Genomic DNA, 113,167 nt, shown 5'->3' on the forward strand with positions numbered 1-113,167 from the left:
CCCTTACGTCTGGATCGTACTGGCGGTGACGCTCGGTTTCGGCTTCGTCGGCTTCTATGACGATTATCTCAAGGTGACCAAGCAGACCACGACCGGCTTCGGCAGCAAGCTTCGCCTGCTGATCGAGGCGGCGATCGCGCTGGTTGCCTGCTACGCGCTGGTACGGCTGAACCGCGATCCCGCGTCGACCGCGCTGACGATTCCGTTCCTGAAGGACACCGTGCTGCATTTCGGCTGGTTCTTCGTCGTGTTCGGTGCCTTCGTCATCGTCGGCGCCGGCAACGCGGTGAACCTCACCGACGGTCTCGACGGCCTTGCCATTGTGCCCGTGATGATCGCGACGGCGAGCTTTGCGATGATCGCCTATCTCGCCGGCAACGCGGTGTTCGCCGACTATCTCCAGATCAAATATGTCGCGGGCACCGGCGAGCTCGCCGTGCTCTGCGGCGCGCTGCTGGGCGCGGGCCTCGGCTTCCTCTGGTTCAACGCGCCGCCGGCCTCGATCTTCATGGGCGATACCGGCTCGCTCGCGCTCGGCGGCATGCTGGGTGCGATCGCGGTGGCGGTGAAGCACGAGATCGTGCTCGCGGTGATCGGTGGCCTGTTCGTGCTGGAGGCGGTCTCCGTCATCGTGCAGGTGGTGTCGTTCAAGATGACGGGAAAGCGCATCTTCCGGATGGCGCCGATTCATCACCATTTCGAGCAGCTCGGCTGGACCGAGCCGCAGATCGTGATCCGGTTCTGGATCATCTCGGTGATGCTGGCGCTCGCCGGCCTGTCCACGCTGAAGCTGCGGTGAGAGCTCGATGATCCCCGTCACGTCCTTTGCCGGCAAGACGGTCGCGGTGTTCGGCCTCGGCGGCTCGGGGATCGCGTCCTGCCACGCGCTGAAGGCCGGCGGTGCCGAGGTGATTGCGGCCGACGACAGCGCCGAGAATGTCGCCAAGGCTGCGCAAGCGGGCTTCATCACGGCTGATCTACGCAACGTCTCCTGGGCGAATTTCGCCGCACTTGTGCTCGCGCCCGGCGTGCCGCTGACCCACCCGGTGCCGCATTGGAGCGTGCTGAAGGCGCGCGAGGCCGCTATCGAGGTGATCGGCGACATCGAGTTGTTCTGCCGCGAGCGGCGCCGCCACGCGCCGGATGCGCCGTTCGTCGCCATCACCGGCACCAACGGCAAATCGACCACGACGGCTTTGATCGCGCACCTGACCAAAGTGGCCGGCTATGACACCCAGATGGGCGGCAATATCGGCACCGCGATCCTGTCGCTGGAGCCGCCGGGCATGGGCCGCGTCCACGTCATCGAGATGTCGTCCTACCAGATCGACCTCACGCCCTCGCTCGATCCCTCCGTCGGCATTCTGCTCAATGTCAGCGAGGACCACATCGATCGCCACGGCACCATCGCGCATTACGCTGCGGTGAAGGAACGCCTCGTTGCCGGTGTGCAGGCCGGCGGCACCGCGATCGTCGGCGTCGACGACGGTTTTTGCCGCGATATCGCCGACCGGCTCGATCGCACCGGCAAGAACGTCGTGCGCATCTCGGTCAGGAATCCGCTGGCCAGCGGCATCCATGTCGAGCATGGCAATATCGTGCGGACCTCCGGTGGTGCCCGCAGCGAAGTCGCCAAGCTCGGCGGCATCGGTTCTCTGCGCGGTCTGCACAATGCTCAGAACGCGGCGTGTGCGGCCGCCGCCGCGCTCGCGATGGGCATCAGCCTCGATGTCTTGCAGAACGGCCTGCGCAGCTTCCCGGGCCTCGCACATCGCATGGAGCAGGTCGGCCGCCGCGGCAACGTGCTGTTCGTCAACGACTCCAAGGGCACCAATGCGGACGCTACCGCGCACGCATTGTCGTCCTTTCCGGACATCTTCTGGATCGCGGGCGGCAAGCCGAAGGCCGGCGGAATCACCGGCCTCACCGGCTATTTCCCGCGCATCCGAAAAGCCTATCTGATCGGCGAGGCCGCGCAGGAGTTTGCCGGCACGCTCGGCACGCAGGTGCCGCACGAGATCAGCCAGACCCTCGACGTCGCGGTCGAGCAAGCCGCACGCGATGCGGAGGCGTCGGACATCGCTGACGCGGTCGTCCTGCTGTCACCCGCGTGCGCCTCGTTCGACCAGTATCGCAATTTCGAGATCCGCGGCACCAAGTTCCGCGAGCTGGTGCAGGCGCTGCCTGGCGTGAAGCCGGTGGTGTGACGGTTTATAACCCGACGCGCTGAGAGGGTGATGAGGTGACGATGCAGGTTGCCACAATTTGTTTTCCTGATCGCGATTCCGGAGATGACGCCGTCGTAGTGGTACGCACTGCTGGCGAGGTCGCCGGCCTCGCGCTGTCCCTCAGAAAGAACGGAGACATTGAGGTCTTCTTCGGTGCGCAAGAGCTCGACCAGCTCATCGAAGCGCTGGAGAGGACTCGCAGTTTGCTTTCGGATAGGAAGTCGCCGGTATGATGACCTTCGTGTCCCGGACGCGGTGCGGCACGAAGTGACGCTCCGCAGAGCCGGGACCCAGAAGCCTGCTGGGCCCCGGCTCAGCAGCGCACCGCAAGGGCGTTGCGCTGCGTCCGGGGCACGACTCCCGAAAACTTCATCGATTCCCTTAACCCCCCGGTAACCAACCTCGGCGACCAATGGACCGACCTCTGTCCGAAAGCGGCCGCCATGCTCTCCCGTGAAGAACGCACCCCCTTTTCCGAGTGGTGGTGGACCGTCGACAAGCCGCTGATGGGGGCCATCCTGGCGCTGATGCTGACCGGTGTGATCCTGTCGCTGGCGGCGAGCCCGCCCGTTGCGACCCGCATCGGGCTCGATCCCTTCCACTTCTTCAGCCGCCACGTGCTGTTCCTGGTGCCGTCCTGCATCGTGCTGCTCGGGGTCTCCTTCCTGTCGCCGCGCGCGATCCGCCGCAGCGCGCTGATCATCTTCGCGGTCAGCATCGTCCTGATCGTGCTGACGCTCGCGATCGGCCCCGAAGTAAAGGGCTCGCGGCGCTGGATCACGCTGCTTGGCCTCAACATCCAGGCCTCCGAAATCGCAAAACCGTCGTTCGTCGTCATGGCCGCCTGGCTGTTCGCGGAATCCACCAGGCGGCCAGAAATGCCGGCGACCTCGATGGCGCTGGTGCTGCTCTTGATGCTGGTTTCGCTTCTGGTGATGGAGCCGGATTTCGGCCAGACCATGCTGATCCTGATGGTGTGGGGCTCGCTGTTCTTCATCGCGGGCATGCGGATGATCTGGGTGTTCGGGCTCGCCGGCCTCGGCGCCGCCGGACTGTTCAGCGCCTATCTGTTCGTGCCGCACGTCGCCGGCCGCATCAAACGCTTCATGAATCCGGCCTCGGGCGACACCTTCCAGGTCGATACCGCCATGGAGGCTTTCTACAACGGCGGCTGGTTCGGGCTCGGACCGGGCGAGGGTATCGCCAAGCGCAGCCTGCCGGACAGCCACACCGACTTCGTGTTCGCGGTTGCCGCCGAAGAGTTCGGCATCATCCTGTGCCTGGCGATGCTGGCACTGTTTGCCTTCGTTGTCATCCGCACGCTGTCGCGCGCCTATGCCAATGAGGACATGTTCTCGCGCTTTGCGGCCTCGGGGCTTGCGATCCTGTTCGGCGTGCAGGCCGCGATCAACATGTCGGTCAATCTCCAGCTCATCCCCGCCAAGGGCATGACGCTGCCCTTCATCTCCTATGGCGGCTCCTCGATCGTGTCGCTGGCCTATGGTGTCGGCATGATGCTGGCGCTGACGCGGCTGCGCCCGCGCACCGAGGTCGAGGCGAGCGGCCACGCCGAGGCGATGCGCAGCTACGCGTGATTGCTCTCGTGTCCCGGACAAGCGAAGCGCAGATCCGGGACCCAGAATGCCGCAGCCATGGGCCCCGGTTCAGCAGCGCACCACGCCGCGAAGGGCGGCGCGCTGCGCTGCGCCCGGGGCACGAGCACCGGCTCGCAATGGCGGAAAAGTCCCTGTAAAACTCCTCTCCATGGACACCTCCCCCCTGATTCTTCTCGCCGCGGGCGGCACCGGCGGCCATCTGTTTCCGGCCGAGGCGCTCGGCGTCGAGCTGATCCGGCGCGGATTCCGTGTCCGCCTCGTCACCGACGAGCGCGCGCTGCGCTACAGTGGGCTGTTCACCAAGGACATGATCGACGTCGTCTCGAGCGAGACTGCGCGTGGACGCAATCCGCTGCAGCTCGCCTATGCCGGCCTGACGCTCGCGGCCGGCACGCTGTCCGCCTACAGCTTGATCAAGCGATTGAAGCCGGTCGCTGTCGTCGGCTTCGGTGGCTATCCGACGCTGCCGCCGCTGGTCGCGGCAAAATTCGCGGGCGTGCCCGGCATCATCCATGACGCCAATGCGGTGCTCGGCCGCGCCAACCGGTTCCTGTCGAGCCGCGTCCGCGCCATCGCCACTTCATTGCCTGGCGTGCTCGATCGCGATCCGGCGCTATCAGGCAAGACCACGACGGTCGGCACGCCGATGCGTCCGGCGATTCTCGCCGCAGCTGGCGTGCCATACGCTGCGCCTGAAGTGAACGGCCCGCTGCGGCTGCTCGTCGTTGGGGGCAGCCAGGGCGCGCGCATCATGGCCGACATCGTTCCGGGCGCGATCGAGCGCCTCGAGCCCGCACTGTGGGGCCGGCTCGTCCTCACCCAGCAGGTGCGTGACGAGGACATGGCGCGCGTGCGTGCGGTCTACGACAGGCTGAAGATCAAGGCCGAGCTTGCGCCGTTTTTCACCGATCTACCGGCACGGCTGGCCTCCAACCATCTGGTGGTGTCGCGCTCAGGCGCGGGCACCGTGGCCGAACTCGCCGCGATCGGGCGGCCCTCGATCCTGGTGCCGCTACCGGGCGCGATCGACCAGGACCAGTTCGCCAATGCCGGCGTGCTGGCCAAAGTCGACGGTGCGATCCGCATTCCGCAGACCGAGTTTTCCTCCGATCGCCTCGCCGCCGAGATCTCCGCCTTCGCCGCCGAGCCCGCGCGCCTTGCCACCATGGCGCAGGCCGCCCGCGGCGCCGGCCGGCTCGATGCGGCTGAGCGGCTGGCCGATCTGGTGGCCAAAATCGCGGGAATCTGACGCGAAAAAGCCCTTGTCTTCGCCTTCTAAAGCGGGGCATCCAGTAGGAAAGGCGCGCGGCTGATTTGCCGTGACCTTCGCCAGATGCCGCCTTCTCCGGCGGCGAGGTCAGGGAATAGAGCATGAGACTGCCGCGCGAGATCGGACCCATCCACTTCGTCGGGATCGGCGGGATCGGCATGAGCGGCATCGCCGAAGTGCTGCTCAATCTCGGCTATTCCGTGCAGGGGTCCGACGCCTCCGACAATTACAATCTTGACCGCCTGCGCAAGAACGGCGCGAGGGTCTCGGTCGGCCACAAGGCGGAGAACGTCGACGGCGCCGAGGTCGTCGTGGTCTCCACCGCGATCAAGCGCGACAATCCGGAACTGACCGCGGCGCGCGAACGGCGTATCCCTGTGGTGCGCCGCGCCGAGATGCTGGCCGAGCTGATGCGGCTGAAGAGCTGCGTTGCCATCGCCGGCACCCACGGCAAGACCACCACGACCACGATGGTCGCGACGCTGCTCGACGCCGGCGGCCTCGATCCCACCGTGATCAACGGGGGCATCATCAACGCCTACGGCTCCAACGCACGTCTCGGTGCGGGCGACTGGATGGTAGTCGAAGCCGACGAGAGCGACGGCACGTTCCTGAAGCTGCCGACCGAGGTCGCGATCGTCACCAATGTCGATCCCGAGCATCTCGATCACTTCAAGACCTTCGAGGCGGTGCAGGACGCGTTCCGGCATTTCGTCGAGAACCTGCCGTTCTACGGCTTTGCCGTGATGTGCATCGACCATCCCGTGGTGCAGACTCTTGTCGGCAGAATCGAGGATCGGCGCATCATCACCTATGGCGAGAATCCGCAGGCCGATGTGCGCTTCGTCGACCTCACCCCGATGGGCGGCGGATCGAAGTTCAAGGTTGCCTTCCGCGATCGCAAGACGGGCGCCGTGCACGAGATCTCCAATCTCATGCTGCCGATGCCGGGACGCCACAATGCCTCCAACGCGACGGCCGCGATTGCGGTCGCGCGCGAGCTCGGCGTGTCGGACGAGGCAATCCGCAAGGCGATCGCCGGCTTCGGCGGCGTCAAGCGCCGCTTCACCAAGACCGGAGAATGGAACGGCGTCACCGTCATCGACGATTACGGCCATCATCCGGTCGAGATCGCGGCGGTGCTGAAGGCGGCGCGGGAATCCACCAACGGCAAGATCGTCGCCGTCGTGCAGCCGCATCGCTATACCCGTCTGCAGTCGCTGTTCGAGGAATTCTGCACCTGCTTCAACGACGCCGATGCGGTGATCGTCGCCGAGGTCTACGCAGCAGGCGAGACGCCGATCGAGGGCATCGACCGCGACCATTTCGCCGCGGGCCTGCGCGCCCACGGCCACCGCGAGGTCATCCCGCTGCCGACGGCGTCCGATCTCGCTGGCATCGTCAAGGGCGTGGCGAAGTCGGGCGATCTCGTCGTGTGCTTAGGGGCCGGCAACATCACGCAATGGGCCTATGCCTTGCCCGGCGAGTTGAAGGCGCTGGAATGATGATGCTGAGGGGCCCGCAGTCAGCCGCACGGCAAGCTGCGCTCCCTCCCCCCTTGTGGGGGAGGGCGGGGGAGAGGGGTGGCCGCGAACTCCGATCTCGCTTGGGGCTACCCCCCTCCCTGACCCTCCCCCACAAGGGGGGAGGGAACGGAAGAAGTGTGCGCTCCTCACCCGCAGTGAGCATGCTCGCATGAGCTTCCCCGACATCACACCCGACCTCAAAGCCGCGATGCCCGATCTTCGCGGTCGGCTGCTGGCGAACCAGTCGCTGGCCGAGCTCACCTGGTTTCGCGTCGGCGGTCCGGCGCAGGTGCTGTTCACGCCGGCGGACGAGGACGATCTCGCTTATTTCCTCGCGCATCTCGCAAGCGACATTCCGGTCTATGTCGTTGGCGTCGGCTCCAACCTGATCGTGCGCGACGGCGGCATGGCGGGCGTGGTGGTCCGTCTGGCGCCGCGCGCCTTTGGCGAGGCGAACGCGAGCGGCGATGTCGTCACTGCGGGCGCGGCCGCGCTTGACAAGCGCGTGGCGGAAGTCGCCGCGTCGGCCAACATCGGTGGGCTCGAATTCTATTTCGGCATTCCCGGCACGATCGGCGGCGCGCTGCGCATGAACGCGGGCGCCAATGGCGGCGAGACCAGGGACGTATTGATCGAGGCCCGAGGCGTCGGGCGCGACGGCACGAAGCACGTCTTCTCCAATGCCGACATGAAGTTCGTCTACCGCAACAGCGGCGTCGATCCCTCGATCATCTTCACCTCCGCGCGTTTCCGCGGCGAGATCAGGGATGCCGACGCGATCCGCGCACGCATGGCGGAAGTGCAAACCCATCGCGAGACCGCGCAGCCGATCCGCGAGAAGACCGGCGGCTCGACCTTCAAGAATCCGCCCGGCCATTCCGCCTGGAAGCTGGTCGACGCCGCCGGCTGCCGCGGCCTGCGCGTCGGCGGGGCCGAGGTCTCCGAGATGCACTGCAATTTCCTGATCAACACGGGCAATGCCACCGCGCACGACATCGAGACGCTGGGCGAGACCGTGCGTGAACGGGTGAAGACGAATTCCGGAATTGAGCTACACTGGGAAATCAAGCGGATTGGAATTTCCACGTGAGTGTCATTCCGGGGCTCGCGAAGCGAGAGCCCGGAATCTCGAGATTCCGGGTTCGATGCTTCGCATCGCCCCGGAATGACGAACACAGACAGGTGACGGACCAAAGAACATGCGCATCACCATCCTCTTCGGCGGCTCCAACCGCGAACGTCTGGTTTCGGTCGCTTCAGCCCAGGCGCTGCATCAGGCGCTGCCCGAGGCCGATCTCTGGTGGTGGGACGTCGAGGACAAGGTGCATGTCGTGCAGTCCAGACAGCTGCTCGAACATGCCCGCCCGTTCGAGGACGAGTTCAAGCCGGGCACGTCAGGCATTCCGCTGGAGCGGGCGCTCGACCAGGCCAGGGCGGAGAACCGCGTGCTGGTGCTCAGCCTGCATGGCGGGCGTGCCGAGAACGGCGAATTGCAGGTGATGTGCGAAGCGCGCGGCGTGCCTTTCACCGGTTCGGGCTCGGCCTCCTCGCATCTCGCGTTCGACAAGTTCGCGGCCAAGCATTTCGCCACGCTTAGCGGCGTGACGCCGCCGGCCAACATTGCGCTGGACCAGATCGACGAGGCCTTCGCCGAGTACGGCCGGCTGATCGCAAAGCCTGCGAGGGATGGCTCGAGCTACGGCCTGATCTTCGTCAACGCCAGGCAGGATCTCGTCGCCGTCCGCAATGCCGCGAAGCACGAAGAGTACGTGATCGAACCTTACATCGCCGGCGTCGAGGCGACCTGCGGCGTGCTGGAGCGGCCGGACGGCACGATCATGTCGCTGCCGCCGATCGAGATCATTCCGGGCGAGGGCAGTTTCGACTACGCGGCGAAATATCTTTTGAAGTCGACCCAGGAGATCTGTCCCGGCCGCTTCGCACCCGAAATCACCGCCGCACTGAAGCAGCAGGCGATGCTGGCGCACCGGGCGATGTCGTGTACCGGCTATTCCCGTTCGGATTTCATCGTCTCGGACAAGGGGCTGATCTATCTCGAAACCAACACGCTGCCCGGGCTGACCAAGTCCTCGCTCTACCCCAAGGCGCTGAAGGCCGAGGGCATCGCGTTCGTCGACTTCCTGCGCGGCCTGGTCGAGCTCGCTGTGGCCGGTGTGCGAAAATAATTAGGACTGGTTAACGGCCGAACCGGCGAAACGGCCGGTTTTGGAACCCAAAACCGGTAAAATGCCGGATATTGCGGCATAAATGCCTCACAGGCCTGGGCAAAAAGCTCACGTCGTTAACGAACTTTACCTTTTGTTTACCAGGACGTCCGAAGGTTAACGCTGGCGGCGTATATGACGCTTTGGCTGCCGGCGCGTGGACCGTTGCGGGTGTTGTCACCTCCGGCGAACGCTCTGAAGGGGAGAGGTTTTCTTCTGCTGAAGACCAGCACCCGGCCCGGCAAGTCCGAGACGTCATGTTCGCCAGGACCCGCGCGATGTCGCGGGCAAACTGTTGACGAGCTCGTGCAATGGATGGAGCAGGAAGCCTCACTCGGTCGCTTTTCAGATCGCTGAGGCCCCAAGCTGACCTGAAGGCGGCCGCTATCGGAGCGGTCGTGCTTCTGCGCGAGTGGGTGCAGGACAAGCGTCTGGAACGAGTTCACGGCGCGCGTGCTGCAGCCGAGGAAAAGATTAAAACCAAAGCCCGGGCCAAAGCCGTCATCGAACGCGAGCCTCCGCCGCGGTTGGTCGCGCTGGTCGAGCGCTATCTGCCGCGCCGGGTCGGGATCAGCATGACGGTGCTGCTCCTGATCGGAAGCTGCGGCTTCGGTATCGTCAAAGGCGGCCATCTCCAGGATTTCATCACGGCGGTCAACGACACCCGTAACGCGCTGGCCAATTCCGCCGGCTTCCGCATCACCTCCGTCGTGATCAACGGCCGCAAGCAGCTCAGCCAGGACGAGATCCTTGCGATCGGCGGCGTCAGCGGCCGATCCTCGCTGCTGTTCCTCGACGCCGACGCCGTGCGCGACAAGCTCAAGGCCAATCCCTGGATCGCGGATGCGACCGTGCTGAAGCTGTATCCCGGCCAGCTCATGATCGAGCTCACCGAGCGCAAGGCGTTCGCACTGTGGCAGGAGGCCGGCCGGCTCTCCGTCATCGCCGATGACGGCGCCGTGCTCGAACCCTATGTCTCGCGCCGCTTCCTGTCGCTGCCGCTCGTGGTCGGCAAGGGTGCCGAGACGCAGGCTCGCGATTTCCTCGCTTTGCTGGCGCGCTATCCGCAGGTCAATTCCATCACCAAGGCCGCGATCTTCGTCGGGGAGCGGCGCTGGAACCTGAGGCTCAAGGACGGCCTGGACATCCGCCTGCCCGAACAAGACGTCGGCAACGCGCTTGCGATGCTGTCCAGGCTCGACAAGGAGGACAAGCTGTTCTCCCGCGACATCGTCGCGGTCGACCTGCGCCTGCCCGATCGGCTGGTGGTGCAGCTGTCCGAGGACGCCGCCAAGGCGCGCGACGATTTGTTCAAGGACAAGAAGAAGAAAAAGGCCGGGGACGCTGCATGACCGGTCTTGATCGCACCCAGACACCGAAGACGCGCCCGATGCCGCACAAGCGCGGCGGCCTCGTCGCCTGCCTCGACATCGGCACCAGCAAAATCGCCTGCATGATCGCGCGGCTGAAGCCGTCGGCGCCGAGCGAAGCCCTGCGCGACCGGACCCATGCGGTGGAGCTGATCGGCTACAGCCAGATCCAGTCCCGCGGCATGAAGGCCGGCGCCGTGATCGATCTCGGCGAATGCGAGCAGGCGGTGCGACAGGCCGTCGGGCTTGCGGAGAAAATGGCCAAGGTGCGGGTCGAGTCCGTGCTGCTGTCGGTGTCCGGCGGCCGGCTCTCCGGTCAGCTGGTCGAAGCTGCGGCCGACATCCGCGGCGGCGCCGTGACGCCGGCCGATGTCAGCCGGGTCACCTCCACCGGCATGCGCCACGCCACCGGCGAAGGCCGCACCGTGCTGCACGCGCTGCCGATCGGCTACACGCTCGACGGCGTCAAGGGCATCCGCGATCCCCGCGGGATGGTCGCGCATCAGTTCGGCATCGACATGAATGTCGTCACTTGCGACGCCACGGTGGCGCGGAACCTGATGCTGGCGGTGGAACGCTGCCACATCAACGTCGAAGCCATGGCGGCAAGTCCCTATGTGGCAGGCTTGTCGGTGCTGACCGACGACGAGGCCGACCTCGGCGCTGCCGTCGTCGAGATGGGCGCGGGCACCACCACGATCGCGGTCTTTTCCGGCGGCCGCTTCGTGCATGCCGCGGGTTTTGCGGTCGGCGGGCAACACATCACGATGGATCTGGCGCGCGGACTCTCCGCGACCATTGCCGATGCCGAGCGAATCAAGACGTTATACGGGACCGTCATCACCGGCGGATCGGACTCGCGTGAGCTGATGTCTGTACCGACAGCCGGTGACGAGCAGGATCTGCCGCAGATCGTCTCCCGCGCTACCATCGCCAACATCGTCAAGCATCGTGCCGAGGAAGTCTTCGAAATGGTTCGGGACAAGCTGAAGGATTCGCCCTTCGCCTCGGAGCCCAACGGCCGCGTCGTGCTCTCAGGCGGGGCCTCGCAGCTCACCGGTCTCGTTGAGCTCGGAACGCAGATTCTCGGCCGGCCCGTGCGGGTCGGACGTCCGCTCGGTTTCGGCCGGCTGCCCAACGAGGCGAAGAACGCCGCCTTCGCGGTGCCGGCCGGACTGCTCGTCTACCCGCAATATGTTCACCACGAACATGTCGAACCGCGGCATACGCGGCAGCAGGTCAGGACGGGGACCGGCGGGTATTTCGGAAAGGTCGGACGATGGCTACGCGAGGGCTTCTGATGACTCCTTCCCGCAATATTCGATTTTCACCAACTCCCGCGGCCGCCGGCCGGGGCGAACCCACGCGCGCGTGATCGAGAGGCAAACATGACCATCAGCATCAATGTTCCTGATATTCACGAACTGAAGCCCCGCATCACCGTGTTCGGCGTCGGCGGCGCCGGTGGTAACGCCGTCAACAATATGATCACGGCGGGCCTCCAGGGCGTCGACTTCGTGGTCGCCAACACCGACGCGCAGGCGCTGACGATGTCGAAGGCGCAGCGCATCGTGCAGATGGGCACGGCGGCCACGCAAGGGTTGGGCGCAGGTTCGCAGCCGGTCGTCGGCGCGGCCGCAGCCGAAGAGGTGATGGACGAGCTCCGCGACCATCTCTCGGGCGCCAACATGGTGTTCGTCACCGCCGGCATGGGCGGCGGCACCGGCACCGGTGCGGCTCCCGTGATCGCCAAGATCGCGCGCGAGATGGGCATCCTCACCGTCGGCGTCGTGACCAAGCCCTTCCACTTCGAGGGCGGCCGCCGCATGCGCACCGCGGAAGCGGGCATCAACGAGCTGCACAAGGTCGTCGATACGCTGCTGATCATCCCGAACCAGAACCTGTTCCGGGTCGCCAACGAGAAGACCACCTTCGCCGACGCCTTCGCGATGGCCGACCAGGTGCTCTATTCGGGCGTTGCCTGCATCACCGACCTCATGGTGAAGGAAGGCCTGATCAATCTCGACTTCGCCGACGTCCGCGCCGTCATGCGCGAGATGGGCAAGGCGATGATGGGCACGGGCGAAGCCTCCGGCGACAAGCGCGCGCTGACCGCCGCCGAAGCCGCGATCGCCAACCCGCTGATCGACGATAGCTCGATGAAGGGCGCCAAGGGCCTCCTGATCTCCATCACCGGCGGCAAGGATCTCACTTTGTTCGAGGTCGACGAAGCTGCGACCCGCATCCGCGAGGAAGTCGACCAGGACGCCAACATCATCGTCGGCGCCACCTTCGACGAAGCCCTCGACGGCCTGATCCGCGTCTCGGTCGTCGCGACCGGCATCGAACAGGCCGCGATCGCGCGCAACAGCCAGGCCACCAGCGCTCCCGTCGCGAATCCTGCTCCGCAGGCGCAGCAGGCTCCCGCTGCTCCGGCCGCGGCTGCCGAGAGCCGTCTTGCCGATCTGACCGCACGGCTGCGCGCCGACAATCAGCGCATGGCCGAGCGCGCCCAGAAGTTCGAAGCGCAGACCCCGGCCGCCGGAACGGGTCAGTTTGCCGCCGCTCCCACGGCTCCGCGTCCGAACGTAGAGCGCGCTGCGCTTGCCGCCATCGCCGCCGCCGTTGCCGACGTACCGCAGGCTCCCGCGCCGATGCAGACCTATGGCGACGTCACCGTGCGGCCGATCGCGCAGAAGCCCACGCTGTTCCCGGAGCCCGAGCAGGCGCCGATGGCCATGCATGAGCCCATGACGCCGGAAACCTTCATCCCGCCGCAGGCCGAGCGTGCGCCGGTCCGCACACCGCGGATGCCGCGGATCGAGGAACTTCCGATGCCGGCCCAGGCTGAGCTTCGCCAGGCCCGCGGCGAGGTCGAGGAAGAGACCCCGCAGAAGACCCGGCTGTCGCTGCTGCAGCGCCTCGCCAATGTCGGCCTCGGCCGTCGTGACGAGGAGAGCGAAGCGCCGATCGCGGCCCGCACCGCCGGTCCCGCGATGCCGCCGTTGCCCGATCGCCGCCCCCAGAAGACCGTGGCGCAGCAAATCGCTTCCGCCGAGCCGGTGTCCGAGTATGCCCGTCGTCCCGCGCCGCAGGGCCTGGACATGCACGGCCGTCCCGCGCCTGTTGCCCCGGCGCCACAGGGAGACGACCATCTTGATATCCCGGCCTTCCTGCGACGGCAGGCGACCTGAGGACGTTACAATAAGGCAGACGAAAAAAGGTCCCGGCGGGAAGCTTGCCGGGACCTTTTCTTTTGCCCCGTGCATACCCGGATTGCGTAGCCAAGCAACTGATTTTAAATAATTAATTACATATTCGATGGTTCAGTAAAACTACCGAAAACGGTCCCGAACTCCGGTCCAATTTGGTTAAGCCTTGGCGCTAATACGGCGGGTTTGGGGTAACAATCGGTAAAAAAGCGTGAGTTGGCGCTGTTTGAGGCAGTGACTATGGTTTGCCGTGACTTGGGGATACGGATTCGGAAGCGAGCGGTCTCAGCCGCTCAGTCGGGTTCAGTATAAGTCGCGGTGGTCGTAGTGGGGCGGTTCCTGATGAAATTTAGCCGGCAAACAACGCTTCGTGCGCAAGCCAGTGTGGCAGGCGTCGGCGTTCATTCCGGTCTTCCCGTCACGCTCACGCTTGGACCCGCGCCTGTCGACGCGGGCTTTGTTTTTATCCGCACCGGGCTTGAGGGAAGCGACCGCGAAGTTCAGGCCACCGCCGAGCAGGTGATCGCGACCGATTTCGCCACCGTCCTCGGTGATCGCGACGGTCCGCTGGTTTCCACCGCCGAGCATGTGCTTGCTGCACTGCGGGGCATGGGCGTCGACAACGCAATCATCGAGATCGACGGGCCGGAAGTGCCGATCATGGACGGCAGCGCCGCGGCCTTCGTTGCGGCGATCGACCAGGCCGGCATCGTGACCCAGCCGGCACAGCGCCGCTTCGTTCAGGTTTTGAAGCCGATCTCGGTCAAGATCGGCGACTCCTTCGGCGAGATCCGGCCCTATGCCGACGGGTTCCGCGCCGAGGTCGAGATTAACTTCACGAATCCTGTCATCGGCCAGCAGAGCTACGCCTTCGACCTCAACCCGGAGCGTTTCCGCCGCGAAGTCGGCCGGGCCCGGACTTTCGGTCTGATGTGCGACGTTGCGCGGCTCTGGAGCGCCGGCTATGCGCTCGGCGCCTCCTTCGACAATACCGTCGTGTTCGACGAGGAGCGGCTGCTCAACACCGAAGGCCTGCGCTACGCCGACGAATGCGCCCGCCACAAGGTGCTGGACGTGATTGGTGACCTTGCTCTGGCGGGTCTGCCGCTGCTCGGCGCCTACCGCTCGGTTCGTGGCGGCCACAAGCTCAATCACGCCGTCCTGACCGCGCTGCTCGCCGACCGCACCGCCTGGCGGGTGGTCGAGGGCGAAGCAGCCCGCCGCACCACGCGTCCGGTGGCCGAAACCGGTCGCGGCATCGTCGGTGGCCGGGTCGCCGCGGTCTACGGGCCAGACGTTTCCTAAAAGAGAGACGGATCCTGAAGCGAACGTTTCCTAAAAGAGAGACGGGTCCTGAACAGACCCGTCGCCACAGGCGTTTGGCGGCGGCTTTCCCCGGGAAACTCCTGGTAACGATGATCGGCTAGGATTGCGGCGCGTTCGCCTTAATCCGGGCGGAATGCCTGCCTATCCGGGTTGGTTGAAGATCGTTTTTCGGTTACACCGGCGTGGTCGCACGGCAGGCACCACGGCTATATTTCGCGCCCAGGACGGGGTTCATGGGCTGGCGGACACCGCACCACAGGGCGTCAGGGCAATACTCATGTCGGCACAGCGTATGACGCGCGGATATCGTCAAGTCCCGTCTCGAGAAGTCTCGTCTCGAGTCCGCGGGCTGCTTCAGGTTGTCGCCCTCTTCGTGCTCGCGCTGCCGCTGGCCGGCTGCGGCACCGGCGCGCTTTGGGACAAGTTCACCGCCAAGGACGACACCTTCGTCGAGGAGCCCGCCGACAAGATCTACAATGAGGGCCTGTACCTCATGAACGAGAAGAAGGACATGAAGGCGGCGAACAAGAAGTTCGAAGAGGTCGACCGCCAGCATCCTTATTCCGACTGGGCCCGCAAATCGTTGTTGATGTCGGCCTACGCGTCCTACCAGGGCGGCGATTATGACAGTTGCATCGGCGCCGCCACCCGCTACGTCACGCTGCATCCCGGCAGCCCGGATGCGGCCTACGCGCAATATCTGATTGCCGCCTCGCATTACGACCAGATTCCGGACATCAGCCGCGACCAGACCCGCACCGAGAAGGCCATCGCCTCGCTGGAAGAGGTGGTGCGCAAATATCCGACCTCGGAATATGCGACCTCGGCCAAGGCCAAGATCGAAGGTGCGCGCGACCAGCTCGCCGGCAAGGAAATGAACGTCGGCCGTTACTACGCGCAGAAGCGCGACTACACAGCGGCGATCAACCGCTACAAGGCCGTGGTGACGCAGTACCAGACCACCCGCCATGTCGAGGAGGCGCTGTACCGCCTGACCGAGGCCTATATGGCGATCGGCATCGTCGGCGAGGCCCAGACGGCTGCCGCCGTGCTCGGGCACAATTTTCCTGACAGTCGCTGGTACAAGGACGCCTATAATCTTGTAAAATCAGGCGGTCTCGAACCGAGCGAGAATCAGGGGTCCTGGATTAGCAAGACCTTCAAGAAAATGGGTCTCGGCTAGGAAATAGAATTCCATGCTGGCGCGTCTGTCGATCCGTGACATCGTCCTGATCGAACGGCTCGATATCGAATTCGCAACCGGCCTCGCGGTTTTGACCGGCGAGACCGGTGCGGGCAAATCCATCCTGCTCGATGCCTTTGCGTTGGCGCTCGGCGGCCGCGGCGATGCCGGCCTCGTGCGCCATGGCGCGGAGCAGGGGCAGGTTACTGCCGTGTTCGATATCCCCAAGAATCACCCTGCAGCGAAGATCCTCGCGGAGAACGGGCTGGAGGATACCGGCGAGATGATTCTCCGCCGGGTCCAGCTCGCCGACGGCCGCACCCGCGCCTTCATCAACGACCAGGCGATCAGCGTGCAGACGCTGAAGGCGGTCGGTGCTGCCCTGGTCGAGATCCACGGCCAGCACGACGAGCGCGCGCTGGTCGATGCCGCCACCCACCGCCGCCTGCTCGACGCCTTCGCCGGTCTCGAAAAGGATGTCTCGGCGGTCGAGGCGCTCTGGGACGCCCGCCGCACCGCCAACACCGCGCTGGAGGAGCATCGCGCCGGCATGGAGCGCGCTGCGCGCGAAGCCGATTACCTCCGTCACGCCTCCGACGAATTGAAGCAGCTCGCGCCCAGGGATGGCGAGGAGACCTCGCTGGCGTCCCGTCGGACCACCATGATGCAGGGCGAGAAGATCGCCTCCGACCTGCGCGAGGCGCAGGAGGCGGTCGGCGGCCACCATTCGCCGGTCGCCTCGCTCTCGGCCGCCGTGCGCCGGCTGGAGCGCCGCGGCGTCAACGCGCCGGCGCTGGTCGAGCCCGCGGTGAGGGCGATCGACATCGCGATCAACGCGCTGGAGGAAGCCGACCAGCATCTGCAGGCGGCGCTTGCCGCGACCGATTTCGATCCCTCAGAGCTCGAACGCATCGAGGAGCGCCTGTTCGCGTTGCGCGCCGCCTCGCGCAAATATTCGACGCCGGTCGACGGCCTCGCCGCGCTGGCTGCAAAATACGCCGCCGATGTCGTTCTGATCGATGCAGGCGCCTCACGGCTGAAAAAGCTGGAGCAGGCCGCGATCGAGGCCGATGCGCGCTATGCGGCGGCCGCCAAGAAGCTGTCGATGGCGCGGCAGAAATCGGCGGAGAAGCTCAACAAGGCGGTCAATGCCGAGCTTGCGCCGCTCAAGCTCGAACGCGCCAAGTTCATGACCCAGGTCCAGACCGACGAGGCAGCTCCAGGCCCGCAAGGCTTCGACCGCGTCGAGTTCTGGGTGCAGACCAACCCGGGCACCAAGCCAGGGCCGATGATGAAGGTCGCCTCCGGCGGCGAGCTGTCGCGTTTCCTGCTGGCGCTGAAGGTCGTGCTGTCCGACCGCGGCTCGGCGCCGACTTTGGTGTTCGACGAGATCGACACCGGCGTCGGCGGCGCGGTCGCGGACGCGATCGGCGGACGGCTGGCGCGGCTCGCCGGCAAGGTCCAGGTGATGGCCGTGACGCACGCCCCGCAGGTCGCCGCCCGTGCCGACCAGCATCTGCTGATCTCCAAGGACGCGCTGGACAAGGGCAAGCGCGTCGCCACCCGCGTCAATGCGCTCGCCGCCGACCACCGCCGCGAGGAGATCGCGCGGATGCTCGCCGGCGCCGAGATCACCGCCGAGGCGAGGGCTGCCGCGGACCGGCTGCTCAAGGCGGCGACGGCTTGATTTCGTGTCCCGGACGCGCGCAAGCGCGAGCCGGGACCCAGAATGCCGCCCCGATGGGCCCCGGCTCTGCAGCGCACCGCCAAAGAAGCGCTGCGCTGCGTCCGGGGCGCGAGACCTCAACCCACCTTTACCCTCCCGCCCGCTCCATCGTATCCAAGCACCATGGCCAGAGCAGCAAAATCGAAACCAGCACCGCTTCGCGACGTCGCCGACCTCACCAAGGCGCAGGCCAAGGTCGAGCACATGCGGCTCGCGCTCGAGATCGAGGGGCATAACGAACGCTACTATCAGGACGACGCGCCCACCGTCACCGACGCCGCGTATGACGCGTTGCGCCAGCGCTTCAACGCGATCGAGAAGCGGTTTCCGGAATTCGTCAGCGCGGACTCGCCGTCGCAGAAAGTCGGTGCTGCACCATCAGGCCGCTTCAAGAAGGTGCGGCATGCCGTCCCCATGCTGTCGCTCGACAACGCCTTTGCGGAAGAGGATCTGCGCGACTTCGTCGGCCGCATCGTGCGCTTCCTGAAGCTCGACGACGACAGGATCGATTTCTCCGCCGAGCCGAAGATCGACGGCCTCTCGATGTCGCTGCGCTATGAGGGTGGTGAGCTCGTCACCGCCGCGACGCGCGGCGACGGCGCGGTCGGCGAGGACGTCACCGCCAATATCCGCACGCTCGAGGACGTGCCGCAAAAGCTGAAGGGCCGCAACGTCCCAGACATCTGCGAGGTGCGCGGCGAGGTCTACATGACCAAAAAGGCCTTCCTCGCGCTCAACGAGCGGCAGAAGGCGGAAGGCGGCACCATCTTCGCCAATCCGCGCAACTCGGCCGCGGGCTCGCTCCGGCAGAAGGATCCGACCATCACCGCCTCGCGCCCCCTCGGCTTCTTCGCCTATGCCTGGGGCGAGATGAGCGCGATGCCGGAGGCCACGCAGAGCGGCATGATCGGCTGGTTCGAGCGCTGCGGCTTCAAGACCAACCCGCTGACCAAGCTCTGTCACTCCGTCGCGGAGCTGCTGGCGTTTCATCGTGCGATCGAGGAGCAGCGCGCAAAACTCGACTACGACATCGACGGGGTCGTCTACAAGGTCGATCGCATCGACTGGCAGGAACGGCTCGGCTTCGTCTCGCGCACGCCGCGCTGGGGCATCGCCCACAAATTCCCGGCCGAACGCGCCATGACGGTGCTGCGCGACATCGAGATCCAGGTCGGTCGCACCGGCTCGTTCACGCCGGTCGGCAAGCTCGAACCCGTCGGCGTCGGCGGCGTGATCGTGCAGAATGTCACGCTGCACAACGAGGACTACATCAAGGGCATCGGCAACAAGGGCGAGGTGCTGCGCGAGGGCCGCGACATCAGGATCGGCGACACCGTCGTGATTCAGCGCGCCGGCGACGTCATCCCGCAGGTGGTCGACGTCGTTCTCGACAAGCGGCCGAAGGCTGCCAAGGAATTCCAGTTTCCGAAGAAGTGCCCGTGCCCGTTGCACACCGACGTCACGCGCGAGGAGACGGCGGCAGGCGAGGAGGGCTCACGCGCCCGCTGCACTGGCGAGTTCGCCTGCCCCTATCAGAAGATCGAGCATCTGAAGCTGTTCGTGTCGCGGCGCGCCTTCGACATCGACGGTCTTGGCGAGAAGCAGCTCCAGTACTTCTTCGACGAGGGCTTTGTGAAGGAGCCAGCCGATATCTTCACGCTGGAAAAGCGCAACGCAAAACTCAAGCTCGAGGACATCGAGGGTTACGGCGCAACCTCGGTGCGCAATCTGTTCGGCGCGATCGAGAGCCGTCGGAAGATCGCGCTGGAGCGCTTTATCTATGCGCTCGGCATGCGCCATATCGGCGAGACCACGGCGCTGGCGCTGGCACGCGGCTACGGCTCCTGGGACGCCTTTCACGATGCCAGCCTCAAGGTTGCCAAGGGCGACGAGGAGGCGATGGCCGAGATGGACGCGCTCGACCAGATCGGCGAGACCGTGATCAAGAGCATCGCCGACTATTTCGGCGAGAGCCACAATCGCGGCATCGTCGAGCGGCTCACCAACGAGGTCGAGATCATCGACGCCGAGAAGCCGAAGAGCAACTCCGCCGTTGCCGGCAAGACCGTGGTGTTCACGGGCTCGCTGGAGAAGATGACGCGCGACGAGGCCAAGGCCACCGCTGAGCGGTTAGGCGCAAAGGTGTCCGGATCGGTGTCCAAGAAAACCGATCTCGTCGTCGCCGGTCCAGGCGCGGGTTCGAAGCTCGCGGAAGCCACCAGGCATGGCGTCAAGGTGCTGACCGAGGACGAGTGGTTGACGCTGATCGGGGAGTGAGGGCTTCTTTCGTCATTGCGAGCGAAGCGAAGCAATCCAGAATCTTTCCGTGGGTCGCAGTCTGGATTGCTTCGCTGCGCTCGCAATGACGGTGAGAGGGCGTCCCGCTCCTCACATCATCCCGCTCTCTTCCTCTTCCGCCTGCTCGATCAGCGTCTCGCTCACCATGACCTCGCGGCGGGGTACGACGAAGATCATCGTGCAGGCGCAGAGCAGGGAGATCGCCAGCACCGCGGCGGTGAGCGGCAGCGTGGTCGCGGAATGGCCGCCGAGATAGGCGCCGAATTGCGACATGAGCGCGCCGATGCCCTGCTGGAGAAAGCCCATCGCACCTGATGCGGTGCCGGCGGCCTCGGGACGGACGCTGATCGCGCCGGCGGCCGAGTTCGCCATCACGAAAGCATTGCCGACCATCACGATCATCTGCGTGCCGAACAGCCAGGCGGGTGCCTCGTTCCAGCCGGTGAAACTCCACAGCAGGTTCAACAGGCTGCCGCAAAGCTGGAGCGCGAGGCCGAACCAGATCAACTTCTCCAACGAGTGCCTGGGCGCGAAGCGCACGCAGAGCAGATTGCCGACGAGATAGGCAAAACCCGTCGTCGCGAACCACGCGCCGTATTCAGCGCTGGTCCTGCCCATCTGCGTCACCACGATATAGGGGCCGCCGCCGGCGAAGGTGAAGATGATCTGCGAGGCCAGCACCTGGCACATCACGTAGCCGACGAAGGCGCGGTTGCGGATCAGGATGCCGACATCGCCGCGAAAGCCGCTGCCGGCGGCGCGGTCTCGGCGGGTCTCGGGCAGCGCGAATGCGATGCCGATGGCGACAATGATCGCGGCGACGGTGATGGCGTAGAAGATCGCGCGCCAGCCGAACGCGGTTTCGATCAGGCCGCCGCTGAGCGGGGAGACCATCTGCCCGATCATGAGCGCCGCGACCACGAGGCTGATCATCGAGGCGACGCGATCGCGCTCGTAGATGTCGCGGATGATGGCGCGGCTCACCACCATGCCGGCGGCGCCGCCCAGCGCCTGGAAGAAGCGCGCGGCGATCAGCTGCGGTAGGGTTTCCGCGAAGATGCAGGCGACGCTGGCGACTACCATCAGCGCCAGTCCTCCGAGCAGCACCGGTCGTCGCCCGAAACGGTCCGACAGCGGGCCCATGATGAGTTGCGACAGCGCGATGCCGACCATGTACAGTGAGACTGTCATCTGCGCGACCGAGATGTCGCTGCCAAAGGTCGTCGCCAGTACCGGCAGCGCCGGAACCAGCATGTAAAGCGAGATCGGCGCGATGCCGGTCATGACGACGAGCAGCAGCAAAACCACGCGCGAGGTCGCGAGGTTGTGTTGCGCCGTTTCCGGCGGCTTGCTGATCATGCCGTGCATGCGTGTCCGTCTCGCAGAAATTCGAATCGGACTGTAGCGCGCTCGCGCAAGACGCATATCGGCGTTTCGGAATGCGGCTATACGGATTCCGGGACGGTTGTGATGAGGGCACGATGAGGATGGATTTGGCGCGATGTTCGCAACGAAGCCGGTGTCATCGCCCGGCTTGACCGGGCGATCCAGTACGCCGCGGCTTCTCCGCATGCGTTTGCTGTCTCTGGAATACTGGATTCCCCGCCTTCGCGGGGAATGACAGCGGGGGTGGAAATGAGCATTGCGCAAATCGCGTGGTGCTATGCGTCGAGACCGTGAACGACGCGCTTACGCCTTCAACTCCGCCGTGGCCTGGTCCAGCCAGGCCTTCGTCGTCGCGTCCAGCGCCGGCCGCACCTCGGCCCTGACGCGCGCGTGGTAGGCGTTGAGCCAGTCGAGCTCGTCCTTGCCCAGCATGCCGACATCGATCAGCCGGCGGTCGATCGGTGCCAGGGTCAGCGTCTCGAACGCGTTCATCGATTTTTCCGCGCCTTTGATGTCGGCAGCGACCACCAGTTCGAGGTTCTCGATGCGGATGCCGAAACCGTCGGTCTTGTAGTAGCCGGGCTCGTTGGACAGGATCATGCCGCGCTTCAGCGGCGTGGTGCCGAGCTTCGATATCCGCGCCGGTCCTTCGTGCACCGAGAGATAGCTGCCGACGCCGTGGCCGGTGCCATGCTCGAAATCGACGCCGGCGGCCCAGAGATATTGCCGTGCCAGTGTGTCGAGCTGCGCGCCGGTGGCGCCATCGGGAAATATCGCCCGCGCGATCGCGATGTGACCGCGCAGCACACGCGTGAAGCGGTCGCGCATCTCGTCGGTCGGCTCGCCCACGGCCATGGTCCGGGTGACGTCGGTGGTGCCGTCTTCGTATTGTGCACCTGAATCGATCAGCAGCAGATCGCCGGGTACGATCCGCCGGTTGCTCTTGCGGGTGACGCGGTAGTGCACGATCGCGCCATTCGGGCCGGTGCCCGATATGGTCGGGAACGACACGTCCTTCAGTGCGCCGGTATCGCGGCGGAACGTCTCCAGTGCCTCGACCGCGTCGATCTCGGTGAGCTTGCCGCTTGGCGCCTCGCGGTCGATGAAGGCGAGGAAGCGTGCCAGCGCTACGGCGTCGCGCCGGTGCGCCGTTTGCGTGCCCTTGATCTCGGTCGTGTTCTTGACCGCCTTGAGCAGCGCGATCGGATCGCTGCCGCGCACCGGCTTGCCGCCAGCACCCGTGATTAACCGGCTGAGGGCGTCGGCCGCGGTCGCATTGTCGAGCGCGATCGATCCACCGCTCTTGGCGAGCGCCATCAGCGTCGGCGCCATCGCATCGGGCTCGCGCACCTCGGCGGACTGCTCGAGATGGTCGCGGGTCAGATTGGAGAGCTTGCGGTGATCGATGAAGATGGTGGGACGACCGTCCTTCGGCACCAGCGCATAGGACAGCGGCAGCGGCGTGTGCGCGACGTCGGCGCCGCGAATGTTGAAGGTCCAGGCCACGGCATGGCTGTCGGACAGCACCAGCGCATCGACGCCGAGCTTGCCGATCTCGCTCCTGATCTGCGTCAGCTTCTCGGCTTCAGTCACGCCGGCATGTTGCATCCCGTGCACCGTGACCGGCGCAATCGGCGGCTGTGGGCGGTCCTGCCAGATCGCATCGACCGGATTGCTGTCGACGGCGACCAATTCGGCACCGGCCTTGGCGCAGGCGGCGGACAAACGCTCGGCTGCCGCAAAAGTGTGCAGCCACGGATCAAATCCTAGGCGGTCGCCGGCCTTCAGGTGTGCCGATATCCAGCTTTCCGGCGGGGGATCGATCAGAGATTCCACGGCCCACGCCCTTGAATCGACCTGCTTGGCCGCCTGGATCGTGTAGCGACCATCGACGAACAATGCGGCCTCGTGCGTCAGCACCACCGCCAGTCCCGCCGAGCCCGTAAAACCGGTCAGCCAGGCCAAACGCTCTTCCGACGGCGGCACGTACTCATTCTGCTGCTGATCGGCGCGTGGAATCACGAAACCGGTCAGCTTGCGGCGGGCGAGTTCTTCACGGAGCGCGGCCAGCCGCGCCGTCAATGCGACGCCGGCCTCGGGCTCCTCGAATGTCTGGAAGTGCGCTTCGAACATGGTGGATCACTTTAGGATCATGCGGATCAGTCCGCAATGTAGACGCATTTGAGGTCGCATCTGGCATGGACTGTGCTTGAACAGTTCCATTCGAATTGAGTGGAGTACAGGATGCGGCAGTTGCGCTTCGTCCGGATAACAGGGAAATTCGAGCAAGTTGTTCATCTCAACGACGAGGGGACACTCGATGCCAGCGTTCACGTTTGAGAAGATTACGCCGCCGGTGCGCCGCGCCCCGGCTCCGGCAGCACCGAAGAAACCGCGCGGCCTCATCAACCAGATGATCGACCGTTTCGCTGAACGCCGCGCGAGGCGCGCCTCGCAGGCCGAGCGCGCGATGCGCCGGGACGAGAAGGCCGCAAAGTAGCGGCACCTACGGCAGCCCCCCGACTCACCCCATCTTCCGCAGCAACAGGCTGCTCCACCCCTCGATCCGCAAGTGCTTCAGAGGCACGAGGCCGCGCGCGCGGTAGGCGGCGATCACGGCGGGGACCTGGGGCGTCAACAGGCCGGAGAGGATGACGCGCCCGCCAGGTGCGAGGTGCCGCGTCAACGGGCCCGCCAATTGCCGTAACGGATTGGCAAGGATGTTGGCCAGCACCAGGTCGAACGGGCCGCATCTGCCGAAATCAGCCGCCGCGAAGCCGGTGGCGCGGATTGCTCGCACATGGTGACCGACCTCGTTCAACGCGGCGTTCTCGGCTGCCACCTTGACCGAGGCCGGGTCGATGTCGGAGGCCAGCACCGCGCGATGCAGCACCTTCGCCGCCGCTATCCCCAGCACGCCGGTCCCGGTGCCGAGGTCGAGCACGCGGCCGGGCCGGGTGCTTTTCAGGACATGGTCAAGCAGGAGTAAACAGCCGCGCGTGGTACCGTGATGGCCGGTGCCGAAGGCGAGAGCCGCCTCGATCTCGACGGCGAGCTTGTTCGGCGCCACGCGGTCGCGATCATGGCTGCCGTGGACGACGAAGCGTCCGGCCGGCACCGGGACGAGATCTTCCAGGCTCGCCTTGACCCAGTCCCTGGCTTCGACGGTGTCGAAGGCCAGCGTGTCCGCGATCTCATTTCCTGCTGCGGTTGCAACGAGTTCGCGCAGCCAAGCCCGGTCCGGCGCGTTCGCGAAATGCAGCGCAACGTCCCACTGTCCGTTCGGCTGCTCGAAGGCGGCGACCGCCGCATCGTCCTCGAAGAACATTTCGGTGAGGACGTCGACAATGCGCCTGGCGGCGATCTCGCCGCCGATCGAAAAACTGGCGCGATGGGTGGGGGAAGGTTGCATTCTCTGGGTTCCGTCCGGTTCAATTTTTGGAACTTTTGTTCCAGATTTTTCGCATAACTTGCATTCACGCGGTTAACCCGACCTCAGGTTGTGCCACGTAGATTTGCGGGTGTTGGGCAACCCACACAGTTCGAAATGGAATAGGAGGCGAGACTTGAAGCGCATGATTTTGAAGTTCTGGACCGACGATTCAGGTGCAACCGCAATCGAGTACGGCCTGATCGCAGCCGGTATCGCGCTGGCGATCATCACCGTGGTGAACGGCCTGGGCACCACCCTGAACGACAAGTTCACTTCGATTAGCAGCTCCTTGAAGTAATTTCCGCCTTCCATTTCCCGGCGAGGCCAATTCTCCATACGACTGCTTTCGAGCCGCGCCCGTCGGGGGAATTGCCCCCTGGCGGGCGAAGTCGTTTTTGGGAATTGGCTTGCACAGAATGCCCACAGGCTATCCGCTGGTTTTTCCGGACTTTGTCCACGGATTATCCCGCCGTTCATCCCCGGATTTTCCACCAATTTGTACCAAGCTTGGAGGGGCGTAACCCAGCGCCCTTTCACAGCTCTGCCAACAGGCTGTCCACAGCTTATCCACGGGCTTATCCACGACTTCCGAACAGCGACCGGTGATCCCTCAGGATTGCCTGCGCGGCGTTGTGGCCGGGCGCGCCGGTGACGCCGCCGCCGGGATGGGCGCCGGAGCCGCAGTGATAGAGGCCCCTCACGGGTCCGCGATAATCGGCGTGGCCCAGCATCGGCCGGGCCGAGAACAGCTGGTTCAGCGTCAGCGCACCGTGGAAGATGTCGCCGCCGAGCAGGCCGAACTGCCGTTCGAGATCGAGCGGTGACAGGATTTGGCGGCCGAGCACGCTGGTCGCAAAACCCGGCGCGTATTTGTCCACCGTCGCGATCATGAGGTCGGCGACCGCGTCGCGATGGTCGTCCCACGACTTTCCATCGGGAAGCTCCGGCGCGACATGCTGGCAGAACAGGCTCGCGACATGTTGTCCTGCGGGCGCGAGCGTATCGTCGAGCGTCGAGGGGATCAGCATTTCCACGACGGGCTCTCGGCTCCAGCCGTGCGCGCGGGCATCGAGAAAGGCGCGGTCCATGTAGCCGAGACTGGGAGCCAGGATGATGCCGGAGGTGAGATGATCGCCGACGCCCGGCAGTGCCGTGAAGGAGGGCAGGCGGTCCAGTGCCACGTTCATGCGGAAGGTGCCGGAGCCGTTCTTCCAGTGCCGGATGCGGTCGAGAAAGTTTTGGGGAAGCGCATCGGCGGCGACCAGCCGCGTATAGAGCAGCTTCGGATTGACGTTGGATGCGACATATCTCGCGCGGATGGTCGTGCCGTTCTCCAGCGCTACGCCGACCGCGCGGTCGCGCTCGAGGATGACCTCGCGCACGCCCGCATCGGTGTCGATCACGACGCCGCGGTCGCGTGCGGCGCGCGCCATGGCCTGCGTGATCGCGCCCATGCCGCCGATGGCGTGACCCCAGACGCCCTTCTTGCCGTTCACCTCGCCAAACGCGTGATGCAGCATCACATAGGCCGAGCCCGCGGCGTAAGGGCTGGCATAATTGCCGACGATGGCATCGAAGCCGAACAGCGCCTTGATCAGATCGTGCTCGAAACGTTCGTCCAGCATCTCGCCAGCCGAGCGGGTGAAGAGATCGAGCAGGCTGCGGCTCTGCTCCAGCGACAGCCCGCGCAGGATATTGGCGCTCTGGAATGCGTTCACGGCCTCGCGGATCGATGCCGTGCCGAAACCATCGAGCAGGTTGGGCGGCGCGCGCAGCACGAACTGCCGAAGCACGTCGGCGATATCTTCCAGCTCGCGCGAAAACCCGTCGAGCGCGTTTGCGTCGCGCGCGCTCAGCCGTGCGACGGACGCCTGCGTCCGCCCCTCGCCGGTGAGAAGATAGCTGCCGTCTGCCGCGGGCAGAAAATTCTGCGCGCGCCGTTCGACGATCCTGAGGCCCTGTTCGGCCAGCTTCAAGTCGCGGATCACCTGCGGATTGAGCAGGCTCACAGTGTAGGCCGCGACCGAATTGCGGAAGCCCGGATGAAATTCCTCCGTGACCGCGGCCCCGCCGACCACCTTGCGGCGCTCGACCACGCGCACGCGCAAGCCGGCCATCGCGAGATACGCCGCGCAGGTGAGGCCGTTATGGCCAGCGCCGATGATGATGACGTCGGTTTCGGTCATGCGCCCCTGGTGCTGTCATTCCGGGATTCGCGAAGCCCGAACTGTGGTGCGGGCTCCGCACCGGAGAATCTCGAGGTTCCGGGTTCGATGCTGCGGCCGCGCTTCGCGGTCCCGTCGCATCGCCCGGCACGACCGTCTTATATCAAGCATTTCCCGCTGCAACATCACGAGACCCTTTATTGCCCGTTCAGGCGCCTTGTGCTCCATTGCGCGCGCCCGGCACCCGCCGGGATTATGCCGGAGCTTCCATGGATTCGATCGTGCAACCCGCCGCCACGGAGCAGTCATCCTCGTCACGCAACCGGCTGCTGCTGACGGTCTACACCGCAGCGATCTTCGTCAGCGCGCTGTTGCTGTTCTCGGTGCAGCCGCTGTTCACCAAGATGGTCCTGCCGCGGCTCGGCGGCTCGCCGGCGGTGTGGTCGGTGGCGATGGTGTTCTTCCAGTCGTTGCTGCTGGCGGGCTACGCCTATGCGCATGTGTTGATGCAGGTGAGGAATCGCATCGTTCCGGTGGTGGTGCATCTCCTGCTGCTGATCGCGGCCTTCGCCACGCTGCCGCTCGGCATCGCGTCCGCCTATGGCGATCCGCCCGCTTCGGGCTACGCGATCTGGCTGCTTGGCCTGTTCGTGATCTCGATCGGACTGCCGTTCTTCGCGCTCGCCGCCAACAATCCGTTGCTGCAGGCCTGGTTCGTCCGCACCGGGCATCCTGCCGGACATGATCCCTATTTCCTCTATGCGTCCTCCAACATCGGCAGCTTCCTCGCCCTGCTGTCCTATCCATTCCTGCTGGAGCCGATGTTCACGCTGCACACGCAGAACCGGCTCTGGACCGGCGGTTACGGCATTCTGATCGTCCTGATCGCCGCCTGCGGCGTGCTGCTGTTGCGCTCGCCGAAGCTCGCCATGGTCGATGTGCGAACCGAGGATTTGAATGCGCCTGCGCCCGGTTTCATGACGCGGCTGCGCTGGATATTCCTCGCCGGAGTGCCGTCCGGCCTGCTCATCGCCGTCACCGCGCACATCTCGACCGACGTTGCGGCAGCGCCGCTGCTGTGGGTGCTGCCGCTGTCGCTGTATCTCTTGACCTGGGTGGTGGTGTTCCAGTCGCGGCCGCTGCTGCCGCACAAATGGATGCTGATGCTCCAGCCGGTCGCGATCGCGGGCGTCGTCTTCCTGCTGGCGTTCGGCGGCGAACAGAACCTGCTGCTGACGCTTGGCGGCCATCAATTGTGCTTCTTCGTCATCGCGATGGCCTGCCACGGCGAATTGGCGCGGACCCGGCCGGCCGCGAAATATCTCACCGGATTCTATGTCGCGCTGTCGTTCGGCGGCATGGTCGGCGGCCTGTTCGCAGGGCTCGTTGCGCCGTTCACATTCTCCTGGATCGCCGAATATCCGATCCTGGTTGCGCTTGCCGCGCTGTGCCGGCCGCCCGCGAACGAGCGGCTGGCGGGCATCATCAAATGGTACTGGCTGGCGCTTGCCGCGCTCGCCGTCGTGCTCGTTGCGCCGTCCACCACGACGGGCGGGCTGTCGACCTGGTTCGAGGATCATCGCGTCTGGGTGGCCGGCGGCGTTGGCGTGCTCGCCGCCCCGCTGGCGCTGGCGGTCAACGCCGGCCGCTGGAAGATATTCGCCACCGTCGCGCTCGCGCTGGCGTTGATCCGGGTTTATCCGGCGGACGAAGGCCGCGTCACCACGGTGCGCAGCTTCTTCGGCGTGCACAAGATCGTCGTGACGCCCGGCGGCTATTTCCATGTGCTGATGCACGGCACCACGATCCACGGCGCCGAGCGTTTCCTCAACAATGACGGCACGCCGGTCACCGGCCGGCCCGAGCCGATCACCTACTATCATAGGGATGGCGGCATCGGTCAGGCCGTCAGCGCGATCCGGGAACGCAAGGGCGCTCCGTTGAAGGTCGCGGCTATCGGCGTCGGATCGGGCACGCTCGCCTGCGCCGCCGAGCCAAACGAGAGCTGGACCTTCTTCGAGATCGATCAGTCCATGGTCGACGCGGCAAGCGATCCGAAGAATTTCCGTTACATCTCGAGCTGCATGCCGGGCCTGAAGCCGGTGATCGGAGATGCCCGTCTCACCTTCGCGAAGGAGCCGGACGGCGCTTATGATCTCATCATCGTCGACGCCTATTCGTCGGATGCGATCCCGATCCATCTTGCGACCGAAGAGGCGATGAAGATCTACAAGGACAAGCTCGCTCCGCACGGCGCCGTGGTGATGCACGTCTCCAACCGCCACCTCGATCTCGAGACCGTCGTGGTCGGCATCGCCGATGCCAACGATCTCAAGAGCTGGGTCTACAACGAGGATTCGGGGCGCGATGGCGACTACATCTTCTCGACCGACGTCGTCATCTCCGCCCGCGAGGATGCCGACGTCGGCAGGCTCGCATCGTCGAAATCATGGGAGCAGACCGAAGCCGACGACAGGGTGCGGGTCTGGACCGACGATTACTCCAACATTCTGGGCGCGCTGTACCGGCGCTTGAGGGACGGGGAGTAGGGACACTTCGTAGCCCGGATGGAGCGCAGCGCAATCCGGGACGTTCTTGCCTCGCGGTGATTAACGGCCCCGGATTTCGCTGCGCTCCATCCGGGCTACAGCAGAAAGCCTGCGGCTCGGCCTCACGGCGTCACCGGTGTCCCGGCGGGCAACGCAATTGCCTTCTCGCCCGCGACTTGCCGCAACAAATCGGGCCTGTCGGAGATGATGCCGTCGACGCCGATCTCGATCATGCGCGCCATGTCCTCAGGCTTGTTGACCGTCCAGACCACGACGTGCAGCCCGAGCGCGTGTGCCTCGGCGATCAGCGCCGCGGTCACGTCGCCGAAATAGGGCGACCAGATCGCGCCGCCCGCAGCCTTGATGGTTCGGGGCAGCGACCCGCCGTGATCGGCCGGGCTGAATCCCGCCGTCCAATTGGTCGCCTTGTCCAGCGCCACCGTCTGGCTCGAGCCGCGCTGGAGCGTCAGGTACACCGTCGGCATCTTCGATGCCCGCTGCTGGACGAGCAGCAGGGTCCGCCAGTCGAACGACTGGATCATGACGCGGTCGGAGAATTTTTCGGCCTCGATCAGCGCGAGCAGCCTGGTGACGAAAGCTTGCGGATCGAGCGTCTCGTCCGGATGGTTCGGATCGATCTTGGTCTCGATGTTGAAGCGCACCCGATTGTTGCCGGATTTGCGCACCAGCGCGAAAAGTTCGCTCAAGGTCGGAATGCGGGTCCCGGGCACGGCGCGCTGATCGGGAAATTGCTTCGCGTAAGGACTGTCCGGACGTATCTGGCCGACGTCGTAGCTCCTGACCTGCTCGAGCCGCAGCTTCGCGAAGGGCGTGCCGGGAGCCGCGACATAGGCGCCGCTCGCATCCCGCGTGATATCAGGGTTGAGCCCGCGCTCATGCGAGACGACGACTTCGCCGTCGGCAGTGATGCCGACGTCGAGCTCCAGCGTGTCCACGCCCATCGACAGCGCGTTGGCGAAGGCCGGAAGCGTGTTTTCCGGCAGCAGTGCCCGCCCGCCGCGATGGGCCTCGAGGTCGAAAGCCGAATCAGCCCCCATGGCCGGTCCCGCAATGAGAAGTGACAGTACGGTCAAGATCGTCGCAGCACGTGACGGCATGGCGGCTCGTGGGGCAAGCGGAAAGGGATATTTGAACGCATTTGGGCATGTCCGGCCCATAGTATAGGCTTTCGTGGCTGTTGAAACCTTGGGCGGTGGCTTGGGTTGCGGCCGCCGCGGGGGTATGTACTCATGGTCGGCGCCCTGGAATCCCGCCCGTGCAGCAGCAACGCGATCATCGAATTATTCGTAGCCGGCATTTTCGCCGGATGCAGCGCCGGCATTTCATCATCTTCGACGTTTTGCCCTTCGTCGGCACACTGCTGGCGCTGGTGCTTCTGCTCTACCGCCCGATTGGCGCGGCGGAGCTTGGCCTGTTCGTCGGCTTTTGGCTGGTCACCGGCCTCGGCCTCACCGTCGGCTATCACCGGCTCTTCACCCACCGCGCCTTTGCGACCTCCACGGTGATGAGTGCGATCCTGGTCGTGATGGGATCGATGGCCGGCCGCGGTCCCATGCTGTCCTGGGCGGCAATGCACCGCCGGCACCACGAATTGTCCGATCACGACGGCGATCTGCATTCGCCGCGGCTGCACGGCGAGGGCCCGTTCGGCCGCCTGCGCGGCTTCCTGCACGCGCATTTGACCTGGATGATCGAGCACGATTATCCCAACGTTGCGCACTATGTCCCGGATCTGATGGCGGATCGCAGGCTGGTTGCCGTCAACAGCTACTACTACACTTGGGTCGGTCTCGGCCTGGTGCTGCCGGCCGCGATCGGCGGCGTCGCCACCATGAGCCTGTGGGGCGCGCTGACCGGCTTGCTCTGGGGCGGCGTGGTGCGCATGTTCGTGGTCGAGCAGACCATGTCGGCCATCAACTCCGTGATGCACAGCTTTGGCGCGCAGCCCTTCGTCACCCGCGACGACAATAGCCGCAATCTCGGTGTGATGGCCTGGCTTGCCTGGGGCGAGGGCTGGCACAACAATCACCACGCCTTTCCCTATTCCGCGGCCTTCGGCCTGCGCTGGTTCGAATTCGATCCCGGCTTCATCTTCATCCGCGCCCTGGAAGCGCTCGGATTGGCCTGGGACGTCAAGGTGCCGAGCGAGGAGAAGATTGCGCGACGCATGCTGCGGCAGCCGGGCGACGCTGCGCCCGACCTCGAAACGGGCTGAGCATCATCCGCCGGCTCACGCCGGCGATGGCGCAGCTTTGAACCGATGCTGTTCAACGACTATCCCTTTCTTCTGGTCTTCCTGCCCGCGGCGCTGCTGATCTATCGCCTGGCCGATCCCTATCCGGGCTTGCGTATCGGCGTGCAGGTCGCGCTGTCGCTCGCCTTCTATGCCTGGGGCAGCCCGTCCTACATTATGCTCCTGATCGGCTCGATCGCGATCAACTGGCTCGCCTCGGTCGCCTATGGGCCCTTGAAGTGGCCGGCGGTGCTGACGCTGGTGATCGGGCTCGATCTCGCGGTGCTGGCGCTGTTCAAATACGCCAACTTCCTTCTCGCCAATCTCGGTCTCGTGCTGGGTACGACGATGCCGGTGCTCGACGTCGGGCTGCCGCTCGGCATCTCCTTCTTCACCTTCCACCACATCATGTATCTGGTCGACCTGAAGCGCGGGAAGGCGCCGCTCTATGCGTTCGACCGCTACGCGCTCTACATCACCTTCTTCCCGCAGGCGATCGCCGGTCCCCTGGCGCGCTGGTCGGAGGTGATGCATCAGTTCGGCAGGCGGGTCTACGTTCCGGGCTGGCAGCGCCAGTTCTGCGTGGCGACCTGCTTCATCGCGATCGGCCTGTTCGAGAAAATCGTGATCGCCGACGGCCTCGCGCACCTGCTGGATCCCATCTACGCGCAGGCAGCCAACGGGCCGCTGCCGAGCGGCGATGCGTGGCTCGCCTTCTGCTTCTCCTTCCAGATCCTGTTCGATTTCTCCGGCTATTCCGACATCGCGATCGGCCTCGGCCTCCTGTTCGGCGTACAGCTGCCGTACAATTTCAACGCGCCGCTGCGTTCGACCAATATCCAGGATTTCTGGCAGCGCTGGCACATCACATTGATGCTGTTCCTGCGCGACTACGTGTTTTATCCGCTGGTCAACCTGCGTCTTTTGCCGCGGCGCTGGCTGCCCGTGCAGTTCTTCGGCGCGATGATGATTACGATGGCGCTGTGCGGCCTCTGGCACGGCGCGAGCTGGACCTTCGTGTTGTGGGGCGTGCTGCACGGGCTTGCGCTGGTCGCCTGCACGCCGTGGCGCCGCTATGGCCCGGATTTCCCGTCATGGCTCGGCTGGGCGCTCACCGTGCTGTTCGTGCTCGCGACCGGCGTGGTCTTCCGCGCGGGATCGGTGGAGGCGGCCTGGCATGTCTTCGCCGGACTGGTTTCGCCGCTGCCGCTCGAGCGCGGAAAGCATTTGTGGCCGCTGATTGCAGCGCCGCTGTTCGCCTTCCTGCTGCCGGCGAGCCAGGACATCGTGGCGGTGCTCACGCGCCGTCCCAATCCGTGGCTCGCAGGTCTGCTCGGTCTTGGGCTGTTCGCATTGCTGCTTCACATGGGTGGTCGGGATCTCCATGAGTTCGTCTACTTCAAATTCTGAGACCGACCTCGGCTGGGGCCGGAGCTTGCTCGCGTGTCTGGGCACGCTGATCGGCGCTGCGCTTCTGGTGCTCGCACTGATGGTGGCGGTCGATCCCTATGACAGCGGCAAGCTCGGCCTGCTTGGCATCGACGGCGTCGACAATCGTCTGACCCAGATCACGGCGGCGAGCCGCGCGAGAAATCCGGATTTCAATGCCGCGATCCTGGGTAATTCGACGGCGCAGATGATCGAGCCGACGGAATTGTCGCGCGCAACCGGCCTGCGCTTCGTGCAGCTCTACATGACCGGTGCGTTTCCCCGCCAGGAGCTCGCGGTGCTGGACTTCTTTCTCCGAAATCACAAGGATGTTGGTGCACTGGTGGTCGTGACTGACCCCGGCTGGTGCGCGCATGCACGGGCCAAGGAGGAGGGCGGCGTCCCGTTTCCCGACTGGCTCTACGACAGAAGCGTCGTCACTTACGCTGCACGGCTGATCTCCTGGCAGGCGATCGAGCACGCTTTTCAGCGCATCAGTATCGGGCTTGGTCGCCGACCACGGATGAACCCCGACGGCTTTGTCAGCTATGAGGACATCTGGCCGCCGGGTCAATTCAAGGAAGTCGGCTGGCCCAGGGATCCGGCGCCGTCCTCGTCCACCGAGATGCGGGCGACATTTCCCGAGATCGCTGTGCTCGCAGATACCGTCGGGACATTGCCGGCCGATGTGCCCGTCGTCATCATCGTGCCGCCGACCTTCGCGACCACCGTGCCGAAGCCCGGTACGGAAACCGCCCTGGAGCGCAGCGCCTGCGACGCGGCGCTGAAGAAAGTGGTCGCGGGCCGACCGCGTAGCAATTTCATCAGCTATCGCGTTGACAACGATCTCACGCGCGACCGCGCCAATTTTGCCGACTTCATCCATTATCGCCCCATCCTCGCGCGCAAGATCGAGCAGGGGATCGCTGCGAGCCTGCGCGATGGGGAGAGCGCGAAGATCGATTTCTGAACCGTCTCAGCTGAGCTGCTCGAATCCCCCATCGAGCCAGAGCTTGCGTGCCAGCTTGCGCTGGATCTTGCCGCTGGTGGTCTTCGGCAGAGTGCCGGGCCGGATCAGCGCGATGTGGCGCGCGGAGAGCTCGTGGTTGTCGGCGACGGCCTCGCGAATCCGACCCTTGATGGCTTCGGTGTCGATCGAGTGGCGCGCAGTGCGCTCGATTTCCTGGACGATGACGAGTGTTTCTTCGCCGGTCTCGTCCGGCACCGAGAACGCCGCGCCGCAATTTTCGCGCAAAGCTCGATCGAGCGATTGCACGGTGCGCTCGACGTCCTGGGGATAATGGTTGATGCCACGGATGATGATGAGGTCCTTGATCCGTCCCGTGACGAACAATTCGCCCGTGGCGTCGACGAAGCCGAGGTCGCCGGTGCGCAGCCATGCCCCGTCTTCGGCGGCAATCTGCGCATTGAGCCCCTCGCGCGTCGCCTCGTCGTTGCGCCAATAGGCGCGGGCAATATTGGCGCCGTTCACCCATATTTCACCGACCCGGTCCGCGGGCAGGCGCGTCCGATTGTCCGGGTCCACGATCGCGATCCGTTCGCCGGTGAGCGCGCGCCCGCAGCCGACGGCGATCTGCGTGTCTTCGGCGCTGGAAGGCGCTTCCGCCGCATGCGCCTGAAGCGCCGTGCGGCTCAGGCTGCGTGTGACATGACCTCCGCCGCGGCGTCCGCCGGAAATCAGGAGTGTCGCTTCCGCCATTCCGTAGGCGGGATACATCGCGCGCGGATCGAAGCCGTGGGGCGCGAATGTCTGGACGAACCGCTCGATGGTTTCCGCACGCACCGGCTCTGCGCCGTTCAGCGCGATCCTGAGCGAGGACAGGTCGACGCCCTCCATCTGGTCGGCGCGATAGCGGCTGACGCAGAGATCGAAGCCGAAATTCGGGCTGCACGCCACTTCCGCGCGAAAATGCGAGATCGCGCGCAGCCAGCCGAGTGGCCGCTGCATGAACGCATTCGGTGCCATCAGCACGCAGGTCGCCCCAACATAGAGCGCCTGCAGTGCGTTCAGGATCAGCCCCATGTCGTGATAGAGCGGCACCCAATTGACGTAAGTCGATTGCCGGGTGTTGCCGAGCGCGAGCCGGATCATCTCGAGATTGGCGAGCAGATTGGCGTGGCTCACCATCACGCCTTTGGGCGCGGACGTCGAGCCGGAGGTGTATTGCAGGAAGGCGATGTCGTCCGGCGCCGGCTCGGGTAGTTCGATTGTCTCACCATCGTCCGCGGCGAGATCGACCTCGATCCAGCGAATGTTCTCATGCGCGAAGCGTGCCCGCAGATCACCGCGGAGCGCGACGGCCGAATTGGTCAGCGCCACCGCCGGCGTGCAATTGGCGAGGATCGCGGCGCTGGCATCGCGCGCGCTGTTTCGCCGCGGCATCATCATCGGCACGGCGATGATGCCGGCCATCAGACAGCCGAAGAACGCCACCATGAACTCGATGCCGGGCGGAAACACCAGGATGGCGCGGTCGCCGGGACGCGCGGCCACGGTCAGTCGCAACGCGAGCGCGCCCGCGGCATCGTGCAGCTGTCGAAAGCTGAGGGCAGCTTCCTCCGTCCCGCGATCGGAGACGAAGACATAGACGCGGTCGTCGGCCTGCTCCGCCGCACGCCGGGCCAGCAGTGCCACGAGCGAGCGGAAGGTTTCCATGGGTTGCGCCGGCTTCAGCCGCCCTCAGGCGGCGGGGCGGATTGCGCGCTTGTCGGCGAGAAATCGCGACAGCGCCTCAACGGTCGGATGGTCGTAGAAGTCGTCCGTCGATAGTTCGAGGTCGAGCTTCTCCTCGAGTTCCATCATCAGGTAGACCAGCATCGCCGAATCGAGCCCGAGGCGGCTGAATTTCGTGCCGATGTCGACGCGGTCGCTCGAAATTCGCAGGATATTTGCCAGGGCGGTAACGCAGAAATCCGAAATCTGCTCGCGTGTCATGTCATGTCCCAGAAACAATGGGAACGACAATACGGGCGACCCCCTGGTTGTCAATTTGGCCGGAACGCCGCCGCGTCGAAGGTTGTGGACTGTTGCTTCCTTGCGTCGGCCGGTGCCCAATCCGTGCACAGGCCGGCGCTATTTCCAGCGGTCGACTGCGGCAAGCGCCCGTCGCGGCAGCGGCTTTCTGATTTGATTGCCCGGCAACGCCGCGTCCAGATAGCGTCAGTTCTGGTAGTAATAGCCACGCGGTTGGTAAACCTGCCGGGGCTGCGGCTGATAATAGGTGCCGTTGCCCTGATTGTAATATTGCTGCGGCTGCTGCTGGTAGACCTGCGCGTCATAGAGCGGGCGGCTGCCACGCGGCGCCGGGTAGCGCGTGCCGGTGTCGCTGCCATCGGCTGGATAGATGTAATTGTCGTCCTGGGGCATGTAGCGGCGGGCGGGCTGGGCCGTCGGTGCGAGATTCACGGGGTCGCCTGATGTGGCGTACTGCTCCTCGGTCGGCTGCGGTGCGCGGGCGACAGCCGTGGGGTTGCGGCCGCGCGGGTTGCGGGCGAGCGCCACCTGCGACGAGCCGGTCAGCGTCACCGTGGTGTTGAGCACGCCCTGCTGCTGCACCAGCGCGTAGAGCGTCGAGGCGTTCTGCCGCGACAGCCGCACGCAGCCATGAGACGCCGGTGTGCCGAGCCGGCCGACCGAGTCTGTGCCGTGGATGGCGTGCCCGATCTTGGTGAAGAAGATCGAATGCGGCATCGGCGCGTCGTCGAATTCCTTGGAGTAGTGGTCCTCTTCCATGCGGAAGGCACGGAACGCGCCGTTCGGCGTCTCGCGGGAGGGGATGCCTGTCGACACCGGCCAGTGATAGCGCGCGATGCCGTCGACGGCGACGGTCATCTGCTGATTGTCCTTGTCGACGGTGATCTCGACCTTGGCCTGCGCGGCGCCCGCGCTCAAAAGCATCAGGGAGGTGAAAGCAATAAAAAACGAACGCATCTGAGTTCTGGCCTCCGGCCTGTTCACGCTAGGCGCCGCGGCTCTCCGTCCCCCGGCGTGCAATATGCCTGCAATCCGGCTTTCGTTCCAGCGGCCTGCCCGGCCATCGTTAACGTGACGGCGGGCGTTAGCAAGGCCGCTTTGTGCCGCGCCGCCCGTGGCGATGCTGACATTTTCGCGAGCGGGCACGCGTTCACAACGCCGACAATTCGTCACAAAGGCGCAACCATTTGGCCGCGCCCGGCGTTGAGGATGCCTGCCTCGACAGGCGGCGTTCGCCGCCAATTGCCCCTTACACCGTCCCTGGGACCGAAAATGAACAAAGCCCGTATCACCGCCGCGTCATTGCCGGCCGGTTTGCCCGCCCGCCTGCTGTTTGCAGCCGCCGCCATGGCGCTGGTGCTGTTGTCGCTGCCACATGCCGGGCACGCGCAGGGCATCGTGCGCGGCGCCCAGGAAGGTTCTTATGAAGGCAACCGTATCGCCGGTCCTGTGGGCGGCGTGGTCGGTGGCGCGGTCGGCGCCGGCGTTGGCGGGGCCGTGGGAGCAGTCGAGGGTGTGTTCGGCATTCCCCATCGCGGCCACCGCCGCTGCCGCGGCTATTACGACGGATACAACCGCTTCCACTGCTATCGGTAACCCCTGGCGATTCCGGGGCGCGCGCGTGCCCCCGGAATGACGGCCGGGGTCAGTTCTTCAACCGATACCCCGTGCGGAAAATCCACCAGATCACGACCAGACAGATCACCAGGAACGCCGTCGTCATGCCGATGCTCACGGATACGCTGACGTCCGCGATCTCGTAGAAGCTCCAGCGGAAGCCGGAGATCAGATAGACGACCGGATTGAGCAGCGCCACCGTGCGCCAGGCGGGCGGCAGCATATCGATGGAATAGAAGCTGCCACCGAGGAAGGTCAGCGGCGTCACCACCAGCATCGGGATCATCTGCAGCTTTTCGAACCCGTCGGCCCAGATGCCGATGATGAAACCGAACAGGCTGAACGTCACCGCCGTCAGGACCAGGAAGGCCAGCATCCAGACCGGATGGTGGATGTGCAGCGGCACGAACAGGCCGGCCGTGGCGAGGATGATCAGGCCGAGGATGATCGATTTGGTCGCAGCCGCGCCGACATAGCCGAGCACGATCTCGAAATAGGAGATCGGCGCCGACAGGATCTCGTAGATCGTGCCGGTGAATTTCGGGAAGTAGATGCCGAACGAGGCGTTGGCGATGCTCTGCGTCAGCACCGAGAGCATGATCAGGCCCGGCACGATGAAGGTGCCGTAGCTGACGCCCTCGACCTGGCTGATGCGCGAGCCGATCGCGGCGCCGAACACCACGAAATACAGCGAGGTCGAGACCACCGGCGAGACGATGCTTTGCAGCAGCGTGCGCCAGGTGCGCGCCATTTCGAACAGATAGATGGCGCGGACAGCCCGGTAGTTCATGACGCCCTCACGAGGTCGACGAAGATATCCTCGAGCGACGATTGCGTCGTGTCGAGATCGTTGAAACGGATGCCGGCGGTGCGGAGGTCGCCGAGCAGGCTGGTGATGCCGGTGCGCTCGCCCTTGGTGTCGTAGTCGTAGACCAGCGTCGCGCCGCCGTCGCAGAGGTCGAGTTCGTAATGCCCGAGGCTCTCCGGCAGCGCATCGAGCTTGCCTTGCAGATGCAGCGTCAGCCGCTTCTTGCCGAGCTTCTGCATCAAGGTGGCCTTGTCCTCGACCAGCACGATCTCGCCCTTGTTGATGACGCCGATGCGGTCGGCCATCTCCTCGGCTTCCTCGATGTAGTGCGTGGTCAGGATGATGGTGACGCCGGATTGCTGGAGCGTGCGCACCACCTCCCACATGCCCTTGCGCAGCTCGACGTCGACGCCGGCGGTCGGCTCGTCCAGGAACAGGATCTGCGGCTCGTGCGACAGCGCTTTCGCGATCATCACGCGACGCTTCATGCCGCCGGAAAGCGTGATGATCTTGCTGTCCTTCTTGTCCCACAGCGAGAGGTCCTTCAGCACCTTCTCGATATGATCGGGGTTCTTCGGCTTGCCGAACAGCCCGCGGGAGAAGCTCACCGTCGCCCACACGCTCTCGAAGGCATCGGTGTGCAATTCCTGCGGCACCAGCCCGATCAGCGAGCGCGCCTTGCGATAGGAGGTCTGGATGTTCTCGCCGCCGACCAGGACCTTGCCTTCGCTCGGATTGGCGATGCCGCAGATGATCGAGATCAGCGTGGTCTTGCCGGCGCCGTTGGGGCCGAGCAACGCGAAGATTTCGCCGCGCTTGATGTCGAGATTGACGTTCTTGAGTGCCTTGAAGCCGGACCCATAGGTCTTCGACAAATTGGCGACGGAAATGATGGAGGACATGATGGCCGCAAGTCTGAGGGGGGCGAAGGCTGGGGAGGGGAGGCTGGAACCTGCCGGGAGGACGGGTCAGCGGAGCCCTGAGATAGGAATGCCCTTGCCCGGCTGCAATTAGCCGGAGAAAAATGGCCTCAAAACAGGCCCTTCCGTGGCAGGTTTCGAGCAAGTGTTGCGCGATGGTCACGGCTTGCTGCTAAGATCGTCGTTCACGCGGCTCTTTGTTGCGTCTGCGAGCAGGCCATGGCTACGATTCCGGCCGAAGCATATTCCCAGGGAAAAGATCGATGAGACCGAACGGCCGTCACACCGCCGGCACCAGCCAGTTGTCCGCCCTCCGTGCATGGGCGATGGGCCTGCTTCTGCTGTCAGCTGTTGCCATCAGCCCGACCACCGTCAAGGCGGCGCCGAGCCAGGCTGCGGTCGCGACCACGCATGTCTACCTCCTCCGCGGCGTGCTCAACATCTTCTCGCTCGGGCTCGACACGATCGGCGCCCGGCTCCAGGCGCAGGGCATCCCGGTGACCGTCGCGAATTTCGTGTCGTGGTCCTCGCTCGCGGATGAGGCCGCCACCGCCTACAAGGCCGGCCGGCTCAAGACCATCGTGCTGGTCGGGCACTCCTCCGGCGCAACCGCGCTGCCGGACATGATCGCCAAGCTCAACCGTCTTGGCGTGCCCGTGAAGCTCGCGATCGGGCTCGACTCCGTGTTCAAGACCAAACTGTCGACCGGCGCCGAACGCTACATCAACATCTATATCGGCGACGGCCCCGGCGAGCCGGTGAAGCGCGCGGACGGTTTTCGCGGCAAGCTCGACAATGTCGACGTCCGCGGCTCCGGTGTCGGCCACATCTCGATCGACAAGAACGAAGCGATCCAGCGCCGCGTGATCGCCGAGATCGACGCCGCAACCATGCGCTCGCGCGCACCGGCTCCGGTTGCCGAACCCGGCGCGCCCAGGCCGGCGCGGTCGGCGGCGGCAACGGCTCCCCGGAACTAAGCCTTCGCCGCGAGCCGCTGAATTGACAATGCCGCCGTCATGCAGACGGCGGCATTGTCGTATCTGCAGAGCCAAACTCGATCACCTGCCGGTCGGAGGAAGGGAACTCGGCACCCGATCTGGTGTTGTCACACTATGACAAGGAAACGAAACGTCGGCCCCATGGCGGTTCAGCCCGAGCGGGCGTGGGCCGGTCGCCCTGTTTCCGAAAACGTCCTTGAGAAAAAGCCGCAGCCTCAATCGAGCCAGTTGAGCGCGACGCGAGCTGGCCTGTTGAGACAGCACGCCCTGCGAACGCAGCGGGCGTTGCTCGCCGGCAACCGCGATGGTCGCAAGAGTTAAGAGTTCCTCGAACTGACAGGCCGGTGTTCCGGTGTGCCGTCTGTCTGGGGCCAGTCCACGTGAAGTTTTTTCAGTGCCCGTCATGCCGCCATCCTGTCTCGTTCGAGCACGTCGCGTGCGCGAATTGCAGCACCGAGCTGGCGTTCGATTCCTCGCGTATCGACATGACGAAACTTGCATCCCATCAAGCTTGCCGTAACCGCGAGATCATCGGCTGCAACTGGTGTGTCGAGGGCGCGGACTGGTATTGCGGCTCGTGTCGCCTCACGCGCACGATTCCGAACCTCGGCAGCACCAGAAACGTCATGCTCTGGCGCCGCATGGAGGAAGCCAAGCGCCGTCTTCTCTATGATCTCAGCCGCCTCAGGCTTCCGCTCGCATCGCGCAGCGGCGAACCATTGGCTTTCGACATTCTCTCGGACGAGGTCAGTCCGATCCTGACCGGGCATCTCTCGGGCCTGATCACGCTCAACCTTGCCGAGGCCGACGATGTCGAACGAGAATCTCGCCGCGTGGCATTCCGGGAGCCGTACCGCACGCTGCTCGGACATTTCCGGCACGAGATCGGTCACTTCTATTGGGACCTGCTCGTTGACGGCACGACATTCCAGGCCCCGTTCAAGCTGATCTTCGGTGACCAGGCGCAGGACTATCAGGCCGCGATCAACTCCTATTACAACCGCGCCGATCGTTCATACGACCGAAGCGGCTTCATCAGCGAGTACGCCACGTCCCACCCCTGGGAGGATTGGGCGGAAACGTTCGCGCATTTCCTGCACATCGTGTCGACGCTCGACTCGCTGGCAGGTTTGCCGTTGTCGCTGGACGAGCGCGCCCGCCAGACCCTGACGGATCCCTATCTCGAGAGCGACTTCGAGGCACTCCTGGCCCTGTGGATGCCGCTTGCCCGCAGCATCAACGAACTCAACCGCTCGCTTGGGATGAGCGACGCATATCCCTTCGACATATCGCCGGCGGTCAAGGGCAAGCTGCATCTCGTCCACATGGCGATCAGCGCATTCCGCGATCAGCAGAGTTTGGCGGCGTAAACATCGCGCAGGACGGCCCCCGTTACGTCAGGAACGCGCGAATGCTGTCCGCGATCTCCTTCGCATGCGTCTCCAGCGCGAAATGACCGGTGTCAAAGAACTGCACCACGGCGTTCGGATTGTCGCGCTTGAACGCTTCGGCGCCGGGCGGAATGAAGAACGGATCGTTCTTGCCCCAGACCGCGAGGAAAGGCGGCTTGTGCGTACGGAAATAATCCTGGAAGGCGGGGTAGAGCGCGACGTTGCTCTTGTAGTCGCCGAACAGGTCGAGCTGCACGTCGTCCGAGCCCGGGCGCGCAAGGTAGAAATTGTCGAGGTTCTGGCCATCCGGTGACACGGTCATCGGATCGGGGACACCATGCGTGTACTGCCAGCGCGTCGCCTCCGGCGTGAGGAGCGCGCGCAGCGCGTCGCGATTGGCCGGCGAGGGATCCTGCCAATAGGCCTTGAGCGGAGTCCAGTTGTCGCTAAGGCCATCCTCATAGGCATTGCCGTTCTGCGAGATGATCGCCGTGATCCGCTCGGGGTGGCTGAGCGCAAGCCGGAAACCAGTCGGCGCGCCGTAGTCGAAGACGTAGACCGCGAACCGGTCGAAGCCGATCACCTCGGTGAAGCGTTCGATCACGCGTGCGACGCTATCGAACGTGTAACGGAAGCTTTCGCGCGAAGGCATGCCGGATTGGCCGAAGCCGGGAAGGTCGGGCGCCACGATATGAAACCTGTCCGCAAGCAGCGGAATGAGGTCGCGAAACATGTGGCCTGCGCTGGGGAAGCCGTGAAGCAGCAGGAGTTTTGGCGCTCCGACAGTGCCGGCCTCGCGATAGGCCACCTTGAATCCGTCGACATCCGCGCTGCGGTACGTGATTGACATGACCTTCTCCATTGGTAGTAACCCTATTAAAGCTATCTAAGAGGTTACGTCCAACCGTAGTAACTTGTCAATGGCGTCTTAACAGGTTATGTAGGTCCATGTTCTCCCGACCGGCCAAGGACCGCTCATGGATCGCCCGCCCGCCATGTTCATCGCCGACTCGCTCGGCCTCGACTTTCTCAACTCGGTGGCGACACCGGTCGATACGCCGGTGGACTGGATCGACGGTGGTCATGGCCTGATCGACTGGCTGGCGCGGGCAAAGCTGGTGCCGCCGGATGATCTGCACGCGCTGACGGCCCGCGCCACGCCGGACGAGTTGGACAAGGTCGCGGATCAGGCGCGCGCCTTGCGCGAATGGTTCAGGGGATTCGTGCGCAAGCATGCGGGCCGGCCGCTCACGAGGGATGCATTGCGCGAGCTCGGTCCATTGAACAGCCTGCTGGAGCGCGACGAAGCCTTCAGCCGGATCGAGCCCGGGCCTCACGATGGCGGCGCTCTCGCATTGCGAATGAAACGGCGCTGGCGCTCGCCGGAAGCGCTATTGCTGCCGGTTGGCGAAGCCATGGCGAAGTTCGTATGCGACGAGGACTTTTCCAACGTCAAGGCGTGCGAGGGGCACAACTGCACCATGCTGTTCGCCGACCACACGCGCAGGCGCGCGCGGCGATGGTGCATCATGGCGGTCTGCGGCAACCGCGCGAAACAGGCTGCCCACCGCAGCAGGCTCAAGAGCGTGCAGTGATTGGGTGTCGAGATGCTGGAATGAGCGCGGATCGAGCCCCGGTTCCGTGCCCCAAATTCCACCCAATCGGCCGTCACTAAGCGCCTTTGGGGGAGGCTGCAGCCTCCCGGAGTGGGACTGCTGGACTGATGATCGATTTGAGGCGACTTCTCGCGCTGGCAGCCGTTGCGCTGCTCGCCTTAAGCACCGGGACGGCCGTTGCCTCACCTGCCAAGACGAAGCCCGCCGCGGCCGCACCCGCCGCACCCGCCGCACCACCGCCCGTACCGTTTGAGCCATTGCCGCCGCCGAAAATCTACCTGTTTCGGGGCGCCATGGGGCCGTTCTTCTCCACCGGCATGGACCGGCTCGAAGAGAAGCTGACGCAGGCCGGCTTTTCGGCCAACGTCTATGAATTCACCATCTGCCGATGGATCGGCGATCGTGCCATCTCCAGCTACAAGGAAACGCCGGCGCCGATCGTGCTGATCGGGCATTCGATGGGCGGGCTTTGCTCGATCGTCATCTCGGAGATGGCGGCCAAGGAGAACATCCCGATCAGCCTCGTCATCACCATCGATCCCGCGCATGCGACCGGCGACGTGCCGCTCAATGTCGAGCGCTTCATCAACATCTACCTCTCCGACAGCGTGCTTGGCGGCGGCAACGTGGTCGCGGTGCCGGGCTATCGCGGTCACTATGCGAGCTATGACCTGAAGGAGAACGCGCGGGTCAGCCACATCAACATCGAGAAGTCCGACGACATCCACCGTCAGATCGTCGACATGGTCACGCAGTTGCCGCGCATTCCGCCCCAGACGCAGGTCGATGCCGTGCCGCTGCGCTATCTCGTGCCGGCGAATACGCTGGTCGAATTGTGGGACAGCGGCGTGCGGCAACCGGTGCGCCGCGGCGACACCATGGAGAGCATCGCGGCGGCCAATCGCGTGCCGCTGTGGTCGCTGGCGCAGAGCAATTCGCTGCCGGAGAACGCCACGCTCACCCCCGGCCAGTCCATCATCGTCCCGCGCCACCTGACGCCGCCGGAGCCGACAGCCGCCATGGCGACCCCGCCGGCCGCACGGCGGTAAGCGGTCAGCAACGGAGATCGCCGGGATGGAGCTTGGCTGATGCCAGGCACCATCCCTCGCGGCGCCTGTCATTCACGAATCTTGTGTCGCGGCAGCCATCTTGATGCGGATGTCGCCAAGGAGGAGCGAGCCGTGGTGGAAGCCCGGCCCGCCGGGCGATAGGGCGCGGCGAGAAGCATCAGAAACAATGCCCTTTCAGCCGCATATTTGGCGGCGGGTCGGCCATTTTCGAAGCCGTGCATGACGAGGCGTCCCTCCGTCGTACAGACATGCCATCGCCATGTCCTTCGACCGCATTTCTTCAGGAACACTTCGAACGTCGGGAGGTGTTCGGGCATGTCAATTAGCCGTGGCTGCTTGCCGCCCGGCGCGTGATTGCGTTCCCCATCGCGCCGTTCGGGGCCTGAAAGGTGAGCGGAAAGGCGGAGAGGGCGAGCTTCTCGATCGCCGAACGCTCCTCGGACACACGTCTCTCGATGAACCGCCGCTCGAACTCGGTCAGCTCGGTCTTGAGCAACCGCTGATAGCGGCTGATGTTGCTGCGGTGGCCGCGCAACAAGGCCAGCTCTTCATCAACCATCATCGCAATCCTCGTTGAGCTGTCGTTGCCTAGGCTGCGAGGCCGGTTCGTTCGACGGATCGCGTGCGGACCGGCTTGCCACCCGGAGGTCCTTTCGGATGGTGGTCGAGGCTCGCGAGCGCTTCCAGAATTTCGTCGATGGTGACGGCTTTGCCCGAGCCGGGCAGTTCGCGCAATGCCGGACTCGAGGCGATACTGGCTGCGTCCGAAGCCCAGGACGCGAGGATTGCACGCTTCTCGCCGATCGACAGAGTTGGATCGGCTAGGACGTCGCGGGGATGATCATAGACAGAGCCAGGGTGCAATATCGCATTCAGATCGATGATGTTGTCGACATGATCGAGCATGAGAGGTCCTCCTCCTTTCTTTAAACCTCTGACTTGCATTCGGGTGCGCGGTCGAAGGCCATGGTCGATCCCGCCCGACGATCGGGCGGGATCACCGGGTCTCCGACAGACCAAATTCAGGCGGCTTTGCCCTCGAGTTGATGCACGTTGCCGGACGGCGCGGCATTGATGGCAATTCGCCGCGGCTTCATGGCTTCAGGGATTTCCCGGACCAGTTCGATCTTGAGCAGGCCGTTCTCGAACGAGGCGCTGTGCACCTGAACATAATCGGCCAGGTTGAACTGCCGCTTGAACGGCCGCGCGGAAATGCCCCGGTAGAGATATTCGCGTTCGGTCCTGTCCGGCTTGTTTCCCTCGACGGTCACCGCGTTCTGCTCGGCCGTCACCGCGACCTCGTTGGGTGCAAAGCCCGCAATCGCAAGCGAAATCTGGTAGCGATCCTCGCCGATGCGTTCGATGTTGTAGGGGGGATAGTTGTCCTCGCCGGCACGCTGTGCCGTTTCAACGAGGTCGAAAAGGCGGTCGAAACCAACGGTCGAACGCCACAAGGGAGAGAAGTCGTAAGTGCGCATAGCCAGATCCTCCAAGGAGCAAAATGGATACGAACGACACCGGACACGACCGGTGCCCGTCTCAGCTTCCCGACCCACCAGGCGTCGGGAACGCCACCTCTCGGCGGCAGCGGACAAATAAAAAAAGCCTGTTTTGGTTTCAAGAGGGGGTCCAAAATTTTTTGGAATCCCCCGCGCCTCCCTAACCCTCTCGCCGCATGAACGGGCGGGGAGGGAGACGCACCTCGGACTACGCGTTCGATCCGTGGATCGCCTCGATCACGGCGTCCGTCACGTCCTTCGTCGTCGCCGTGCCACCGACATCAGGCGTCAGCACGCCGGTTGCGCATACTTTCTCCACCGCCGCCATCAACCGCACCGCCGCGTCCTTCTCGCCGAGATGCTCCAGCATCTGCGCGCCGGTCCAGAACGTCGCGACCGGATTGGCGATGCCCTTGCCGGTGATATCGAACGCCGAGCCGTGGATCGGCTCGAACATCGAGGGGAAGCGGCGCTGCGGGTCGATATTGCCGGTTGGCGCGACGCCGAGGCTTCCCGCCAGCGCGCCGGCGAGGTCGGAGAGGATGTCGGCGTGCAAATTGGTCGCGACAATGGTGTCGAGGCTCTTCGGATGCAGCGTCATGCGCACCGTCATGGCGTCAACCAGCATCTTGTCCCAGGTCACATCGGGGAATTCGGCCGCGACCTCGGCGGCGATCTCGTCCCACATCACCATGCCATGGCGCTGCGCGTTCGACTTGGTCACCACGGTCAGGAACTTGCGCGGACGCGACCGGGCGAGCTCGAACGCATAGCGCATGATGCGCGTCACGCCGACGCGGGTGAACACCGCGACCTCGGTGCCGACCTCTTCGGGGAGACCCCTGTGGGCGCGGCCGCCCATGCCGGCATACTCGCCCTCGGAATTCTCGCGCACGATCACCCAGTCGAGGTCGCCGACGCCGACATTGCGCAGCGGCGAGGCGACGCCCGGCAGAATCTTGGTCGGCCGCACATTGGCGTATTGGTCAAAGCCCTGGCAGATCGGCAGCCGCAGGCCCCACAGCGTGATGTGGTCGGGCACGTCGGGCGCACCGACCGCGCCGAAATAGATCGCGTCGAACTTCTTGAGCTCCGCGAGGCCGTCGGTCGGCATCATGACGCCGTGCTTCTTGTAATAGTCCGAACCCCAGTCGAACGTCTTGACGTTGAAGGCGAGATCGCCGCTACGTTTGGCCAGCGCCTCCAGCACGCGAACGCCGGCGGAGATGACCTCGGGGCCGATGCCGTCGGCGGGGATCGCTGCAATCGAATGGGTACGCATGAAGTGCTCCGTTTCAGATTTCAATGGAATTGTGTGACGGGTTCGGCGGACGCGGTCTTCGCGTGCGGCAATAGCAAGGTCGGGATCGCGGAGAGAACGAGCCTAGGCGGCGGCGGGGCGGCACTCAATAGGCGCTGGTTTATACAAAAAAATGATATAATCCCGTTACAGGGTCAGAGGACAGCGAATGGAGTTGCATCAGTTGCGATGCTTCGTGGCGGCGGCCGAGCAGTTGCATTTCGGCCGCGCGGCGCAGCATCTCCAGATGTTGCCCTCCGCACTCGGCCGCCAGATCAAGCTGCTGGAGCAGGATCTGGATACGCGGCTGTTCGCGCGGACGACGCGGGCGGTGTCGCTGACGGAAGATGGCGCAATGCTGCTGCGCGATGCCCGTGCCATCCTCGCCCGCGTGGAGGCGGTCGAGAGCAATCTGCGCAATCGCTCGCGCGCAGGGGCTGCTCGAAAACTCCGGGTCGGCGCCATCGACAGTGCTGCGGCGGGGCTGTTACCGGCATTGCTCCGCGACTTCCGCGCAAAGCGTCCTGATATCGCGGTGCAGCTTCTGGAGGAGAAGACCGTCCGGCTGCTGCCAAAGATCCTGACCGGCGCGCTCGATCTTGCCTTCGTGCGTCCACCGGCTCAGCGGGACAAGCGGCTTGAATTCCGCGATCTGCTGCAGGAGACAGCCATCGTGGCCTTCCCGCAGCGCCACGCGCTGGCCAAACGCAAGTCGATCACGCTGGCGGAGATCGCCGAGGAGGCGATGCTGGTGCCTGATCGCCGCTCGCGGCCGCACAGCCACGACCTCACCATGAAACTGTTCGAGCAGGCTGGCCTCACGCCGCGCATCGTGCAGGTCGCCGACGAGAAGCAGACCATCATCAATCTCGTCGCAACCCGGCTCGGTGTCGCAATCGTGCCGCGTTGGTCCACCCGGATGGCGGTATCCGGCGTGCGCTTCGTGCCGCTGCGGCCAAAGCAGATCGGACCCGTCGGCCGGCTGCCGCTCGCTGCCGCATGGCTGCGCGGCTCGCGTGACCCGGCCCGCGACGCGATGCTGTCCGTGCTCGAGGCGCGCCTGCGCAGCTATGCGCGGGACGCCTGAGGCGCTATGACATCGGCTGGGCGAGAAGGGTGATGCGATGACGGAACGGAGAGCTTCGAACGAATTGCGGGTTGCCATCGCGGGGCTCGGCTCGATCGGCACCAAGATCGCGACCGCGCTCGATCAGGGCATCGAAGGATTGACGCTCTCTGCCGTGGCGGTGCGCGATCCCGCAAAGCATCAGACGTTCCTCGCCAGCCTGCGTCGTCCGCCATCCGTCCTGCCGCTCGACCAACTCGGCGACGCCGCCGACATCGTGGTCGAATGCGCGCCGAGCAGCCAACTGCGTGCGATCGTCGAGCCCGCGGTGAAACGCGGCAGGGCCGCGGTCGTCGTCAGTGTCGGCGGGCTGCTCGACAATTTCGATCTTGTCGATCTCGCCCGCGCCAATGGCGGCCGCATCCTCGTGCCGACCGGCGCGCTGATCGGACTCGACGCCGTCAACGCGGCTGCGATCGGCACCATTCATTCGGTGAGGATGGTGACGCGCAAGCCGATCGACGGCTTGAAGGGCGCGCCGTTCATCGTCCAGAACAACATCGATATCGACAATCTGCGCGAGCCGCTGAAGCTGTTCGAAGGCACGGCGCGCGAGGCCGCAAAAGGCTTTCCGGCCAATCTCAACGTCGCGGTCGCGCTGTCGCTCGCGGGCGTCGGGCCGGATCGCACCCAGGTGCAAATCTGGGCCGACCCGACCGTGACGCGCAATGTTCACCGCATCGAGGTCGAGGCGGATTCGGCGCGCTTCTCGATGTCAATCGAGAACATCCCCTCCGAAAATCCCAAGACCGGGTTGATCACGGCGCTGTCCGTGATCGCCCTGCTCCGCAAGCAGCGCGCCACGCTCAGTGTTGGAACATAACCTTCAAGCGCCGGTGACACGCCAGATCACATTGCCGACGTCGTCGGCCATCAGCAGCGACTTCTTGTCAGGACCGATCACGACGCCGACCGGGCGGCCGTAGGATTCCTTTTCGTCGGGTGCCAGGAAGCCGGACAGGATGTCGCGTGCGGGACCCGAAGGCTTTCCGTTCTCGAACGGGATGAACACCAGTTTGTAGCCGGACAGCGTGCTGCGATTCCACGAGCCGTGCTGGCCGATCGCCATGCCGTCGGGGAAGCCAGGCAGCGTGCCCGCCGGCATCCAGCACAGGCCGAGCGAAGCGGTGTGGCCGCCGAGCGCGTAGTCCGGCGTGAGCGCCTTGGCGACCATCGCCGGATCCTGCGGCACGCGCTCGTCAACCGTCTTGCCCCAGTAGCAATAGGGCCAGCCGTAGAAGCCGCCGTCGCGCACCGAGGTCAGATAGTCCGGCGGCGTTTCGTCGCCGAGGCCGTCGCGCTCGTTGACGACGGTCCAAAGCACACCGGTCGTCGGCTCCCAGGCAAGACCAACGGGATTGCGCAGGCCGGCGCCGAAGATGCGGTGCGTGCCGGCGACGAGGTCGAGTTCGTAGACCGCGGCGCGGCCTTCCTCGACCTCCATGCCCATCTCGGCGATGTTGCTGAGCGAGCCGACGCCGGCATAGAGTTTTTTGCCGTCGGGGCTTGCGAGCAGGCTGCGGGTCCAGTGGCCGCTTGGCTTGAAATTGGTGAGGCGCTTGCCCGGCGCGGTAATGCGATCGGCGTTCGCCACGTACGGGAAGGCCATCACGCCGTCGGTGTTGCCGACATAGAAGGCGTCGCCGACCAGCGCCATGCCGAACGGCTGGCTGAGATTTTCCATGAACGCGCCGCGATACTCCGCGACGCCGTCGCCATCCTTGTCGCGCAGCAGCGTGATGCGGTTGGCACTGACGCCGAGCGCGGCGGCGCGCCGCATCGTTGCCTGCATCGCGTAATGAAACACGGACCGCGGCGCCCCCGCGATCTGCGTCGCCTCCGCGATCAGCACATCGCCATTGGGCAGCACCTCGATCCAGCGCGGATGGTCGAGGCCGGTCGCGAACGCATTGACCTTGAGCCCGGGTGCGACCGTCGGCTTCTGTCCTTCGCTCCAGCCCCGCGCCGTCGGCATCTTCAGTGTCGGGATGGCGCCCTGCGGCTTGGCTTCGGGAATAGCGGGCGACTGGCCCCAGGCCGGCGCAGGCACGGTGCCCGACAGCTTCCGCCATTGCAGCGCGATGCCGCCGAGAAGCGCAACGAACTGCGCAAAGATGCTGGAAAACGTCATGAGAGGCCCCTGTTTGCGCGCGCATCCAACGGGCTGACGGGCCAGACGTCAACCTGTGTGGAGCGCCGCGGGGCTCTATTCCCGTGGAATGGCAGCCGTTCGAATTTGCATGGGACGAATCCCGGCAGGCTGCCCGGGGATCAGCGGCCGATCTGTTGCTCTAGCCGTCGCGCCGTGCGGAAATCATCCAGATGATGAACGTTCGGCGCCAGCGCGGCCTCCCTGGACAGGAGATGATAGACGCGCGCCACCGTGCGCTGCTTCTGCTTCGGCCGCCCGGGCGGCAGCGCCCGCGCCTTGCGGACGGCGGCGATCGCGTGCTCGCGAAAATAATCGTAGGCGTCGGACATGGCTCGATGCTCTGCGAGTGGTGGCAGGTATCGAGGGGCTAACGGGCGCAGGCAGCAGGGGTTCCTGGCAGCAGGGGGCCGATGTGTTGCGCACACAGCTTCCTCAACGTCGTCCTGGCGAAAGCCAGGACCCATACCGCGCAATCCATCGATTGCGTGCGACCTCAGTTCCGGCAATCCTCGCCAAACCGCTCCCTGGGGTAATGGGTCCTGGCTTTCGCCAGGACGACTCCGGAGGTGCAGCTGCGCTACGCTTGCGATGACAGCGTTGAAGCGATACCCGCTCTTACCGCGGCGACAGGAACGGGATGATCATCGGCACGCGGCGGCAATAAGCGCCGTAGGCGTCTTCGCCGAGCTCCTTGGACAGGAACACTTCTTCCATTCGGCCCTTCTGCCACATGCCGAGCGAGATCAGGATCGCGCCGAGCATCGCAGTGACCGTGCCGACCGCGATGCCGGTCACCAGCATGCCGAGGATCAGGCCGGTGTAGATCGGATGGCGCACGATGCCGTACGGGCCGGTGTCGATGACGCGGTGGTCTTGCTTGTGGGTGATGGTGTTGGACCAGAACTGTCCGAGATGCAGCCGTCCCCACCAGGTGAAGGAGATGCCGGCCAGCACGATCAGCGCCACGACGTAGACGGCTGTATTGCTGAACACCCAGAGCGGCTTCTCACCGAGCACCTCGGCGGTCCAGGGCGTGAACAGGATGCCGCCGACCAGGATCGGGATGCGATAGCGGCCGGACTCCAGCGTCATCACCTGCTTCTGGGTACGGCCCTGCCAGAACGAGGCGCCGACCCAGCTTGCGAGCCAGGCGAGCCAGATCAGGGCGAGCAGTTGCGTCGGCCAGGTCGTGGTCCAACCACCCCAGGCGACAGAGAGAAGCTTGCTGAAATCGAAGGACATGCGGAAAGGTTCTTTGGGTTGGGCGGCAGCTCAGCTGGCGCGCGAGGAGAGCGCGTGATGCTCGATGGCGCCGGAGGCAAGCGCGCCGCCGCGGGCGAGAAGATGGGTGATGGTTTCGCGCAGGACCGGCTCGATCGGGCGCGGCGCGTAGCCGAGCTCGGTGCGCGCCTTGCCGATCGAGAGGTCGCTAGCGGCGAGCGCGATGCGCACGCCCTCGGCAGTGCCGTTGGGCGGCCGGCGCGTGATACGATCGGAGAGATATTCGAGCATGATGCCCGACAGCTCGGCCATCTTGCCGGGAACGACGACCGGGAATTGCCGGCGGCCGCTCATCGCGGACATCATCCGCAGAATCTGGCCGAGCCTGACGCAGTCGCCGCCGAGGATGTAGCGCTGGCCGTTACGCCCGCGTTCCATGGTCAGCACGAGGCCCATGGCGACGTCGCGGACGTCGACGAGATTGACCGGGAAGTCGAGATGCGGCTGCACTTTCTTCTGCAGGAAGTACCACAGCATCGCGGTCGGCGGCGTCAGATTATGGTCGGCAGCACCGATCGGCATGGTCGGGGTGCCGATCACCAGCGGGAAGCCTGCGGCTGCGGCCTTCGCGGCGCAATGCTCGGCCAGCGATTTCGACCGCGTGTAGGCGCCCGGCATCGCATCGGCCGGCTGCAGCGCCTCTTCGGCGGGAACACCGTTGAGGTCGGAATAGGGGAACAGGATCGATTCCGTCGAGCAGTGCAGGAAGCGCGAGACCCCGCGCTTCATCGCGGCCGCGAGCATGATCTCGGTGCCGCGGCAATTGACATCGTGAAAGGCCTGCTTGTCGGCGACCCACATGCCGGGCAGGCCGGCGAGGTGATAGACCTGATCCACACCCGCCATCGCGGCACCGACCGCTGCGCCGTCCAGCACCGAGCCACGGGCATATTCAACGTCGGCATACGGCGTGGCCGGCGCACGAACATCGAGAACACGCACCCGCTGCCCACGGGCGCGGAGCGCTTCTACGAGATGATGTCCGATGAAGCCGCTGCCACCGGTAACCAGTACGAGAGCCATGCAGAAGGTTTGCTGTTTCGCGTCTAGAACTATCGGGTTGAAAGGGAATTGGTCGGAACTGGCGCCAGAATCGCGGCAAGGTCGCGACGGAAGCCCAATGCAATGAATAATTTTGCCATGACAAACATCGGTCCAAGCAGGAAATGCGTGGGGTGGTCGACCATCGACGGCTGCCGCTCCTCGAAAACCTTGTGGCCGACGACCTGCGCAGTGACGCCAAGTCCGATCAGCACCGCAAAAATCGACCACATCATGACGATCGAGACCTGATTGCCGATCGCGGTTGCGACCAAAAGCAGCACGATCATCGCGGCGAGGATGCCGAGCCCGATCCCGGCGTCCAGCATCAGCCAGTAGACCAGCACCGGCAGGGCAAGAATTACGGCCAGGCTGACCTCGATCCCGAACAGCGGGAAATGCACCTGCGTCAGCGGCAGCACAGCACCGGTGAAGAGCAAGAGGATGCCGACCACGTGCATCGCGCAGTTCCAGGGATCGCGATGATATTCGACGTAGTCGGCCAGTTGGTGTTGAAAATAACTGGCCATCTCGGTCTCGTGCAGCATGGGGTCGGGGAGGACGAAAAAAGCCTATAGCACCTGATAGGGCGGTGCACAAACCGGCGCGATTGTCGCGCGAAGCCGCGCCGTCGCGCTGTGAGACAGGTCACAAAACGATCGGGACTTCAAAGGGTTCCGTCAGGCGCCGTGGCGCGTCCGCTCAGTGCTTCCTAGCGGGCTTTTTCGCCGCAGGCGCAGGTGTCGCAGCCGGATGCGCAGGCGCTTCCTCCGGTACCTTGGCATAGGTCAGGATTTGCAACTGGCCGTTGACGACTGAGCTTGGCTTGGCGCGGTCGAGAAACTGCTCCTCGCCGAGGCCGATCGGATGCAGCCGCTTGGTCGAGATCTTGAACGTGTTCACCAGCACGTCGCGAATCGCGTCCGCCCGGCGCTGGCTCAGGATCGCGTTGGCCTCGCGCGTCTTCGCGTTGGATTCCACGTGGCCGACGATCAGGAACGTGTAGGGCAGCAGCGCGGCATGGACCAGCGCGTCGGCGAGGCGGCCGACGGTCTGGTAGGACGCCGGCTGGATGATCGGAGTGTCGGCGTCGAACTGGATCTGCGCGGTGAACGTCGGCAAACTGGCCAGATCGGGCGCGATCAGCGGCCGGTTCACCGGACCGGGATCGTTCTTGATCCTGGCCTTGGCCCGTTCCATCACCTGCAGCTTCAGCGCGGGGATATCGATCTCGGCGGGCTGTTCGAAATGGTTGAGCTTGCCGACGATGTCGTCGCGGGTCGGCGGCGCCGTCTGCGCCTCGGCTGTGCCCGCGAGCAAAGCGAGGCCAAGCGCGATGCATATTCCGGCGGTGGTAAGCCTGTTCGCTGGCATCACCGATACCCCGCGTCGTCGACGGCCTTCAGGCAGTTGTTGCTGATGCCCTTGGGCGTCGAGATCAGGCAGGGGACCGCCTTGCTGGTCTCCTTGGTCGAGCCGCCGCAGACCTTGACGATCTCGCGCTGGCAGGCGTTCGCCACCGTGACGCGGGCAGCGACGCGCTTCTGGATCGCATCGAAGGCGCCGAGATAGTCGCTCTGGCACTGCTGCGAGAGCACGTCGCGGTTGCGCGACAGGCACTCCTTCAGGCGGGTCGAATCCGGGTTGACGCCGCGGCAATTGGCGACGATTTCCGCGCCGCAACTTTTCGCCAGCATCCCGATCGCATCGCCAAAGCTCATGGTCTCCGCCGCCGCAAGCGACGGCATACCCAATGCCAGCAAGATCAGTATGATGGAGCCCCGGACCATGGCCGCATCTGATACGGGGAAGTTCGCGGGGGTCAAGAGGCGTTCGGGCGAGAAGTGTCGAGAGTCCGACCAGTGCGGCGAACAGTCCTCACTCCGTGGCCTCAGTGAGGGGCGGCCATTCGATCAGGGCGACCGTGTGCTTCGCGAGGTCGTCGGCCACATCAGGGTCGGCCTTGAGCTCGTCCAATGTCCGCGGCGGCGGAAGCTGGCGGCCGTCCGCGATCAGTTCCTGTGCATAGAACGCGAGTGCCTCGGGCGCATTCTCCAAGGCCTCATCGACGTCGTCGCCGCCGGAAATGCAGCCGGGCAGGTCGGGAAACCACACGCCTACGGCCTCGTCCGGGCCGGCATCCTCGATGATGGCGATGTAGTGCGGCATGCAGGCCTCACGCCCGCTGCACAAAACTGTCCACGACCTTCTTTTCCCCCGCCTTGTCGAAGGCGATGGTGAGCTTGTTGCCGTCGATCTTGGTGACGCGGCCATAGCCGAATTTCTGGTGGAAGACGCGGTCGGAGAGGGCGAATTCCGAGGTCGTGCCGGTGGATTTGGCCACCAGCTCGCCCTCGATCGTCAGGGGCCCCCGACGGCGCGAGGAGAAGCTGCCGAAATCGGGCGAGGACGACTGGGACGAAAACGACGAGGCCTGTTCCTCGAAGCTGCCGCGGCCGCCATTGCCGCCCCCGCCGCCGCCGCGATTGCGATTGGCCTGGGCGCGCTGCCAGCCGGGGGTCGAATAGGTGGAGCCGAACGCTTCCATGTCGTCGAAGCGGGAGGCGCCGTAGCCGCCGGTGCCGCCCCAGGCCGAGCCGCCCTTGGATTCCGTGATCTCGACATTGGCCGCGGGCAATTCGTCGAGGAAGCGCGAGGGGATCGTGGTCGACCAGGTGCCATGGATCCGCCGATTGGTGGCAAAATAGATTTTGGCGCGGCGGCGAGCCCGGGTCAGGCCGACATGACCGAGCCGGCGCTCTTCCTCAAGGCCGGCGCGGCCCTGTTCGTCCAGCGTCCGTTGGCTCGGAAACAAGCCTTCTTCCCACCCGGGCAGGAACACGTTGTCGAATTCCAGCCCCTTGGCCGAATGCAACGTCATCAGCGACACCGCGTCCTCATCGGCGCCGCTGTCGCGGTCCATCACCAGCGAGATGTGCTCCAAGAACCCTTGCAGGTTCTCGAACTCCTCCATCGAGCGCACCAGCTCCTTGAGGTTCTCGAGCCGGCCCGCGGCGTCCGCCGAACGGTCCTTCTGCCACATCTCGGTGTAGCCGCTCTCGTCGAGCACGATCTGGGCGAGATCCGTGTGCGACGTGACCTCGCGCTGGGCGCGCCAGCGGTCGAACTGGGCGACGACGTCGCGCAACGAGCCGCGCGCCTTCGGCTTCAGCTCGTCGGTCTCGACCACCGCGCGCGCCGCTTCGAACAGCGGAATGCGGCGCTTGCGGGCGTGATCGTGCAGCATCTGCACCGTGGCATCGCCAAGGCCGCGCTTGGGCGTGTTGACGATGCGCTCGAAGGCGAGATCGTCGGCCGGTGAATTGATGACGCGCAGATAGGCCAGCGCATCGCGGATTTCAGCGCGCTCGTAGAAGCGCGGGCCGCCGATGACGCGATAAGGCAGGCCGAGCGTGACGAAGCGGTCTTCGAACTCGCGCATCTGGTAGGAGGCGCGAACGAGAATCGCGATCTCGTTGAGCTTGTCGCCCTGGCGCTGGATCTGCTCGATCTCCTCGCCGATGCCGCGGGCTTCCTCTTCCGAATCCCACGAGCCCGTCACCGTGACCTTCTCGCCGTCATGGTCCTCGGTGCGCAGCGTCTTGCCGAGCCGGCCCTCGTTGTGGGCGATCAGGTGCGAGGCGGCGGCGAGGATGTGGCCGGTCGAGCGGTAGTTGCGCTCGAGGCGGATGACCTTGGCGCCGGGAAAATCATGGTCGAAGCGCAGGATGTTGTCGACCTCCGCGCCGCGCCAGCCATAGATCGACTGGTCGTCATCGCCGACGCAGCAGATGTTCTTGACGTGGGGGGCAGCGAGTTCCGTCATTCCGGGGCGATGCGTAGCATCGAACTCCGGTGCGCGATCGCGCACCTGAGAATCTCGAACGGCAGACTCATCTCCGGATTCCGGGTTCGGCTCTTCGAGCCGCCCCGGAATGACAGTGGGCGAGGTTGGCTTCGTCGGTGCCTGCGACAATAGCCGCAGCCACAGATACTGCGCGACGTTGGTGTCTTGATACTCATCGACCAGGATGAATTTGAAGCGCTGCTGGTACTGCCGCAGGATATCCGGGTGCTCGCGGAAGATGCGGATGTCCTCGAGCAGCAGATCGCCGAAATCGGCGGCGTTCAAAATCTTCAACCGCTCCTGGTAGCTCGCATAGAGCTTGCCGCCCTTGCCGTTGGCGAAGACGGCGGCTTCGCCCGACGGCACCTGCGACGGCGTGAGGCCGCGGTTCTTCCAGCCGTCGATCAGGCCGGCCAGCATGCGCGCGGGCCAGCGCTTGTCGTCGATGTTGTCGGCTTGCAGCAGCTGCTTCAACAGCCGCACCTGATCGTCGACGTCGAGCACGGTGAAGTTCGACTTGAGCTGCGCCAGTTCGGCGTGGGTGCGCAGGATGCGTCCGCCGATGGAGTGGAAGGTGCCGAGCCACGGCATGCCTTCGACGGCATGGCCGAGCATCTGGCCCAGCCGGTGCTTCATCTCGCGCGCGGCCTTGTTGGTGAAGGTCACCGACAGGATTTCGGAGGGGCGGGCGCGGCCCTGGCTCAGGATATGGGCGATGCGCGTGGTCAGCACGCGGGTCTTGCCGGTGCCGGCGCCGGCCAGCACCAGAACCGGCCCGTCCAGCGTCTCCACAGCCTCGCGCTGCTCCGGATTGAGCCCGGACAGGTATTGCGGGCCCACCGAGGCGCGCGCGCGCGCGGCAATGCCGCCGGCTGCGGGCTGGTGGTCGGGGACGCTCTGGGACGTGATCTTGCTCGGCTCGGTCATGCGAATCATTTGCCCCACGTTGGCACCGCGGGGTGGTGAAAGGGGAGCCTTCTTAACAGGGATTGGTCCCTATATGGGGCCGCGGACGGGGGTTTTCCACGTGCGCGGAAAGCCAATTTGTTCCTGCGGGTCAGGCGAATTTCCGGCCCCAGCGGCCCGGAACCATTGTTCCGAGTTGGCGATTGGTTCTGCAAGTGAGGCGCGTCAGCCGCGCCGATCGCAGACAGACATCGAAACAGAGGTTCGGACCATGCTTAGCTGGGTTGTGACGTTTCTGGTTATCGCCTTGATCGCCGGTATCCTGGGCTTTGGCGGCCTCGCCGGCGCGTCGATCGAAATCGCCAAGATCATCTTCTTCATCGCGGTCGTGCTGTTCCTGGTCTCGGCCGTTGTCGGTCTGGCCCGCGGCCGTAACAGGGTTTAGCCATGTGATCCTCATGGTGAGGAGCGCGGAACGCGCGTCTCGAACCATGAAGGCCCGGCTGTGGCCTTGCATCCTTCGAGACGCCCGCTTTGCGGGCTCCTCAGGATGAGGAGGTTAGACCCTTACCGCTTCGAGGGCATCGCCACGTTCCGTCCGATGCCCTCGGGCCGCGGCATGGCGCTATGAGCCTTGACCACCGCTGCGATGCGCTCGCGGATGTCTGGCGGAAACGCCGCCACCTTTCGTGAGCCCATGTCGATGTGAAGCGACATGTTTTCGGAGGTCGCCGACAACCAGCCCTCGGTGGCGTGCCGCAGCTCCTGGAATGTGTGCAGCCGCTTGTCGTCGGCCTCCAGCAGCCAGACCGAGACCTGCACGGGATCGCCCAAGTGGATTTCGCGCAAATACCGCACGTGGCACTCGGCAGTGAAGGTCGAGCCGCCTCGCTCCTTCATATAGCCCGGCCCGATCCCAAGCGTCAGCCACATCTGGTCGATCGCGCGGTCGAACATCACGTTGTAATAGGCCATGTTGAGGTGGCCGTTGTAGTCGATCCATTGCGGCTCGATCTGCATGATCGAGGCGCGGAACGGCGCGCCCTCGATCGTTGTGGCAGCAGTCTCCGGCATGTGTCCTTCCCCAGCTATGCGTCCGGTCGCTTGACTTGACCGGTGAGATGTCCTTTGCCACGGTTCGTCTCGTCGGGAGGAACGTCCGTGGGTACGACCATCACCAATAATCCGCCGCGGCCGGCGCCGAAAGCCCTCGCGAGCGCGCTGGAGCAGCTTGCCGGACGGTTCGGCAACCGCCTCATCACCTCGCAGGCCGTCCGCGAGCAGCACGGCCACACCACCACCTGGCTCGTGAACCAGCCGCCGGACGGCGTGGTGATGGCGCAGGAGACCGCCGACATCCAGGACGTGGTGCGGATCTGCGCGACAAACGGCGTGCCCGTCATCGCCTTCGGCACCGGCACCTCGCTCGAGGGCCAGGTCAACGCACCCGCCGGCGGAATCTGCATCGACCTGCGCGACATGAACAAGGTGCTCGCGGTGCATGCCGAGGACCTCGACTGCGTGATCCAGCCCGGCGTCACCCGCAAGGCGCTCAACGAGCATCTGCGCGACCAGGGCCTGTTCTTCCCGATCGACCCCGGCGCGGACGCTTCCCTCGGCGGCATGGCCTCGACGCGGGCCTCCGGCACCAACGCGGTGCGCTACGGCACAATGCGCGACAGTGTGCTGGCGCTGAAGGTGGTCCGCGGCGACGGCGAGATCATCACGACCGGCACGCGCGCGAAGAAATCATCCGCCGGCTACGACCTGACGCATCTGTTCGTCGGCGCCGAGGGCACGCTCGGCATCATCTCCGAACTGACCATCCGCCTGCGCGGCATCCCCGATACGATCGCGGCCGGCGCGGTGTCGTTCGAGACCGTGCACGGGGCGTGTCAGGCCGTGATCCTGGCGATCCAGACCGGCATTCCCGTGGCGCGCATCGAGCTGCTCAACGCCGCGCAGGTGCGGGCCTGCAACGCCTATTCGAAGTTGACCCTGCCGGAAACGCCGCTGCTGCTGATGGAATTCCACGGCACCGAGATCGAGGTCGGCGAGCAATCGAAGGCCTTCGGCGAGATCGCAAAGGACTGCGGCGGCGGCGATTTCTCCTGGACTACCAAGCCGGAGGATCGCACAAAACTGTGGCAGGCGCGGCACGACGCCTATTGGTCGGTGAAGGCGCTGCGGCCGGGCGATAGCATCGGCGTGGTTGCGACCGACGTCTGCGTGCCGATCTCGCGGCTTGCCGAATGCGTCGGCGAGACCGAGGAAGATCTCAAGCGTCTCAACCTGTTGTCGCCGATCGTCGGCCATGTCGGCGACGGCAATTTTCACTGCTCGCTGGTCTGCGATACCAACGATGCCGACGAGATGGCGCGCGGCGAGGAGTTCATGCATCGGCTGGTCGAGCGCGCGCAGGCGATGGACGGCACCTGCACCGGCGAGCACGGCATCGGCCAGGGCAAGCAGAAATATCTCAAGGCGGAGCTCGGCCCCGAGGCGATCGACGCGATGCGGGCGCTGAAAAAGGCGCTCGATCCGCAAAACATCTTCAACCCCGGCAAGATTGTTCCGGAGGCGTAGAGTCTGCGCAGCTAACGACCGGGAACTTTCGGCAGTCCTGCCGGTTCCAATTCCCGCCAGTTCCGACGCCTTATGGCCGGGTTCTGCGCGGGAGGGTACAATGGTGCGACCGGTCATTCGAATTGCCGCGGTGGCATTTGCGTGCATGCTGGCGGGAGCGGTACTGGCGAAAGGCGGCCATGGCGGTGGGCACGGGGGTGGCCATCATGGCGGCGGTCATTTCGGCGGTCACGGTTTCGGGCACGCGCATGGCGGCGGCGGGCATCATGGCGGGACGCGGTTCGCAGCCGGAGCCCGACATGGTTCCTCGAAATTCGGTCAGATCCGCAATGCGGGTATCCGTCCCGCGCATTTTCGCAATGCCCTGAACGCGCACTCCAGCGCGTTTCGCAATGGCCGGCTGATCAGCAATCCGGCGGCGCGGGCCCAGATCGCAGCTGCGGCCGCCCTTGCCGGCTGGCACGGCGCAAGCAGCGGTTGGTGGCAACATGCCGGGGGCGGCTATGGCTGGGTCGGGCCGCTGTTCTGGCCGTTCGCCTACAACGACCTCTACGACTACGCGATCTGGGGCGACGGTCTCGGCTTCTGGGGCTACGGCTATCCCGACATCTATGCCGGCATGTTCGGCCCCTATGGCTATGATCCCCTCTCGGCCTATCTGCCGCAACGATCGCAGGGACGACGGCAAGCGCGAGGCGTTGCGCTCGATCAGCTTTGCGGCAGCGACCGTCGCGAAATCGTCGGTCTGCCGATCGACCAGATCGTCGCGGCGGTGCAGCCGACCGAGGCGCAAGGCGCAAGCCTCGACGAACTCGGCAATGTCTCGATCCAGGCAGCAGAGCTCATCCGCGCGGCCTGTCCAACGCAAGTCGCGGCGACGGCGCCCGGTCGGTTGGCGGCGATGCAGCAGCGCATCGAGGCGATGGAGAAGGCCGTCGAGCTGGTGCAACCGGCGCTCGACAAATTCTATGGGGCCCTCACCGACGAGCAGAAGGCCCGTTTCAATGCGTTGGCCGAGGATCAGCGCCGGACAGCGGCTTCCCGCGACGCCAGCGCATCGCTGGTTCAGAATTGCGGTGCGCCTGTTGGGCTCGATTGGCCAGCCGGCGAGATCGGCGCGCGGCTCCATCCCAGTGAGACTCAGCGTGCTGCTCTGCAAGTGCTTCAGGATACCAGCGCCAGGGTCAAAGATTCGCTCAAGGACGCGTGCCAGCCCAGCGACGTGATGACACCACCGGCGCGCATGGCCGCGGTTCACAAGCGGCTCGAAATGATGCTGGACGGCGTGAAATCAGTGCGGGCCGCGCTCGAGGATTTCTATGGCACGTTGAGCGACGAGCAGAAGGCGCAGTTCGAGGCGATCGGGCCGCGTCGGACGTCCTGAGCGCGTCGCAAAAAGCCGTGGCGGAAAACCGCCTCGCCGATCGCACTGCGGTTCTCTATGCTGGGTGGCGCTGAAGCAGAAACAATGCGGTGGCCGGAAGACCACGGGTGGCGGGGTGATGGAGTGGTTCGCAAGGAAGAAGGCGGGCGACGTCTGGGATGAGACGGTCGAAGGACCGCTCGGCGACATCGACGCCGCCGAGCGCATCCGTGCGATCTGTGACGCGGCTGCGGCCAGCGCGGCAGGCAGCGCGCGCAACGACAAGCGCGACAGCGCGCGCTACGAGCGCGCGGCGAAAGTCGCGATGGAAATCGCGATGAAGATCTCAGATGGACTGATGCGCGACGACGCAGTGCACCGCATCGTCGATCTCTGCATGAAGGCAAACGACCTCAAGACGGCGCAGATCCTGTTTCGCGCGATCCATGCCAGCTGGATCCGCGAAACGGTCCAGCGGGATCATCCGACATTGGCGCAGTGAGCGGTGCTCGCGCGATCGTCGTTGCACCAAGACCCTCATGGTGAGGAGCGCGTCTTCGCGCGTCTCGAACCATGAAGGCCCGGATCTCGCCCGTGGCCATCCTTCGAGACGCCCGCTTTTCGCGGGCTCCTCAGGATGAGGATCGGAGTGCGTAGCAGGACTTATTTCGCCAACTTCCGCACGGCCTCGTCCACACTGTGGAAGACGTTCTCCCGGGGCAGCGCCTCGAACAGCCTGAACCGCTCGAACGCGGCCTGCGCGCGTACCGATTCCAGCCGGGCCAGCGCGACCGTGACACCCTGTTCGCTGCAGGCCCTGAAAACGTCGAGCAGGATCTGCGCGGCGGTGAAGTCGATCTCGACCATGCCGCTCGCCTCCAGCACCAGCAGTTGCGGCGGCGTCGCGCCGAGCACCCTGGACACGTCGCTGCGAAAGCCGGGCGCATTGAGGAACGACAGCGGCGCCTGCAACCCGATCACGGCGACGCCGTCGATGCGCTCGCCGGTGATGTGCGGGTGCGCCGGCCACCAGATCGTGGTGCCCGGCACGCGCTCGAACTCGACCAGCCGCGCGCGCGTCGTGCTCCAGATGCCGTGCAGCAGCGACAGCACGATGCCGAGGAACGCACCCTGCTGGATCGGCAGCACGATGATCAGCGCGGCGGTGGCGGCGATCAGAAGGAATTCGCTCGGGGATTGGTGATAGATCGTGACGATCTGCTTCACGCGGATGATGCGCAGCGCGACGAACAGCAGGATGCCGCCGAGGGCTGCGTCCGGAACGTGCTGCAGCAATCCCGTTCCAAACGCGAGCAGCGCCAGCACGATCGCAGCGGCGGCGAGACCCGCGAGCTGCGATTGTCCGCCGGTCTCGGCGACAATGCCCGTCCGCGGCGGGCTGGCATTGACCGGAAACGCGCCGAACAGGCCCGACAGCACGCTGCCGGCGCCCGCGCCGAGAAAATCGCGATCGACATCGGCCGGCTTGTCGGGATCGGACGGGAACGAGCGCGTCGTCGCCGCAGTCTGCACCATCACCACGACCGTGATGACAAAGGCGAGCGGCACGAGGCGGACCCATTGCTCCGCTGCAAGCTCGGGGAAGGTCGGCCGCGGCAGCGTCCCCGGCACGAGGCCTACGACATTGACGCCCTTGCTCTCGAGGCCGAGTGCGATCGTGGCCAGCGTCGCGGCGACGAGCCCGATCAGCGCGCCCGGAATTTTTGCGCTGACCTTCTCGGAGACGAAGACCACGGCCAGCACACCGAAGCCGATGCACAGCGTGAAGGGATTGGTGCGGCCGAGCTCGCTTGCGAGCACACCGATGCGATCGAGCGTCGGCCCGCCCGGCGAGTCCAGACCCAGCACGCCCGGCAATTGCGAGACGATGATGTGGACGGAGATGCCGGCGAGGAAGCCGACCATGACGGGCACGGACAAGAGATTGGCGATGCCGCCGAGGCGGAAAGCGCCGCCGGCCAGCATCATCGCGCCGACCATCAGTGCCAGCGCGATCGCGAGCCCCTGATACTCAGGCGAGCCGGTGGCGGCCAGCGCCGCCAGTCCGCCGGCGAAGATCGGCGTGATCGTGGAATCGGCGCCGCAGGACAGGAATCGGTTGCCGCCGAGCATCGCAAAGCCGAGCGAGCCCGCCATAAAGGCGAAGAAGCCGATCTGCGGCGCGAAGCCGCCGAGCCGCGCCGTGGCCATCTGCTCGGGAATCGCGATCGCCGCGAGCGTCAGCCCCGCCATCAGGTCGCCCGGGAGGGAATAGGACGCGAGTGAGCGAAACAGCGGCCAAGCTGGCTTGGCGTGAGCGTCGTGCGGCATCGATGTGGAGTCCCCGGAAAGCCCTGGCGTTAGTCGGTTAGACTACAGCATTTCCGTATCGGGAAGCAGAAGACGCAGTTTATCTCCATCCGTCGTCATTGCGAGCCACCGGGTCCGCGCGAAGCGCGGCCCCGGTGGCTCGCAATGACGGAGGACAGATCTGTCCTCCGTATCTCGCGAGTGGGCTCAGTACCGGCCGCGGTCGTTGTGATAATCGCCGCCGCGTCCGCCGCCCATACCCATGCCGATCCCGACACCGATGCCAATGCCTTGCATGATGGCGCCGGGCGGCGGGCCGCGATCCGGCGGCGGCGCGCGCTCGTAGATCACTTCATCAGGCGGCGGCCGGCGCTGCCTGGGCGGCGTGTCGACCACCTTGCGCTTCGGCGGCGTGTCGTCGACGCGCTTCTTGATCACAGGCGCGATCGTCGGGTTGACCGGCGTTGCCGGTGTCGAAGGCGTCGAGCACGGGCAGGTTGGCGCCATCGCGACGGCGACCGGGGCAGGAGCGGCCGCGACCACAGCAGGCAAGACGTAGTTGCGGTTCTGCACGCGAAGCAGCAGCCTGCGTGCGGTCGCAGCGAGGTCGCTGTTGTCCCAGTTCGCCAGATAAGCCTCGAACGAGGCGCGGGTGTTGATCGCGGTGGCGCGCTCCCACGCCAGCATCTGGCGCCGGCGCTCCACAATCGTGCGCAGCCGCGGCGTACGGGTGTCCTGAGCATACAACTCGATATAGGCCTGATACGCCGGCACGGTGTCGTCGGTGATCACCATCTCATAGGCGACCATGGCCGGCTTGCCCTGCAAATCCTTGCGCCAATCCTCTAGGCTGCGCGTGCCGCTGGCAAGTGCCATGGAGGATGCGCCAGGAAGCGCAGTTTGACTGCCGCTGCTGTCGCCGCCGAAGAACTTGAAGTCGGTCGTCAGCGACGAGCTTTCCCAGGGGATCTGGCGTCCGTCGGTCGATTGCGCCACGGCGACGCGAATGCGCTTGAACACTTCCTCGATCGGCAGATTGGGCTGCTTGGCGACGGTCAGCGCCGCGGTGGTGTAGGGGCTGTCGATGCCGCTGCCGTCCTCGGCTTCGGAGCCGGGCGAAGTCGAATAGGAAATGAAGGAGCCCGGCGCGCCGGCCTTGGTGTCGACGATTGCGAGCCCGTGTCCGGCGCCGCTGAGCGCCGGGAACGGATTGTTGCGGCAGGCATCGAGCATGAAGATGCGGGCTCGTGTCGGCAGCGCGCCGAGCGTGTTGAGCAAATCGTTGAGCCGCACACCCTGCAGCGGGATGTCGGCTTCGCGCTTGGGATCGAGATCGACGGGAACGAGATAGTTCTCGCCGTCGATCTGGAGGCCGTGGCCGGCATAGAACACCAGCGCGACGGTGTCGGCGCCGCTGGCGCTGACCTTGCCGGCGAAATCCGAGATCGCCTCACGCATGTCGTTCTGCGCCAGATTGGATGCCGTCGTGACGGTGAAGCCGGCGTTGCCGAGCAGCTCCGTCATGCCCTTGGCATCGTTGGCTGCGTTGGGCAGTTCCGGGACGGTGCGATAGGCCGATTGACCGATCACGAGCGCGAGCCGCGCTTCGGCCGCCGCCTCCGTGGGCGTCGTCAATTGCGTGAGCGCGAGAAGACCGGATGCAAGAAACAAATTGCGAAGAACTGGACGGCGCATGGTGTCACCTCCATCGGCAATGCGCACGATGATGTCACCTTTTCTAGGTGGCCGCCATGCGTCTGTCTGTGCACTGGATCACGTTGAGCTGCGGCAAAATGGGGCAGAAGGTCTGCCAGAGCTGGTGCAGCATCGTTCTGGCACCATCCATGTGAATTGCGCATTGATCCATGCGCCAATTGGATTGATCCCAACGCTGCGCGAAAGCATCTTCTCGCGCATCGGCCCCCATGCCGATCTGATCGAAAATCCTGCAAAATATGACTGTTTCGGCGCGCGATGATGCCGTCGATCTTCGCGATCCGCCGCTTTGCAGCGGTCGGCCGCAAGTCTTGCCTGCACCGCCGCTTTGGCCATACAGTCCGCGCAACGGGCTGCGGCAACGACCGTGGCGCGAAAAATAATAATTGGGGAGAGACCGCACCATGTCCATCGTGCCCGTGAACCGTCGCGCGTTCATCAAGTCGTCGACGGGACTTGCCGCCGGCCTCGTGTTCTCCCCCGCACTCATCGGCCGCGCCGAAGCCGCGACGCTGAAGCTGAAATGCTCCTCCTCGCTGCCGAACGATCCCAAATTCGCCAACGGCCGTGTCTATTACGACAATCTCGTGAAGAACCTGAAGGCGAACGGCCTCGGTGAGCAGATCGACGTCGCGTTCTTTCCCGACAACCAATTGGGTCAGGAAATCGACGTTATCAACTCGGTGAAGCTCGGCGTCATCGACCTCATGGTGTCGGGCTCTTCGATCTCGGCCAATCTGGTGCCGCTGGTCGGCACCTACGACCTCGGTTTTCTGTTCTCGAGCTTTCCGCAGCAGACCAAGGCGTTCGACGCCGGCGCGGCCAAGCCGATCGAGGACGCGCTGCTCAAGGGCAGCAACATCCGCATCATCGCCTGGGCCTATAATTTCGGCTCGCGCAGCGTACTTGCGAGGAAGCCGGTGAAGACGCCGGAAGATCTCGCCGGTCTCAAGATCCGCACCCTGCCAAATCCCGTCATCACGGAATGCCTGCGCCTGATGGGGGCCGCCGCGACGCCGCTGGCGTTCGGCGAAATCTACACGGCATTGCAGGCCGGCGTGCTGGACGGGCTGGAGCACGATCCGCCGACCATCCTGGCCAGCAAGTTCTTCGAAACGGCGAAATTCTATTCACTGACGCAGCACAATTTCTCGCCGCTCGCGATCTATTTCAGCGACACGACCTACAATCGCATGGATCCGAAGCTGCGCGACGGTTTCCTCGATGCCGCGAAGAAGGCCGCGGCGGACACGCGGACCCATGGGCTCGCGGTCGAGAAGGAGGCGCTGTCGGCCTTGACCGAAAAGGGCGTGACGGTGGCCGAATGCGACCGCGAGGCGTTCAAGAAGCGCGTCGCGCCGCAAATCGAGAACTTCATCAAGGCGCGGCCGGAATCCAAGGCCGTCATCGACATCATTCGCGCCACGCAGGCCTGACGTGGCAATGACAGCTGCCGTACCTCTCTCGGGCGGCCGCCACGGGAGCATCGCCCTGCTGCTTCGCCTCAGCGACGCGATCGCGGCCATTTTGCTGGCTGCGGATCTCGTCGTCGTCTGCGGTTCCGTGCTGCTGCGCTTCTGCTTCAACGCGCCGGTGGAGTGGTCCGACGACGTCGCGCGCGGCCTGATGGTCGGCTCGGCCTTCTTCGGCGCGGCGAGTGCGCTCGCGCGCGGCGAGAATGTCGGCGTCTCCTTCTTCCGCGACCTGGCTCCGGTACGGCTGCGCGCGCTGGTCGACGCCGCGAGTGCGCTGCTCGTGGTGCTGATTTCGGGCTACGTCGCCTACAATTCCATCAAGCTCGGCTCGCTGACGGCGGGCCAGACCACCGGGTCGGGCCTGCCGCTGGAGCTGACCTTCTACCCGATGGGCGCCGGCGCGCTGTTCATGACGGTGTTTGCGATCGACCAGCTCTGCGCCAGGCCGCTCCCCGACATCGTCAGAGGCCTCGTCGCGGTTGCCATCGTGACCGGCCTCTATCTCGCCTGGGATTATCTGTCGCCCGCCACGGTGCCCTCGGCGGGCACGCTGATGCTGATCGGTTTCTTCGCGACGTTGGTCGGCGGGTTGCCGATCGGCTTTGCGCTAGCGCTGGCCGCGCTGATCTTCATCTGGGTCGAGGGCGCACTGCCCGGCGTCATCTTCGCGCAGCAGATGGCGCGCGGCATCGATAATTTCGTGCTGCTCGCGATTCCGTTCTTCATTCTCGTCGGCTACCTCATGGAAGCCAACGGCATGTCGGTGCGGCTGATCGAGCTGTTGCAGCGTGGGGTCGGGCGCATGCGCGGCGGCCTCAACGTCGTGATGGTGGCCTCGATGGTGCTGTTCTCCGGCATCTCCGGCTCGAAGATGGCCGATGTCGCCGCGGTTGGCTCCGTGCTGATTCCGGCCGCGCGCCGCTCCAAGCAGAATCCGGGCGGTGCCGTGGCGCTGCTCGCGGCCTCCGCGGTGATGGCGGAGACCATTCCGCCCTGCATCAATTTGATCATCCTGGGTTTCGTCGCGAATTTGTCGATCGGCGGCCTGTTCGTCGCAGGGCTGTTGCCGGCCGCGCTGATGGCGCTGGCCTTGATCGCCGTCTCCATCATCTTCGGCAAGACGCCGACTGAGACTCCGGCTGAGACTGCGGCTGATGCCGAGGACATCGCGCCGCAGATGCCGGTGTCGGGCCTGTGGAGCGGCGCGATCGCCTCGTTCGGCCTGATCTTCATGATCTTCTTCGGCTTCAAGAGCGGCTTTGCCACCGCGACCGAGATATCCGCCTTCGCGGTGGCCTATGCGCTCGTCGTCGGCAGCGTGGTGTTCCGCGAGCTCAGCTTCACATCGGCTGCGCACAGCTTCGTCCAGGGCGCAACGCGCGCGGGGCTCGTGCTGTTCATCGTCGCGGCGGCGCAATCGCTGGCGTTCACGCTGACCTTGCAGCAGGTGCCGCATGCGGTCGGCGATTTCATGCTGGGACTGTCCAAGACCTCGGGCACCTGGCTGTTCATCCTGCTCGCGATCGCCGTGCTGATCGTGATGGGCTCGGTGCTGGAGGGCGCGGCCGCGCTGATCATCTTCGGGCCGCTGCTGCTGCCGGTGGCCGTGCAGCTCGGTATCGATCCCCTGCATTTCGGCGTCGTGCTCGTGATCGCGATGGGCATCGGCCTGTTCGCGCCGCCGCTCGGGCTCGGGCTCTACGGCGCTTGCCTGATCGGCAACGTGCCGATCGAGCAGACGGTGAAGCCGATCATGGGCTATCTTGGCCTGTTGTTCCTTTGCCTGCTCGTGATCGCGTTCGTGCCATGGCTCAGCACGGCATTGCCGCGCGCGTTCGGCTACTGAAGGAGTCTTGCCGTGAAAGTCCTGCTGGCCCACACGCCGGAGATGCGCCGCAATTACTACGGCAATCGCAGCCTGAACGGTTTGCGCGCGGCCGCCGAGGTGGTGCTGCACGAGAGCGATGAGACGCTGGTCTCAGCCAGCCTCGTGCGCGCTGCCAAAGATGTCGACATCATCGTGGCCGACCGCATGACCGAGGGCCGCGGCGAGATCTTTGCGCAACTGCCGCGCCTGCGCGCCTTCGTCCGCTGCGCCGTCGACATTCGCAATGTCGATATCGAGGCCGCCTCGAACGCCGGCGTGCTCGTGACCCGCGCCGGGCCCGGCTTCGTGCAAGCCGTTGCCGAGCTCGCGGTTGGCTTCATGGTCGATCTCTCCCGCGGCGTGTCCCGAGCGACGGCCGATTATCACGCCGGTCGCAGGCCGGAAGCCCGGATGGGCCGTCAGCTGGCCGGCAGCAAGATCGGCATCATCGGCTATGGCAGCATCGGGCGTTACCTCGCCGACATCGCCAAGGTGATGCGCATGGAGGTGCTGGTCGCAGATCCGTTTGCCACCGTGAGCGACAGCGCCATCCGGCAGGTCGGCCTCGACGAGCTCCTCGCCGCGTCCGACTATGTCGTCTGCCTTGCCATCGCCAACGAACAGACCGAAAACCTGATCGGCGAGGCGGCGCTGGCGCGCATGCAGAAGCATGCGGTCTTCGTCAATCTCTCCCGCGGCAATCTCGTCGACGAAGCGGCGCTGGCGAAGGCGCTGCTTGAATATCGTATCGCGGGTGCCGCGATGGATGTCGGCCGCGCGCCTGACCAGATGCCAAATCCGGAGCTTGCGAAGTATCCCAACGTCATCGCCACGCCGCATGTCGGCGGCCTGACGCCGCAGGCGATCGAATATCAGTCGCTGGAAACCGTGCGCCAGGTCGAGGCGATCGTCAAAGGCGAGGCCCCACAAGGCGCCGTCAACGCCGAGCGCTGGACGCGGCGGCCGTGATCCGCTCTACAGCCGGTCCACGGCTTTGAACGTCCCGTCCTTCTGGATCACCGTTAAAAACACCTTTGGTGGCGCGTCGATCATGCGCATGCCGACGGTGACGGTGCTGCCGCTGATGTCGAAGCGGCCGACATCGTTGATCGCGCGCAGCAGGCTCGCGCGGGTCGGTTGCGGTCCGGCCTGTTCCAGCGCCGCGGCCGCGAGACGGCCGGCGATGTAGCCTTCGAGCGACACGAAATTCGGCGTCAGCGTCGGGTCGAACGCGGTTTGCGCGGCCTGATAGTCGGCGACGAGCTTGAGCGAGCGGTCCCAGGGAAACGGCACGACCTGCGTGACGACGACGCCTTCGCCCTCGGGGCCGAGCTCCCGGGCGAGCGCAACGGCGCCGACGAAAGAGATGTTGACGAAGGTCGGATTGGCGCCGCTGCGGTGCGCGAGCTTGATGAACTCGGCGCAGGGACCGTAGGTCCCGACCATGACGATCGCCTCGGGTTCGACGCGCTTGATCGTGCGCCAGGCCGAAGCGACGGCGCGGGTGTTGCGCTCGAAGGTGCCTTCGGCGGCGAGCTCGAGGCCGCGCCTGGCAAGCGCGGCCTTCACGCCGGAAAGACCGTCGCGCCCGAAGGAATCGTCCTGGTAGAAAATGGCGATGCGGGTGAAATGGCGATCCTCCGTGAGGTGCTTGACCCATGCCTCGGCCTCGGCGCCATAGCTCGCACGGATGTTGACCACGTTGGCGAGCTCGAGGTCGCGTAAGAACTCGGCACCGCTGAACGGACCGATGAAGGGCACGTTCCTGGCGCTGGTGATCGGTATCGTCGCCACCGCGGTCGGTGTGCCCACCGCACCGATCAGCGCAAACACCTTGTCGTCCTCGATCAGCTGCAGCGTCTGCGCTACCGAGCGGTCGGGGTCGTAGCCGTCGTCGCGGCTGATGAGCTGGAGCTTGCGGCCGTGGACGCCGCCCTTGGCGTTGATTTCGGTGAAGGCTGCGACGATGCCCTGCCGCATCCGCTGTCCGAGTGCGGAGGAGGGACCCTCGAGTGCTGCGGCCTGGCCGAACAGGATCGCATCCTCGCTGACGCCGATCTCGTCGGCTTTCGCCGGCAGCATGATTGCTGCCAGGAGGACGACGGTCATGACGATGGACGTCGCAGATCGAGATCGATACATCAGGAAAAGTCTTGCCGGTGCGGTGAGTAGCTTCGGGAAAGCTATCGCCGCAGGATGAATCGGCGATGTATCGATGGCTCCGTACTACTCCGGGGAAAACCGGCAACTTGCTTCGTCAAAGTCCGCATCGTCCTGCATTTCATTAACTAAGGCGGGTCATGCGGAACAGCCGGCGCCTGAAATTGTGCAGTTCTTAACCGCGGTCCTGTTCCGATAGTGGCTCCGGCGGCTCAACCAGAGGTTCGGTTGACCGGGAGAGGGGACGGCGGTTTCTGAATGGACGGTCGGGATCAGAACGATCAGGATCGGAGGCGAATGACCGGATGGTGGCGTGCCGCGCCGCTGCTCGGGCTCTATCGCCCTGCGCTCGTTGCGGTCGGTGTAGGTCTTCTGTTTTCGGTCGTGGCCGCGGCCGCGGTGGCGCGATGGGAAGGCCGCGTCAACAAGATCGAGTTCGAGAACGCGGCCGAGACTGAAGTGATCGTCATGCAGAACGGCATGGGCGAGTACATCTCCAGGCTCGTCGCGCTACGCACCCTGTTCGAATCGACCAACCAGGAGATCACCCGCAGCGAATTCGAGACCTTCAGCACCCGCCTGTTCGAGCGCCATCCCGGCATGCTGCGCATCTCCTGGGTGCCGCGCGTGAACCGCAAGGAGCGCGCCGAATACGAGGCCGCGGCGATCATGGACGGTGTCTCCGGCTATCGCATCAAGTCGCTCCAGGGCGATGGGTTCGCGACCGCGCCGCAGAGCGACGAATATTTTCCGGTGCTCTACTCGACCCAGCCGAAGACGTCTCCGGTCTACGGCATGGACTACGCGACCGTTCCGGAGCGCCGCGCGCTCCTCGAGCGCGCGCGCGACACCGACCGGGTCTCGGCCATTCGCACCCGCCTCTTCGAGCCGAGGGCGGGCGGCCGGTTGCCCGACGTTCTCGTCGCCATTCCCGTCTACGCCAAGGGAACGTCGCGCGACACGGTCGTGGACCGACGCCGCAATCTCGCCGGCTTCGTCGTCGGCGTCTTCGACCTGCCGCTGCTGATCCAGTCCATTCGCGTGACCACCGGCGCAAGCCCCGCGGTCAGCGTCAACGTCTATCCGCCGTTTGCGTGGCAGATCGTCGGCCTGGAGGAGATGCTGCCGGATTATTCGTCGGCCGCCACGGCGCCGCAGTCGATGCGGGACGTCGCGCGGGCCCTGCACTGGTCGGGCAATCTCAAGATCGGCGACACCGACTGGCAGGTGCGGGCGGTGCCGACTGCCGGCGGTCCGTTGGAGACGACTTACGATCGCGCGGGCGCGGTGCTGATCGTCGGCATGCTGCTGACGCTGTCGCTTTCGACCTATCTCATGCTCGCAAGCCGCAATTCGCAGCGGTTGTCGCTGGCGAACCGGCGGGTGCTCGAACTCGCCCAGACCGACATCCTGACCGGATTGCCGAACCGCGCTTTCTTCCTGGCCCGGCTCGACGAGCTCAATGGTCGTTTGAAGGACGGCGGTCGGACCTTCTCGATCCTGATGCTCGACCTCGACCGCTTCAAGAACGTCAACGACTCGCTCGGTCACGGTGCCGGCGATGCGCTGCTGCGTCAGGTCGCACAACGGCTGAAATCCGCGCTGCGCGCCAGCGACGTGCTGGCCCGGCTTGGTGGCGACGAATTCGCCATCATCCAGGAAGCTTGCGAGGATCAGCGCGTCTGCTCGACCGAACTGGCGGGGCGGATCGCCAAGCTTGTGGCCGAGCCGTTCCTTCTTCCCGGACACCGCGTCGAGATCGGCACCAGCATCGGCATTGCGATCGCGCCCGATCACGGCAGCGATCAGGAGCAGCTGCTGAAGAAGGCCGACCTGGCGCTCTACCGCTCGAAATCGTCGGGCCGCAACTGCTTCACCATCTACGACAAGGCGATGTCGGCCGAGCTCGAGGCGCGCAGCACGCTGGAAGGCGATCTGCGCGACGCCATTGCGCGGTGTCAGCTCGAGGTGCACTACCAGCCGTTCGTCGACGCCCTCAGCGGCGCGCGGCGCGGCTTCGAGGCGTTGGTGCGCTGGAGGCATCCGACGCGCGGCTTGATTGCGCCGGACCAGTTCATCCCGCTTGCGGAGGAGACCGGGCTGATCGTGCCGCTCGGCGAGTTCGTGCTGCGACGCGCCTGCGCTGACGCGGCCGGCTGGCCGTCCGACCTTGCGGTTGCAGTCAACCTGTCGCCGATCCAGTTCAAGGAGGCCGAGCTGTTCGAGATGATCAGCGCGGCGCTCGCCGATTCCGGGTTGCCGCCCCGGCGGCTGGAGATTGAGATCACGGAATCCGTTCTGCTGGAACGCGGCGTCGAGAACCACGCCTTCATGGAGCGGCTGAAGAGCATCGGCATCGCGCTCGCACTCGACGATTTCGGCACCGGCTATTCGTCGCTGAGCTACCTGACCGCGTTCCCGTTCGACAAGATCAAGATCGACAAGTCGTTCATCCGCAACCTCACGCATCAGCCGCGCAGCTCCGCCATCATCTCCTCGATCGTGACGCTGGCGCGCGGGCTGGACATGTCGGTCACCGCCGAAGGCGTCGAGACCCGCGAGGAGTACGAGCGGCTGAAGGCGCTCGGCGTCAATTTCGCGCAAGGCTATCTGTTCGGCCGCCCGCACCCGATCGAACGGATCATGTTCGACGTGCCCGTCAAACCATCCCAACTCGACGCCGCCTGAGCGCCCGCCTCGTCCTTCGAGACGACCGCTTCGCGGTCTCCTCAGGATGAGGCTAGGTGGCATCGGGGCCTGTTGAATTGTCGCCAAACACTCTGTCCTCATCCTGAGGAGCCCGCGAAGCGGGCGTCTCGAAGGATGGCCGCAGGCGAGGTGCTTGCCAGTACTTCTTCCAGCGCGATCACCTTACTCAACGGGCATGCGCGAAAAGCGCTTGACCCGGGCAGTCCCGGATGGTCGGAAGGACCGTCCAGGGATGAAACACACAATGCGGCTTCCGTTCTTCTACGGCTGGGTCGTGGTCGCGGTGACTTTCGTCACCATGGCCATCGGCGTCAACGCGCGCACCGCCTTCTCGCTGTTCTTTCCTCCCATCATCTCCGAGTTCGGCTGGGAGCGCGGCGTCACCGCGGGCGCCTTTTCCTTCGGCTTCGTGGTGTCGGGCATGGTCAGCCCGCTGATCGGCCGGCTGATGGACCGCGCCGGCCCGCGCGCGGTGATGGAGCTCGGCGTGGTTCTGATGGGTGGCGGGCTGCTGCTCGCGCCGCTCACCAGCCAGCCATGGCATCTCTACGTCACCATCGGCGTCATGGTTGGCGCCGGCTCGGTGTGTCTCGGCTATTCCGGCCAGTCGCTGTTCCTGCCGAACTGGTTCATCCGCACACGCGGCCTCGCCATCGGCATTGCCTTCGCCGGGGTCGGCATCGGCTCGGTGACGCTGCTGCCCTGGGTGCAGCACTTGATCGAACAGACCGGCTGGCGCACGGCCTGCACGGCGATGGGCCTGATGATTCTGATCGTGCTGGCGCCGATCAATCTGTTCCTGCACAGGCGCCCCGAGGATATCGGCCTGCGGCCTGACGGCGATGCCGCGCCGGCCGCAGGCGCCGCAAAACCCGTCTCCAACATCGTCGATCCCGTCTGGGCCCGGACCGAATGGACACTCCGGAAAGCGGTCGCCACGGCGCGGTTCTGGTGGATCGCGCTCGGCTATTTCTGCGGCCTGTACATCTGGTACGCGGTGCAGGTGCACCAGACCAAATTCCTGCTCGACATCGGCTTCAGCCCGGGTGTCGCGGTGTGGGCGCTCGGCATCGTCAGCCTGCTCGGCATTCCCGGCCAGATCCTGCTCGGCCATGTCTCCGACCGGATCGGGCGGGAATGGGTATGGGCAATCAGCTGCGCGGGTTTTGCGATCTCTTTCGCAGCGCTGATGGCTCTGAAATTCCAACCGTCATTGTGGCTGGTCTATCTCATGGTGTTCACGCAAGGCGCGCTCGGCTACGGCCTGACCTCGATCATGGGCGCAGTGGTGTTCGAGATTTTTCAGGGCAAGCACCAAGGCAGCATCTTCGGCACCATCATGCTGGCAGCATTGGCCGGCGGCGCCGCCGGTCCCTGGGTCACCGGCTTGCTTTACGATCGGGTCGGCGACTACACGCTCGCCTTTGGCGTTGCCATCATTGTGAGCGGATTGTCGGCGCTCTCGATCTGGCAAGCCGCGCCGCGCAAGGTGCGCGCCGTCGCCGGCAAGCTTCAGGCTGGGACCGGCGCCGAATAGGTTCCGTACGCACCGGATTACCTTCGCGTCTTTTGCGGAATGTTAAGCATGTCGCGTTGCGACGGGACTGCAAAAACGTCTTGGACACCATCGCGGCGCTAGCCTCGGTTGCCATATCTTCCCGATGCCTCCGGGTCCAACGATGTCTGCCTCCGATTGTCCCATGACAGAAACTCCGGAAGTGCTGTTGGCCGCGCTCGAACGCGCCGAAGAGGGCATCGTCATCGTCGACAGCGCGTATCGCATCACGCATTTCAATGCCGGTGCAGAGCGGATCTGGAAACTCGCACGGGCTGAGGTGCTCGGCCGCGACGCCGGACTTCTCAGCCTCAAATGCCTCCAGGCCGAACCGTGTGCGGAATTCCGTGACGAGATCAGCCTGGTGCGACACGACGGCAGCCGCATCCGGGCGGCCATCTCGCTTTCATCCATTGCAAGTGGCGGCGTGACCCATCGCATCGTGTTCGCGCGTGACGTTACCGCGGATGCCGAGCGCCGCGTCAGGATCGGGCTTCTCCACGCCGTCTCCGACCAGACCAACCGCGCGGTGCTCATCACCGACACCGACCAGAACATCGTCTACGTCAATTCCGCCTTCACGACGCTGTTCGGCTACACCAGCGAGGAAGCCGAAGGCCGCCGTGCCCGGGGCCTGATCGCCGGCCGCCACACCGATCGCAAGGCCGTTGCGAAGCTCGTCAAGCGCCTGATGGATGGCGGCCACCGCGGCGAGGTCGAGATGCTCGCCTATGACAAGGATGGCGAGGAGATCTGGGTCTGTGCCCGCATCGATGCCTTCCGCGACAGGAAGGGCCAGGTCAAGCACATCTTCGCGCTGCTCGAGGACATCACGGAGACCAAGCAGCTGCACTCGCTCCAGCAGCTCATCATGGGCGCGCTCGCTGATGAGGTTCCGATCGGCGAGATTGCAGACCGGCTGTGCCGCCGTGTCGAGCAGATCGCGCCCGACGTCGTCTGTTCGCTGCTTCACGTCGATGCCGCGGGCCTGATCCATCCGCTCGGCGGCCCAAGCCTGCCCGAGGACTATTCCCGCGCACTGGAGGGCATTGCCATTGGTCCCAATGTCGGCTCGTGCGGAACCGCGGCCTTCTACGGCGAGCCGGTGCTGGCGACCGATCTGGAGACCGACCCGCGCTGGCAGCCCTACAAGGCGATGCCGCTCGCGATTGGCCTGCGCGCATGCTGGTCGACGCCGGTCAAGGCCAAGGACGGACGGGTCATCGCCACCTTCGCTTTCTACTACCGGGAGCCGCGCGCGCCGAGCAATTGGCACCGCCGCATCGTCGATGCCTGCGTCAATCTCGGCGCCTTCGCGATCGAGCGCAAGGAAGCGCGCGCCGAGATCGCGCGGCTCGCCTATCACGACATCCTCACTGGTCTGCCGAACCGCGCACAATTGCGACGCCTGATCACCACCGCCATCGATGCCTGCCCGACCGGCAGCCACGTCGCGCTGGCCTTCCTCGACGTCGATCATTTCAAGGACGTCAACGACACGCTCGGTCATGCCGCCGGCGACGAGCTCCTGATCCAGCTGGCGCAGCGCCTGCGCGAGCAGATCGGACCCGAGGACATGCTGGGGCGGCTCGGCGGCGACGAGTTCGTCATCCTGCCGCCGCGGCGCAACGCCGAGGGTGCCGAGCGCGTCGCGGCCGGAATTACCGAAGCGCTAGCGGCGCCGCTGCGGCTCGGCTCCAGGCAGCTGCAGATGTCGGCGAGCATCGGCGTCAGCCTCTATCCCGATCATGCGACCGACATCGACACCCTGATGCAACAGGCGGACGCGGCCATGTACATGGCCAAGCAGGCGGGACGTTCGACCCATCGCCTGTTCAGCGCCGAGATGAACGGGCTCACCGAGCAGCGGCTGGCCTTGATTGCGGCGCTGCGCCGCGCCATCGCCGAGGGGGCGCTGACCCTCAGGTATCAGCCGCAGATCCGCAGCTGCGACGGCGCGATCCATGGCGTCGAGGCGCTGGCGCGCTGGCACGATGCCGAGCTCGGCGACGTCTCGCCGGCAAAATTCATCCCGCTCGCCGAAGAGTGCGGCCTGATCGAGCAGATCGGCCTGTGGTCGGTGCGCGAGGCCTGCCGGCAGATGGCGAGTTGGCGCCGCGCCGGGCTCGGCATTCCATCCGTGTCGGTGAACCTGTCGCCGATCAATTTCCGCAGCGTCACGCTGGCCGCGCGGCTCAAGGACATCCTCGCCGAATACGATCTGCCGGCGGATGCGCTGATGCTCGAGATCACCGAGGGCGCGTTCATGCAGGACAGCGTCGCCGCGCTCGAGACGATGAATGCGATCCGGGAGCTCGGCGTCGGGCTTTCCGTGGACGATTTCGGCACCGGCTATTCCAGCCTCAGCCGGCTCGCCCATCTGCCGATCCGCGAGCTCAAGATCGACCGCAGCTTCATGCGCGACATCGAGCGTGACGCCGGCGCGCTCGCGATCGCCACCGCCGTGGTGCGCGTCGGGCAGGGCCTCGGCATGACCGTCGTCGGCGAAGGGGTCGAGACCGAGGCGCAGCGCAAGGTGCTGGCCGAACTTGGCTGCGACGTCGTGCAGGGTTTTCTTTACGCACCCGCGCTCGCGCCTGTTGCCTTCGAGCGCTGGCTGATCGAGCACTGCGCCGAGCAGGCGCAGGCGATGTTGGCTCGTCTCGACATTGCACCGGCCGGCGCGACTGCGGTGAAGCGGTCGGCGTAGGGCGTCTACTCTCGGAGCCGCCACGGCAGCAACGACGGGCTAGCCATCGAAATCAACGAAACGCGTTACTTCGATCGTGCCTGGTTTGGCTTTGGTCGGCATTGACGCGGCAATGCATAGTGAACGGTCAGCAAGCTTTCGTTCCTGTCGTCGAAAATCAAATGATCGGTCAAGGCCATTTCCGCGCGCATAGCATTGCAGCAGAAGATCATCCATCGATTGAACGTGGGCAGCGGGCTCATGGACCGGTAAAGCTCGCCACACTCGATGGTCACGTTCTTAAGGCCTTGCGCATTCGCCAATTCGAGCCGGGATCGAATCTCTTGCCGGAAACGGTCCGTTGAAACCATGCGACATCCGATTGCCGAAAACCCTTCTGAGAGGGGGATCAGCCGGCCAGTATTGAAATCGAGCGATGAGCCCTGTCAACTCAGACGTCAGGCCGTGTGACCATAGAGCAATGCCAACACAAAGATACAGCTAATAAAGCCGATCTGATTGATGCTCTCGTCTCGCTATTGGGCGACAGCGTTCCTATATGCTCGATATCGCCGCCCGCCCTTGGCAGTTATCGGTGACTGAGAGCATTGCGCTCCCGCCTCAACCACGAAGGCGGTCGGATGTCCGATATCCCAAAATACAAATCTCCTGGACTGATTGGTATCTCCGGTGCCGCTGCGGGTCGCTGCGTCGGCCTTCATGCAGCGGAATCCATTTTCAATTGATCTGCAGCAGCGATCTCGCACGCAGGTCGTCAGGAGGCTACGTGGCAAACACAGCAACGATCCGAAATTCGAACGGGCTTCCGGCCACATTCACGGGATCGAAGACCGGGCAGGACGACGCTCCGTTTGTCTTCGTGAAGGTCGGCGATGAAGAGCGCCGCATGCGAAGGGCCGAATGGGATGCGCTTCCGCCCTGGACCGGCCCGCGCCCGGCACGAACAGTCAACGATTGATCGCACAGCCTTTGGGGGCCCGCTTGACGATCGAACATGCTATCGTGCGAACCAAGCCGAAGCCCTGGGGCAGTCTCGATCTGCGGCCCTGGAGCCTGGCGTCGACGAGCGACGGCCCGATCGGGGAATTGTGGTTCGAGCGTCCGGGCCTTGCTGGGCCGGAGACGGCGTTGCTGCTCAAAATGCTCTTCACCTCCGAGCCGCTATCGATTCAAGTTCACCCGGATGATGCGTTCGCGCGCTCGATCGGGCTTGCCAACGGCAAGACCGAAGCCTGGTACATCGTCTCCGCGATCCCCGGTGCTAGGGTCGCGGTGGGACTGAACCATCCGCGCTCCGCCGCAGAGTTGCGAGCGGCAATCGCTGACGGCTCGATCGCCGATATCGTGGATTGGCAGCCGGTTCATCCAGGCGACGCCATTTTCATTCCTGCCGGAACCGTACATGCGATCGGCGCCGGCATCGTGCTCGTCGAAATCCAGCAGCAAAGCGACGCCACGTTCCGGCTGTTCGACTATGGACGACAGCGCCAACTGCACATCGACAATGCCGTCGCGGTGGCGACAGCAGGCCCGCGCCAGATCCAATTGCCGTCCGAACGTCTGAGCGGCGCGCGAACGGTCCTCACGGTCAATTCATATTTTGCGCTGGAGCAAATTGACCTTGCTCCGGGCTCCGTTTGGATGCTCGACGCACCGAAAGAGACCTGGCTGCTGGCGATAGAAGGCCAGGCCCAACTCGGCTCGACGAGGCTGGCGCCGGGGGAGGCGATCTTCCTGGAAGCCGACCATGCGGAAATCGAGGTCGGTGCGAACGGGTTGAAAGCGCTACTGGCCTATCCCGGCCCGAAGATAAACCTCGCTGCGTTGATAGAGCGCAGCGCCGCGAGCGCCAGTCGCGCACCGCACGCCTTTCCCAGCACCCTGGTCGCGTCTCCCTTCGAGACCGCCGCGCTCAAACAATCGGAGACGCCAAATTGGCTGCCGTAAATCGTATCGCATTCATCGGCAATTCGCTTCCCCGCCGCTGCGGCATTGCGACCTTCACCACCGACTTGCAGAGCGCCATTGCGGCGTCCCGGAGTGATCTGGAGACCGTCATCGTCGCGATGACCGATCACGGCCAGGTCTACGATTATCCTCCCACCGTGGGCCTGGAGATCAACGACGACAGGCAAGATGATTATGTCCGTGCGGCCACTTATCTGAACAGCGGCGGCTTCGAGGCCGTTTCGCTGCAACACGAGTTCGGCATTTTCGGCGGCGAGGCCGGAGGCCAGATCATGGCGCTCCTGTCGCGCCTGACCATACCGATCGTGACAACCTTGCATACGATCTTGTCCGAGCCGACGGAGGCTCAGCGTGACGTCATCGCGCGCATCGTCGAATGCTCGTCCAAGGTCGTCGTGATGGCGGAGAAGGGTCGGGAGTTGTTGCGTTCCGTCTACCACGTGGCTGACGAGAAGATCGAAATCATCCCACACGGTATCCCGGAATTTGCGTTCGTCGAACCCGACGCGGCCAAGGCTGCGCTCGGATTCAGCAACAAGTCGGTCATCCTGACCTTCGGATTGCTGTCGCCGAACAAGGGTATCGAAGTCATGATCGATGCGATGCCTTCGATTCTGAAGACCCGACCCGACGCCGTTTACGTCGTCCTCGGTGCGACGCATCCCAACCTCGTGCGCGATCGTGGCGAAGCCTATCGTGAGTCCCTGATGGCGCACGCGCGCCAGGCTGGCGTCGAGGATCACGTCGTGTTCCTCGATCAGTTCGTCGACAAGAAAACGCTGCTCGATTTCATCTCGATGTCCGACGTCTACGTGACGCCGTACCTCAGTGAGGCCCAGATGACCTCGGGCACGCTGGCCTATAGTTTCGGCCTCGGTAAAGCCGTGGTGTCCACCCCGTATTGGCATGCCCGTGAACTATTGGCCGATGGCCGCGGCATCCTGGTTCCGTTTGGCGATGCGGCAGCGCTCGGCATTGAAATCGCCAAGTTGCTGACCAACGATGTGCTTCGGCAGGCAATGCGCAAGCGCGCCTATTCGAGCAGCCGCGCGATGACGTGGGAAAGAACCGCCGAACGCTATATGTCGGTCTTCGAGAACGCCGGCCGACGGCATCGGCTCAAGACCATTGCGCGCACGGATACTGGTACGCTGCTGCGCGACAGCCGCGCCCCGCCGGAAATGCAGCTCGGTCATTTCCTGTCGATGTGTGACGACACGGGACTGTTTCAGCATGCCGTTCATAGCGTGCCGGATCGTGCCCACGGCTATTGCGTCGACGACAACGCCCGGGCGCTGCTCGTGGCCTGTGCACTCAACAATCCGGGCGAAGAGCGGCTGCCGGAAGCCCTGACGGCGCGATTTGCCGCCTTCGTCCAGCACGCCTGGAATCCGGATACACGACGATTTCGCAATTTCATGGGCTTCAACCGCTGCTGGTTGGAGGACCAGGGGTCGGAGGATAGTCACGGACGCACGCTCTGGGCCTTGGGCGTGTGCGCGTTGACCGATGCCAGCACGTCGCGGCGCTCATGGGCCGCGGCGCTGTTTTCTGAAGCGATGGCAACAGCGGAAGAGTTTCGTTCGCCCCGTGCGTGGGCGTTCGTATTGCTGGGCCTTGATGCATACTGCTCGGCTGTCCCGAACGATGTCCAGGCGACCCGTTTGCGTGCCGTGCTTGCCGATCGGTTGATCTTGATCTTCGACACCGTGGCAACAGGCGATTGGGTCTGGTTCGAGGATGGGTTGGCCTACGATAACGCGCGCTTGCCCCAGGCGCTGATCATGACGGGCCTGGCGAGTAAGACATCGCGCTATGTCAATATCGGGCTGGAGTCGCTGCGCTGGCTTGTGAAGAGGCAAACTTCGGCGAAGGGCCAATTCCGCCCGATCGGCACGGCGGGATTTGGTGAGCGACGCCAACCCTCGCAAGCCTTCGACCAGCAGCCGCTGGAGGCCGCGGCGACCATCGCGGCATGCCTTGCCGCATGGCGGGCCGATCACGATGTCGAGTGGAAAGCCGAAGCCGCGCGGGTCTTTGCGTGGTTTCTGGGCAGCAACGATCTATCGGCCTCGCTGGTCGATCTGGAAACCGGAAGCTGCCGGGATGGCCTGCACCCCGATCGTCCCAATGAGAATCGCGGAGGGGAATCCGTGGTGTCGTATTTGCTTGGGCTTTCCGAGATTCGGCAAATTGCCCGCCTGAGCGAAAGCCGGGCCAAGCCTGCTCCTCTCGTCGCCTGACGGAGCCGGTTACAATTTCCTCCTTCAACCCATCGAGGCCGTCTTGTCGCAATCTCCCTTCCTCAAACGCCAAGCCCTTCAGCTGCGGCCTGATCCGACCCGTGTCATCGTTCGGCCTTTCAAGCCGGCAACCGAGCCGCGCGACCTCAATCCGACAGACAAGACCCGCGCCAACCATATCGTCGAACGGGTCCTCGCGCTCGATCCCGAGACGGCTGACCGGCAATTGGCCGACGTTCTGGAGAATTTCCTCGGCCGTCACCGCAACCTGTTGCAGATTTTCGAGGCACGCGCCGCGGAAATGGAAGAGGCGCTGGCCGACCATGCTGTATTCACGCAGGTGCAGCGCCAACTCGCGGGCGCCTATTTTCTTAACGAATATTCGTTCGAGGCCTCGGCATTGTTCAATCCGAGTATCGTGCCACATCCCGATCAATCCGGAACGCCGGAAGGCAGCCTCCGCTTCATCCTGAGTCTTCGTGCCGTCGGCGAGGGTCATGTGTCTTCGCTGACATTTCGCTCGGGACTTATTGCGGAAGACGGGACTGTGACGATCGACCCGACGGCGCGTCTTGCATCCAGCCCCGATCTCGTCAGGCTGACATCGGGCGCCGGCGGCGACGGGATTGATGTTACATTCGCGGCTGGGCAGGATCTTAGCGAGCGGGTGATTTTTCCAGTCACCGAAGCGCAGTCGAACGGGATCGAGGATGCGCGCTTTGTGCATTTCAGCAACGCGGGCAAGACGATCTACTACGCGACCTACACCGCCTATAGTGGACGGGCGATCCGGTCGGAGCTGATCGAGACGTCCGACTTTGTATCGTTCCGGCTATCGACCCTGAAGGGCAATGCCGCGCGCAACAAGGGCATGGCGTTATTCCCGCGCAAGATCGGGGGCAGATATGCGATGATCGCGCGCCAGGATAACGAGAACCTCTATCTGATCTTTTCCGACGATCTCCATACGTGGGATGGCGGGCAGCCGATCCTGAAGCCGCGATACCCCTGGGAGTTCGTGCAGATCGGCAATTGCGGATCTCCGATCGAGCTCGATGAGGGATGGCTGCTGCTGACGCACGGTGTCGGCCCTGTGCGGAAATATTCGATCGGGGCCGCGCTGCTGGACAAGAGCGACCCTTCGAAGGTGCTCGGCCGCCTGCGCGAGCCGCTATTGCGCCCGGACCCTTCCGAACGCGAAGGATATGTTCCGAACGTCGTCTACACCTGCGGCGCGATGCGCCACCGCGACAAGATCATCTTCCCCTACGCGGTCTCCGACAGCTTCTGCAATTTCGCGACCATCGAGATTGCATCCTTGATTGCGGCCATGGACAGTAGTGCATAGGAACTGCGCTGACCGTTCTCGATGTCCATCCGATGGATTGGAAAAGCGTGAAGCGGTCGGCGCAGAACATTGCTTCGAACGGGTGATGTCCGGGCTCAGGCATCCGGTTGCAGGAACGTGCCGTATTGCTTGGTCGCGGCGACCGCGGCCGCGGCCTGTCCGATCATCCGCATCGCTGCCATCATCGGCCAGGGCCCAAGACTCACCCGCCGAACGCCGACGCGAGCCAGATCCCGGATTGCGGGAACGCCTTGTGTCACCATGATGTTGACCGGCAGAGGCGTGAGCTGAACGAACCTTTCAATGAGAGCGAGGTCGGTGAGGCCGGGGACGAAAATTCCGTCGGCGCCGGCCGCGGCATAGACCTTCGCCCGCCGTGCCGCTTCGTTCAGGCATTCCTCCGCCGATCCGAATTTCAGCAGGAACGGGTCTGTCCTCGCATTGATGAAAAGCTGAACTCCCAGATCTTTCGCGGCATCCCGCACGGCCTTGATCTTGGCGGCATGGCGTTCGGGATTGACCAGCTGCCGCTGTCCCCGCGAGAGCCCGTCCTCGATATTGATGCCGACGGCGCCGGCTTTCAAAATCTCGGTCGCCGATCTGGCCGCGGCCTCCGGGGTGTCGCCATATCCAGCCTCCAGATCGATTGAGACTGGAACAGAGACGGCCGCGGTCATCCGCGACACCAGGCCGGTCACAATGTCGAGCGGGACATTTTCTCCGTCGGCGTATCCAAGTGCGGAGGCGACCGCTCCGCTGCTGGTTGCGATGGCCGGAGAGGTCTTCGCGATGGCTTTGGCGGTGGCGGCGTCCCAGGCGTTGAACAGGACGAGCGGATCGCCCTTCCTGTGAAGGGCATGAAAGGTCTCGGCGTATTGCTGTTGGGTCTTGGCGTCCATTGCGCGCACTCCGGATTAGAGAACTCGAAGGATGTTGTGGGCCACGGCCTCTGCGTTCAGTCAGGCGCGTGCGTCTTGAACCAGTCCATGATCAGGCCGGTGACTTCTTCCTCACGCTCGAGGTGCGGGAAGTGCCCGACATCGGGCAGGACAATCCGCTGGTGCGGCCCCTTGAACAGCGGCTCCTCCTTGACCGAGTACCTTGCTGTCGGATCGTTGCTGCCGTAGATCGTCAGCGTCGGCGTGTGCATGTCATTGATCGGCAGCCGGCGCGCGAGCCCCGCATCGGTCAGGCCTCCATAATATTTAAGCGCCGCGGCCATGGTGCCGGGCGAGCTGAGCGTCTCCTTGATGGAGCGGATGTGCTCGGCATTGTTGAACGTCGGTGACCACAGCTTCCAGAGATAGTCGACGAAGGGGAGCCCCGCGGTATTGACCGCCGATTCGGCGCCGGGCAGCTGGAAGAAATAGACATGGAATACCGCTCGAACGAGCTCCGGATCCCTTCTGATGCTCGAAATTGTAATCGGATGTGCGGTGTTCATGACCACGGCGGCCTTGAACGCCGATGGCGCCGTGGCCAGCGCCTGAAAGGTCGAGGTGCCGCCCCAATCCATGCCGACGACGCGTGCCTGTCCGTCGTCGCTCAGCGCCGCGATGAGGGCTTCTAGATCCTTGCCCAGTGCGATGGGATCGAAAATGCCGTCCGCCGGAATCTCTGTCGGCGCATAGCCGCGCAGGAACGGCGCGACCGCACGATAGCCTGCATCCGCGAAGACCTGCAGCTGCTTTCGATACGACCAGGCATTGTCGGGAAAGCCGTGCAGGAACATGACAAGAGGGCCGTCGCCCTGTTCGAGATAGGCGAAGCGCACGCCGTTGGCCTGCACGTATTTCAAGGCGGGTTCAATGCCTCTGGTATTCGCTTGGGCATCCGCTTGTCGTGGCGCGCTCCCGATATTCATCGTCATTCTCCATGTCATCGTGCCCCGCGGGCAAAATATGTGCGGAGCGCACATATTCGTCAAGTTGTTTTTTGTGCGCTCCGCACATATTGTCCGGCTCATGGAAAATGGAATCGCAAATTTGCTGGGGGCGCTTTCGCTCGCCGTCATGGATCGGATCGAGCAGGGTGCGCGCGAGGTCATAGGCCGCGGCGGCGAGACGCCTGCCGCACTGGTCGTCATCGGCTATGGCCAGGGCATGACCAACGACAAGCTGCGGCGGATCCTTGGCCTGTCGCATTCAGGAACGGTCCGGCTGGTGGACCGTCTGGTGTCGGATCGGCTGGTCGAACGTCGGCCCGGACAGGACGGCCGCGAGATTGCTCTGCACCTGACAGCGAAGGGCGCCTCAACCCGCAACGAGTTGATGACGTCGCGAATTTCGGCCGTCGCGTCGCTTCTGGATGTGCTGTCGCCGGCTGAAACGAAACGACTCGAAACGCTGCTCCACGAGTTGTTGGCTCGGCAGGATACGTCCGAGATGGATCGCTTCACGATCTGTCGCATGTGCGACGACAGCGTTTGTACGAACTGCCCGTTGCCCACGGACAAGGGCAAACGCGCTCGCTAGCGGGTGCACTCGACGCCATCATCCGGCTTGCGAGGTCTGGTCGAGCGACTCGGGGCGCAACGCGCGTTCACGTCGCGGATAGGAACGTCCGGCGTTTCTCCACGTTGTCGGCCGTCGAGCGCAAACTGGGCCATACGATGAAGAAGATCGCCGCCATCCTTGTGATGCTCTCTGCCTCGCCGGCTGCTGCCGGTGCGGAGAGTTGGAGCGGCTATCGCATTCCCGAGACCGGGACCAGTGTCGACATCCCTTCGTCCATCTTCACCGAGCAAGCCGGTCGGCCCGACGGCTATGGCATGCAGTACCGGACCAGCGACGGCCGGGCGGATTTGACGGTGCAGGCCGTTCCGAACGAAGGCAGTTCACCGGCGGCTTTCCTGGCGCGGAAGAATCCGCCGTCCGGCATCACCTACAAGCGCATCACGCCGCGCTTCTTCGTGGTCTCCAGCACCCGGGGCGGCAAGATCTGGTACGACCGCTGCAATTTTGGCCGCCGCTACGTGCATTGCGTGCTGATCAACTACCCGGCCGCCGAGAAGCGGCAGTGGGATGCAGTCGTGACCCGCGTCAGCCACACGCTGAGCGGCGGTTGATCGTTCACAAAGAAAAACCTGCTTACAAAAAAAATCTGCTCACAAAGAAAAAACTGCCAGCAAATCGCGGGCAGCAGTCTCGTGAGGATGGTTCAGCGCAAATTGGTCGATGTCGTCGACATGGTCGGTTTGGAGCCCGGCACGTGCGACATGGTTTTGGTGGTGGACCCGACCTCCTCGCCCGCCTTCACTTTCGTGCGGGTGTGGGAGCGGCTGAACGTACCACCCTCGTGCGCCTGCGCGCGCGCATTGGAATTGAGCACCGGACCGTTGCCCTTGTTCATGGTGGTGCCGGACTGCGCCTTGCCGTTGGCAGACGCGGCGCTGCCGCCGGCTGCAATCGACGAGCCGGTCTGTCCGGAGCCCGACGTCGACGTGCCGCCGGTGCCGAGTGTGCTGGCCGAGGTGCCGCCGGCTGCAGCCGAGCCGCCGCTGCCGCCGGTCATGCTGGTTTGCGCCGACAACGGCGAGGCGGCGGCGAGCAGGAGTGCGACCGACGAAGTCGCGATCAACATTCTCATCTGTGAAATCCTTTTGCTATGGCGACGATGTCGAGATGGTGCAGCCGTTGACTGTGACGGTGCTCGCACTGGTCGAACCCGGGCCGCCGGCCGTCGAGGACGAACTCGACACGTTGCCGCCACCGGCCTGGACGTGCACCGACGATCCGCCGGCCGAGCTCGAGCTCGACAGCGAGCCGCTCGATGAGCTCGAGCCGGTTGTGCCCGAACCCGATGACCCCAGCGCAGTGATGCTGCCGTCGGGATGTTTTTCCACCGTGACCCGGCAGGTCTCGCCGGATGCGGTCTTGCCGGTTTTCTGCATGGTTTCCCCCACAGCGGCGCTGCTCATCAAAGTCAAAACTGCGATCGCAACGATTGATCTGTTCATGCCAGTCCTCCTCAGGAAGGACGAAGGAGCGGCATTGCTGCCGCTCCGCCGGCCGGGATGTCAGTCCTTGTCCTTCTTCATCTCGTCCTTGTGGTGGCCTTTGCCCTTTTCCATGCCCATGTCGCTGGCATGTCCCGCGGAGGAGCCGGCGGCTCCCACGGTCGAGCCGCTCTTGCCGCCGCCGGCCGACGAGCCGCCGGTGCCGAGCGTCGATGCGGAGTTGGAGCCGGAGCCTGCCGCAGAGCCGCCCGTGCCGACGCTGGACGAACTCTTGCCGCCACCAGCCGACGAACCGCCGGTGCCGAGCGTCGAGGCCGAGCCTGAGCCGCTGCCGGAGCCCGCGGCAGAGCCGCCGGTGCCGATGGACGAGCTGCTGGTGCCGCCGCCGGCGGACGAGCCGCCGGTGCCAAGCGTCGAGGCCGAGCCTGAGCCGCTGCCCGAACCTGCCGATGAACCGCCCGTACCGATCGTCGAGTTGCTGGTGCCGCCGCCGGCTGACGAGCCGCCAGTGCCGACCGTCGAGCTCGACTGCGCCACGGCGAGCGCGGTACCGGCCAGCAGCGCGGCTGCGGCCGCAGACAATTTCAGAATCCTCATCGCTGTCTCCTCCAATGATCAAATTGCCAAAACAGGCCCGGGATAAAGTGGCAAGCTGCAGAAACGTTCCTTGGATCGGTATGACGATGTGGAAAATGCGCGCGAGAACTGCGACGAGGTTCCAGCGGCGCGGCGCGCCGATGTCGAGCGGGAACAGCGCGACGATCTGAAGAAAACAAACGCTACTTCGACGACAATCCCGTCCTGCGCCGCAGATCAGTGATCGCGCGCAGAAAGCTGTCGGCCGGCGTCGTCTCCGGATCGATCAGGCGATGCAGACGAAAGCCGTCTTCCAGCGCCAGCACGACGGAGGCCATCCATGGCGGATTGAGCGTGTCGTCCTTTGCGTTGCTCTTCAGTGTGGCCTCGACGATGTCGGCGACCAGCTTGCGCCGGGCGCGCAGGCGTTTTGCAAGCTCCGGCCGGCGCTTCTCGGCGCGCGCGACGAACAGGATCATCTCCATGTGCAGCAGCGGCGAGCGGCCGAGCGGGTCCTGCCTTGTGCGATCCATCGCCTTCAGCGCTGCGATGAAGTCGTCGAGATTGTCGTGCTGCGCGAGGATGTCCATGTTGCGCCGGATCGACTGCGCGACATGGTCCTCGATCATGGCGATGATCAGCTCGTCCTTGCTCTTGAAGTTGGAATAGAACGCACCGCGGCTGAATCCGGCCGCCGCTGCGATCGCCTCGATGCTGGCGCCGCCGATGCCATCCTCCTCGAACACGCGAGCGGCCGCCTCGAACAGCCTGTCGCGCGTGTCGTCCCTGGTCGGCCTGGTTCTCACCCTTGACATCGGAGCAGGTTAGGGCAGAATGCAACTCGATACAACAATGTATCGGGTTGATAATTCAGGGATGGTTACGCTGCGCAACAGGGGCTGCCTGGCGTATTCGATTCATGCGGCAACCGATATGAGGTCACCATGAACGAGCACGTGCAAGGCGCCGGCGGTCCGCTGTTCAATCCGCTGTCGCCGGACTTCATCCGCGATCCCTATCCGCATTATGACCGGCTCCGCGCGATCTACCCGATTCACGTGACGCCGTTCGGCCAGTTCGTCACCAGCCGCCATGCCGATGTCAGCCTCGTGATGCGCGACAAGCGCTTCGGCAAGGATTTCGTCGAGCGTTCCAAGCGCCGCTATAGCGAGAAGATCATGGAGGAGCCGGTCTTCCGCAGCATGAGCCACTGGATGCTGCAGGCCGATCCGCCCGACCACACCCGCCTGCGCGGCCTCGTCGTGAAGGCCTTCACCGCCCGCCGCGTCGAGGACATGCGGCCGCGCATCCAGCAGATCGTCGACCAGACCATCGATGCCGTGATCGAACGCGGCCACATGGACCTGATCGAGGATTTCGCCTTCCGCCTGCCGGTCACCATCATCTGCGACATGCTCGGCATCCCCGAGGACCATCGCGAGACTTTCTATAACAGCTCACGCGACGGCGGACGGCTGCTCGACCCCGTGCCGCTTTCGCCGGAGGAGATTGCCAAGGGCAACGCCGGCAACATGATGGCGCAGATGTATTTCCAGCAGCTGTTCGAGCTGCGTCGCAAAAGTCCCGGCGACGATCTCATCACCCAGCTGGTGCAAGCCGAGGAAGACGGCAACAAGCTCACCAACGAGGAACTGACCGCCAACATCATCCTGTTGTTCGGCGCCGGCCACGAGACCACGGTCAATCTGATCGGCAACGGCCTGCTGGCGCTGCATCGCAATCCGGACCAGCTCGCGCTTTTGAAGGCGCAGCCTGAGCTGATGGTGGGCGCGATCGAGGAATTCTTGCGCTACGATTCCTCGGTGCAGATGACCGGGCGGGTCGCGCTGGAGGACATCGACGATGTCGGCGGCGCGAAGATCCCGAAGGGCGAGACCGTGCTCTGCCTGCTTGGCTCGGCCAACCGCGACCCGGCGGTCTATCCTGACCGGCCCGACCGACTCGACGTCACCCGCCAGAACGTGAGGCCGCTGTCGTTCGGCGGTGGCATCCATTTCTGCCTGGGAGCCCAATTGGCCCGCCTCGAGGCCGAGATCGCCATCGCCACGCTGTTGCGGCGGCTGCCCGACCTGCGCATCGACGACCTCGAAAACCCGGAATGGCGGCCGACCTTCGTACTACGCGGCCTGAAGCGGCTGCCTGCGAGCTGGTGATGGCCGCCAGCACTGATTCTGCGAGCATTGGCCCTCATCCTGAGGAGCCCGCAAAGCGGGCGTCTCCAAGGATGGCCGCGGGCGAGAGCGGGGCCTCTATGGTTCGAGACGGCGCTTCGCGCCTCCTCACCATGAGGGTCTCACACCCGCGTTAACCTCCGCGCGCAACAGTCGCTGTGACTTCGCCACACTTCCCCCTATATAAGGGGCTGTTCCGGTACGTCTGAGGCCCTGCGGCTCAGGCAAGGCCCGCATCCGGTTTGGCCGAGGGGAGACCCGTGCAGACGACGCTGCTCGGATTGGCGATTGCCTTTATCTTAGCGCTGCTGGCCGCTCTGATCGGGCCTTACTTCGTCGACTGGAACCAGTTCAGGCCGCAGTTCGAAGCAGAGGCCGGCAGGATCATCGGCGTGCCGGTGCGGGTGGCGGGCGAGCTCGACGCGCGGCTGTTGCCGGCGCCGACGCTGCGGCTGCGTGGGGTCACCTTCGGCGGCAACAACGATCTCGGTCGCCTGCGCGCCGACAAGCTCGACGTCGAGTTCAGCCTGAGCTCGCTGATGCGCGGCGAATGGCGCGCCACCGAGCTTTCGGTCAATGGCATGGCGGTCGATCTCGGCCTCGACGCGCGCGGGCGGGTCGATTTGCCGTCCACCGCAAGCGGCAGCTTCAATCTGGCTTCGCTGGCGATCGAGCGGCTGAACCTCACCGGCCGCATTGCCCTGCATGATGCCGCCAGCCGTTCGACGCTGGAGCTCAACGACATCGCCTTCTCCGGCGACGTGCGTTCGCTGGCCGGCTCGGTCCGGGGCGACGGCAGTTTCACCGCCGCTGGGGTGCGCTATCCGTTCCGCGTCTCCTCCGGCCCGAGCGCCGACGGCAATGCCACCCGCCTCCACCTCAACATCGATCCCGGCGAGCGCGCGATTCTCGCCGATCTCGAAGGCGTGCTTGCCTTCGACAATCGCCTGCCGAAATTCGAAGGCGCGCTGACACTCGCGGTGCCCGCGCCGAAGAAGCCGGGCGATGCGGGGCCGATGCCCTGGAAGCTCACGACGAAACTCAAGGCCGATCCGGCCGGCGCCAAGTTCGAGCAGGTCGATGCCAGCTTCGGGCCCGAAGACTCCGCGCCGAAGCTCGGCGGCGTCGGCGATATCAGGTTCGGCGCTTCGCCGCTGCTGCGCGCGGTGCTGTCGGCGCGCCAGGTCGATGCCGACAAGCTGACGGCCAAGAACGATGCCGAGCCGCAGCGCATCCTTCCGGCGCTCCGCGCAGGCCTCGCCGCAATCCCGCAGGCGCCGATCCCGGCACAGATCGAGTTCAACTCCGACCAGATCATGCTCGGCGGCCGGCCGCTCCAGAACATCACGGCCGAGCTTGCGACCGACGGACGATCCTGGACCTTCCAGCGGCTCGAGCTGCGCGCCCCGGGCCAGACGCAGCTCTCGCTCAACGGCGCCACGCCCGGCGCCGACAGTTTCAGCGGCCGTCTCAGCGTCGATTCCTCCGATCCCGATACGCTGGTGGCCTGGCTTCAGGGCCGCAGCGAGGTCAACCGCCGCAGCACCCGGCCGATGCGCCTTGCCGGTGACGTGACCATTGCCGCCAACCATTTCGCCATCGACAGGCTGAAGGCCGAGATCGAGGGCGGCGCGATCGAAGGCCGCATTGCTTTCGTCCAGACCGGCGCGAGCAAGGGCTCGCGGATCGATGCGGAGCTTAGGGCTGACCGCCTCGACCTCGATGCCGCCGCGAGTTTCGTGCGCGCGCTTTCGGGGCCGCAGGGCGAATGGCCGGAGGAGGCGAAGCTTTCGCTCGATATCGGCCGCGCGATCTCGGCCGGGCAGGAGCTGCGGCCGTTCACCGCGAAACTCGGTTACGGCCCGGCATCGCTCTCGCTGGAGCAGTTGCGGTTCGGACAGGCCAGTGGCGTGACCACGGAAGCGAGCGGCAGCTTCGACCGCGCCAAGGCCATTGGCAAGCTCGCGCTGAAATCCTCCGCCAATTCGCTGCGCGATCTCACCGCGCTGCTCGAGCCGATTGCGCCGTCGGTGCGCGCGCGCTTCGACGCCATGCCGTCGCTGCCAGGCACGACCCGCCTCAAGCTCGATCTCAGCCTCGACAAGAACGCCGAGCACGCCGATCGCAACGACGCGCGCGCGGTGATCGAGCTCGACGCGCCGCAGCTCAAGGCCACCGCGACGCTGGCCGCGCAGACGCCGGTGGCTGCCGTCAACGGGATCGACATCGAGCGCCTGCGCAACAGCGACTTCACGCTGGATTCGAAAGTCTCGACACCGCAGGCCAGTGCATTGCTGGCGCTGCTCGGGCTCGATCGCGTGTTGGCCGCAGGCGAGGGCGCTTCGCAGTTCGAAGGCCATCTGAGCGGCGCGTGGCACCATCAGCTGCAATTGAATGCAAAGCTTAGCGGCGGCGGGCTGGACGCGGACGCACAAGGCAACGTCGAATTGTCGGAGCCGAAAGGCAGCGTGAATTTGCGCGTGCGCAACGCCAATCTGGCCCCGCTGTTCGGGACCAGCCTGGCCGATAAATCGGTGCAGAGCGTCAATCTGTCCTCGCGTGTCGGCCTCGCCGGCAACCGCCTGACCTTCAACGATCTCGACAGCACACTGGCCGGCTCGCATTTGCGCGGTCATCTGGCGGTGACGCTCGATCAGGAGAAGACCGTCGACGGCGAAGTCGGCCTCGATACGCTCGACCTCGTGCCCGCGCTCGCGATGGCCATCGGCGCGGCCGGACACGATGCCAATGCGCCGTTGAATGCCGGGCTTCTCGGCGGCTGGCGCGGCCGCGTCGCCTTCCAGGCGTTGCACGGCACGTTGCCCGGCGGCATCGAGCTGCGCCCCTTCGGCGGCACGGTCCGGAGCGACGGTCAGTCGCTCGCGCTCGACGCAATGAAGGGCGGCGTCGGCGGCGGCGAGATGTCGGCGAGCCTCGATGCGCGCAATGGTGCCAATGGTCTGACGCTCAACGCGCGCATCGAACTCGGCAATGTCGACGCGGCGGCGCTGCGCTATCGCGACCTTGCGCTGCCGAAGGGACGCGCCTCGGCGCAGATGGCGCTGACCAGCCAGGGCCGCAGCGTTGCGGCGCTCACCGGCGCGCTCGCCGGCAACGGCACGGTGACGCTCGAATCGGCTGAAATCTCCGGCCTCAATCCGCGCGCCTTCGAGATCGCCATCCGCGCCAGCGACGGCGGCCAAATTGCCGACGACAACCGGCTGCGGCAACTGGTCGAGCCCGCGCTGTCGGCGGGTCCGATTGCAGTGGCCTCGGCGCAGATCCCGTTCACGATCCGCGACGGGCGCCTGCGCGTCGGCGCAACGTCGCTGGAGGCCAAGAACGCGCGTGCCATCGTCTCCGGCGGCTACGACATCCCCGCCGACCAGGCCGACATACGCGCCAGCCTGACGCCGATCATGACCGGGCTCTCCGGCGCACCGCCGGAAATCCAGCTGTTCGCGGCCGGTCCCCCCGACAGGCTCAATCGCACCGTCGATGTCGGGCCGCTGTCCTCGTGGCTCGCGGTACGCACGATCGATCGCGAGACGCGCCGGCTGGACGCCATCGAGCGCGGCGAGCCGCCGCCGGCGACCGCCGCGCTGCCGACGCTGGTGTCGCCGGATCCCGTGCCGGAGCCGTCGCTGCAGGATGTGCCGATGCCCGGCCGCGATCCGCGCCGCGCGCCGCCGCCGAAGCCCAAGGCGGATATCAGGGTTGCGCCGACACCGAAGCCGCCGCACGCCGCTCCCGCGGCGCCAAGCCCGCCACTGACAAGCCCTCCACTCACAAGCCAGCCGCTTGCAAGCCAACAGATCGCGCCGTTGCCCCCGCCGATCGACGTGAGGCCGGCCCCGGGCCCGCCCCCCGCAAAGCCCAAGCCAAAGCCGCCGCTGGTGCTGACGCCGTCAAATCCGTGATTCGTTTGGAGGTCGGGCCGCTCGCCTTCTTAACCTCTCCCGCTTGCGGGCAGGGGCTATTGCAAATGACGTCTCGGCGGCGCCTGAGCGAGCGCCTCGTCCTTCGAGACGACCGCTTCGCGGTCTCCTCAGGATGAGGCTTAGCTGAATCGGTCTCCGTTGAAATGCTGCCGCATACTCATTCCTCATCCTGAGGGCCCGCCGTAGGCGGGCGTCTCGAAGGATGGCTGCAGCTACACCGGTAAACCTATTCCCTCGCTTTTTAACGAATTTTGCTCGGCAAAACTGATCCGCCGACTTTACCGGATTCTCGCGTTTGTTCCCTAGTCTCTGTTCCCAGAGGAACTCGGCGTCCTGCCGGCACAAGCAGGATGGCTAGCCAAGAACTGGGGTCATCGGGATGAACGGCGCGACAACACTTCTGCAGGATCTGGACGACGCGATCGCACGCGGCACCGACGAAAGCCGGAACAAGGCGTTGTGGCACGCGACCGACATTCTGATCACCGGCCGCTATAGCGACGACGAGATCAGCACGTTCGGCGAGGTCATCGGCCGGCTCGCCGACGAGATCGAGGTTGCTGCGCGGGTGCAGCTCTCTGAGGTCATGGCAGCCTGCGATCACGCTCCGCTAAATGTCATTGCGCAACTCGCGACCGCCGACGAGATCGAGGTCGCAGGCCCCGTGCTGCGCGACTCCAATCGTATCGACGAGAAGCTGCTGATCGAGAGCGCCATGACCAAGAGCCAGTCGCATCTGCTCGCGATCGCCCAGCGCAAGTCGATCGGCGAGGCCGTCACCGACGTGCTGGTCAAGCGCGGCGACCAGGAGGTCGTGACGTCGGTTGCCCGGAACGAGGGCGCGCGCTTCTCCGGCTCGGGCCTGCTCCACATGGTTCGCCGCGCCGAGGGCGACTCGATTCTTGCCGAGCAGCTTGGCCTGCGCAAGGACGTGCCGCGTCACATCTTCCAGCAGCTGATCTCGAAGGCGTCGGAGGACGTCCGCCGCCGGCTCGAGCACGAGCGCCCGGAAATGATGGCGCAGATCCAAAACTCGGTGAGCGACGTCACCGGCGACCTGCAATCCAAGTTCGGCCCGTCCTCGCGCAGCTATTTCGTCGCCAAGCGCGTGGTGACGACGCAGTACCGGCAGGGCAACCTCAACCAGGACTCGATCTCGAACTATGCGCGCCAGCACCGCTTCGACGAGGTGCAGATCGGGCTGTCGCTGCTGTCGTCGCTGCCTGTCGACGTGATCGAGCGTGCGATGATGGACCGCAATCGCGAGATGATCCTGGTGCTGTGCAAGGCGCTCGATTTTTCCTGGGACACCACGATGTCGCTGCTGTTCCTCGGCGCCAAGGATCATCTGATCACGGCGCGCGAGCTCCACGACAACGAGCGCGATTTCGGCAAGCTCAAGATCGAGACCTCGCGCAGCGTCTTGAAATTCTACCAGTCGCGCAAGACCGGCACCGATCCTGTCACGGGTCGTCAGCCCGAGCTCCAGGTGCACTGAGCGGTACAACGAACAGGTACACCGAGCATCATCCGGGAATTGGCAGGGAGTATTTGCAATGTTGCCTCAATTCGGCACCGCCGTTCGCAAGAATCCAAACAAGAACCTCAACAAGGCCGCAGCCGGCGAGATCGGCGGGGGAGCAGCGGACCAGGCCTCGGTCGATGCCGCCTGGCTCGTGCTGGAAGCCGCCAACGACCTCGGTGACCACGCCGCGATCGAAGCTTGCCGCCGCGTCATCGACGCCGAGCTGAACGGCACGGTGGCCGGCAGCGCGGATGTCGATCTCGTGCTGGGCTATTTCAGGTAGGGCACCTGAGGCGTCCGCTCCATCCGCGTTACGCGGCTGTTTCCACACCGTCATTGCGAGCGCAGCGAAGCAATCCAGAATCTTCCCGCGGAGGCGGTCTGGATTGCTTCGCGGAGCCTGTCATCGGGCCGCGCTTCGCGCGGACCCGGTGGCTCGCAATGACGGAGAGCAGGGTACCACCGCCGCTCCTTCAATGGCACGCCAATGCGCCGACAGCGGCGCAGCTGTAGGATGGGTAGAGCCCTTGCGAAACCCATCTTGCCTCCGGGCGTGTTGATGCGTGATGGGTTCGCTTCGCTCTACCCATCCTACGAACTTGCGTCTCTCACCGCCGAATACGGTAGATCACGACGTCTTCGCCGTGACGGAATGTGCTTCGCTCGAAGAGATAGTTGGCCTTCTCCAGAACGCGGCGCGATGCGCCATTGCCGACGTAGACCAGGCCGATGAGGGACGGCAGCTGGTGGTGTAACAGTCCGATATCCGTCAGTGCGGACGCGGTCTCGCTTGCAAGTCCACGGCCCCAGAATTCGCGCTTGAACGCATAGGCAATCTCGATCTCGTCGATATCGTCCACCAGGATGTGCCGGATGCCCGCTCGCCCGGCGAATGCCCCGTCTTTCGTTCGCAGCACCCATAGCCCGAAGCCATGCTGGTCCCAATGGGCCATATTGGCGTCGAGATAGGTCTTGGTCCTTTCCGCCGGGCGCACGCCGCCGAGATATCGGGACACCTCGGCATCGAGATGCAATGCGACGAGGTCCGCGAGGTGATCCTCACGAAGCCTCTCGGCAGTCAGGTTCTCGGTGCTGAAATGATCCATGGACCCGGATAGCCGCTTTCGGAGCAGGGCAGGATGACGCGCCTTCGCCACCCATCATGATTTCTAACACATCCTAACGGGCAATTTCGGCGGCATTCGGTCAATGTTCCCATGGAAAAGCGGTGGAATTTCCAAATCAGCACGAAGGTCGACGGAGATTGCATGACGTCCAAAACGCAAATCGAATCACCGCCACGGCCCGCGAGCGTCTCGCGTCGTGGTTTTGTGGGAGGCCTGTCGGCGGGCGTTCTGGGGGCGGTTGCGACCGAAGCGGCGGTGGCGCAAACGCTGGCCGAAATCCCTGATCGCGGGCCCGGCGCCGATCTCGGTGCGCACAGCGAACGATCGCGCTTCGTCAAGATCGATCGCATTCCCGAGGCAGGACCTGGCAAGCGCAACGTCGACCCCAGTGATGCCATCAATTCCAAGACGCCGCATCAGAAGCTGGTGGGCAACATCACGCCAACCGATCTGCATTACGAGCGCAGCCATTCCGGGGTGCCGGACATCGATCCCGCGCAGCACCGTCTGCTCATCCATGGCCTGGTTCGGAAGCCGCTGGTGTTCAGCGTCGACGATCTCAAGCGGATGCCGTCGGTTACGCGCGTGGTCTTCATCGAATGCACTGGAAACGGATGGGAAAACTGGAAGAAGGCGGACCCTGATCTGACGGTGCAGAACACGCACGGCCTCGTCAGCACCAATGAGTGGACCGGCGTTCCGCTGAAGTTCCTGATTGGTCTCTCGGGCAAGGAGAAGAACTCGAACTGGATGCTCGCCGAGGGAGGCGATGGCGCGGGCGTCGACCGCAGCATTCCGCTGACCGACGAAATCGTGAACGAGGCCTTTGTCGCCTACGGTCAGAACGGCGAACCACTGCGCCCCGCGCATGGATTTCCAATGCGGCTGGTGATGCCGGGCTTCGAGGGCAATCTCAACATCAAATGGCTGCGCCGTCTCAAGTTCGGCACTGAGCCCTGGATGACCCGCTGGGAAACGGCGCGCTACACGCAGCTGCTGGCCAACGGCACGGCCCGCCAGTTTCAGCTGAGGATGGAAACCAACTCCGTCATCACGCAGCCCTCGGGCACGATGCAGATCCAGCCCGGCTACAACATAATCTCCGGTCTCGCCTGGAGCGGCCATGGCAAGATCGCCAAGGTCGAGATATCGACCGACGGCGCGAAAATCTGGAAACAGGCGCAGCTGAATCAGCCGGTGCTGTCGAAGGCGCAGATTCGATTCCAGATGGACTGGGTCTGGGACGGCAAGCCGACAAGGATCGTGAGTCGCTCGACCGATGAGCAAGGCAACGTTCAGCCGGACCGGCAATCCTTCATCGCCGCGACGGGGAGCAATGCGCTGTTCCACTACAATGCGCAGCAGACCTGGAGCATCGACGAGGCCGGGAGGGTCCGCAATGTCCTCGCATAACAATCGGCTTGTCGCAGCGGCTCTCACGCTCGGCCTGCTCGCGGCGCCCGCATTTGCATTCGATTTCGGCCGTCCCGCGACTCCGGAGGAGATCAAGCTATGGGACATCGACGTCGCACCCGATGGCAAGGGTCTGCCTGTGGGCAGCGGCACGGTTGCGCAAGGTAAGCAGGTCTTCGCCGACAATTGCGCGGCCTGTCATGGCGACAATGGCCAGGGCGGGATCAAGGATCGTCTGGCCGGTGGGCAGGGCACACTCGCCTCCAGCGCGCCTGTCAAGACCGTCGGCAGCTTCTGGCCTTATGCGACGACCTTGTACGACTACATTCACCGCGCGATGCCATATCCCACACCGGGTTCGCTCAGCACCGACGACACCTATGCCGTCACCGCCTACATCCTGAGTCTGAACGGCATCGTTCCTCCCGACGGCAAGGTCGACAAGGACAGCTTGCCGAAGATCAAGATGCCCAACCGCGACGGCTTCATTCCGGATCCGCAATTCGATCCGGCAAAACTATTCCGCAAGAAATGAGCGTGTGATCATGAGGGTTTCGGCGCTGCTCAAGATCCTCGTCCTGGTTGCTGCGACATGTTTATGGGAGACCCAAGCAATGGCCGTCGACGGACTCATCACGATCAGGAGCAGTTTCGGGCCTGAAGAGACGATGAAGCGGCTGGAAGCGGAAGTGACGGCCAAGGGCCTCACAATATTCGCCCATGTCGATCACGCCGCGGGCGCCGCCGCTGCCGGCCTGCCGTTGCGCCCGACCAATCTCATCATCTTCGGGAACGCCAGGGGTGGTACGCCATTGATGCAGCAGTCGCAGACCAGCGGCATCGATCTGCCGCTGAAGGCGCTGGTCTGGCAGGACGAGCAAGGCGCGACCTGGTTGTCCTACAACGATCCGGCGTATATCGCCGGGCGTCACGGCATCGGCGAGCCGGCCAAGGCTGCAATTGTCGCCATGACGGCGGCCCTGCACGCGATCGCGACCAAGGTCACCGCACCCTAGCGTGACGGGATGGCCGCGCGACGCATCGCCATGGGGAGAGATCCATGAACAGCACAGACGGGCAACCGGAATCACCCGCTCCCGGAGACGGCAAGATCGCCAGATGGCTGGTCATAGCGGTGTTATGCGCCTTCCTCGTCGGTGCCGGCGCGCTCGGCTATCTCGGCTGGTTCAGCACGACGACGGAGGTGCCAGCATCGGGTTATGTCGCACTGGTGCTCGGTGTCGTGTTTTCGCTGGTCGTGGGCATCGGCTTGATGGCGCTGGTGTTCTACAGCAGCCGCAAGGGTTACGACGAACCGGCGGTGCTGATTCAGGAACCGGAGAGCGATTCGGACGAAGAAGGCGTCAGTTCGGGCTCCAGTACACCGAGCGAACGCACCGAGAGAGTACGCTGAGCCGGATGCTCGCATCGGGATGCAATGCGACGACGCCGGCCAGGTGATCTTCACGAAGCCCCTCGGCGCTTAGCCTCGCAAGACCGGGCTCAGCTTCCTGAGTCTTTCAACCAGGAGGCAATCGTCTGATTGAGGTAATCCGGCACTTCATGCTGAATGAAGTGGCCAACGCCAGGCACGATTTTGACCGTGAGATTGTCGGGATTTTCAATCCATGACTTTTCCAGATCGATCGTGCTTAGCAAAGCGTGGCTCTCCTCGATTCCGTGCACGTGCAAGACCGGGCATTTGATCACGGCACCGGTGAGTTTCTTCATGGTTGGATCGAAAAGATTGAGCACAAGCTGAGAAAACGCGTAGTTGGCTTTGTAATAATTCATCATGGACGAGATGGAAGATTTCGCGAAAGCCTCGACGTATCGACTCTTCACCTGTGGGTTGACGACCCAGTATGCCAATTCCTGCGCCGTCAAATTGTCGCCTTTGCCTTTAGCGAAGAACCGGGTAGCGTAAGCGCTGGCCTTGGCCTGCGCGATAGGGTGGTTCCAAGGGAGCAATTCCCTCGTGATGGCGCCGGGATGAGGAACGCTGAGGACGACAAGTCTTTCGATCAGATCCGGATTTTGCCCGGTGAACAGCCACGACAAAGCGGCGCCCCAGTCGTGCCCGATCAGGATGGCCTTGCGACCATTTGCCTCTGCATTGATCACGGCGCGGATGTCATCAAGGAGAACCGGAAACTTATAGTTCTCGACGCCGTCTGGCCGATCGCTCAAATCGTACCCGCGCAGATCAAGTGCGACCACCTGATGATTTGCTGAAAATGCCTGGAGCTGATTTCGCCAGGAATACCAGAAGTCGGGAAATCCGTGCACGAACACCATCAGCGGTTTTTGATTGGATCCCATGGTGACGTAGTGGATCCTCGTTCCCGCATTCTCCGCATATCTGTGCAGAAGGTTCGGATCCTTATCGATATCAGCGGCAGGCTCACTCGAAGCGGCAGGGATTTTATTGTGCCAGATGGCATCGCTTGACGTCTCTCCGGAAACGACGCGAGTGGACATCGCAGTGAACATGGCAGCTCCTAAAAGCATCATCACGCAGGATCTAGAGGCCATCTCAGTGATCCCGTTCGCTGGAGCAGTTGCCGAAACTGAAGTGGCTCGAACTCATGAGTATTTCCTGCGCAGCAATCCGGGAGAGTGTCGTGCCCTCGCATGCAACTTCTGGAGGTCGATTTGAGAGCGGTGGTACAACGGACACATTTACTATGGTGATCGCCATAGTATGGCGATCACCATAGCGGTGTCAAGCCAGGCGTGTTACGTTGAAGGATGCCCCGTAAGACTGACGCCCGCGCTCGCGCGATTGCCACTGCCGAGCGACTGTTTCGCATCCAAGGCTACACTGCGACGGGATTGAACCAGATCATCGAAGAAAGCGGCTCGCCCAAAGGATCGTTCTATTTTCATTTTCCGCGCGGTAAGGCACAGCTCGCAGAAGAAGCAATCGATCGCTACGTTGCGAGTAGAATTGCTGTGTTGCGGGCTATCTCGGCGAATACGACCGGTGATGCCCTGAGTTTCGTTCGTCAGATTTTCGGCGCGTTCGCGGCCGAAATGGTCGCCTCTGATTTCCAGTATGGATGTCTCATGCAAAATCTGGCGAACGAGCTTCCTGCACTCGACGCTGATCTGACCAAGCGAGTCGCGCGCGGATTTGCTGATTCAACCGAGATCGTTGTGGAGCATTTCAGGGGGTGCGGTTTCACTTCCGCGCGCGCTTCTTCGACCGCTTCCGCGTTGGTCGCTGCCGTCGAAGGCGCACGTACGATCGCCCGCCTGGAACGGACAGCGGCTATATTCGACGCGCTGGCGGATGTGAGTGTTCAGGGGTGGGCGGCCCCCGAGGGGCGACCCGCGGTCAGCTCTCGGCGGAGCGGACGGTAGCTGCAACGGCGGACTTCCTTGCCGCTGCGCACTATGCCGGCCCATCTTGCCGCCACGGAACGTCGCGCCAATTCTCCGACAATGCCATCATGCGCCTGTTTTGCCCGACGGCGCAACCGGCGAACAGCCGGTCGCGCGGATTGTACGGGCTCTATCCGGCTACGGTCCGACGATTTTCACACACGCGTAACCCATTGATCTCACAGCATCCGTCTACTGTGCATGGGGTTGTTTTCGCGCTTTTTATTTTCGGGAGGGGCTATCCCGCCCCGAACGCGACCGCGACATTGTAGGTCAGAAGGCTCGCGGCATAGGCCAGCACCAGCATGTAGAAGAAGGTCACGGCCATCCAGGTCCAGCTTCCGGTCTCGCGCCGGATCACGGCGAGCGTGGATGCGCATTGCGGGGCGAAGATGTACCAGGCCAGCATCGACAGCGCGGTCGCAAGCGACCATTTCGTCGCCAGCACCTGGCCGATCTGCTCGGCCGCTTCCTTGCCGCCTTCGATCGCATAGACTGTGCCGAGTGCTGCGACCGCGACCTCGCGCGCCGCCATGCCCGGGATCAGCGCGACCGCGATCTGCCAGTTGAAGCCGACCGGCGCGAGCAGCGGCTCGAGCGCTTTGCCGATGATCGCGGCCAGGCTGAAGTCGATCGCCGGTTCGGTTGCGCCCGCGGGCGGCTGCGGGAACGAGGCCAGGAACCAGATCAGCACCATCATCGAGAAGATCGTGGTGCCGGCACGGTGCAGGAACATCTTGGCCCGCGTGTAGACGCCGATCGCGATCGATTTCAGCCGCGGCATCTTGTAGTCCGGCAGCTCCAGCATGAACGGCGCCGGCGCATAGTCGCGCAGCATGAAGAATTTGATGAGGAACGAGACGGCAAGCGCGCTGGTGATGCCGGCAGCGTAGAGGCCGAACATCACGAGGCCCTGGAGGTTGATGAAGCCCCAGACGTCTCTGGCCGGAATGAAGGCGGAGATGATCAGCGTGTAGACCGGAATGCGCGCCGAGCAGGTCATCAGCGGCGCGATCAGGATCGTGGTCAGCCGGTCGCGCTTGTTGTCGATCACGCGGGTCGCCATGATGCCGGGGATGGCGCAGGCAAAGCTCGACAGCAGCGGGATGAAGGCGCGGCCGTGCAGGCCGGCGCCACCCATGATGCGGTCCATCAGGAACGCGGCGCGCGCCATGTAGCCGAAATCTTCCAGCAGCAGGATGAACAGGAAGATGATGATGATCTGCGGCAGGAACACGATGACGCTGCCGACGCCCGATATCACGCCGTTCTGCAGGAAGCTCTGCAGCAGGCCGGCGGGCAGGGTCGCATGCACGAACTCGCCGAGCGCGTCGAAGCCGGAATTGAGCAGCTCCATCAGCGGCTGGGCCCAGGCGAACACCGCCTGGAACATCACGAACAGGATCGCCGCGAGCACGATCAGCCCGCCGACGGGATGCAGCACGATCGCGTCGATCCGCGCGGTCCAGGTGTCGGGCCGGCTGGGCAGGCTGACGCAGTCTGCGATGATGCGGTCGGCTTCGCGCTGGGTGGCGCGCAGATCGGCGACGCTGAGCGCCCGCCAGTTGTTCTCTCCCGGCTCGGCCGCGAGCTTTGCCGAAATCTCGTCGGTCAGCGACAGCAGGTCGGCGGTGCCGCCCTTGCGCACCGCGATCGAGGTGACCACGGGCACGCCGAGCTCCTTGGCGAGCCGCTCGACGTCGACAGTGATGCCGCGGCGGGTCGCGATGTCGAACATGTTGAGCACCAGGATCATCGGCCGTCCGGTGCGCTTGAGCTCCAGCAGCAGGCGGATGGTCAGGCGGAGATTGGTCGAGTCGGCCACGCACAGCACCAGGTCGGGCACGATCTCGCCGGTGGCTTTGCCGAGCACGAAGTCGCGGGTGATCTCCTCGTCCGGGCTGCGGCCGCGCAGCGAATAGGTGCCGGGCAGGTCGACCACGGAGACCTGGCGTCCCATGGGCGTGACGAAGAAGCCTTCCTTGCGTTCGACGGTGACGCCGGGATAGTTCGCGACCTTCTGCCGGCTGCCGGTCAGCGCATTGAACAGCGAGGTCTTGCCGCTGTTTGGCGTGCCGACCAGGGCGAGATGAAGTAGGGGCAATTCCATGGAATTAGGGTCCGGTCGCTTCAGGCGACGATGATGGCCATGGCTTCGCGACGGCGGACCGCGATGGTGATGCTGTCGACCCGCACGGCGATCGGGTCGCGCCCGACCAGCCCCTCGTGCAGGACCTCGACCCGGGCGCCCTCGACGAAGCCGAGCTCGATCAGCCGGCTCTCGAGCTCGATGTCCGAGAGCGCCGAACCTGCGTCCTTCGGGGAAAGGTGCTGGATGACGCCGGTATAGCCGCGCTGGGCCAGGCCCAGCGGCATCTGCGGACGTGTATCATGGATGTCGGTCATGCCCTGTATTTTCAACGCAGGGCATCGAGGTCAAGCGCGCTCGGTCGCTGAAACTGCACCTTAGAGTGATTTTAAAGTATCAGCTTCGTGACGGAGGCGATTGGCGCCAAGATCGGGCACCAAGCTCGGCGCCAAGACGGCTACTGGGCCGGGACTTTTTCCGCCTGGATGGCGGCCATGGCGCGGCTCTTGAAGTAGTCGAGCACGAACAGGCGGATCGCCGAGGACAGATTGCCCTGCTGGCGGTTGCCGTCGATCTCGCCGACCAGCTCGGACAGCGTCATGTTGCGCAGGCCCGAGATCTCCTTCATGCCGTTCCAGAACGCCTCTTCCAGGCTGACGCTGGTCTTGTGGCCGGCGACGACGATCGACCGTTTCACGACGGGCGACTTCATGGCTGCTCCTCGCGATCGATCCGGTGCTGGTCCAGGTGCGCCTTCGCCTGGTCCGCGCGCGTCTCCTCCGCCGACCGCTCCGCCTTCGTGCGGCCGAACTTCGTTCGGTTGGCGTCCGCCTGCTTCGCCGTGGCTTCCCGCTCGGCGCGCTTCCGGAAACGATTCAGGTTGATGACGTTCGCCATGTCGCGTCTCCATCATCCGATCCTCCGTGGGCAGGATGAAACATTCAGAAACTGTGCGCCGCACTGCGCCCAATGAGACTTGATCGCCATTCGCTTGTCCTCGTCAATCGACCCCTGGGCCATCAAACGATGAATTCCGCCCCGTGGGGACGGAGGGGCTGCGTAACACGCAATCCCGCCGCGACATTGACGGTAATCAAATCCCGTCCTTTAAGCCCTACATTTAATGGAGCTTGGGGCTCCGTATCATTACGGATGGCTATCGGAATTCGGAATTTATCCCGGGCTGGTCATCTTCTCGGGGCGCACCAGGCGGTCGAACTCCTCCGCCGAGACGAAGCCGAGCCGCAGCGCCTCTTCCTTCAGCGTGGTGCCGTTGGCATGTGCCGTCTTGGCCACCTTGGCCGCGTTGTCGTAGCCGATCTTGGGGGCAAGCGCCGTCACCAGCATCAGCGAACGCTGCATCAGTTCCTTGATGCGCTTCTCGTCGGCGCGGATGCCGCTGACGCAATGCTCGGTGAAGGAGCGTGCGGCGTCCGCCATCAGCCGGATCGAGTGCAGCATGTTGTAGGCCAGCACAGGCTTGTAGACGTTGAGCTCGAAATGGCCCTGGCTGCCGGCGACCGTGATCGCGGTGTGATTGCCGAACACCTGGCAGCACACCATCGTCATCGCCTCGCACTGCGTCGGATTGACCTTGCCCGGCATGATCGAGGAGCCCGGCTCGTTCTCCGGCAGCATCAGTTCGCCGAGGCCCGAACGCGGACCCGATCCGAGCAGGCGGATGTCGTTGGCGATCTTGAACAGGCCTGTCGCGACCGAATTGATGGCGCCGTGCGCCAGCACATAGGCGTCGTTCGAGGCCAGCGCCTCGAATTTGTTGGCGGCGCTGGTGAAGGGCAGCTTGGTAATCCCGGCAACGTGCTTTGCGAAAAGTTTTGCAAAGCGCGGCTTCGAATTGAGGCCGGTGCCGACGGCGGTGCCGCCCTGCGCCAGCGGATAGAGCTCCTTCACGGCGACCTTGAGCCGGGCGATGCCGCTTTCGACCTGCGCGGCATAGCCGGAAAATTCCTGGCCGAGCGTCAGCGGCGTCGCGTCCTGGGTGTGGGTGCGGCCGATCTTGACGATCTTTGCGAACTCCTTCTCCTTCTTGCGCAGCGCGCGCAGCAATTCGCCGAGGGCAGGGACGAGATCGGCGGTGATGCGGCTTGCCGCCGCGATATGCATCGCGGTCGGGAACGAGTCGTTCGACGACTGGCTCATGTTGACGTGATCGTTGGGATGCACCGGCTTCTTGGTGCCGAGCTCGCCGCCGAGCATCTCGTTGGCGCGGTTGGCGATGACCTCGTTGAGATTCATGTTGCTCTGGGTGCCCGAGCCGGTCTGCCACACCACCAGCGGAAAATGATCGTCCAGCTTGCCCTCGATCACCTCGCGCGCGGCGCGGATAACGGCGTTGGCGCGGCGCTGGTCGAGCAGGCCGAGCTCCTGGTTGGACTGCGCCGCGGCGAGCTTGACGATGCCGAGCGCATGCACGAGCGAGATCGGCATGCGATCGGTGCCGATCCGGAAATTCTGGCGCGAGCGTTCGGTCTGCGCCCCCCAATAGCGATCGGCGAGGACCTCGATGGGGCCGAAGCTGTCGGTCTCGGTTCGGGTCGCCGGGCGCGAGGCGCGATCGGTCTTCGAACGGGAAGTCTTCGACAGGGAAGTCTTCGAGGAGGAAGTTTTGGCCATGAGCACATCCATTCCGCCGCGCGAAATGCCGCGCGGCCTCTTCATGCGCCTCTATATAGGGAGTTTGGCCGCCTGCGACGGGCGCCAGTCCGATCTAGATCATTTCTTGCGGAAACGATCCAATCGCACGACTTCGGCGCCGCCCTGGTTCGGGGCCGCCGGCTCTTCCGTGCCTTCCGCAGGTTCAGTGGCAGGGGGCACCGCGACCGCGGACGGGGCGGGAGCGGCCGGCAATGTCTCGGCCGAGACGTCGGCGACATCGGAAGTCTCGAACTGGAGGCCGAATTTCACGGACGGATCAAGGAAGCTCTTGATGGCGCTGAACGGCACGATCAGCCGCTCCGGAATGCCGCCAAAGGACAGGCCGACCTCGAAGCGGTCCTCGAGCACGGTCAGATCCCAGAACTGGTGCTGCAGGATGATCGTCATCTCTTCCGGATATTGCGCCAGCAGCCGCGACGACAGCTTCACGCCCTCGGCCTTCGACACGAAGGTGATGAAGAAATGGTGCTCGCCGGGCAGTCCCTGGGACGCGGCGTCGGTCAGCACCTTGCGCAACACGCCGCGCAGCGCGTCGCGGGCCAGCACATCGTATCGGATATGATCGGTCGCCATGGTGGTCCTGTTGCATTCCAGGAGATGGGCCCTGCCGGCCCGACTCGCCAAGCCGCAATAGTACCGCGCCTGACGGGTCAGCAGGAGTCCCCGCGGGGTAGGAAATAAGAGGTAAGTGGAGGCTTCTGTTGCCAGGTGCCTCCGAACCCCGCCTAACGGAGCTTAACCCGTTAGGACTTCAGAATGGTCTTTCAAACTGCGTTACGCAGCCTGAGCAACCGGAGCAAAGTTGTCGTTGGCAACTATTGCATAGCCCGATAACGGCGGAACAATACCGGGAAAAAGAACGCCCTTTACGCCCTCGTCGATCCTATTTCGCCCCCGCCAAAGCCCGCCTCAGGGCTAGCCCGCTGGTGGGCTTTGGTGGAGGCGCCGGGTACCGCCCCCGGGTCCGAATGGTTTATTGCGACGACCGTTTATTTCCATAGCCGGCGAACCGGCACTCCCAATATAGGGGGCAAACGTTTCAAATAACAGGTGTTTCGAGCGATCATTCCGAGGTTCCCTATGGATAGGTTCCCGCCAGGCTTGGCCGCGCGCCGGCCGGCGTTCTAAGCTCCTGACATGTCCGAGGATTCCGCACCGGCCGCCCAACAACCAGTTCAAGAGCCGGACGGTCTGGCCACCAGCGCCGTTCCGCCGGGCTTGCTCGCGCTGTTCCTCGCCTTCGCCCGGATGTCGCTGGCAGGTTTCGGCGGGGTTTTGGTATTCGCCCGGCAGGCCATCGTCGAACAGCACCGCTGGATGACGGCGGACGAGTTCAACGAGACGTTCGCGCTCTGCCATTTCCTGCCCGGGCCCAACATCGTCAATCTGTCGATGGTGTTCGGCGCGCGGCTGCGCGGAATCGCCGGCGGCATTGCCGCCTTTGCAGGGCTGTTGCTCCCGCCCACGCTGATCATGACGGTGCTCGCGATCATCTACGCCCGGTTCGGCGATGTGGACGTGCTGCGCCGCAGCCTCGCGGGCATCTCCTGTGCGGCCGTCGGCCTCTTGATCGCGGTGGTCTTCCGGATGATGACGCCGCTGCTCAAGCGGCTGGACGCCGTCGCGCTCATCCTGATGCTGGGCGTGTTCCTCGCCATCGGCGTCCTTCGCCTGCCGCTCCAGGCCGTGCTTTTGGTCGCGATCCCCGTCAGCGTCGGCGCCATTTTCCTGATGCGGCGGAAGGTAGCAGCATGAACGCGGAGAACCCGATCTGGGCGCTGATCTCGACCTTCGGTCTGATGTCGCTGTTCGCGGTCGGGGGTGCCGCGGCGGCCGTGCCCGAGATGCACCGCATCGCGGTCGAGGTGCATCACTGGATGACCGACAAGCAGTTCGCCGACGCCTATGCGATCGCGCAGCTCTCACCAGGTCCGAACGTCCTTATCGTCACGTTAATCGGCTATGCCGTCGCCGGCATCCCCGGCGCCCTGGCGGCGACCTTGGCCATGTGCCTGCCCACCGCGCTGCTTGCCTATTATGTCAGCCGGCTCCTCAATCGGCCGAGCCAATCGCGCTGGCCCGGGCTGATCCAGGCTGCACTGGTTCCGCTCTCGATCGGCTTGATGGCGGCGAGCGCCCTGATCCTCGCCGAGTCGACCGATCGCACGCTTGCTGCGCTGCTTCTGACCGCGACGGTTGCAGTGGTCGCATCCGTCTCGCGCATCAATCCACTATGGATTTTGCTGGTCGGGGGCTTGTTGGGTTTTGCTGGCATTGTGTAGTGAAAATGGCTAGGCAGGGATCCGGGCGGGGGCATCGATTTCCAGCCGATTAGAACAACAGTGCTCGTGACTTACGGGTCGCGGAGGAGACATGCATGGCCGATACGATGGGCCACTCGGCGACAGCCAACCGAAACACCTCGGTGGTGATCAGCTTTTGTCTGCTGGCCATAGCGCCGCAGATTTTCGAATTCATCTGGTCGTTCGGGACGATCTTTGGCTGGGGCGCCGGACGTGGCCCGGCCGCCGTGGTGATCAGCCACGCTACGGCGCTGCTCGCGGGCGCGCCCGGCGCGTTGCTCGGGGCGGTCGGCGGTGACGCCAAGAAGGCGTCATCCGATGTGCTGCTGGCGCTGATCTATTCCTATCCGATCTTTGCGGTGGCGATTCTCACGTTCTTCATGACGATCAGGTCGGCGCAGGACTATGTCGGCGGGATCGTGTTGATGGCGCTCGCCTTGTTCGCACTGTGGGCCTCCAGCGATTTGCAGGGGATGCGCGGCTTCTCCTTCGGCGCCGGCACGGCGCCGCGGATGTTTGGCGGGCTGCTCGTCGCACTTGGCGCCGGCATCGCGCTGACGGGACTGCTGACCGACGGGCCGGGCATGGCGCACTATGCCTGGCGTGGGCCGCTCTTTGTGATGATCTCGATCGTCTTCTTCGCGCTGGCGATTCGTCCGCTTGGGGTGGTGGTTACGGCATTCGCAAGCTTCCTGATCGCGGCGATGGGCACGCATGAAACGCGCTGGCTCGAAGCGATCATCGTCGGCGCCTGCCTGACGCTCGGCTGCGCGCTGCTTTTCCCCTACGTGCTCGGGCTGCCGATGCCGATGTTCCCGCGCTTCCTGGTTCAGTGAGGGTGTGATGTTCGATCTCTTCCACAATCTGGGCCTCGGTTTCGGTGTGGTGTTTCAGATCTCCTGGTGGTCACCCTGGTGGCTCTACGGTCTGTCGCTGCCGATCTCGATCAACATTCTCATGTGCCTGATTGGCGCATTGGTCGGCACGCTGGTCGGCGTGCTGCCCGGTATCGGCACCGTCGCAACCGTGGCGATGCTCCTGCCCATCACGTTCGGATTGCCGCCGGTCGGCGCGCTGATCATGCTCGCCGGCATCTATTACGGCGCCCAGTACGGCGGCTCGACCACCTCGATCCTGGTCAATATTCCCGGTGAGGCGACGTCGGTCGTCACCGCCATCGACGGCCATCAGATGGCAAAGCAAGGCCGTGCCGGCCCGGCGCTGGCGATCGCGGCGATCGGCTCGTTCTTCGCCGGCTGCGTCGCGACCGTGCTCATTGCCGTTCTCGGTGCGCCGCTGACCAAGCTCGCGCTGGCGTTCGGCCCGGCCGAATATTTCTCGCTGATGGTGCTGGGCCTGATCTTCGCGGTGGTGCTGGCCAAGGGCTCGGTGCTGAAGGCGATCGCGATGATCGTGTTCGGCCTGATGCTGTCGATGGTCGGCTCTGACATCGAGACCGGCGCCTCGCGCATGGCGTTCAACATTCCGGAGCTTGCCGATGGTCTCGGCTTTGCGACGGTGGCGATGGGCGTGTTTGGCTTCGCCGAGATCATCCGCAACCTCGACGCCGGCGCCGAGATGAACCGCGACCTCGTGCAGCAGAAGATCACCGGCCTGATGCCGACCAGGAAGGACCTGATCGACTCGGCACCTGCGATCCTGCGCGGCACCGTGCTCGGCTCGATCCTCGGCATCCTGCCGGGCGGCGGCGCCGTCATCGCGTCCTTTGCGTCCTACACGCTCGAGAAGAAGATCGCCAAGAACCCGTCGCGGTTCGGCCGCGGTGCGATCGAGGGCGTGGCGGCGCCGGAAAGCGCCAACAATGCCGCGGCGCAGACCTCCTTCATCCCGCTGCTGACACTCGGCATCCCGCCCAACGCCGTGATGGCGCTGATGGTGGGCGCGATGACCATCCACGGCATCGTACCGGGTCCGCAAGTGATGCAGAAGCAGCCGGAGCTGGTCTGGGGCATGATCGCCTCGATGTGGATCGGCAATCTGATGCTGATCATCATCAACCTGCCGCTGGTTGGAATCTGGGTGCGGCTGTTGCGCGTTCCCTACCGGCTGATGTTCCCCTCGATCGTGATCTTCTGCGCGATCGGCATCTACTCGGTGAATAACGCGCCGGTCGACGTCATCCTCGCAGGCGTGTTCGGTCTGGTCGGCTACTGGCTGATCAAGCACGATTTCGAGCCGGCGCCGCTGCTGCTCGGCATGGTGCTCGGACCGCTGATGGAAGAGAACCTGCGCCGCGCGCTGCTGATCTCGCGCGGCGACTGGAGCGTGTTCCTGACGCGTCCGCTGTCGGCCGTGCTGCTCGCGATCGCCGCTTTCCTCCTGGTGCTCACGGTGCTGCCCGCGTTGCGTGCCAAGCGCGACGAGGTATTCACGGAATCCGAAAACTAAGGGCGCCGCGCCTGCATCGGCGCGTCGTGCCTCGAACCCAGCCGGCAAGTTGGCCAGCAGGATCAATCTGATAGACGAGGGGCGGAATGCTGAGTTCCGCCCCTTGTCGTTTGCACCGGGAACGCTCACTTTTCCGGGTATAATGCGTATCGATGGCGAATCGCCGCTGTCGCAGCGCGGGGGCGGCCGCTAAATTCGCCGCCTCCCCAAAGGCTCACGCACATGCACCAGTATCAGGACCTGCTCGAGCGGATTCTTTCAGACGGCGCCGAAAAGACCGACCGGACCGGCACCGGCACGCTGTCGGTGTTCGGCCATCAGATGCGCTTCAACCTGTCTGCCGGTTTTCCGATGCTGACCACCAAGCGCCTGCCGCTGAAGGCGATCGTGCATGAGCTATTGTGGTTCCTGAAGGGCGATACCAACATCAAATATCTGCGCGACAACGGTGTCACCATCTGGGACGAGTGGGCCGACGCCAATGGCGATCTCGGCCCCGTCTACGGCCATCAGTGGCGCTCCTGGCCCGCGCCGGACGGACGCAGCATCGATCAGATCGCGAACGTGATCGACATGATCAAGCGCAATCCGGACTCGCGCCGCCTGATCGTCTCGGCCTGGAATCCGGCCGAGGTCGACAAGATGGCGCTGCCGCCGTGCCACTGCCTGTTCCAGTTCTACGTCGCCAACGGCAAGCTGTCGTGCCAGCTCTATCAGCGCTCGGCCGACGTGTTCCTCGGCGTGCCCTTCAACATCGCCTCCTATGCGCTGCTCACCCTAATGGTGGCGCAGGTCACGGGCCTGAAGGCCGGCGACTTCGTGCACTCATTCGGTGACACTCATCTCTATTCCAACCATCTGGAGCAGGCGAAGCTCCAGCTCACGCGCGCGCCGCGCGCGCTGCCGGTGATGCGGATCAATCCCGAGGTGAAGGATATCTTCTCCTTCTGTTACGAGGACTTTGAGCTCGTCGGCTACGACCCGCATCCGCACATCAAGGCCGCGGTCGCGGTCTGACGCCGATGTCGCTCAATATCCGCCGCGCGCGCCCGGGCGAGGCCGGGCTTATTCTCGCTTTTATCCGCGAGCTCGCCGCGTACGAAAAGCTTTCGCACGAGGTCGAGGCGACCGAGGCTGACATCGCCGACGCACTGTTCGGCGAGCGACAGCAAGTCCATTGCGCCTTCGCCGAGTGGAACGGCGAGCCGGTCGGCTTCGCGGTGTGGTTTGCGAATTTCTCGACGTTCAGCGGCCGCCACGGCATCTATCTCGAAGATTTGTATGTGCGGCCGTCACACCGGGGCAGGGGCCTCGGCAAGGCTCTGCTCGTGCACCTTGCCAGGGAATGCGTCGAGAACGGCTGGTCGCGGCTGCAATGGGCGGTGCTCGACTGGAACGCGCCGTCGATCGCGTTCTACAAGTCGCTCGGTGCCATCATGCTGGAGGACTGGACGCTGTGCCGCGTCACCGGTCCGGCGCTGACACGGCTTGCCGGGAGCGCGACCTGATGGAGATCGTCTTCGTCGTCGCGATCGCGGAGAACGGCGTCATCGGCGCCCGCAACGCGATGCCGTGGCGAATGAAATCCGACATGGCGCGCTTCAAGGCGCTCACGATCGGCAAGCCCGTGATCATGGGCCGCAGGACCTTCGAATCCCTGCCCCGGCCGCTTCCGGGCCGCACCAATATCGTGGTCACGCGCGATGCGAACTATCGCGCCACCGGCGCCATCGTCACGACATCGACTGCCGAGGCAGACGCCATCGCGCGCGGCGATGCCCTGCGGCGTTCGGTCACCG

At 64.6% G+C, this 113,167-nt stretch carries 104 protein-coding genes and 1 other RNA gene (2 of these 105 only partly in view); 61 read left to right on the forward strand and 44 right to left on the reverse strand.

Features of this window, described 5'->3' with window-relative positions; genetic code table 11:
• The 15 genes from mraY to ligA form a co-directional block, all read left to right on the forward strand.
• Positions 1–799: the 3' portion of a phospho-N-acetylmuramoyl-pentapeptide-transferase gene (mraY, locus tag FXB41_RS23805; RefSeq protein WP_007600847.1), read on the forward strand. The gene continues 305 nt to the left of window position 1, outside the view; the window shows 799 of its 1,104 coding nt (coding positions 306–1,104); its start codon lies off the left edge, out of view; it ends in the stop codon at positions 797–799.
• A gap of 7 nt (positions 800–806) precedes the next feature.
• Positions 807–2,207 carry a UDP-N-acetylmuramoyl-L-alanine--D-glutamate ligase gene (murD, locus tag FXB41_RS23810; protein ID WP_219683424.1) on the forward strand — a complete coding sequence of 467 codons (1,401 nt, stop codon included), beginning with the start codon at positions 807–809 and terminating at the stop codon, positions 2,205–2,207.
• A gap of 35 nt (positions 2,208–2,242) precedes the next feature.
• Positions 2,243–2,461 carry a hypothetical protein gene (locus tag FXB41_RS23815; protein ID WP_219683425.1) on the forward strand — a complete coding sequence of 73 codons (219 nt, stop codon included), beginning with the start codon at positions 2,243–2,245 and terminating at the stop codon, positions 2,459–2,461.
• A gap of 210 nt (positions 2,462–2,671) precedes the next feature.
• A complete protein-coding gene (gene ftsW / locus FXB41_RS23820; RefSeq protein WP_018454238.1) occupies positions 2,672–3,823 on the forward strand; it encodes a putative lipid II flippase FtsW in 1,152 nt (383 codons plus the stop codon).
• A 169-nt stretch (positions 3,824–3,992) separates the two neighbouring features.
• The gene (gene murG, locus FXB41_RS23825) at positions 3,993–5,093 is read left to right on the forward strand and encodes an undecaprenyldiphospho-muramoylpentapeptide beta-N-acetylglucosaminyltransferase (protein ID WP_007600853.1); all 1,101 of its coding nucleotides are present in this window, start codon (positions 3,993–3,995) and stop codon (positions 5,091–5,093) included.
• Positions 5,094–5,215: 122 nt separating this feature from the next.
• A complete protein-coding gene (gene murC / locus FXB41_RS23830; protein WP_219683426.1) occupies positions 5,216–6,619 on the forward strand; it encodes a UDP-N-acetylmuramate--L-alanine ligase in 1,404 nt (467 codons plus the stop codon).
• A 190-nt stretch (positions 6,620–6,809) separates the two neighbouring features.
• On the forward strand, positions 6,810–7,730 hold the full coding sequence (murB, locus tag FXB41_RS23835) for a UDP-N-acetylmuramate dehydrogenase (protein WP_219683427.1): 921 nt from the start codon (positions 6,810–6,812) through the stop codon (positions 7,728–7,730).
• Positions 7,731–7,839: 109 nt separating this feature from the next.
• Positions 7,840–8,826 carry a D-alanine--D-alanine ligase family protein gene (locus FXB41_RS23840; RefSeq protein ID WP_219683428.1) on the forward strand — a complete coding sequence of 329 codons (987 nt, stop codon included), beginning with the start codon at positions 7,840–7,842 and terminating at the stop codon, positions 8,824–8,826.
• Between the two features lie 350 nt (positions 8,827–9,176).
• Positions 9,177–10,217 carry a cell division protein FtsQ/DivIB gene (locus FXB41_RS23845; RefSeq protein WP_219683429.1) on the forward strand — a complete coding sequence of 347 codons (1,041 nt, stop codon included), beginning with the start codon at positions 9,177–9,179 and terminating at the stop codon, positions 10,215–10,217.
• Positions 10,214–11,536 carry a cell division protein FtsA gene (ftsA, locus tag FXB41_RS23850; protein WP_007600863.1) on the forward strand — a complete coding sequence of 441 codons (1,323 nt, stop codon included), beginning with the start codon at positions 10,214–10,216 and terminating at the stop codon, positions 11,534–11,536. Before FXB41_RS23845 ends, ftsA begins: the two co-directional genes overlap by 4 nt.
• Positions 11,537–11,623: 87 nt before the next feature.
• Positions 11,624–13,429 (forward strand): cell division protein FtsZ, encoded by a 1,806-nt coding sequence (gene ftsZ / locus FXB41_RS23855; RefSeq protein WP_007600865.1) that lies wholly within the window; start codon positions 11,624–11,626, stop codon positions 13,427–13,429.
• A 360-nt stretch (positions 13,430–13,789) separates the two neighbouring features.
• Positions 13,790–14,752, forward strand: a complete 963-nt coding sequence (lpxC, locus tag FXB41_RS23860; RefSeq protein WP_007600866.1) for a UDP-3-O-acyl-N-acetylglucosamine deacetylase — start codon at positions 13,790–13,792, stop codon at positions 14,750–14,752.
• 298 nt (positions 14,753–15,050) lie between these two features.
• A complete protein-coding gene (locus FXB41_RS23865) occupies positions 15,051–15,956 on the forward strand; it encodes an outer membrane protein assembly factor BamD (RefSeq protein WP_007600868.1) in 906 nt (301 codons plus the stop codon).
• Between the two features lie 13 nt (positions 15,957–15,969).
• Complete coding sequence (gene recN / locus FXB41_RS23870) at positions 15,970–17,643, forward strand: DNA repair protein RecN (protein WP_219683430.1); 1,674 nt, start codon at positions 15,970–15,972, stop codon at positions 17,641–17,643.
• Between the two features lie 162 nt (positions 17,644–17,805).
• A complete protein-coding gene (ligA, locus tag FXB41_RS23875) occupies positions 17,806–19,959 on the forward strand; it encodes an NAD-dependent DNA ligase LigA (RefSeq protein WP_219683431.1) in 2,154 nt (717 codons plus the stop codon).
• 111 nt (positions 19,960–20,070) lie between these two features.
• Here ligA and FXB41_RS23880 read toward each other — a convergent pair whose 3' ends face one another.
• Both FXB41_RS23880 and FXB41_RS23885 read right to left on the reverse strand, forming a co-directional pair.
• Positions 20,071–21,348, reverse strand: coding sequence for a multidrug effflux MFS transporter (locus tag FXB41_RS23880; protein ID WP_007600873.1), 1,278 nt, complete (start codon positions 21,346–21,348; stop codon positions 20,071–20,073).
• A 321-nt stretch (positions 21,349–21,669) separates the two neighbouring features.
• The gene (locus FXB41_RS23885) at positions 21,670–23,499 is read right to left on the reverse strand and encodes an aminopeptidase P family protein (protein ID WP_219683432.1); all 1,830 of its coding nucleotides are present in this window, start codon (positions 23,497–23,499) and stop codon (positions 21,670–21,672) included.
• A 187-nt stretch (positions 23,500–23,686) separates the two neighbouring features.
• On the opposite strand from FXB41_RS23885, the gene FXB41_RS23890 reads away from it, so the two are divergent.
• On the forward strand, positions 23,687–23,866 hold the full coding sequence (locus FXB41_RS23890) for a hypothetical protein (RefSeq protein ID WP_007600875.1): 180 nt from the start codon (positions 23,687–23,689) through the stop codon (positions 23,864–23,866).
• 24 nt (positions 23,867–23,890) lie between these two features.
• On the opposite strand, the gene FXB41_RS23895 is transcribed toward FXB41_RS23890, so the two are convergent.
• Positions 23,891–24,778, reverse strand: a complete 888-nt coding sequence (locus FXB41_RS23895; protein WP_007600876.1) for a 50S ribosomal protein L11 methyltransferase — start codon at positions 24,776–24,778, stop codon at positions 23,891–23,893.
• Between the two features lie 163 nt (positions 24,779–24,941).
• Between FXB41_RS23895 and FXB41_RS23900 the strand changes: the two genes are divergently transcribed.
• Positions 24,942–25,097, forward strand: a complete 156-nt coding sequence (locus FXB41_RS23900; protein WP_007600877.1) for a Flp family type IVb pilin — start codon at positions 24,942–24,944, stop codon at positions 25,095–25,097.
• Positions 25,098–25,374: 277 nt separating this feature from the next.
• Here FXB41_RS23900 and FXB41_RS23905 read toward each other — a convergent pair whose 3' ends face one another.
• The gene (locus FXB41_RS23905) at positions 25,375–26,985 is read right to left on the reverse strand and encodes a phytoene desaturase family protein (RefSeq protein ID WP_219683433.1); all 1,611 of its coding nucleotides are present in this window, start codon (positions 26,983–26,985) and stop codon (positions 25,375–25,377) included.
• Positions 26,986–27,233: 248 nt separating this feature from the next.
• On the opposite strand from FXB41_RS23905, the gene FXB41_RS23910 reads away from it, so the two are divergent.
• On the forward strand, positions 27,234–29,513 hold the full coding sequence (locus FXB41_RS23910; protein ID WP_219683434.1) for a spermidine synthase: 2,280 nt from the start codon (positions 27,234–27,236) through the stop codon (positions 29,511–29,513).
• A gap of 122 nt (positions 29,514–29,635) precedes the next feature.
• Here FXB41_RS23910 and FXB41_RS23915 read toward each other — a convergent pair whose 3' ends face one another.
• Complete coding sequence (locus FXB41_RS23915) at positions 29,636–30,631, reverse strand: glycerophosphodiester phosphodiesterase (RefSeq protein ID WP_219683435.1); 996 nt, start codon at positions 30,629–30,631, stop codon at positions 29,636–29,638.
• A gap of 158 nt (positions 30,632–30,789) precedes the next feature.
• On the opposite strand from FXB41_RS23915, the gene FXB41_RS23920 reads away from it, so the two are divergent.
• From FXB41_RS23920 to FXB41_RS23930, 3 genes are read left to right on the forward strand one after another with little or no spacing between them, the layout of a single operon-like run.
• The gene (locus tag FXB41_RS23920; RefSeq protein ID WP_311985886.1) at positions 30,790–31,749 is read left to right on the forward strand and encodes an acyl-CoA desaturase; all 960 of its coding nucleotides are present in this window, start codon (positions 30,790–30,792) and stop codon (positions 31,747–31,749) included.
• Between the two features lie 45 nt (positions 31,750–31,794).
• Entirely contained in the window at positions 31,795–33,177 is a 1,383-nt protein-coding gene (locus tag FXB41_RS23925) for an MBOAT family O-acyltransferase (RefSeq protein ID WP_219683436.1), read from the forward strand.
• A gap of 25 nt (positions 33,178–33,202) precedes the next feature.
• Entirely contained in the window at positions 33,203–34,165 is a 963-nt protein-coding gene (locus FXB41_RS23930; protein WP_246649105.1) for a hypothetical protein, read from the forward strand.
• A 6-nt stretch (positions 34,166–34,171) separates the two neighbouring features.
• Here FXB41_RS23930 and FXB41_RS23935 read toward each other — a convergent pair whose 3' ends face one another.
• The 3 genes from FXB41_RS23935 to FXB41_RS23945 all read right to left on the reverse strand — a co-directional run bounded on the left by FXB41_RS23935 (position 34,172) and on the right by FXB41_RS23945 (position 37,147).
• Positions 34,172–35,872 carry a fatty acyl-AMP ligase gene (locus FXB41_RS23935; protein WP_219683438.1) on the reverse strand — a complete coding sequence of 567 codons (1,701 nt, stop codon included), beginning with the start codon at positions 35,870–35,872 and terminating at the stop codon, positions 34,172–34,174.
• 24 nt (positions 35,873–35,896) lie between these two features.
• Positions 35,897–36,151: an acyl carrier protein gene (locus FXB41_RS23940; protein WP_018454262.1), complete on the reverse strand. Its 255-nt coding sequence runs from the start codon at positions 36,149–36,151 to the stop codon at positions 35,897–35,899.
• Between the two features lie 225 nt (positions 36,152–36,376).
• Positions 36,377–37,147: a L,D-transpeptidase gene (locus tag FXB41_RS23945; protein WP_007600886.1), complete on the reverse strand. Its 771-nt coding sequence runs from the start codon at positions 37,145–37,147 to the stop codon at positions 36,377–36,379.
• A 315-nt stretch (positions 37,148–37,462) separates the two neighbouring features.
• On the opposite strand from FXB41_RS23945, the gene FXB41_RS23950 reads away from it, so the two are divergent.
• Positions 37,463–37,786: a hypothetical protein gene (locus FXB41_RS23950; RefSeq protein ID WP_219683439.1), complete on the forward strand. Its 324-nt coding sequence runs from the start codon at positions 37,463–37,465 to the stop codon at positions 37,784–37,786.
• 49 nt (positions 37,787–37,835) lie between these two features.
• On the opposite strand, the gene FXB41_RS23955 is transcribed toward FXB41_RS23950, so the two are convergent.
• Both FXB41_RS23955 and FXB41_RS23960 read right to left on the reverse strand, forming a co-directional pair.
• Complete coding sequence (locus FXB41_RS23955; RefSeq protein ID WP_007600888.1) at positions 37,836–38,597, reverse strand: ABC transporter permease; 762 nt, start codon at positions 38,595–38,597, stop codon at positions 37,836–37,838.
• Positions 38,594–39,517 (reverse strand): ABC transporter ATP-binding protein, encoded by a 924-nt coding sequence (locus FXB41_RS23960; protein ID WP_007600889.1) that lies wholly within the window; start codon positions 39,515–39,517, stop codon positions 38,594–38,596. Before FXB41_RS23960 ends, FXB41_RS23955 begins: the two co-directional genes overlap by 4 nt.
• 281 nt (positions 39,518–39,798) lie before the next feature.
• Here FXB41_RS23960 and FXB41_RS23965 point away from each other — a divergent pair, with 281 nt between their 5' ends.
• Together FXB41_RS23965 and FXB41_RS23970 are read left to right on the forward strand one after the other, a co-directional pair.
• The gene (locus FXB41_RS23965; RefSeq protein ID WP_219683440.1) at positions 39,799–40,512 is read left to right on the forward strand and encodes a hypothetical protein; all 714 of its coding nucleotides are present in this window, start codon (positions 39,799–39,801) and stop codon (positions 40,510–40,512) included.
• Positions 40,513–40,913: 401 nt separating this feature from the next.
• Positions 40,914–41,903 carry a zinc-binding metallopeptidase family protein gene (locus tag FXB41_RS23970; protein WP_219683441.1) on the forward strand — a complete coding sequence of 330 codons (990 nt, stop codon included), beginning with the start codon at positions 40,914–40,916 and terminating at the stop codon, positions 41,901–41,903.
• Positions 41,904–41,925: 22 nt separating this feature from the next.
• On the opposite strand, the gene FXB41_RS23975 is transcribed toward FXB41_RS23970, so the two are convergent.
• Positions 41,926–42,774 (reverse strand): alpha/beta fold hydrolase, encoded by an 849-nt coding sequence (locus tag FXB41_RS23975; protein ID WP_219683442.1) that lies wholly within the window; start codon positions 42,772–42,774, stop codon positions 41,926–41,928.
• Positions 42,775–42,901: 127 nt separating this feature from the next.
• On the opposite strand from FXB41_RS23975, the gene FXB41_RS23980 reads away from it, so the two are divergent.
• On the forward strand, positions 42,902–43,519 hold the full coding sequence (locus FXB41_RS23980; RefSeq protein WP_219683443.1) for a CGNR zinc finger domain-containing protein: 618 nt from the start codon (positions 42,902–42,904) through the stop codon (positions 43,517–43,519).
• A gap of 128 nt (positions 43,520–43,647) precedes the next feature.
• The gene (locus FXB41_RS23985) at positions 43,648–44,589 is read left to right on the forward strand and encodes a LysM peptidoglycan-binding domain-containing protein (RefSeq protein WP_219683444.1); all 942 of its coding nucleotides are present in this window, start codon (positions 43,648–43,650) and stop codon (positions 44,587–44,589) included.
• A 343-nt stretch (positions 44,590–44,932) separates the two neighbouring features.
• Here FXB41_RS23985 and FXB41_RS23990 read toward each other — a convergent pair whose 3' ends face one another.
• The 4 genes from FXB41_RS23990 to FXB41_RS24005 all read right to left on the reverse strand — a co-directional run bounded on the left by FXB41_RS23990 (position 44,933) and on the right by FXB41_RS24005 (position 47,391).
• Positions 44,933–45,172: a hypothetical protein gene (locus tag FXB41_RS23990; RefSeq protein WP_007600897.1), complete on the reverse strand. Its 240-nt coding sequence runs from the start codon at positions 45,170–45,172 to the stop codon at positions 44,933–44,935.
• 26 nt (positions 45,173–45,198) lie between these two features.
• On the reverse strand, positions 45,199–45,516 hold the full coding sequence (locus FXB41_RS23995) for a hypothetical protein (protein WP_007600899.1): 318 nt from the start codon (positions 45,514–45,516) through the stop codon (positions 45,199–45,201).
• A 116-nt stretch (positions 45,517–45,632) separates the two neighbouring features.
• A complete protein-coding gene (gene hspD / locus FXB41_RS24000; RefSeq protein ID WP_035994254.1) occupies positions 45,633–46,088 on the reverse strand; it encodes a small heat shock protein HspD in 456 nt (151 codons plus the stop codon).
• 229 nt (positions 46,089–46,317) lie between these two features.
• Entirely contained in the window at positions 46,318–47,391 is a 1,074-nt protein-coding gene (locus FXB41_RS24005) for a tartrate dehydrogenase (protein ID WP_219683445.1), read from the reverse strand.
• 187 nt (positions 47,392–47,578) lie between these two features.
• On the opposite strand from FXB41_RS24005, the gene FXB41_RS24010 reads away from it, so the two are divergent.
• On the forward strand, positions 47,579–48,496 hold the full coding sequence (locus tag FXB41_RS24010; RefSeq protein ID WP_007600903.1) for a LysR substrate-binding domain-containing protein: 918 nt from the start codon (positions 47,579–47,581) through the stop codon (positions 48,494–48,496).
• Between the two features lie 37 nt (positions 48,497–48,533).
• The gene (locus FXB41_RS24015; RefSeq protein ID WP_219683446.1) at positions 48,534–49,358 is read left to right on the forward strand and encodes an aspartate dehydrogenase; all 825 of its coding nucleotides are present in this window, start codon (positions 48,534–48,536) and stop codon (positions 49,356–49,358) included.
• Positions 49,359–49,361: 3 nt separating this feature from the next.
• On the opposite strand, the gene FXB41_RS24020 is transcribed toward FXB41_RS24015, so the two are convergent.
• The 9 genes from FXB41_RS24020 to FXB41_RS24060 all read right to left on the reverse strand — a co-directional run bounded on the left by FXB41_RS24020 (position 49,362) and on the right by FXB41_RS24060 (position 57,792).
• Positions 49,362–50,666 carry a PQQ-dependent sugar dehydrogenase gene (locus tag FXB41_RS24020; RefSeq protein WP_219683447.1) on the reverse strand — a complete coding sequence of 435 codons (1,305 nt, stop codon included), beginning with the start codon at positions 50,664–50,666 and terminating at the stop codon, positions 49,362–49,364.
• A gap of 140 nt (positions 50,667–50,806) precedes the next feature.
• Entirely contained in the window at positions 50,807–51,016 is a 210-nt protein-coding gene (locus tag FXB41_RS24025; RefSeq protein WP_007600906.1) for a hypothetical protein, read from the reverse strand.
• A gap of 286 nt (positions 51,017–51,302) precedes the next feature.
• Complete coding sequence (locus FXB41_RS24030; protein WP_007600907.1) at positions 51,303–51,929, reverse strand: methyltransferase family protein; 627 nt, start codon at positions 51,927–51,929, stop codon at positions 51,303–51,305.
• A gap of 30 nt (positions 51,930–51,959) precedes the next feature.
• Positions 51,960–52,991 carry an NAD-dependent epimerase/dehydratase family protein gene (locus FXB41_RS24035; protein ID WP_219683448.1) on the reverse strand — a complete coding sequence of 344 codons (1,032 nt, stop codon included), beginning with the start codon at positions 52,989–52,991 and terminating at the stop codon, positions 51,960–51,962.
• A gap of 29 nt (positions 52,992–53,020) precedes the next feature.
• Positions 53,021–53,557, reverse strand: a complete 537-nt coding sequence (locus tag FXB41_RS24040; RefSeq protein ID WP_007600909.1) for an Mpo1 family 2-hydroxy fatty acid dioxygenase — start codon at positions 53,555–53,557, stop codon at positions 53,021–53,023.
• Positions 53,558–53,711: 154 nt separating this feature from the next.
• Positions 53,712–54,383, reverse strand: coding sequence for an OmpA family protein (locus FXB41_RS24045; RefSeq protein ID WP_007600910.1), 672 nt, complete (start codon positions 54,381–54,383; stop codon positions 53,712–53,714).
• Entirely contained in the window at positions 54,383–54,799 is a 417-nt protein-coding gene (locus FXB41_RS24050) for a hypothetical protein (protein ID WP_219683449.1), read from the reverse strand. Before FXB41_RS24050 ends, FXB41_RS24045 begins: the two co-directional genes overlap by 1 nt.
• Before the next feature lie 88 nt (positions 54,800–54,887).
• Positions 54,888–55,178 (reverse strand): type II toxin-antitoxin system HicB family antitoxin, encoded by a 291-nt coding sequence (locus FXB41_RS24055; protein ID WP_007600912.1) that lies wholly within the window; start codon positions 55,176–55,178, stop codon positions 54,888–54,890.
• A 7-nt stretch (positions 55,179–55,185) separates the two neighbouring features.
• Positions 55,186–57,792 carry an ATP-dependent helicase gene (locus FXB41_RS24060; RefSeq protein ID WP_219683450.1) on the reverse strand — a complete coding sequence of 869 codons (2,607 nt, stop codon included), beginning with the start codon at positions 57,790–57,792 and terminating at the stop codon, positions 55,186–55,188.
• Between the two features lie 241 nt (positions 57,793–58,033).
• Between FXB41_RS24060 and FXB41_RS24065 the strand changes: the two genes are divergently transcribed.
• Complete coding sequence (locus FXB41_RS24065; RefSeq protein ID WP_007600914.1) at positions 58,034–58,207, forward strand: DUF1328 domain-containing protein; 174 nt, start codon at positions 58,034–58,036, stop codon at positions 58,205–58,207.
• A 122-nt stretch (positions 58,208–58,329) separates the two neighbouring features.
• Here FXB41_RS24065 and FXB41_RS24070 read toward each other — a convergent pair whose 3' ends face one another.
• Positions 58,330–58,836 (reverse strand): thioesterase family protein, encoded by a 507-nt coding sequence (locus tag FXB41_RS24070; RefSeq protein WP_219683451.1) that lies wholly within the window; start codon positions 58,834–58,836, stop codon positions 58,330–58,332.
• A gap of 87 nt (positions 58,837–58,923) precedes the next feature.
• On the opposite strand from FXB41_RS24070, the gene FXB41_RS24075 reads away from it, so the two are divergent.
• The 3 genes from FXB41_RS24075 (at position 58,924) to FXB41_RS24085 (ending at position 62,213) form a co-directional block, all read left to right on the forward strand.
• On the forward strand, positions 58,924–60,348 hold the full coding sequence (locus FXB41_RS24075) for an FAD-binding oxidoreductase (RefSeq protein ID WP_219683452.1): 1,425 nt from the start codon (positions 58,924–58,926) through the stop codon (positions 60,346–60,348).
• Positions 60,349–60,448: 100 nt separating this feature from the next.
• Positions 60,449–61,732: a Spy/CpxP family protein refolding chaperone gene (locus FXB41_RS24080; protein WP_219683453.1), complete on the forward strand. Its 1,284-nt coding sequence runs from the start codon at positions 60,449–60,451 to the stop codon at positions 61,730–61,732.
• A 118-nt stretch (positions 61,733–61,850) separates the two neighbouring features.
• A complete protein-coding gene (locus FXB41_RS24085) occupies positions 61,851–62,213 on the forward strand; it encodes a hypothetical protein (RefSeq protein ID WP_007600918.1) in 363 nt (120 codons plus the stop codon).
• A gap of 161 nt (positions 62,214–62,374) precedes the next feature.
• Here FXB41_RS24085 and FXB41_RS24090 read toward each other — a convergent pair whose 3' ends face one another.
• Together FXB41_RS24090 and FXB41_RS24095 are read right to left on the reverse strand one after the other, a co-directional pair.
• Entirely contained in the window at positions 62,375–64,042 is a 1,668-nt protein-coding gene (locus FXB41_RS24090) for a SulP family inorganic anion transporter (RefSeq protein WP_007600919.1), read from the reverse strand.
• Between the two features lie 186 nt (positions 64,043–64,228).
• A complete protein-coding gene (locus FXB41_RS24095; protein ID WP_007600921.1) occupies positions 64,229–65,716 on the reverse strand; it encodes a caspase family protein in 1,488 nt (495 codons plus the stop codon).
• Between FXB41_RS24095 and FXB41_RS24100 the strand changes: the two genes are divergently transcribed.
• From FXB41_RS24100 to FXB41_RS24115, 4 genes are all read left to right on the forward strand, one after another.
• Positions 65,715–65,999 (forward strand): hypothetical protein, encoded by a 285-nt coding sequence (locus FXB41_RS24100; protein WP_157158653.1) that lies wholly within the window; start codon positions 65,715–65,717, stop codon positions 65,997–65,999. The genes FXB41_RS24095 and FXB41_RS24100 overlap by 2 nt on opposite strands.
• Positions 66,000–66,141: 142 nt before the next feature.
• Positions 66,142–67,173, forward strand: coding sequence for a TRAP transporter substrate-binding protein (locus FXB41_RS24105; RefSeq protein WP_007600923.1), 1,032 nt, complete (start codon positions 66,142–66,144; stop codon positions 67,171–67,173).
• Between the two features lie 7 nt (positions 67,174–67,180).
• On the forward strand, positions 67,181–69,058 hold the full coding sequence (locus tag FXB41_RS24110) for a TRAP transporter large permease (RefSeq protein ID WP_007600924.1): 1,878 nt from the start codon (positions 67,181–67,183) through the stop codon (positions 69,056–69,058).
• 12 nt (positions 69,059–69,070) lie between these two features.
• Positions 69,071–70,048 (forward strand): hydroxyacid dehydrogenase, encoded by a 978-nt coding sequence (locus tag FXB41_RS24115; RefSeq protein WP_007600926.1) that lies wholly within the window; start codon positions 69,071–69,073, stop codon positions 70,046–70,048.
• A gap of 6 nt (positions 70,049–70,054) precedes the next feature.
• Here the strand turns inward: FXB41_RS24115 and FXB41_RS24120 are convergent, their stop codons facing one another.
• The gene (locus FXB41_RS24120) at positions 70,055–71,221 is read right to left on the reverse strand and encodes an ABC transporter substrate-binding protein (RefSeq protein ID WP_035994256.1); all 1,167 of its coding nucleotides are present in this window, start codon (positions 71,219–71,221) and stop codon (positions 70,055–70,057) included.
• Positions 71,222–71,536: 315 nt separating this feature from the next.
• Between FXB41_RS24120 and FXB41_RS24125 the strand changes: the two genes are divergently transcribed.
• From FXB41_RS24125 to FXB41_RS24135, 3 genes are all read left to right on the forward strand, one after another.
• Positions 71,537–73,927 (forward strand): bifunctional diguanylate cyclase/phosphodiesterase, encoded by a 2,391-nt coding sequence (locus FXB41_RS24125; protein ID WP_007600929.1) that lies wholly within the window; start codon positions 71,537–71,539, stop codon positions 73,925–73,927.
• A 265-nt stretch (positions 73,928–74,192) separates the two neighbouring features.
• Positions 74,193–75,485 (forward strand): MFS transporter, encoded by a 1,293-nt coding sequence (locus tag FXB41_RS24130; protein ID WP_088941181.1) that lies wholly within the window; start codon positions 74,193–74,195, stop codon positions 75,483–75,485.
• Between the two features lie 142 nt (positions 75,486–75,627).
• Entirely contained in the window at positions 75,628–78,213 is a 2,586-nt protein-coding gene (locus FXB41_RS24135) for an EAL domain-containing protein (protein ID WP_219683454.1), read from the forward strand.
• 65 nt (positions 78,214–78,278) lie between these two features.
• Here the strand turns inward: FXB41_RS24135 and FXB41_RS24140 are convergent, their stop codons facing one another.
• A complete protein-coding gene (locus FXB41_RS24140; protein WP_157158654.1) occupies positions 78,279–78,563 on the reverse strand; it encodes a hypothetical protein in 285 nt (94 codons plus the stop codon).
• A 416-nt stretch (positions 78,564–78,979) separates the two neighbouring features.
• Here FXB41_RS24140 and FXB41_RS24145 point away from each other — a divergent pair, with 416 nt between their 5' ends.
• The 4 genes from FXB41_RS24145 to FXB41_RS24160 are packed head-to-tail and all read left to right on the forward strand — an operon-like array spanning position 78,980 to position 83,772.
• The gene (locus tag FXB41_RS24145; RefSeq protein WP_035974339.1) at positions 78,980–79,171 is read left to right on the forward strand and encodes a hypothetical protein; all 192 of its coding nucleotides are present in this window, start codon (positions 78,980–78,982) and stop codon (positions 79,169–79,171) included.
• Positions 79,172–79,194: 23 nt separating this feature from the next.
• Entirely contained in the window at positions 79,195–80,160 is a 966-nt protein-coding gene (locus FXB41_RS24150) for a class I mannose-6-phosphate isomerase (RefSeq protein WP_035994260.1), read from the forward strand.
• Positions 80,148–82,424 (forward strand): glycosyltransferase family 4 protein, encoded by a 2,277-nt coding sequence (locus FXB41_RS24155; protein ID WP_007600935.1) that lies wholly within the window; start codon positions 80,148–80,150, stop codon positions 82,422–82,424. Before FXB41_RS24150 ends, FXB41_RS24155 begins: the two co-directional genes overlap by 13 nt.
• A gap of 43 nt (positions 82,425–82,467) precedes the next feature.
• A complete protein-coding gene (locus FXB41_RS24160; protein WP_219683455.1) occupies positions 82,468–83,772 on the forward strand; it encodes a glycoside hydrolase family 130 protein in 1,305 nt (434 codons plus the stop codon).
• Between the two features lie 95 nt (positions 83,773–83,867).
• Here the strand turns inward: FXB41_RS24160 and FXB41_RS24165 are convergent, their stop codons facing one another.
• Together FXB41_RS24165 and FXB41_RS24170 are read right to left on the reverse strand one after the other, a co-directional pair.
• A complete protein-coding gene (locus FXB41_RS24165) occupies positions 83,868–84,671 on the reverse strand; it encodes an isocitrate lyase/PEP mutase family protein (protein WP_219683456.1) in 804 nt (267 codons plus the stop codon).
• Between the two features lie 56 nt (positions 84,672–84,727).
• Entirely contained in the window at positions 84,728–85,786 is a 1,059-nt protein-coding gene (locus FXB41_RS24170; RefSeq protein WP_246649112.1) for an alpha/beta fold hydrolase, read from the reverse strand.
• Here FXB41_RS24170 and FXB41_RS24175 point away from each other — a divergent pair.
• On the forward strand, positions 85,758–86,246 hold the full coding sequence (locus FXB41_RS24175; RefSeq protein ID WP_246649113.1) for a MarR family winged helix-turn-helix transcriptional regulator: 489 nt from the start codon (positions 85,758–85,760) through the stop codon (positions 86,244–86,246). The two genes, FXB41_RS24170 and FXB41_RS24175, sit on opposite strands and share 29 nt — an antisense overlap.
• Positions 86,247–86,383: 137 nt before the next feature.
• The gene (locus FXB41_RS24180; RefSeq protein ID WP_219683458.1) at positions 86,384–86,839 is read left to right on the forward strand and encodes a hypothetical protein; all 456 of its coding nucleotides are present in this window, start codon (positions 86,384–86,386) and stop codon (positions 86,837–86,839) included.
• A gap of 92 nt (positions 86,840–86,931) precedes the next feature.
• On the opposite strand, the gene FXB41_RS24185 is transcribed toward FXB41_RS24180, so the two are convergent.
• The 4 genes from FXB41_RS24185 to FXB41_RS24200 all read right to left on the reverse strand — a co-directional run bounded on the left by FXB41_RS24185 (position 86,932) and on the right by FXB41_RS24200 (position 89,121).
• Positions 86,932–87,354 (reverse strand): hypothetical protein, encoded by a 423-nt coding sequence (locus tag FXB41_RS24185; protein ID WP_246649131.1) that lies wholly within the window; start codon positions 87,352–87,354, stop codon positions 86,932–86,934.
• Positions 87,355–87,376: 22 nt separating this feature from the next.
• On the reverse strand, positions 87,377–87,730 hold the full coding sequence (locus tag FXB41_RS24190; protein ID WP_219683460.1) for a hypothetical protein: 354 nt from the start codon (positions 87,728–87,730) through the stop codon (positions 87,377–87,379).
• A gap of 60 nt (positions 87,731–87,790) precedes the next feature.
• Entirely contained in the window at positions 87,791–88,327 is a 537-nt protein-coding gene (locus FXB41_RS24195; RefSeq protein WP_219683461.1) for a hypothetical protein, read from the reverse strand.
• A gap of 182 nt (positions 88,328–88,509) precedes the next feature.
• Positions 88,510–89,121 carry a TetR/AcrR family transcriptional regulator gene (locus tag FXB41_RS24200; RefSeq protein ID WP_007600944.1) on the reverse strand — a complete coding sequence of 204 codons (612 nt, stop codon included), beginning with the start codon at positions 89,119–89,121 and terminating at the stop codon, positions 88,510–88,512.
• A gap of 129 nt (positions 89,122–89,250) precedes the next feature.
• On the opposite strand from FXB41_RS24200, the gene FXB41_RS24205 reads away from it, so the two are divergent.
• The 4 genes from FXB41_RS24205 to FXB41_RS24220 all read left to right on the forward strand — a co-directional run bounded on the left by FXB41_RS24205 (position 89,251) and on the right by FXB41_RS24220 (position 96,247).
• Positions 89,251–90,480: a cytochrome P450 gene (locus FXB41_RS24205; RefSeq protein WP_219683462.1), complete on the forward strand. Its 1,230-nt coding sequence runs from the start codon at positions 89,251–89,253 to the stop codon at positions 90,478–90,480.
• A 278-nt stretch (positions 90,481–90,758) separates the two neighbouring features.
• The gene (locus tag FXB41_RS24210; protein ID WP_219683463.1) at positions 90,759–94,418 is read left to right on the forward strand and encodes an AsmA family protein; all 3,660 of its coding nucleotides are present in this window, start codon (positions 90,759–90,761) and stop codon (positions 94,416–94,418) included.
• A 400-nt stretch (positions 94,419–94,818) separates the two neighbouring features.
• Positions 94,819–95,937: a DUF2336 domain-containing protein gene (locus tag FXB41_RS24215; RefSeq protein ID WP_219683464.1), complete on the forward strand. Its 1,119-nt coding sequence runs from the start codon at positions 94,819–94,821 to the stop codon at positions 95,935–95,937.
• A gap of 58 nt (positions 95,938–95,995) precedes the next feature.
• A complete protein-coding gene (locus FXB41_RS24220; RefSeq protein ID WP_219683465.1) occupies positions 95,996–96,247 on the forward strand; it encodes a hypothetical protein in 252 nt (83 codons plus the stop codon).
• A 325-nt stretch (positions 96,248–96,572) separates the two neighbouring features.
• On the opposite strand, the gene FXB41_RS24225 is transcribed toward FXB41_RS24220, so the two are convergent.
• Entirely contained in the window at positions 96,573–97,070 is a 498-nt protein-coding gene (locus FXB41_RS24225; RefSeq protein ID WP_007600952.1) for a GNAT family N-acetyltransferase, read from the reverse strand.
• 162 nt (positions 97,071–97,232) lie between these two features.
• Here FXB41_RS24225 and soxC point away from each other — a divergent pair, with 162 nt between their 5' ends.
• From soxC to FXB41_RS24245, 4 genes are read left to right on the forward strand one after another with little or no spacing between them, the layout of a single operon-like run.
• Positions 97,233–98,504: a sulfite dehydrogenase gene (gene soxC, locus FXB41_RS24230; RefSeq protein WP_219683466.1), complete on the forward strand. Its 1,272-nt coding sequence runs from the start codon at positions 97,233–97,235 to the stop codon at positions 98,502–98,504.
• Entirely contained in the window at positions 98,491–99,039 is a 549-nt protein-coding gene (locus FXB41_RS24235) for a c-type cytochrome (RefSeq protein WP_007600955.1), read from the forward strand. The genes soxC and FXB41_RS24235 overlap by 14 nt, the downstream gene beginning before the upstream one ends.
• A gap of 10 nt (positions 99,040–99,049) precedes the next feature.
• Complete coding sequence (locus FXB41_RS24240) at positions 99,050–99,520, forward strand: DUF302 domain-containing protein (RefSeq protein WP_007600956.1); 471 nt, start codon at positions 99,050–99,052, stop codon at positions 99,518–99,520.
• 44 nt (positions 99,521–99,564) lie between these two features.
• The gene (locus FXB41_RS24245) at positions 99,565–99,918 is read left to right on the forward strand and encodes a hypothetical protein (RefSeq protein ID WP_219683467.1); all 354 of its coding nucleotides are present in this window, start codon (positions 99,565–99,567) and stop codon (positions 99,916–99,918) included.
• Between the two features lie 89 nt (positions 99,919–100,007).
• Here FXB41_RS24245 and FXB41_RS24250 read toward each other — a convergent pair whose 3' ends face one another.
• Positions 100,008–100,997 (reverse strand): alpha/beta fold hydrolase, encoded by a 990-nt coding sequence (locus FXB41_RS24250; protein ID WP_219683468.1) that lies wholly within the window; start codon positions 100,995–100,997, stop codon positions 100,008–100,010.
• A gap of 258 nt (positions 100,998–101,255) precedes the next feature.
• Between FXB41_RS24250 and FXB41_RS24255 the strand changes: the two genes are divergently transcribed.
• Entirely contained in the window at positions 101,256–101,870 is a 615-nt protein-coding gene (locus FXB41_RS24255) for a TetR/AcrR family transcriptional regulator (RefSeq protein ID WP_007600959.1), read from the forward strand.
• Positions 101,871–102,129: 259 nt separating this feature from the next.
• Here FXB41_RS24255 and feoB read toward each other — a convergent pair whose 3' ends face one another.
• The 7 genes from feoB to ssrA all read right to left on the reverse strand — a co-directional run bounded on the left by feoB (position 102,130) and on the right by ssrA (position 107,709).
• Positions 102,130–104,001: a ferrous iron transporter B gene (gene feoB, locus FXB41_RS24260; protein ID WP_219683469.1), complete on the reverse strand. Its 1,872-nt coding sequence runs from the start codon at positions 103,999–104,001 to the stop codon at positions 102,130–102,132.
• Between the two features lie 20 nt (positions 104,002–104,021).
• The gene (locus FXB41_RS24265; RefSeq protein WP_007600961.1) at positions 104,022–104,297 is read right to left on the reverse strand and encodes a FeoA family protein; all 276 of its coding nucleotides are present in this window, start codon (positions 104,295–104,297) and stop codon (positions 104,022–104,024) included.
• Positions 104,298–104,437: 140 nt separating this feature from the next.
• Positions 104,438–104,692: a ribbon-helix-helix domain-containing protein gene (locus FXB41_RS24270; protein WP_007600962.1), complete on the reverse strand. Its 255-nt coding sequence runs from the start codon at positions 104,690–104,692 to the stop codon at positions 104,438–104,440.
• Entirely contained in the window at positions 104,689–104,877 is a 189-nt protein-coding gene (locus FXB41_RS24275; RefSeq protein ID WP_007600963.1) for a DUF4169 family protein, read from the reverse strand. Before FXB41_RS24275 ends, FXB41_RS24270 begins: the two co-directional genes overlap by 4 nt.
• A 276-nt stretch (positions 104,878–105,153) precedes the next feature.
• Positions 105,154–106,626, reverse strand: coding sequence for a class II fumarate hydratase (gene fumC, locus FXB41_RS24280; RefSeq protein WP_219683513.1), 1,473 nt, complete (start codon positions 106,624–106,626; stop codon positions 105,154–105,156).
• Between the two features lie 87 nt (positions 106,627–106,713).
• Complete coding sequence (locus FXB41_RS24285) at positions 106,714–107,229, reverse strand: SspB family protein (protein ID WP_007600965.1); 516 nt, start codon at positions 107,227–107,229, stop codon at positions 106,714–106,716.
• Between the two features lie 114 nt (positions 107,230–107,343).
• Positions 107,344–107,709, reverse strand: a transfer-messenger RNA (tmRNA) gene (gene ssrA / locus FXB41_RS24290).
• Between the two features lie 84 nt (positions 107,710–107,793).
• On the opposite strand from ssrA, the gene FXB41_RS24295 reads away from it, so the two are divergent.
• From FXB41_RS24295 to FXB41_RS24325, 7 genes are all read left to right on the forward strand, one after another.
• Entirely contained in the window at positions 107,794–108,411 is a 618-nt protein-coding gene (locus tag FXB41_RS24295) for a chromate transporter (protein WP_219683470.1), read from the forward strand.
• A complete protein-coding gene (locus tag FXB41_RS24300) occupies positions 108,408–108,938 on the forward strand; it encodes a chromate transporter (RefSeq protein WP_007600971.1) in 531 nt (176 codons plus the stop codon). The genes FXB41_RS24295 and FXB41_RS24300 overlap by 4 nt, the downstream gene beginning before the upstream one ends.
• A gap of 95 nt (positions 108,939–109,033) precedes the next feature.
• A complete protein-coding gene (locus tag FXB41_RS24305; protein WP_219683471.1) occupies positions 109,034–109,795 on the forward strand; it encodes a tripartite tricarboxylate transporter TctB family protein in 762 nt (253 codons plus the stop codon).
• 7 nt (positions 109,796–109,802) lie between these two features.
• Positions 109,803–111,368 carry a tripartite tricarboxylate transporter permease gene (locus tag FXB41_RS24310; protein ID WP_007600973.1) on the forward strand — a complete coding sequence of 522 codons (1,566 nt, stop codon included), beginning with the start codon at positions 109,803–109,805 and terminating at the stop codon, positions 111,366–111,368.
• 222 nt (positions 111,369–111,590) lie between these two features.
• The gene (locus tag FXB41_RS24315; protein ID WP_007600974.1) at positions 111,591–112,385 is read left to right on the forward strand and encodes a thymidylate synthase; all 795 of its coding nucleotides are present in this window, start codon (positions 111,591–111,593) and stop codon (positions 112,383–112,385) included.
• Positions 112,386–112,390: 5 nt separating this feature from the next.
• Positions 112,391–112,876 carry a GNAT family N-acetyltransferase gene (locus tag FXB41_RS24320; RefSeq protein WP_007600975.1) on the forward strand — a complete coding sequence of 162 codons (486 nt, stop codon included), beginning with the start codon at positions 112,391–112,393 and terminating at the stop codon, positions 112,874–112,876.
• Positions 112,876–113,167, forward strand: the 5' portion of a protein-coding gene (locus FXB41_RS24325; protein ID WP_007600976.1) for a dihydrofolate reductase. It continues 218 nt past the right edge of the window; only the first 292 of its 510 coding nucleotides appear in the window; the start codon lies at positions 112,876–112,878; its stop codon lies beyond the right edge, outside the window. Before FXB41_RS24320 ends, FXB41_RS24325 begins: the two co-directional genes overlap by 1 nt.

This window comes from Bradyrhizobium canariense, from assembly GCF_019402665.1.
GTDB classification, from domain to species: Bacteria; Pseudomonadota; Alphaproteobacteria; order Rhizobiales; family Xanthobacteraceae; genus Bradyrhizobium; species Bradyrhizobium canariense.

What these genes read in the sequence shown, in the direction of transcription:
- FXB41_RS23995 (WP_007600899.1), bottom strand. Translation starts at nt 45,516, where the DNA reads ATGCTCGATCATGTCGACAACATCATCGATCTGAATGCGATATTGCAC.
- FXB41_RS23935 (WP_219683438.1), bottom strand. Translation starts at nt 35,872, where the DNA reads ATGGAAACCTTCCGCTCGCTCGTGGCACTGCTGGCCCGGCGTGCGGCG.
- FXB41_RS24140 (WP_157158654.1), bottom strand. Translation starts at nt 78,563, where the DNA reads ATGGTTTCAACGGACCGTTTCCGGCAAGAGATTCGATCCCGGCTCGAA.
- FXB41_RS23940 (WP_018454262.1), bottom strand. Translation starts at nt 36,151, where the DNA reads ATGACACGCGAGCAGATTTCGGATTTCTGCGTTACCGCCCTGGCAAAT.
- FXB41_RS24050 (WP_219683449.1), bottom strand. Translation starts at nt 54,799, where the DNA reads ATGGTCCGGGGCTCCATCATACTGATCTTGCTGGCATTGGGTATGCCG.
- FXB41_RS23840 (WP_219683428.1), top strand. Translation starts at nt 7,840, where the DNA reads ATGCGCATCACCATCCTCTTCGGCGGCTCCAACCGCGAACGTCTGGTT.
- FXB41_RS24010 (WP_007600903.1), top strand. Translation starts at nt 47,579, where the DNA reads ATGGAGTTGCATCAGTTGCGATGCTTCGTGGCGGCGGCCGAGCAGTTG.
- FXB41_RS24130 (WP_088941181.1), top strand. Translation starts at nt 74,193, where the DNA reads ATGCGGCTTCCGTTCTTCTACGGCTGGGTCGTGGTCGCGGTGACTTTC.
- lpxC (WP_007600866.1), top strand. Translation starts at nt 13,790, where the DNA reads ATGAAATTTAGCCGGCAAACAACGCTTCGTGCGCAAGCCAGTGTGGCA.
- murC (WP_219683426.1), top strand. Translation starts at nt 5,216, where the DNA reads ATGAGACTGCCGCGCGAGATCGGACCCATCCACTTCGTCGGGATCGGC.
- FXB41_RS24300 (WP_007600971.1), top strand. Translation starts at nt 108,408, where the DNA reads ATGAACGCGGAGAACCCGATCTGGGCGCTGATCTCGACCTTCGGTCTG.
- ftsZ (WP_007600865.1), top strand. Translation starts at nt 11,624, where the DNA reads ATGACCATCAGCATCAATGTTCCTGATATTCACGAACTGAAGCCCCGC.
- FXB41_RS24310 (WP_007600973.1), top strand. Translation starts at nt 109,803, where the DNA reads ATGTTCGATCTCTTCCACAATCTGGGCCTCGGTTTCGGTGTGGTGTTT.
- FXB41_RS24015 (WP_219683446.1), top strand. Translation starts at nt 48,534, where the DNA reads ATGACGGAACGGAGAGCTTCGAACGAATTGCGGGTTGCCATCGCGGGG.
- FXB41_RS24110 (WP_007600924.1), top strand. Translation starts at nt 67,181, where the DNA reads ATGACAGCTGCCGTACCTCTCTCGGGCGGCCGCCACGGGAGCATCGCC.
- FXB41_RS23960 (WP_007600889.1), bottom strand. Translation starts at nt 39,517, where the DNA reads ATGTCCTCCATCATTTCCGTCGCCAATTTGTCGAAGACCTATGGGTCC.
- FXB41_RS23890 (WP_007600875.1), top strand. Translation starts at nt 23,687, where the DNA reads ATGCCAGCGTTCACGTTTGAGAAGATTACGCCGCCGGTGCGCCGCGCC.
- recN (WP_219683430.1), top strand. Translation starts at nt 15,970, where the DNA reads ATGCTGGCGCGTCTGTCGATCCGTGACATCGTCCTGATCGAACGGCTC.
- FXB41_RS23950 (WP_219683439.1), top strand. Translation starts at nt 37,463, where the DNA reads ATGAACAAAGCCCGTATCACCGCCGCGTCATTGCCGGCCGGTTTGCCC.
- FXB41_RS23990 (WP_007600897.1), bottom strand. Translation starts at nt 45,172, where the DNA reads ATGATGGTTGATGAAGAGCTGGCCTTGTTGCGCGGCCACCGCAGCAAC.
- FXB41_RS24285 (WP_007600965.1), bottom strand. Translation starts at nt 107,229, where the DNA reads ATGGCGACCGATCATATCCGATACGATGTGCTGGCCCGCGACGCGCTG.
- FXB41_RS23965 (WP_219683440.1), top strand. Translation starts at nt 39,799, where the DNA reads ATGAGACCGAACGGCCGTCACACCGCCGGCACCAGCCAGTTGTCCGCC.
- FXB41_RS24040 (WP_007600909.1), bottom strand. Translation starts at nt 53,557, where the DNA reads ATGCTGCACGAGACCGAGATGGCCAGTTATTTTCAACACCAACTGGCC.
- FXB41_RS23885 (WP_219683432.1), bottom strand. Translation starts at nt 23,499, where the DNA reads ATGTTCGAAGCGCACTTCCAGACATTCGAGGAGCCCGAGGCCGGCGTC.
- FXB41_RS24105 (WP_007600923.1), top strand. Translation starts at nt 66,142, where the DNA reads ATGTCCATCGTGCCCGTGAACCGTCGCGCGTTCATCAAGTCGTCGACG.
- hspD (WP_035994254.1), bottom strand. Translation starts at nt 46,088, where the DNA reads ATGCGCACTTACGACTTCTCTCCCTTGTGGCGTTCGACCGTTGGTTTC.
- FXB41_RS24250 (WP_219683468.1), bottom strand. Translation starts at nt 100,997, where the DNA reads ATGTTCACTGCGATGTCCACTCGCGTCGTTTCCGGAGAGACGTCAAGC.
- FXB41_RS24180 (WP_219683458.1), top strand. Translation starts at nt 86,384, where the DNA reads ATGAAGAAGATCGCCGCCATCCTTGTGATGCTCTCTGCCTCGCCGGCT.
- ftsA (WP_007600863.1), top strand. Translation starts at nt 10,214, where the DNA reads ATGACCGGTCTTGATCGCACCCAGACACCGAAGACGCGCCCGATGCCG.
- FXB41_RS24220 (WP_219683465.1), top strand. Translation starts at nt 95,996, where the DNA reads ATGTTGCCTCAATTCGGCACCGCCGTTCGCAAGAATCCAAACAAGAAC.
- FXB41_RS24295 (WP_219683470.1), top strand. Translation starts at nt 107,794, where the DNA reads ATGTCCGAGGATTCCGCACCGGCCGCCCAACAACCAGTTCAAGAGCCG.
- soxC (WP_219683466.1), top strand. Translation starts at nt 97,233, where the DNA reads ATGACGTCCAAAACGCAAATCGAATCACCGCCACGGCCCGCGAGCGTC.
- FXB41_RS24235 (WP_007600955.1), top strand. Translation starts at nt 98,491, where the DNA reads ATGTCCTCGCATAACAATCGGCTTGTCGCAGCGGCTCTCACGCTCGGC.
- FXB41_RS24240 (WP_007600956.1), top strand. Translation starts at nt 99,050, where the DNA reads ATGAGGGTTTCGGCGCTGCTCAAGATCCTCGTCCTGGTTGCTGCGACA.
- FXB41_RS23880 (WP_007600873.1), bottom strand. Translation starts at nt 21,348, where the DNA reads ATGCACGGCATGATCAGCAAGCCGCCGGAAACGGCGCAACACAACCTC.
- FXB41_RS24030 (WP_007600907.1), bottom strand. Translation starts at nt 51,929, where the DNA reads ATGTCCTTCGATTTCAGCAAGCTTCTCTCTGTCGCCTGGGGTGGTTGG.
- FXB41_RS23925 (WP_219683436.1), top strand. Translation starts at nt 31,795, where the DNA reads ATGCTGTTCAACGACTATCCCTTTCTTCTGGTCTTCCTGCCCGCGGCG.
- FXB41_RS24195 (WP_219683461.1), bottom strand. Translation starts at nt 88,327, where the DNA reads ATGAGGATTCTGAAATTGTCTGCGGCCGCAGCCGCGCTGCTGGCCGGT.
- FXB41_RS23910 (WP_219683434.1), top strand. Translation starts at nt 27,234, where the DNA reads ATGGATTCGATCGTGCAACCCGCCGCCACGGAGCAGTCATCCTCGTCA.
- feoB (WP_219683469.1), bottom strand. Translation starts at nt 104,001, where the DNA reads ATGGAATTGCCCCTACTTCATCTCGCCCTGGTCGGCACGCCAAACAGC.
- FXB41_RS24270 (WP_007600962.1), bottom strand. Translation starts at nt 104,692, where the DNA reads ATGAAGTCGCCCGTCGTGAAACGGTCGATCGTCGTCGCCGGCCACAAG.
- FXB41_RS24275 (WP_007600963.1), bottom strand. Translation starts at nt 104,877, where the DNA reads ATGGCGAACGTCATCAACCTGAATCGTTTCCGGAAGCGCGCCGAGCGG.
- FXB41_RS24265 (WP_007600961.1), bottom strand. Translation starts at nt 104,297, where the DNA reads ATGACCGACATCCATGATACACGTCCGCAGATGCCGCTGGGCCTGGCC.
- FXB41_RS24315 (WP_007600974.1), top strand. Translation starts at nt 111,591, where the DNA reads ATGCACCAGTATCAGGACCTGCTCGAGCGGATTCTTTCAGACGGCGCC.
- ftsW (WP_018454238.1), top strand. Translation starts at nt 2,672, where the DNA reads ATGCTCTCCCGTGAAGAACGCACCCCCTTTTCCGAGTGGTGGTGGACC.
- FXB41_RS24305 (WP_219683471.1), top strand. Translation starts at nt 109,034, where the DNA reads ATGGCCGATACGATGGGCCACTCGGCGACAGCCAACCGAAACACCTCG.
- FXB41_RS24190 (WP_219683460.1), bottom strand. Translation starts at nt 87,730, where the DNA reads ATGAACAGATCAATCGTTGCGATCGCAGTTTTGACTTTGATGAGCAGC.
- FXB41_RS24245 (WP_219683467.1), top strand. Translation starts at nt 99,565, where the DNA reads ATGAACAGCACAGACGGGCAACCGGAATCACCCGCTCCCGGAGACGGC.
- FXB41_RS24120 (WP_035994256.1), bottom strand. Translation starts at nt 71,221, where the DNA reads ATGTATCGATCTCGATCTGCGACGTCCATCGTCATGACCGTCGTCCTC.
- FXB41_RS23905 (WP_219683433.1), bottom strand. Translation starts at nt 26,985, where the DNA reads ATGACCGAAACCGACGTCATCATCATCGGCGCTGGCCATAACGGCCTC.
- ligA (WP_219683431.1), top strand. Translation starts at nt 17,806, where the DNA reads ATGGCCAGAGCAGCAAAATCGAAACCAGCACCGCTTCGCGACGTCGCC.
- FXB41_RS24045 (WP_007600910.1), bottom strand. Translation starts at nt 54,383, where the DNA reads ATGCCAGCGAACAGGCTTACCACCGCCGGAATATGCATCGCGCTTGGC.
- FXB41_RS24025 (WP_007600906.1), bottom strand. Translation starts at nt 51,016, where the DNA reads ATGTCCGACGCCTACGATTATTTTCGCGAGCACGCGATCGCCGCCGTC.
- FXB41_RS24070 (WP_219683451.1), bottom strand. Translation starts at nt 58,836, where the DNA reads ATGCCGGAGACTGCTGCCACAACGATCGAGGGCGCGCCGTTCCGCGCC.
- FXB41_RS23945 (WP_007600886.1), bottom strand. Translation starts at nt 37,147, where the DNA reads ATGCGTTCGTTTTTTATTGCTTTCACCTCCCTGATGCTTTTGAGCGCG.
- murD (WP_219683424.1), top strand. Translation starts at nt 807, where the DNA reads ATGATCCCCGTCACGTCCTTTGCCGGCAAGACGGTCGCGGTGTTCGGC.
- FXB41_RS24255 (WP_007600959.1), top strand. Translation starts at nt 101,256, where the DNA reads ATGCCCCGTAAGACTGACGCCCGCGCTCGCGCGATTGCCACTGCCGAG.
- FXB41_RS23980 (WP_219683443.1), top strand. Translation starts at nt 42,902, where the DNA reads ATGGATCGCCCGCCCGCCATGTTCATCGCCGACTCGCTCGGCCTCGAC.
- murB (WP_219683427.1), top strand. Translation starts at nt 6,810, where the DNA reads ATGAGCTTCCCCGACATCACACCCGACCTCAAAGCCGCGATGCCCGAT.
- FXB41_RS23955 (WP_007600888.1), bottom strand. Translation starts at nt 38,597, where the DNA reads ATGAACTACCGGGCTGTCCGCGCCATCTATCTGTTCGAAATGGCGCGC.
- FXB41_RS24080 (WP_219683453.1), top strand. Translation starts at nt 60,449, where the DNA reads ATGGTGCGACCGGTCATTCGAATTGCCGCGGTGGCATTTGCGTGCATG.
- FXB41_RS24125 (WP_007600929.1), top strand. Translation starts at nt 71,537, where the DNA reads ATGACCGGATGGTGGCGTGCCGCGCCGCTGCTCGGGCTCTATCGCCCT.
- FXB41_RS24215 (WP_219683464.1), top strand. Translation starts at nt 94,819, where the DNA reads ATGAACGGCGCGACAACACTTCTGCAGGATCTGGACGACGCGATCGCA.
- FXB41_RS24055 (WP_007600912.1), bottom strand. Translation starts at nt 55,178, where the DNA reads ATGCCGCACTACATCGCCATCATCGAGGATGCCGGCCCGGACGAGGCC.
- FXB41_RS24135 (WP_219683454.1), top strand. Translation starts at nt 75,628, where the DNA reads ATGTCTGCCTCCGATTGTCCCATGACAGAAACTCCGGAAGTGCTGTTG.
- FXB41_RS24170 (WP_246649112.1), bottom strand. Translation starts at nt 85,786, where the DNA reads ATGACGGCGAGCGAAAGCGCCCCCAGCAAATTTGCGATTCCATTTTCC.
- FXB41_RS24165 (WP_219683456.1), bottom strand. Translation starts at nt 84,671, where the DNA reads ATGGACGCCAAGACCCAACAGCAATACGCCGAGACCTTTCATGCCCTT.
- FXB41_RS24100 (WP_157158653.1), top strand. Translation starts at nt 65,715, where the DNA reads ATGGTGTCACCTCCATCGGCAATGCGCACGATGATGTCACCTTTTCTA.
- FXB41_RS24060 (WP_219683450.1), bottom strand. Translation starts at nt 57,792, where the DNA reads ATGATTCGCATGACCGAGCCGAGCAAGATCACGTCCCAGAGCGTCCCC.
- FXB41_RS24005 (WP_219683445.1), bottom strand. Translation starts at nt 47,391, where the DNA reads ATGCGTACCCATTCGATTGCAGCGATCCCCGCCGACGGCATCGGCCCC.
- FXB41_RS23985 (WP_219683444.1), top strand. Translation starts at nt 43,648, where the DNA reads ATGATCGATTTGAGGCGACTTCTCGCGCTGGCAGCCGTTGCGCTGCTC.
- FXB41_RS24065 (WP_007600914.1), top strand. Translation starts at nt 58,034, where the DNA reads ATGCTTAGCTGGGTTGTGACGTTTCTGGTTATCGCCTTGATCGCCGGT.
- FXB41_RS24225 (WP_007600952.1), bottom strand. Translation starts at nt 97,070, where the DNA reads ATGGATCATTTCAGCACCGAGAACCTGACTGCCGAGAGGCTTCGTGAG.
- FXB41_RS23865 (WP_007600868.1), top strand. Translation starts at nt 15,051, where the DNA reads ATGTCGGCACAGCGTATGACGCGCGGATATCGTCAAGTCCCGTCTCGA.
- FXB41_RS23895 (WP_007600876.1), bottom strand. Translation starts at nt 24,778, where the DNA reads ATGCAACCTTCCCCCACCCATCGCGCCAGTTTTTCGATCGGCGGCGAG.
- FXB41_RS24090 (WP_007600919.1), bottom strand. Translation starts at nt 64,042, where the DNA reads ATGCCGCACGACGCTCACGCCAAGCCAGCTTGGCCGCTGTTTCGCTCA.
- FXB41_RS24205 (WP_219683462.1), top strand. Translation starts at nt 89,251, where the DNA reads ATGAACGAGCACGTGCAAGGCGCCGGCGGTCCGCTGTTCAATCCGCTG.
- FXB41_RS23915 (WP_219683435.1), bottom strand. Translation starts at nt 30,631, where the DNA reads ATGCCGTCACGTGCTGCGACGATCTTGACCGTACTGTCACTTCTCATT.
- FXB41_RS24320 (WP_007600975.1), top strand. Translation starts at nt 112,391, where the DNA reads ATGTCGCTCAATATCCGCCGCGCGCGCCCGGGCGAGGCCGGGCTTATT.
- FXB41_RS24085 (WP_007600918.1), top strand. Translation starts at nt 61,851, where the DNA reads ATGGAGTGGTTCGCAAGGAAGAAGGCGGGCGACGTCTGGGATGAGACG.
- FXB41_RS23900 (WP_007600877.1), top strand. Translation starts at nt 24,942, where the DNA reads ATGATTTTGAAGTTCTGGACCGACGATTCAGGTGCAACCGCAATCGAG.
- FXB41_RS24020 (WP_219683447.1), bottom strand. Translation starts at nt 50,666, where the DNA reads ATGACGTTTTCCAGCATCTTTGCGCAGTTCGTTGCGCTTCTCGGCGGC.
- murG (WP_007600853.1), top strand. Translation starts at nt 3,993, where the DNA reads ATGGACACCTCCCCCCTGATTCTTCTCGCCGCGGGCGGCACCGGCGGC.
- fumC (WP_219683513.1), bottom strand. Translation starts at nt 106,626, where the DNA reads ATGGATGTGCTCATGGCCAAAACTTCCTCCTCGAAGACTTCCCTGTCG.
- FXB41_RS23975 (WP_219683442.1), bottom strand. Translation starts at nt 42,774, where the DNA reads ATGTCAATCACGTACCGCAGCGCGGATGTCGACGGATTCAAGGTGGCC.
- FXB41_RS24035 (WP_219683448.1), bottom strand. Translation starts at nt 52,991, where the DNA reads ATGGCTCTCGTACTGGTTACCGGTGGCAGCGGCTTCATCGGACATCAT.
- FXB41_RS23845 (WP_219683429.1), top strand. Translation starts at nt 9,177, where the DNA reads ATGGATGGAGCAGGAAGCCTCACTCGGTCGCTTTTCAGATCGCTGAGG.
- FXB41_RS24185 (WP_246649131.1), bottom strand. Translation starts at nt 87,354, where the DNA reads ATGTTGATCGCGACTTCGTCGGTCGCACTCCTGCTCGCCGCCGCCTCG.
- FXB41_RS24200 (WP_007600944.1), bottom strand. Translation starts at nt 89,121, where the DNA reads ATGTCAAGGGTGAGAACCAGGCCGACCAGGGACGACACGCGCGACAGG.
- FXB41_RS24095 (WP_007600921.1), bottom strand. Translation starts at nt 65,716, where the DNA reads ATGCGCCGTCCAGTTCTTCGCAATTTGTTTCTTGCATCCGGTCTTCTC.